Consider the following 115343-nt stretch of genomic DNA (forward strand, 5'->3'; position numbering starts at 1 on the left):
CGTCAGTGTAAGATTTTTAAACTCTTCCTTTTTTGTCAGTTGATTGACGACCCCAATCATAGGACCGCCACTTCCAGAGCAATAGTCAACAATTTTATTGGAGTTTGTCTCAATCAGTAACTGGCTGGTCAGTTTGGTCAGCTCCTGTTCAGTTCTAAGCAACTTGTGCATTACGTTCATAAGTCTCGTCATGCAGCTTCTAAGCCATACAGGAAACCAGTTTTGGTCTTCAATTTCAAAAAGGTGAATTCGCTTCATAGTCACAAAGTGTGTGTGTGTTTTAATTGGCTAGCCCTACTTCCTTTCCTCAAAAATAGCAATAGCCAAAGCATTGATAAGGCTTTGGCTATTGCTAATATAAAACCTGACAAATAAAAAACTACTCCTGACTGAACTTGTATTCTTGTCCACCCTGTTTGAGAATCATGGTTTTATCATCAGGATTAAAATCCATCACCACTTTTGCCTGTTCAAACTTGAACGAGTTGTTGGTAATCGGCTCAAGTGGAAAAGGTGGTTGCCCTGTTGCCTGCCCTATTAGTTGATTGTCATGTTGTGTAATGGTAATCTTGATGGGCAGTCCCTCGCTGGCATATACACCCGTATATTGTTTCAGTTCTTCCTCATTTATCTTTATTTCAGTGAAGTCAGGAAACTGGTAATCCTTCTCAAAGTAAATACTCAGTACCCCAATAATAATGTCATTTACAGGATACAAAACCCCATTTGAAGTATAGGCTATAGATACTTTTTCATCAGGGAAATAAAATGCAAAAGACTGGAAGCCATCTACCCCTCCTGTGTGACCAAAGGCTTTTTTCTCATAAAAGGGAGCTTGAAACATGCCCATTCCAAAACTATCCTTGATCTTCATCATACTGGAAAGTGAGGATGTCGAAAACAGTTTTGAATTGTAGAATGCATTGAGAAACCTGTTTAGGTCATTAGGAGTGGAAACCAATGCACCCGCTCCAATTGGGACAGACATATCGGTTTCAGTTGCCTTTACCCAGTTAGCAGCTTTATGGTATGACAAAGCTTCATTTTTTGATGATTCTATTTGATCCCCGTATGCAGTAGCCTTCAATTGGAGTGGCTTACAGATTCTATCCTCAAGAATTTTAGCATACGGTTTCTTATCCAGTTTCTCAGCAATAAACGAAAGCAATACATAATTACTGTTGGAGTATTCTGACTTTTCTCCCGGTTCAAAAACACTTCCATTGGCAATAATTTTCTCCAGTAATTTTTCCTGACTTATGGGCTGTTCCATCCATTGGGTGTAGTCAGCGGCATTGGTAAAGTTGAAGATACCACTTTGGTGTGTAAGCAGATGCCTGATGGTAATTTTATCTGCATGATTGATGGCAGGGAAAAATTGGTCAAGTGTCGTATCAAGCGATATTTTACCTTCTTCGACCAGCTGTATAATCATGGAAGCGGTAAACATTTTGGTTACAGAACCAACCCTGTACTTGGTATCCTTATCTGCAAGAATTTTATTTTCAACATCAGCAAAACCAATGGATTTTTGATAAACTTCTTCTCCATTCATAAATAGAGAGACACTTCCCATTCCCTTTTGCTTTTTATCAATAAGGGAAAATAGGCTATCCATTTTTTGTCTGTCAAAGTTTTGGGCAGATACGTTCATGGCTAATAATAATAGGGTTACAGATATAATCAGTTTCATTTGTTTAGAGATTATATGAATAATAAATATAGATTCAAATGGAAGAGTTATACTGTGCTCTTGAAAGGGTGAGTGAAGAATATATAGCTAAATACACTACCGAATAAAAGATACAGAACAGTTAGAAAGTGGAAAGGGTATTGATCAAGGTGATCTATTGAGAATCTTGCCAATGCCAAGCCTCCTATTACAAAGTGAGCCATATTTCCAATAGCAATTGGTCTTCCATAAATCCCTCCAATCAGGTTGGCTTTAGCCGTCCAGTTAATCATAGCAAAACCAAAATATAAGGCACCAAGTAGTTGGATGAAAATGGGGGAAGATGTTCCAAATATTGAGGCAACTTCCTGAGGAAAAAATGAAAGTGTAATGCCTGTAATACCAAGAGTAATTGCCGAAGCAGTCATCAGTAGCTTTGTATTCATTGAGAATTAGATTGTAAGTTTAAAATTTAAACTATTTGTTGTTGTAGGGTATTCAAGAATAGATAGTTTTCTTAAACGTGACCAGCATATTTAAGTTTCTTAAGAGAAGAATTTAGACAAGGATGTTTAAAAAGTATATCTTCAAATTTTTAAGTAGATAATGGCATTCAGATGGGTTGAATAAACAAAGGAAAAGAGCTGATCTGAAGCTGATTTTTAGTGTAAATCCTTTGCTGATTTTTTTAAAAAGATGTCAATATGCTGATTGGTAATACGAAAGCATTTTCAATGAATATTAAGAATATTTTTCCCTGTTTGATTTTTTTTATTTTGATGTCTGTAGATAGCATTGGTTTTACTCAGTCTTTAGATATTAAAGAGTTGAAACAATATTATAGGCAGCAACCAAAAGAGGCATGTGTTGAATTGTATGAGGATTCTTCAAAAAAGGTCAACCAGATTGTATTGGTGCGGCATGGACAGCCAGATTTGTCCCGCAAAGGCTGGTTTAATCGCAAAGAGGCAGCAGCTTTTGTACATGCCTATGATTCGGTTGGGATTGTGCCATTCAAGGTAAACCCTATTTGTAATGAAGGGCTTCAGCACCCCATGATTTTTTGCAGCAGTATCGAACGGGCAGTCAATACCTCCAAGCTTATTTTTGAGGAAAAATATGACATCGTCACAGATGCTCGCTTCAGGGAGTTTGAAAGAAAAGTAATGCATTTTTGGAATATCAAAATGCCTTTGGGCGTGTGGCTTTCCGTCTCAAGGGGCCTGTGGATTCTTGGGCTAAATGATAAGGGGATAGAAACAAAGCGGAAGGCAAAACTGCGTTCAAAAGGGAATGCTGATTTTTTGATAGCACAAACGGAGGCAAGCCAACAGGTGATCCTTGTGGCACACGGTTTTCATAACAGGTATGTGATGAAATACCTAAAAAAGCAAGGATGGAAAACAGTCAGGAAAGGAGGGAGCCACTATGGAGCTGTCAATATCTTGGCGCAATAGTTTGATTCCGCTCCAATGGAGCTGTTTTTAATTGCTCCGTAGGAGCATCAGCTTTGTAGCTAAATTGAATCCACCATATTTTTTTAACTCCGTTAGGAATGACATCTTTTTTAGTCAACAAAAACTAGGGTATAAAGAAGGTGATTGCTTATAAACTTGATTAAAAACCCGTCTACTCTGAAATAAGGCTTAGTTTTTCACTGAAATGCCAAAGCTCAACAATATTTTCCCTGACAGACTCCGAATACAATTTTCTCAACTCTTTTTCTGCATCAGGAAAATCAAAAAGGAATTGACAGTCTCCCAATGTTTCCACCTGATCTGTTGCAATAAATAAGAGGTACTCACTGTTGCTGCCTCCCGAAACAGTCTGCATCCAGACAAAGGAAATTCCATTGAGCTTTGAAGAAAGGTATGCCTTGTGCTTGTTCAAAAATTCCTTGAACAAATAAGCCTTGCCTTCAATCACTTTCAGGTTATAGACCTGTAGAAATTTTTTGGTAAACCAATCCCGTTTGAAATCGCTGAATGCGGGGAGAACCGTCCTGTAGCTACCTGAATAATTTTCCACATAAGGCACCCAGTGGATTTTATTGTGGCGGTTATTTTCAGCACCGTTGACTTTCCAGTTGTCAAAATCCTTCCATTCATGATTGGGTGTCGCATCAATAAAACGGCCACGTCTTTCCCCATTGATTACATACCAGCCAATCCAGCTCCAGTCATCACCCTGAGACTTATGCCATTCCAAGTCTTTCTCATAGCCATTGTTAAATTGGTCTTCCATGCCAAGACGAATATCATACTCAAAGAATGCAAATGCATTGCCTTGGGAGTAGGCTTCCGGAAGACAAAAAAATAGCATACACAGAAAAAGCAGGAGCCTGTTCATCACTAATTTTATTTTACTGAAAATAGATGGAGATTCAATTGGAACTAATCCCTGAGCTGGTAAATAATATCCACCACTTCAACAGAAGGTGGTTCTAGCGCCTGATAGGCTTGAGCGATGGAAGTAGCCAGTTCAGATTCCTTGAAGGCTTTTAGCGACTCGATAGAATCCCAGATATAAACACCACCGAACTCACCCGGTCCACCCAGTCTGATATAGTATTTCTGGATGATGCCCGGTATAGCTTCAAACTGAGGGGCGCGTTCCATGGCTACTCGCATCACCTCTTCTTCAGAAAGCTTGCTCTTGATTTTGATGATCTGAATGACTGTACCTTTTTTTTGCTTTTCCATTCTTACCTCATTTTGTCCTTAAAACTATGTGCTGGTCTAATGAAATGCGCTTCCGCAAAAGCAGTCGCAGAAAGTCGTCTTTACTAAATCTAACAAAATTTTAAGTGAAAAAGGGGAGGGAGTAGTAAAATGGGTTGATAGAAGAGTAAACCTATAAAGGGTTAATTTTATAGCTGAATCCAACTGTATTCATCCTGATTCTGTAAAAGTATTTTGTTGTCTCAGTAACAAAGATGATTCGAGTACATCAACCCAGGGCGCCTTAGGTTTGCAATGATGTGTGATATCTTATCAGTAATCCAGACCTCAAGAAGCATATCGATATGATTTACTCCCCCTCTTGCTGAAAAAGTTTTACAAAAGCGTTGTAGACGGCATGGTGCAGGGCATCACCGTGGTTTTTGTCTTCAAAAAATTCAAAGTACAATGGTGTGGTGCCAGATACTGCACCTTTCAGTTTTTGGTGCAGTTCGGTAGCTGTTCTTTCCATGATCTCACCCTCTCTGCCAACGGCGATATAGATGGCTTTTTCAGCAGCTTTTCTTTTCGGTGAAAGTTGCAGCAAGGATTCATCGTCCCACCATAAGCTTGGGCTTACAATAATGTAGTGGTCAAACAGGGTCGGTTTTTTGAATAGGATTTCTGTTGCCAGCAATCCGCCAAGCGATTGTCCGATAATGGTTTTGGTGGGTGTAGTCCGGTAGGACAGGTCAATATAGGGCTGCAATTCTTTCTCTATAAAAGTGATAAAGTTTTTTGACTGACCTGAAGAGGGGAAGTCAATCTGGTCTTGTTCAATACTGGTCGGGAAAGTAAAATCACGTTTCCTGTCCACATTTGAAATGCCCACCACAATTGTCTCAGGAATCATATTGATCCAAGAAAAGGAACCGAACTGTACCAACCCTGAGATATGAATAAAATCTTCATCCCTTGATCCGTCAAGCAGGTAAATGACGGGATATTTTTTTAATGAATCCTGACGGTAGGAGTCTGGCAGGTAGATGTTCAAAATCCTATCTTCATGAAGTACCTTGGAATGTACCTTGACGGTTTCCCCAATCGAAAAATCTTGCTTGTCTAGGGTTACCATTTCTTTCTGTGCCGAGGCAATGCCAAACGTGAAGCAAAGAATAGCCAGTAATATGCTTTGGATTTTCATCAGTCAGTAAAATTGGTTTGTCGGTTTTTTCCTTATTAATATCAGAATATCCTGTCAATTGATTCGAATAGATATTTTCTTTTTGTGCCTGATTCTTCAGCTATTTCAAATACTGCGAAGATTTTATTGTGGTCTATCCTGATCTTGTAAATGTATTGGGGTATTTCAAAGTCCACTTTTTTCCAGCTTTTACCTTCCAGTCGGTAGAGAAACTGTTGCTCATGGGTCAGTTCTTTATTTCTTTTTGATGGCTTACCGTTAAAACTCCTATGGCTGCCAAGCAGATAGATTTGACCTGTTCCCTTGTCTGCCAGCAGTTCATAGGAACGGTAACTATTGGCTTCGTCAGGAAATGCGATGCTGTTTTCAAGTGTAATGGTTTCAAAAGTTTTCTGATCCTTGAAAATGGAAAGCGAGTTTTCCATGACGTCATAAATGTAAAGCTGCTTGTTAAGTTCAGCATAGGAAAAGTAATGCACCAGACTCCCTTTCAGTACAGGTACATTTCGACGGACGATGTATTTGTCATTGATGGCGTAACCAATCTTGTTTGACTTACTCTTTTCATTTTCCAGCAATGTCACCTTAAAGTTTTCAGTAGTTTGAAAAAGTTCTTTTCCGATATATGAATCATCCAGCCCAATACAATTATTGAATGCCAGTTTGTCCTGTTCAATTGAAAAGGATGCAATACCTGACTTGTAGTTTAGGTCACAATAATCAGACTTATAAAAGAACATGGATTGGTAAAAGAGGGTATCCTGTTTGTGCCAGAAATGAATGTCGGCAGGCGCTGACCTGAAAAACAATGAGTCAATGCAAAGGTTGTTCTGATCCAGCAGGAAAAACAAGGCGCCATCACTTTTGGTTAGTAAAACCACCTTGTATGGATCAGACAATGCAAAGTCATGGATGTTATAGTTTGAATTGCCATATACCAGATCGAAATTTTTCAGCCTAAAAGGATTTTCACCAATATCCTGACTATAGAGCTGGCAGGGTAAGAGAAACAGCAGCATGAAAGCCAATGTTTTGACCCAATGGTGCTTGATGGGTTGGTTAGTATTGATCATGTTTAAGTCTATTCAGTAGTAATGACACTTTTTGTAGCGTGTGGGTTAATAGGTTTTTGATCGGCAGGCCAATTATTCTATCTCAAAATAAGCCTTGATTTCTTCGGCTGTAATGTCAACCATTGAGATAATTTTAGGCGGCTTATTGGTGTTGAAAATAATCAGGTTCCAGTCAGGCGCACCTTTTTTACTTGTGTCCAGTTTCCAGTTTAAATGCTGTTTCGCACTTATCAGGTTGATTCTGCCTGAAGGAATTGAGATGACTTTTACCTGAAGTGAATCGAGCAGTTGGTTAGCCTGATAGGTATAAAAATTTTGGTCGTCTGCCACTACATAAAAATCTTCTTCCCCATATTCATTTTTCATTTTTTCAATCTGAGCATCAGATGGCGAAATAAAAATGGCGCAGGAATAGTCAACCTTTGTCTGGATGTTTTCTGAATCAGTCAGGTAATTGGACAGGTCAAAATAACTGTCATAATTTTCAGGATCAAATCCGGCTTGCCCTAAAACTTTGGAGGAAACCAACAGCAGTAAAATAAAAAGTCTGGTTTTCATCTTATAAAAAAATAAGGTTTAGAAGTATAAAGGTAATAGATAAGCACGATCAATATTCATCGTATTATGTTCCCTGAGCGAAGTCGAAGGGGCTATTTGATTGGATTTCGACTTCGCTCAGTCACCGACATCAATTCAAACTTGTCCGTTCCTTTATCAGTTTCCTTTCATCTACCCTTGATAGCACCTGAATTGCATCCGCAATCACAGAAGCTGGGTAATTATTTATTTCCAGAATTCTAATGGCATTTCTGGTTCTGACAGGTCCTTTCTTCAGTTTATGATCAAAGAATAATTGGTTGTCTTCTATCAGCTCACCAAAATGGAACAGTTCATATTCTTCATTCAATAATTGCGTCAGCTCAATATCGTGTGTGGCTACCAGCACAATATTATTTCCTTTGTTCAGATAGGAGAGTACTGCTTTGCCTCCTGAAATTCTTTCCGCAGTGTTAGTTCCTTTGAAAAGTTCATCCATGGCAAAGAGGCATGGCACATCGTGTTGTGTTTCTGAAATAAATCCCCTGATGGTATCCACCTCTTCCTGATAGTAACTTTTTCCGTCAAGAAGATCATCCATAATCCTGATGGAGGAAAATATTTTCATGAACGGCGCAGTATAGCTTTCCGCAAAGCACGTATAGATGGTTTGTGCCAGAATCGAATTGATGATGACTGATCGGATAAAGGTCGTCTTGCCAGACATGTTGGAGCCAGTCAGCAACAAACTTTTTTGATTCAGCAACAAATCGTTTTCAACACATCCAGAGATGGAAGGATGATAAATTGACTGGATATTGATCTCTTTTGATTTGACAAATGTAGGCTTGCAATACTTTTCTGAACCTGTTCGGAGTGAGGCGACTGAAATGGCAGCATCAACTTCTCCTATAAACCGGAAAGTGTCATGAACGATGGAGCCTTCATTTTCCAGTGCCTTGATAAAGTTGAATGTCTGGATGATCTCCACATTGAGGAGAACCTTGATAAGCTCAATGAATGAATATATCACACCCGTGATGTCATGAGATACCGTCTCTTCAAAAGTGATGAATTGAATTTTTTGCTTCAGTGCTTTTGCCCTTTTCAGGAAGTCAAGATTTGAGAAGTGCTGGCTCACCACCTCAACTTTTGACAGCTCTTCCGCTATTCTTATACTTTTAAGGAATTCAATCGTGGCTAGCTTGTAGTAATCAATATTTTTCTTGTTCCAGTAGTGAAAGAAAAAGTTGATGACTAAAACGGGCAACAAGCAAATGATCAGTGCAGGAAACTTGAAGGAAAGTATAAATACAGACACCGACACCATCAGTGAAACAAAGACAAGCGGATACCATTTGGGTTTTGGAACATGGCGGTCACTGATCAGCTCCTCAATATGGTAAGCAGCCAGATTGCTCCCTCTATTAAGGGAAAAGGCGATGCGTTCTCTGGCGGCAGGGTCTTCCTGCAACTGGGTCACTAATGTGTCAAATTTCTTCAGGGATTTTTCATCCTCAATAATTCTAAGCTTGGCATAAAGGTACTGCTGCCCAATCTTTGAATAGGTCCGGTCAACAAATTCAAAGATGGCATGCCAATCAATATCCTGTATCGTCCTGTTATTGAGTACCTGAAAAGAGGCTACATTTTTTGAGACTTTGTCGAAGTAGCGTTCAATCAGCTCAAAGTTAAAATACGCCTCCTCTTTAGGCTGACCAAACTGCTTATTGAGTTGGTTTTTAATTTTTTCCCTGTCTTTTTTTCTTTTATAAATGTATAAGAGCGCAATAAGTAGTGCCGTGACAGAAATTGGAATTATGTAGGACATCTTAAGTCTGGTCTGTTTTAGTTTAGGGTTTATATGAACTTGACCGCAGGATATATTGCCTGCGAAAGGATTTAAAAAAAAACACCAAGTAATCTTGTTGGTGATTAGCACTGTTTTGCTATAACGAAATATTTTTTTGAAGGTTTTTTATTGGCAAAAAAGAAGGCTTTACTGAGCATTGTCTCAGTAAAGCCTTGTATCAATCAAGCCAAGAAAAATCTGACTTACATTTCTTTTTTGATTTTCATCGCCTTGTCAGGGAAGTTGGAGATTAAGCCATCTATTCCCAAGCCAATCAGTTCTTTCATCTGTTCTTCCTCATCGACTGTCCATCTCCATACTTCCAATCCTGCCTGATGTGCCTCTGCCAAAAATTCCTTTGTAATGTTGGTTTTTGAACCTACACCAATTGCATTGGCATGGATCACATTGGCATAATCAAAAGTGGTAGCGTCAGCAGCACTGATCAGGTAAAGTATCGGAATATTTTTGTCAAGAGATCTGATCTTCGCCAGTACAGGGTAGTAAAAAGAGAAGATGATCACCTCATCGTTTACACCAAGCTCATTGATTGTCCTGATTACTTCTTCTTCTGCGCCATATACCTTAATCTCGATACACACTTTTATTTTTCCTTTTGCCAGTGCAAGCGCTTCCCTCAAGGTGATGATTTTTTCATCCTTGAATTGGTCACCGAACTTCGATGGGTTTCCAATATTCACTGCCGAAAGCTCCTTGTAGGTCATCTCAGCGATTTTTCCTTTTGCATTTTCAGATGCAGTTCTGTCTACAGCGGCATCGTGGATAACAACAAGTGAGTCGTCTTTTGTTTTGTGTATATCCAGCTCGAAATATTCAGCACCGATTTCAATGGCTTTCTCAAATGCAGAAAGTGAATTTTCAGGCGCAATTCCTGAAAAGCCTCGGTGGGCGATTATTTTTGTTTGGGCATTGACCATATAGGAAGTTAAAGCAAGTAATATTAGAATAGCTGTTTTTTTCATCAGGATAGTTATTAAAGTTTCTAGTATGATATGTTTTGTAATGGGTAAACGAACCATCCAACTTTATGATATCCTAAATATTGTGTTTTAACGATTTATTCATTAGCCGTTATCACAATTAACACATACGGTGACTGAGCGCAGCTGAAGTTCCAATAAAATAATTCCTTCAGTTTCTCACAGGGAACATTGAGCGAAGTGTTAATATGATGAATGTTAATCGTGGTGAAACTCATTTATAAAAGTAATAGCGTTTTAGGTGTTGTCTTACGATGGGTTGATTAAGGTTGAATTAATAACAGACATATACCGCCCTTTCAGGGCTTCAATTAGCGGTATTCTCTTGCGATGGAATAATCGCGCGTGCAACAGCCATCGCTGGTATATTATGTCCCTTCGGGTAGGGTGTCCAAAGGCATAAAAAAAACTCTTGCCATTTTTGTGTTGAACTGAAAATAAAATTTTCGCACAAAATACGGAAAGAGTTTATGTCGGTAAACATACAGCAAAAACAGCTACAGGACAAGTTTAATCACCGTTACACGGTTAAGAAGTTACGCGGAAGGGTCTGTGCACTGGAAAAAAGCAGAGGGAGTTGGAAGGGGAAATATCAGAATAGCCAACAGTTGCTCAAGGCATTGGAAAGAGAGAACAAGCAGTTGCGGCAACAGCTGTCATCTGTAGGTCCTCCAGCTGAGCACTCGCTCCCCATAGCTGGACATAAGTACAATGTCTTGATGGTGAGTATCTGTATACACCTCTATGTAGTGGGCGGCTGCAGCTTTCGGGGTGTGGTTTCTTGTCTGCAATATTTGAATAGTGCACTGGGCTGGCACTTGACCAGCCTTCCAAGCAAGAGCGCAGTCGAGACTTGGGTCAAGAAGCTGGGGTATTTTTCTTTCAATCAAGGAGAAGGCCGTTTTACCGACAAGGAGTATGCCCTGATTGTGGATGAATGCATGACCATTGGTGATGAACGGATGCTGATGGTACTGGGCGTGGAGGCAGAAAATACCACAGCAGAGGTACTTACGACCGCTGATGCGGATGTACTTCACATAGAAGTACAGAAATCCTGGAAGGCTGACCAGATCAAGCGTGTGCTGAAGGAGGTGGCCCAGACACAAGGCAAGGCACCTAAGTACGTCATCAGCGACTCGAACAACAATTTGGTCGCAGGTATCAAGGCTGCGGAACTTTGCCGAGTCAAGGATGTTGGTCACCAGCTGGCGCTACTGGCAGAAAGGTGCTACAAGAAAGATGATCGATATATCGCCTTCATGAAGTCGTTGGGAGCCTGCACCCACAAAAACATTATGAAGCCTGTGGCTTACCTATTGCCGCCAAGGCAGCGTGACCACTCCCGCTTCCTAAATCTGACGCCCACTATCGATTGGGTGTTGGCGATACAAAAAAAATATTCCACCCTAACCCGGGAAGAACAGGAATGCTTTGCCTTCCTGCAGGAACATAACGAGATTGTCAAGGAGTTGGAAACACTTGTTGTTATCACCTGCAAGATCAACAAACACCTTAAGAACAGTGGATTATCCACCGAAAGCATTGATGTGTGCCTCTCGTACTGTGAGACAGTAACACCTTATGAGAAACTGAATAAATTCATAGAAACTGTGAAAACATACCTGAAGGAAGAGGTCTCGAAACTGGAAGAGCAGGCCTGCTGGCATTGCTCTTCTGATGTTATTGAGTCTTTATTCGGCATCTTCAAGTACAGGAAGTCTCCCAATAAGCTGTATGGTGTCACCTCCTATGTGCTCTACCTGGCACTGGTAACAAGAAAACTTGCTGGCAAGGTGGTATTGGATATCGATATCAAGAGCGCTCAGGAACAGGTTTTCCTGTCCAAAATCAAGGAGTGGGAGGTTAATTACCTAAAAGAAAATCAAGTACTTAGACGTATGAAAGCACTCTCAAATTGACCGGAAGAAAATCTAATGTTTTGGACACCCTACCCTTCGGGACAGGTGTATATTGCTGAATAAAAAGTAAATCTTAAAAGTTCATCATTGATTTATTCGGGACAGGTGTGATGATCTAACTAAAAAAATCAACTTGAAAATATCATCGCTAAAATTTAAAGCCCTTTTTGAGTATAGGTTTGAATAGACCCAATTTCTAAAGGGTTAAAAAGATGACACCAAACCAAATGGTGTCCGCCCCTACGTGGGCGCCCTTTGGTTTTCGCATAACCAGCCTATGTTTGTTGTAAGGCGCAAGTCCCGAAGGGACAAAATAGCATAGCAATGGGCAACGCCCATCGTAAAGCCTACAAATTTTTTAGCCCTGAAGGGGCGTTATCTTCACAGACACTAAAGTCTGATACCGTACAAAACTTTGAATGTGAAGAGCGTATTGGCTACTGTGTAGTTATCTGAAAAGAACCAGTTTGTGATATTCTGGCATTTTACGCCCCAGAAATAACCTGGCTTATTGTTGATCACTGCCATTCTGCCTTTGTTTCGGAGGGTAATGTATTCTTGTTGTTTGTCATGGCTGTTATCTATCTGAACCCCAACGGCTGGAATCATAGACATATTGGCCAGCCAGTTTTTGGCAAAAATATAATTATAACCATACCCTATGTTCAGGCAATAGGTCTCGTATGTTTTGTCAAGGTTTTGGGGCAACTGAAGCCCTTGCTCCTCGGAGAAATCAAACGACAGGTCGTGTCTGGTAAACGATGCGCCTGCAATCAATGAACCAGCACTCTTGATTTGCTTAAAGAGGTGCACATCATGGTATGCGGCGGCATTGGAGTAAGATTTGTTGTTGAAGAAATAGTTGAAGTCAATACCTCCTACATCGGTGGCAATCCCCTTGAATGTCTTCGGCAACTCTACTGTTCCAAACTCATCGCTATACCTTTTCAAGTTGGTTAGTCCCTTGTTGTTGAAATAAAAAAGCTCAAGGCTAAGGATGTTATTGGCGATATTTACTTCCCATTTTTTTCGTTTGATTGACTCACCAAAGACTAGGTCATTTAGATTGACGGAGTACCCAAGTGATATGGCTCTGTAACTTGCAAAAATTCCAATATCGGAATTGAGGTCAGACTTAAAGTCTACGTTGGTGTTATGCTCAATATTGAGGTTATAAGCATCCTGCCAGTTACCGCTCTTTAGTATAAGGGCATACTTGTATGCTGTTTTCTCTATATAGGAAGAGTCGAAATTATTGTAGATAGACTGGATGCGCTTGCCTTTTTGAACAAACCAATTCTCCTTGTCTGGATCGGTATGCTGTGAGAATGTAAGGTGTGGAATCGATAGTAAGAGAAGAGACCAAATAAGTAGAGTCAAATATTTCATGTGGAAAAACAGGATAATAAGTATAGTCGTCTTTCTATCGATGATGAACAAATAAAAGTTATAGAGAGTATCACTCTATTTTTTTGAGCCGGTAAAGAAACGCTATAAATTTTTTATTACATATACCTTTCAGTGATTTTAATTCCGTTTTATTTCACCTTCAATCTCCCACACTAAAAAATCAGCAAACAGATAAACAGCTTACACTTCTAATTGTTTTGATGCTAAGCCTATGTTTAACCATTAAATGGGTTTTGCTTCTGGGGTGTTATCATTTATTTAATAAAATTTTAAAGAGGTTAAAGCTAAAGAGAGGTAGAGTTTATATTGTTGTTTGTCAGTTGTTTGCGGTGATGTTAGTCAACTGTAAAAAAAACGCTTAATAGGAAGAACTGTTAAATTTTTTTACGTTTGCAGCCGTTTGTTTGGAACTAAGAGGTAATCTCAACTGTTTGAACAGACGGTGATTACAATTTTTTATTGAAAAAATATAACGGATAAAACAGCGTGTTCGAACTAATCAAACAAAAATCAGCAGACTATAAAAACGACATCCTGTCAGGCTTAACCGTGGCTTTGGCTTTGGTTCCTGAGGCAGTAGCTTTTGCTTTTGTGGCGGGCGTCGATCCACTGGTTGGATTATATGCTGCGTTTATGGTGGGACTTATCACTTCGGTCTTTGGCGGTCGTCCAGGAATGATTTCTGGTGCAACAGGAGCATTGGCGGTTGTGATGGTTAGCCTTGTAAAAGAAGGAAATGAAATGGGGTTAGCGATGGCACAACCTCAAGAAGATATGGGCTTGTATTACCTGTTTGTAACAGTCATCCTAATGGGTGGTATTCAAATATTGGCAGGTGTACTGAAGCTTGGGAAATTTGTAAGATTGATCCCGCACCCAGTAATGATGGGATTTGTAAACGGTCTGGCTATTGTGATTTTTCTTTCACAATTGGGCATGTTTACAGAAGTAGTTGATGGAGAGAAAGTGTTCCTGCAAGGTAATCAGCTTTTTATCATGATTGGTCTTGTGGCGCTTACAATGGGTATTATGTTTGGCTTGCCTAAACTGACGAAGAAACTTCCTGCTGCCTTAACGGCAATTGTGGTAGTATCAGCAGTTGCAATCTTCAGTGGTTTGGATGTTCAGACAGTAGGTTCATTTATCCGTCAGGGTGGAGGAGCTGGTCTGGAAGGCGGCTTGCCTACATTCCAGTGGGAAATCTTCAGTAAGGTTCCTTTCACATTTGAAACATTCAAATTCATCTTCCCATATGCATTAATCTTGGCAGCAATTGGTCTGATTGAGTCATTGATGACTTTGAACCTGATTGATGAGATTACTGAAACAAGAGGAGATACCAATCGTGAGTGTATGGCACAAGGTGCTGCCAACATTGTAACTGGTTTGTTTGGTGGTATGGGTGGCTGTGCAATGATCGGTCAGTCTATGATCAATATCAATGCAGGTGGTTACAGAAGACTGGCAGGTATTGTAGCGGCTGTAACATTGCTTTGCTTTATTCTTTTTGCTTCAGCATATATCGAAATGGTGCCAATTGCAGCACTTGTTGGGGTAATGTTTATGGTAGTGATTGGGACATTTGCATGGTCAAGCTTCCGTGTGATCCCTAAGATACCTACAACAGATGCCTTTGTCTTGATCCTAGTTTCAGCACTTACAGTCGTATTTGACCTTGCCATTGCAGTGTTTGCTGGTGTTATCGTATCAGCGTTGGTGTTTGCTTGGGAGAGTGCGAAAAGAATTCGTGCCAGAAAGCGTGTTAAAGAAGACGGTACAAAGGTTTATGAAATCTGGGGACCTCTATTCTTTGGTTCTATCAGTGCTTTCAGCAGCAAGTTTGATGTAGCCAATGACCCTGAGAAAATCGAGATCGACTTTATTGAGTCTAAGGTAACAGACCATTCAGGTGTTGAGGCAATCATTAGTATTGTAGAAAAGTATGAAAAGCTAGGTAAGCAAGTGAAGTTGACGCACTTAAGCAGTGAGTGTAAGCAGTTACTTACCAAAGCTAACTATAGCTATAACTTGCATGCCGTGATTGAGGATACTGTAGAGGATCCACGTTACCATGTTGTAGCAGATCACAATGCGTTTGTATAAAAAATAGCATAGATAATCTCTAAATGACAGCGGAGTGGATCCGGTCCACTTCGCTGTTTTATTAGAACAGATAAACGTTATATTGGAAAACCTTCGGTGCATTTGCTGCCGGAGGTTTTTTTGTTTTGATGGGACTTCTACTTTACTGTAATGATGAGTGGATTTGTTTAATTATATTAATAGTAAGCCATAGTTTGTGGTCAAAACATTAAACAAAATAGAGAGAAAACCTTATAATTGAGTCTGTTTGAGATGTAACAATAGTTATTTTTTGGATTTAGAGTAAGTGACTATTGGACAATGATGATGTTGGTCGGTGGGGCAAAGTTTGTATAGACTACATTTTTCAGAAAAACCCAAAAAAGATGAAAGAAGACCTCTATTGTATTGTGTATGTGAGTGAGCAAAGCATTCCTTATGATATGAATATGTTAATTGACCTTGCTGATATATCTGCCATTAAAAATATCTCAATCGGCATAACGGGTTTTTTGTATTACGATAAAGGATACTTTTTCCAATACTTGGAGGGTGACAGGAAGTATGTAGAACAGTTAATGAGTAAAATAAAGTCAGATCCCACCCATAGGTTTATTAACCTGAAAGAAGTGTTACCTTCAAAGGATGGGAAACGGCGTTTTCCTCATTGGTCAATGAGACTCATTAAAAAAGAGTTCATAACTTCTATCACAATGGAAAATGTGATTATGGAGTATATGCTGTCTTTTAAGGAGGCAGGGCTAGAATTCAATGAGCATAGTAACATAACACTTGATACCATGTTGCTGAACATCTCAAAGTTTCAGTCCAAGTATTATATGTACTGAAGCTCGTGTTGTGATGGAATAGAAAAGTATTTTCAGGCTTAATGAAAATACCTTTTTATATGTAACGAACTATGCCTGCAAGATTCTCTTTTCTTATTTTTGCCTTATGGCTGAAGATATAATAGAAAGGACCCCATTGCCCGAGGGGTACTATTTGCATAATTTTTTAAAGTTGCTGGATTTCGTCAATGAGCGATATGATGATATGCTTATTGAAAACGAAAAGCAGTTTTACAAGACTTTTACAAAGCTTAGTGAGGGAGCGCAAAGGTTGTATGTCCGACTGGTTACCCGAAAAGGACCTTATTTTAGGTTGGACAAGGTTGCCTATGCTGAAATCCCTGAATTGGATCAGGCTGTAGATGAGTTGGAGTTAGCTGGTTTTTTTGCGGTTAATCCTCGTTTAGCCTTACCGCTTGCATTACATACCATTACAAAGCCCGAGCTAGTTGACTTCTTAAAGGATGTGCCCGAACTGAGTGAGTTTGTCAACCTTTCGGCAAGTAAACAACAGCTTGTGGCTGAAATAGCCTCATTGGAGGAAGCACAGGTTTGGGCACTGCTGGAAAAGCGATTTACATTTTTACTACCCTTGTATCAGGAAACAGTAGAGATTTATAGGTTGCTGTTTTTTGGAAATCTGGAACAGGAGCTGTCCGAATTTATACTCGAAGATATTGGAGTACTCCGGTATGAGCCCTATGAGATCAGGGATGAGGATCGGTTTTTTCAGCAACGGCAAGTGGTGGAAGACTTACATGCCTTTACATATGCCAATGCCGAATTGTGGGATGGTTTGCAGTCCAATCATTTGGAGAAGGTTATGGCTATCGGAAACTGGATGTTGGAACAGGACCCGCATGATAAGTTGAAAGGTAAGTACCGTAGAAGCTTTTGCCATATCGGGCGTTTTCTTGAAAAGTTTAAGCTTTGGGAAGAGGCATTGGGTTTTTACCAACACTCAGGACTACATCCTGCCAGAGAGCGAACAGTCAGGGTGTGGGAGAAAACAGGTAGGGAAGAGGCGTCACTGGTTTTATTGGCAGAGATATTGGAAAATCCCTTTAATGAAGATGAGGCTGAGTTTGCAGCCATGTTTGCGGAAAAGGTAAAGAAGAAGGTAGGACAGCCATATCAGAAGCAAAAAAGGGAGACTTTCCCGACCGTTTCCAAGTCTTTAGAAAAGGAAGAAGGGTTAAACGTAGAAGCCATTGCACTGAACTCCTATCAGCAAGATGGATATGAAGGCTTCTATGCTGAAAACTTGTTATGGGGCGGGCTGTTTGGATTACTGTTTTGGGACATCATTTTTATGCCAATCCCAAATGTTTTCTTTAACCCGTTTCAGCGTGGACCAAAGGATTTGTTTTCTGAAAACTTTAGGGAAAAACGGACAGAACAGATTAAGAAACGTTTGGTTGAAGTAGCGTCAAATAATCAACTTTCAGTAACCATCAGGCAGTGCTATGAAGAGAAATTCAATACAGCCAATTACTTTGTAAGTTGGAAAAGGGCAGACTTGGAGCAGTTTGTCAAGATCGTAGAATGGGTGCCACGTGAACATTTGGTAGCCATCCTCTCCAGAATGGCTGATAACCTGCGGGAGTTTCGTTCAGGTTTTCCTGATCTGATGCTTTTTGGGAAGGAAAAAGGAGATTACCTTTTGGCAGAAGTCAAAGGACCAGGCGACCAGTTAAGACCAAACCAAAAACGATGGTTCAGGTTCTTTCAAGAAATTGGGATTCCTTATAATGTGACTAAAGTAAGCTGGGCAGATGGTTAAACCTTTGTACAGCTATCAAAAAAGGCATAGAAGTAGTCATTCTTCTATGCCTTTTATTTTATCCAGTTACAGGAAGAGCTCAAACTTTAGATTCAGGAAGTTCCAGCACTTCTCTTCTGATTACTTCCAGTACACCATCATTGTCATTGCTTTTGGTAATAAACCTCGCTGCCTGTTTCAGCTCCTCATGTGCATTTTCCATAGCATAGCTGAAGTACGCACAAGACATCATTTCCAAGTCATTAAGGTAGTCACCAAATACCATTGTTTCTTCGGGAGAAATGTTATGCAGTTTTTGTAGTGTTTCTATCGCTTTGCCTTTATTGGCATCAGGAGCTGAAATGTCCAACCACATAGCGCCAGCCACCTTTACATTCATCTCATTTTTATACTGCTCAAAGTAAGGAAGCGTATATTTCTCCGCGCCATTCAAGTCACAGATAGTGAACTTTAAGATCTTGTCATCCACCTTTGAAAGGTCATCTACCACCTCAAACTTGTGATAGTACTTTTTTAGTTGAGCCATTAGTTCTGGGGCATCAGACTCTACATAGCATGATTTTCTGCCACAGAACAAAGTATAAGTGTTAGGGACTTTTCTTCCGATTTCCAACAGCTCCAGCACAGTGTCAAACGGGAGGTCGTTGATTTGTTGTTCTTCCTCCTTGTGCATTAGCAAGCTTCCGTTTTCAGCTGCGAAATAGATTTCATCTTTGATTGGAAGCATTTGCTCACGGAGGTTATAATATTGTCTGCCACTGGCTACACAAAATAGGATGCCTTTCTGCTTTAGCATTTCAAAAACTGAGAAAAAGTCATCAGGAAGCTCGTGATTGGATTTCACTAGTGTGCCATCCATGTCAGTGACGATAAGCTTGATTTGATTGGAGTTCATATGATAGTTCAATTAAAAATACATTCAGCGTTTTAAAAGGAACGAAGTTAAGGATTTAATGTTTAGAGCATATTGCGATCCTGTAAATATTCCTTATTAGTCAGTGAGAGAAGAATGAAATGCGGCTAACGAAATCCCTTCTTTAAAACCACATAAAAAAACGAGGAAAGTGAGTAAATTATAGCTACGACAACCAACAAGCATAGATGAAAGAACTTTTCGAATTTATATATAATTGGTTCCATAGCCTGACAGGAATTTCACCGAATGTCCAGCACCGCATTGTCCTGACGCTACTTATCATCCTATTCTTTTTTATCCTTGACAAGATTACACTGAAAATCGTTTTCAAAAGAAACGAAGATCCAGCTTTAAGGTACAAGTGGCGTAAAGGCGTATTCTACCTTTCGTATTTTCTAGGCTTTCTATTGGTGGCAAGGGTTTGGTTATATCAGTTGCCTTCCTTGGTGACTTATTTTGGTTTGCTTTCAGCAGGTGTTGCCATTGCTCTGCGAGATCCACTGACAAGTTTTGTTGCCTGGATCTTTATCCTTTGGCGGAAGCCATTTGATGTCGGCGACCGGATTGAAATAGATAAGGTCAAAGGAGATGTGATAGATGTAAGAATTTTTCAGCTGACCTTGATTGAAGTAGGTAATTGGGTAGATGCAGATCAGAGCACAGGTCGGTTGATTCATGTGCCAAACCATAAGGTCTTTACAGGCTATGTGGCAAATTATACTGTGGCATTTCCTTACATATGGGAGGAAAAGGAGGTACTGATTACCTTTGAAAGTGACTGGAAGAAAGCCAAGGAAATTCTAAGGGAAGTAGCCGATAAACATACCAGTATTTATCAGGACGATGCCCGTAAATATGTGAAGGAAGCTTCCAAAAAGTTTTTGGTGTATTTCAATAAGCTTACCCCAATTGTTTACACTGATGTCAAAGAAAGTGGCGTGAGGCTAACGGTTCGCTATTTTTGCCCTGCAAGACGCCGAAGGGGAATTTCAACGGACATATGGGAGGATATCCTTGATAATTTTCAGAAGGAAAAAGGGATAAATCTGGCATATCCTACCCAAAGATGGGTCAGGTAACCAAAATTTGGCTTTCTTCTATACTCTCTCAGCTTAAGTATAAGCTAATTTTATTAAGTTTGTAACTTGCATTTTGGCAAGAGAAATTATCGGTTAAAAATAAACCAAGCATAGATCAATGGATTTAGAAAAGAAAGTTGTTCAAGGAATTGCTGAGGCGTTTAAAAACGTATATGATGCCGAGGTAGCAGAATCAGACATCAATTTGCAGCCTACTAAAAAGGACTTTGAGGGTGATCTGACTTTTGTGGTTTTTCCATTTCTGAGAGTGACAAAGGCAAAGCCTGAGCAAACGGCTGAGGCGATTGGGGCTTACCTGAAGGAGCATGTAAATGCTGTTTCAGATTATAATGTAGTGAACGGTTTCTTGAATCTTGTATTCAATAAGTCGGTTTGGGTAGATACATTGAAAAACCTGGCTGAAAATGATAGCCTAGGTGCAAATGCCCGAAGAGATGAGAAAGTAATGGTAGAGTACTCTTCTCCAAATACCAACAAGCCACTACACCTTGGTCATTTGAGGAATAACTTCTTGGGATATTCTGTTTCTAACATCCTTGAAGCTGACGGTTATGATGTAACCAAAGTAAACTTGGTAAACGACCGTGGTATTCATATCTGTAAGTCAATGTTGGCTTACCAAAAGTTTGGTAACGGTGAGCAGCCTTCAGAGAGCTTGAAAGGAGACCACTTGGCAGGTAAATACTACGTAAAGTTTGACAAGGCTTACAAAGAGGAGATTGACCAGCTGTTAGCAGAAAAGCAAGCTGATTATCCTGCCTTGGCTGGAGTGGAAGACGTGAAATCGTTGAAAAAAGAGATCGAGTCAAAAGGCAAAAAAGAAGAGCTGACAGATACAGAAAAAGAGCAAATCAAGGCGCTGAAGGAGCTGTTTACTTATGCAGAGAAAAATGCGCCACTTTTGTTGGAGGCACAGGAAATGCTACGTAAATGGGAAGCTGGTGACGAGGATACTGTATCTCTGTGGAAGCAGATGAACGAGTGGGTGTACGAAGGTTTTGACAAGACGTACAAGCTGATGGGCGTTGAGTTTGACCACATGTACAAAGAGTCTGAGACTTACCTGCTGGGTAAAGATATTGTAGAGGAAGGTTTGGAAAAAGGAGTGTTCTTCAAGAAAGAAGACAATTCTGTATGGATTGACCTTTCTGATGAAGGACTGGATGAGAAGCTGGTACTTCGTGGTGACGGTACGGCTGTATACATGACACAAGACATGGGTACAGCTGACCTGAAAGCGAATGACTACGGTATGAAGAAGTCGATCTACGTGGTAGGTAACGAGCAAGATTACCACTTCAAGGTGCTTCAGCTGATTATGAAAAAGCTGGGACGTGATTATGCAGATGGTATCTATCACCTGTCATACGGTATGGTGGATTTGCCGACTGGTAAGATGAAGTCACGTGAAGGTACTGTGGTAGATGCGGACGATCTGATCCAGGAGATGATCGATACAGCAGAGGAAAGAACGAAGGAATCAGGTAAGATCGATAATTTTACGGAAGAGGAAGCGAAAGAGCTTTACCGCATGTTGGCATTGGGAGCACTGAAGTATTACCTGCTGAAAGTAGACCCAAGAAAACGTATGCTTTTCAACCCTAAAGAGTCAATTGACTTCCAAGGTGATACAGGTGTTTATATTCAGTATAACCACGCCAAGATTCAAGCATTGTTGAGAAGAGCTGAAAAGGATGGAATTGATTATTCACCTGCTGCATTTGAAGGCCTAACAGCGCTTTCAGCTGTAGAGGCAGACCTTGTGGCACTACTGGCAAAAGTAGGTGACAAGATCAGTGAATCGGCAAGGGATTATGCTCCTTCTGTAATGGCAAGCTATGGCTTTGATGTAGCAAAGGCATACAGTAAAGTATATGCTGAAATGCCAATCTTCAATGAGGAAGACAGCAAGAAAAAGGCATTCAGAATTGCTTTGTCAGAGCAGACTGCTCGAGTGATTAAGGTAGCCATGAACCTGATTGGTGTTGAGGTACCAAACAGAATGTAATTGATAATAATATCATCGAAATTTAAAAAGCATGTCAACCCTAAGGTGGGTAGGCATGCTTTTTTTATTTAATATTTGAACTGTGAAACTTCTTAGGTGTAAATTGTAGATTATTGCTATCGCTCATAGCTTATTGTTTTCCAAAAATAACTATCAGACAATCTTATGCCTACTACAATAATTTCACTCGAGGATATTCAAATCAGGACTTACCTTAAACCTGGAGATATAGGATATGTTACTTTTTTACATGGGGATTTATATAGTAAAGAATTTGGGTATGGTGTTGATTTTGAATCTTATGTAGCAAAAGGGTTAGGGGAGTTTGCGGTCAATTTTGATTCAAAAAAAGAGAGGGTTTGGGTTTGTGAGTATAAAGAGCAAATCATTGGCTTCCTGTCACTGGTGAATAGTGATGGTGCTGCACAATTACGCTACTTTTTGATTTTACCTGAGTTTAGAGGAATCGGCTTAGGAGGGAAGTTAATGAACCTGTTTATGGAGTTTATGCAGGAAGCAGGTTACCACACTTCTTTTTTATTGACTACTCCTGCGTTGGAGACGGCTACTAAGTTGTATCAAAAATTTGGATATCAATTGGAAGAGGAATTGCCGTCATTAGTTTTTCAGGAACCAAAAACATTACTCAAGTATACAATCGAACTGTAAGGAAATTGTCGACTTAGCCTAAAGTCAAGCTTACACTCATTTATAAGATGAAAGATAAACATTACAACAGCCAGATCAGGTGGGTTGCCTATCTGATGATGGTAGCCGGTATATTGGTTATGTTTGGCTGGATAATAGATTTTAAGCCTCTTCTGAGTGTTGTTCCAGGTTTGCCGACCATGAAGTTCAATACAGCACTTTGCTTCTTCCTTTCAGGAGCTACCTTAGTTACCGTTTCAGATCAAGGGTTGTATCTTGATAGCCTTAACAGGTTTTTTTCCACCTTGGTCTTTCTGATAGGAGGATTGACCCTGATAGAACATGCACTTGACCGTCAGTTTGGAATAGACGAAATTTTTGTAAAAGACCAGATTTCTATCGTCACTAAGTATAGTGAGCCAGGCAGAATGTCCACTGCTACGTCTTTTTGCTTTGTGCTGTTTAGTTCAGCATTTATCCTTTTTAAGTTCAAGAGAGGGAAAACCAACTTTTTTGGGCAGTTGTTGCTGCATCTGGTAACTATTATTTCAATGGTTTCCTTTATCAGCTATCTGTATGGTGTTCCGGTGTTAAGTAAGTTGTCCATTTTTACCTCCATGGCGATTCATACTTCGCTAATGTTTGTCTTGCTGTCGATAGCGGCTTCGTTAGTACACTATAGGCTGGGGGCTACTGCAAGGTTTACAGGAAATGGGATTGGTAATGAACTGATCAGGAGAATGTTTCCAACGACCTTGACGATGGTTTTAATATTGGGATTATTACAGCTTCAGGCGATAGAGAAAGGATGGATTTCTGCTGAATTTGGTATTGCACTCTTTGTCATTTCTTACCTGTTAGCGCATTTGTTTTTGCTGTTTTCGATAGTTGATAAAGTCAATGTACTGGATCGTGAAAGAAAGAAAGTACAAGAGCAGTTTAAGACCGTTGTAGAGTCAACACCAAATGCATTGCTGTTAATGAATCAGGATGGGTTTATTACGATGGTTAATAGGGAAGCAGAGGAGCTTTTTGGTTATAATCGAGATGAATTGGTTGGGATTGAAATCGAGCAACTGATGCCTGAAGAGTTTCGTCAAGACCATCCAGTGCTTCGAAATGATTTTTATAAAGACCCCAAAGCCCGCCCGATGGGAAAAGGCAGGGTATTGTTCGCTTTGCGCAAAAATAAAGAAAGGGTACCTGTTGAAATTGGCTTGAGTCCGATCGAAAATGATGGCAAAACTATGGTGTTGGCTTCCATTATTGATATTTCAGAAAGAATAATGGCTGAAGAAATCATTAAAAGACACTCAAAGGAACTAGAAGCCAAAAATAAGGAGCTGGAGCAGTTTGCCTATATCGCCTCACATGATTTGCAGGAGCCACTGAATACCGTTATTGGTTTTACCTCGATACTGGAAGAGCACTTCCAAGATGATGAATATGCTACAAAGCGTCTGATGCATATCAGTCGATCATCGAACAGGATGCTAGCTTTTATAAGGGCTTTGCTGGACTATAGCAGGTTAGGTCGGAATGCGAAGTTAGAAGATGTTGACTGTAACCAGTTGTTGGAATCGTTAGTAGCTGATCTGAACAACCTTATTTCCACTACAGAAACAAAGGTAACTATTGATAAGCTACCGGTTTTAAAGGCTTATAGCGGAGAGTTGAGAATGTTGTTCCAAAACCTGATAACCAATGCTATCAAGTTTAGAAAACCTGAGGATACTGCTGAAATTGAGATCAGTGCAGAAAGAAATGGGAGAATGTGGCAGTTTTCAGTACAGGACAATGGTATTGGTATTCCTGAGGAACATCAGGAGCATATATTTGAAATCTTTCAGCGATTGCACCGTAGGGATGAAATAGAGGGTACGGGTATAGGATTGGCACATTGTAAGAAGATCGTTGATTTGCATAATGGTAAAGTATGGGTAACGTCAGAAGTAGGGGTAGGTAGCACTTTTTATTTTACAATTGATGACTTGGGTAATACTAATTTGGGGATATAAATTTTTTTGAAACAAATGAACAACTATCTTTGCGCAACGTTGTAAATATGACACTTACTGTAGACCACTAATCAGCTGTTTTCTATATATTTAAGTATAGGGAACTAGTGGACCATACTAACACATATAACCATTATGAACAAATTAAACGAAGTATCTCAATGGAAAGAGGTCGGTGATGGGGAGGCTTTTGTCTTGAACCTGAAAAAACAGTATCAAATACTCTTGGAAGCAGGTGATATGTCAAAAGCATTTGCCAAAATCGATGACCAATACTTTACACTCAGGAAATTGCAGTACCCTAAGACTACTTTTCTACTTGAAAGCGAGACTACAAAAATGTCTATCTCTATGGGAAGTAACTTTTGGGAAGACGCAGGTTTGGTGCTGCTAAGCAGTAGTGGGAGGCAGTTTACATGGCAGTACAGGAATATCCCTGTTTCTGACTTTACTTTCTTTGATGAGCAGGGTTTGGAAGTTATGAAATTTCAGCCTGATTCATTGAAAGAGGGATTGCCTAAAGTAACTTTTAAAGAAAGTGAAGAGGCGGACTACCTGTTGTTGCTAGGGACGTTTTTCTTACTGACCAATGCGGATGGCTATTGGTTGAACGGCAATATAGAGAGCACGCCTTTATTGGCTGAAGAAGGATTTCAGCGTTCTATGATGCTATCATAAAATTATATTTATTTGATATTAAATATAAAAGTCAACTATCAAGGTTGGCTTTTTTAATGCAATTTAGGTTTAGCAAAACAATAGTCTACATCTGACTGTTACCTACAATAATTCAAATTTGAAAACTGAATCAAAATGAGAACTATTATTACATTTTTTGTAGCCCTGATGCTTTTTTCAGCTTGTTCTAAAGTACAAAAGTCCAGACCTGAAGCTGTTGAGACTGCTAGCTCAGAAACCAAAGAAGCTTCACCATTCTATGACTTTACACTGAAGTCTTTGGATGGTTCACAGGATATTTCTTTTGAACAATTTAAAGGTAAAAAGGTATTGCTAGTCAATGTGGCTTCAAAGTGTGGTTACACACCACAGTATAAAGACCTTCAAAAACTCCATGAGATGTATGGCAATGAGGTAGTCGTATTGGGCTTCCCTGCAAACAACTTTATGGGACAAGAGCCTGGCTCTAACGAAGAGATTGCCACTTTCTGTGAAAAGAACTATGGGGTTACTTTCCCAATGTTTGAGAAAATCTCAGTGAAAGGTGATGACCAGCACCAACTTTACCAATGGTTGTCAAGCAAGGAAAAGAATGGTTGGAATGATGAAGCACCTTCTTGGAACTTCTGCAAGTACCTTGTAAATGAAAATGGTGAGCTGGTTCACTTCTTTAATTCCAAAGTTGAACCAATGGGGGATGAAATCATTTCGGCAATCAAGAAATAAGCTTTCAATTGCCTACAAACATAAAACCCCTGAATATGCTCTTGAGTCATATTCAGGGGTTTTATCTTTTTTCTATATCAAAGATACTACTTGTTTTCAGGCAGGTAAATCTCAGCCATCATACAGCGAGAACCACCACCTCCAATTTCCTCAATTACAGGAATAGGAGACATGACAATCCTACAGCTTTTCTCAATGACCGCTTTTTGATCATCAGAGAATGCATCAAAGGCTCGCTTAGACATTGTCAAGAGCTTTTCTCCTTGCTTATTGGTTACTTCAAGCACGTTGCAACAAAGTGCTCTCATTTGCTCAAAAGTCACATCAATGATTTCTTTGCCTGTAGAGGATAGCTTATCCAATACCACTTTTTTCTCATTAGCATCAGGAATGGAAGCTCCACAAATGATCGCAAAGTCTGTCGCTACAGATAGCATAACATTGGTGTGGTAAATATCCTGTCCATTTTCATCTTTTGAGGTGAAGCTAACGATTTCATAACCGAGCTTACTGTTGATCTCACTGAGAAGTTGTGGCTCAGTACGTTGCGAAATACAAGCATAACAAATCTTGTTAACACGATCGAAGATCATGCTGCCTGTACCTTCCAGGAATTTACCTTGTTGCTCAAATGCACTTACATTAATTGTATCCGCAATCTTGAATTCTTTAGAAAGGGCTGTCACAATATCCTCTCTTCTTTCAAGGCGACGGTTTTCTGCTTTCATAGGGTAAAGCACAACTTTACCGTCTTCATGAGTGGTAATCCAATTGTTAGGGAAGATGGCATCCGGCTTTACAGGTGTTGCTGTATCCTCAATAACGTGTACATAAACACCTGCTTCTCTAAGGCGAGAAACAAAGAAGTCGAATTCGGCTTGGGCACGTTGCTTGATACCTTCAGCGTCTTTTTGTGCCGCTTCCTTGTTCTGAAATGCATTGTCAATGGCAGTGGCTGTGTTGAATCCGAATGCAGCCGGGCGTACCATCATGATGTGTGATGTTGAATTGTTCATAAATGCTCTTGGGACTTTTTTGTGTCCAGCAAATTATCCGGACGGTTTCTTTCTAAGCCTGAAAAGCGCAAAGGCTTTTTGATGTGTGCACAGGCTGATATAAAATTTTACCAATATAATCTCTTAGCAAAGATAATTAAACTGATGAATAATGTTGGTAAAACACAAATTGTAAATAAGTAAATCTATCTTATGCTTAATACAAGAAAAAAGCCTGATGCTTTTTGAGCATCAGGCTTTATCTGTATTGGGAAATATTCCGTTTATGCAGGTCTTTCAAGTTCGTGCTGAATCCCAGCAATCAGCAAGTGCCCTCCTGAAAGGTTTGTTGCCAAAGGCACATCATACAGGTCACAAAGACGCATCAGCATTTGTACATCTGGTTCGTGTGGGTGCTTGCCCATTGGGTCACGGAAAAAGAATACTGCATCGATTTCTCCGTCTACGATCATGGCTGCAATCTGAGCATCACCACCTTTAGGACCTGAAGCTTTGCATTCTACATCAAGTCCTGCTTTCATTAGGTGGCTACCTGTTGTACCAGTTGCAACAATTTCCATTTGCTTAAGTACATCAATATGGTCTTTGAAAAAACCTACCATTTCTGCTTTTCTGCCGTCATGGGCAATCATGGCGATCTTTCTGAATTTTTTCATATGTATTATTTTATTTAAAAAGTATTGATCAGTTTATAACATTGATGATTCCTTCTGAATCAAAGTCTGCTTGGGTAAATGTTTGTTTCCAAATCGAAGATTGGATTTTACGAAGGTAAAAATAAGACTTATTGTAAAAATTAAAAGTGATTTTCGATTGCTGAAGGTTATTATCACAGGATTTATAAACCGAAATCCAATTGCCATATTTAGAAAAAGAAGTTATGTCATCAGCCTATGTGATATAATTCCTTAACTTTTAGGAGGCTTACCAATTTAAACCAAACCCAAATCTATTTTACTATGGCACAGTTTAATCCTTGGCATTCTGTATCTAAAGGTGAAAATGCCCCCAACGAAGTAAATGCAATCATTGAAATCCCTACCGGCTCACGTGCCAAGTATGAACTTGACAAGGCAAGTGGTATGCTGAAACTGGACAGGGTGCTGTATTCCTCAGTGTATTATCCGGCAAATTATGGTTTTATTCCCCAAACCTTGGGCGAAGACCATGACCCACTGGATATAGTCGTGATATGCTCCATGGCAATTGAGCCACTTTGCCTGATTGAAGCAAAAGTGATTGGTGTAATGGAGATGATAGACGGAGGAGAGGCTGATGATAAAATTATAGCTGTGGCGAATAATGATATGAGTGTTAGTCATATCAATGACGTCAATGAGTTGCCACCTCACTTTTTGGTAGAATTGAAGAGTTTCTTTGAAGACTACAAGAAGCTTGAAAAAAAGGAAGTGAGGGTTGAAGACTTTTTGGGAAAGCCGGAAGCCATCAGGATTTTGAATAAGGCAATCGCGGATTATCAGGAAGCGTTTAAGGATTTGAAATAAATGCTGATATAAAAAATGTCCTCTCAACTGTTTGAGAGGACATTTTTTATTGCTTAGGTTTTCTGCTTTTTCTTCTTGGCGGCAGGGAAAAGGATGTTGTTCAGTATCAATCTGTAACCTGGTGAATTTGGATGGAGGTTCAAATCTGTTGGTTCTTCTCCAACAAAATGTCTGTAATCTTCAGGATCGTGTCCTCCATAGAATGTCCATGTCCCATTGCCGAAAGTTCCGTGAATGTAACGGGCTTCATTTGCCTCTTTTGTTTCACCCATGATAATGACATCACTCTTGATTAGCGGTTTCTTGAATGCTGTGGTCTGTCCCATAAACCCTTTAATTATTCTAGTATGGTTTTGTGACAGCATGGTTGGAACGGGATCCCATTTTGCTGAGAAGGTGAATAGCTTGAAGAAGTCATTGCCTTCTCTCAATCCCCTTTCATAAGACTGGTTGTCAATATCTGAATACTCATACTGGTATGGATCCAGTTTGAGCTTAAAGTCCTTGAAAGCAAAAGTCTGTGTGAAGTCTACTTTCTGTTGTGCATTTGGGTCTGGTGGATCTCCATCATACATATAGTCACAAATGTCTACGCCATCAGATGCCAGTGCAATGTCATAGGTATCTGTTGCGGAACACATGGCAAAGAGAAATCCGCCACCTGCACAGAAATCACGGATTTTTTTAACGACTGCAGCTTTCAGTTCGGATACTTTCTGGAAGCCATGCCTTCTGGCAGAAGCTTCAAACTGTCGTTGTGCTTCCTTGTACCATTCTTCACGGCCGTATGTTGCATAGAATTTTCCATACTGACCTGTGAAGTCTTCATGGTGAAGGTGAAGCCAGTCATATTTAGGGAGCTTTTCGGTCATCACCTCATCATCGAAAATGACGTCATAAGGAATTTCAGCATAAGTAAGTACCAATGTTACGGCATCATCCCAAGGTTGTTTGGAAGGAGGGGAGTAGACGGCAATTTTTGGTGCAACTTCCAATTTCATGACATCCATATTTGCCTCAGGACTTGTGATTTCTTCCTTGATGCTGACTGCTTGTGCATCGGAAATGACCTCATAGCCGACGCCTCTAACGACAAGCTCATTTTCAAAATCCTGTGTATGTTTGAATAAAAAGCTGCCTCCTCTGTAATTAAGTAGCCATTCTGCCTCAACTCCTTTCTCCAAGACCCAATAAGCAACACCATATGCTTTCAGGTGGTTGGTTTGCGTATTGTCCATGGGGACAAGGATATAAGTAGCTTGAAGCTGAAGCCAGCAGAGTAGCATGAAAAGTAGTAAGGATAATTGTTTCATAGTTGGCTATTTGATTTAAAGCACTTCAGTGGTTATAGGGTTCAGTATTGGACAGGGATTTTGAATGTTACTTTGTCTGAATAGGATTTGTCTAAAAAATAGTATTTGGCATGTCTAGCAAATCTCCTGTAATACTTGATCCGCGAAATCTGATTAATCTAGGTGTATATAATTCAACACAAACTGGATGGAAAGTGTGCGGTTAATTAATGTATTATAATGCAATTCGCATGATTAGGTACATTTTACCTGCTTTGTGTCCAATGTGAGTATTGCTTGATGATATAGGTTTAATTGAGAGGTTTAGAACAGGTGACCTTGTATTCAATTTAGTTGATTTTGTGTAGGATATGTATTTGCATCACAATATAGTTTTGCATTTTTTTTAGATTATCTCGTTAGCTGAAAGTTGAATTTGTATCATTTTAATATCAATCCATGACAGTTGGAGGTTTTGGCATTTTGAAACAAAATCAGGCTCGAGATAAGAATTTGATTAGAACTTGCGACATGTTTGCAATTACACTACATTTGTACTTATTGAAGCTCGCATTTCATTTAAATATTATTTTTAAAGGCTCTGCCTAAATTATTTATTCAGCTAAAATTGATTTGCTGATTGACTAGACGACAATGCAGAAAGGTTTTATACTCACTATTACACTAGCAGTTTTCACCTTATTTGCCATTCAGGCAAAAGCGCAGCAGAAGTACTTTACTGTATCAGGTAGGGTGTTGGATAAAACAACACTTGAATCCTTGCCAGGAGCAGTCATAGTAATCAAGGGGAGTGAGTCGGTCAGTAGTACTGATCAGAACGGCTATTACTCTGTACGAGTGCCGGCAGGAGAAATAGTGCTTCATGTTCATTTGCTCGGGTATGAAGACAAGATTGATGGTTTTACGATCAATAAGAATTTGGTTAGAAATTACCAGATCGAACCAGTTAGTTTTCAGTTACAACAGGTAATTGTTGAGGATGAACACGAACATTCATTGGCAGAAGATGCCCTTATGGCAGAGCAGGTAAATGAACGTTTTATTGCCAGAAATATGGCTAACACCTTGGCTGGAACTTTGGAGAAAAAGGCAGGCATCAGTTCCATCAGTACAGGGGTAGGTATCAGTAAACCTGTAATCAGGGGGATGAGTTTATCCCGAATCTTGGTGATTGACGGTGGCATTGTTCAGCAGGATCAACAATGGGGAACAGATCACGGTTTGGCTATTGACCAATTGGGTGTTGAAAGCATGGAAGTGGTGAAAGGTGCTGCGTCACTGATGTACGGCTCTGGAGGTATGGGTGGTGTAATTAGGGTAAAGGACCCTTCGCTACCTGAAAAAGAAGGTTTTGGAGCAAGTCTTACCTCATTTTATAGAAGTAACAATCAAGCAATTGGTACTTCATTGATGGGGGAGTATCGCACAGGTGATTGGTTTGCTAGAGTAAGAGGTACTTGGCAGCAATATGGAAATTATAAGGTGCCTTCCGCTGATTTTACTTATCTCGAAACGGTTCGGAAGTTGGATGATGGTGTATTAGTCAATACAGGAGGTGAAGAAAAGAACTTTAGTGGTACTGTTGGGGTAGAGAAAAAATGGGGTAAAGTAGCCGCTGAGATTAGTAATTTCAACCAGCTTGTAGGATTGTTTCCAGGAGCTGTGGGAATCCCTTCCCAAAACTGGCTGGATAGTTTTGAGAATGACAGAAAGCCATCGGTGCCAAGCCAACATGTTAACCATTTTAAAGCAAGATTGCACGCCACTTTACCTTTTAGTCAAAATTCAGACCTTAATATAAATCTGGCATTTCAGGAAAATGACCGAAAAGAAGAGTCTGATCCTAGAATGCATGGTAGGAAGCTGGATGAAAACGGCTTTACAGAGCATGGACTTATCTTGCAGACGATTACATCAGATGTTAGATATGCTTTCAATAAGGAAAAGAAGTGGCACCATACAGTTGGGGTGACGTTTGAGCACCAACAGCAGGATAGAAATGGGTTTGGTTTTTTACTTCCAAAATATGAACAGCTTACTGGAGGTATATTTTACTTTACGGGATATGATATTGCAGAAGACCTGAAACTGACAGGTGGTGTAAGGTATGACTTTGCCAATATTGAGGTAAAGGAGGATTATCTTGAAACAGTGATTTTGGACAATGGTGAGCCTTGGTGGAGAGTACGTAAGTTTGATAGGGACTTTGGAGCATTTTCAGGTGCCTTGGGAGTCAACTGGAGTGTGTCGGACCATTGGGATGTGAAACTGAATGGGGCAAGAACCTTTAGAATACCAACTGTACCTGAGTTGAGTATTAATGGTGTGCATCATGGTACTTTCCGGCATGAGAGAGGGGACATGAACCTGAGCCCTGAGAAAGGATACCAATTTGACCTGTCAGTCAATTATCAGGCACCTAAGTTGAATGTAATGGTAACACCATTTTTCAATTACTACGAGAACTATATTTACCTGAAACCGGGTCTTGAATTTTCCAACTTGCCAGATGCAGGTCAGGTTTACCAACATTCAGAGGCAGAAGGCATGCATGCAGGGTTCGAAGCAGTTGTGACCTATAACATATTGCCTCAACTAAAATTCCATAACGCATCCGAGTATGTTTACAATTATAATATGGATACCAAACTGCCGTTTCCATTTACCCCTCCATTCTCTAACTTGACAGAATTGGAGTACACATTTAGGGATGTTGCTTGGCTAAAGGCCCCATTCCTAAGTACTGAATATAGGATTACAGCAGAGCAGAGCAGGGTAGATCTGAATGAAGCAAAGACTCCGGGCTACCAGTTGTTAAACCTGAGTGCAGGATTCAACTTTGAAGCAGGAAAATCAATGGGGTCACTTTTGTTTAGAGTGGATAACCTTGCAGACACTCAGTATATGAAGCACCTTAGTCGATACAGGATTTTGAATTTGCCTGAACAAGGAAGGAACTTTATTATCACATTCAAATATTGGTTGTGATACGAAAAGAGGCTTACCAATTTGGTAAGCCTCTTTTTTTGTATGGTAGGTTATCATGATATTCCAAAAGGGTCAATCCTGATCTTCATCCTCGTCTTCCTCTTCCATAAACTCATCTTCATCCTCCATTGAGAAATCATCGCGAAGGTTTCCATCCTCATCATAATCATCGTCATCGTCGATGATCTGTTGAGCTTTTTCTTGCGTCATGCGAATCAAGTAGTATACTTCATCCGTCTCAAAGGGAAGCGCAGACACTTTTGTCCCCTCCTTAGAAGTATAGCTTATCAGATTCGTTGCAAATCCACTAGGATACTCTAGTTTCAGCCTCCCAATAATCTCGTCAGGAAGCATGTGATAATCTTTAACGATTCTTTTCTTCTCCATTTTTAAAGTGTCAATTAGACTGATTGAAGGTGAAAAACTGAATATTGTCAGATAAATAAATAAGTAAATAAAGAATACTGAAATAACGGTTTAATGCAAAACTGTGTATAAGTTGTTCACTTTATTTAAATGCCAACACTGTCTTGCAAGTTCCCTTCGGAGATTAAATATATATAATTAGAATAATTATGAAACACATGATTGAAAATGTCCATAAATTTTTACGAAAAAAATTGTTTCAAGTGATTGATTCAGTCAATTGATATTTTTGAATAACGGAGAAATGGTGACGTTAAAAAGAAAGTTTTTCTTAGGGAATGCTCTTTTTTTCTTTAATTTCTCGACTAAATAGTCCGTGTAATACGTAGACAAACCTGAAGAGACTATATACAATTAATACAATTTCATGATTGATAGCTAAATTGGTTAGCCATGAATAAAGAAGCCCATTACTTTGAAAAGTTGTCCCTGTCGAACAAGATCGAAGTGCTGAGGCATTTTGCAGACTATATTGCCCAGTTGGACATCAGCGGTATAAGACATTTTCTGTATTTCTACGACGATGCTTTTATAGAACTTAGACAACGTCTGGAAGAATCCCCTTTTTCATTAGGGTGTAACGTTTTGGAATCTGATGAACTGCTTAAATATTGTGATTTGGTTGACCTGGATCAATTGATGGGTTAAAGGTATCAGCACTTGAACCCAACAATTGTGATGTCATCTCTCTGTGGTATTTCTTTTTGATGATTGGATAGCTCCTGCTCTAATGTGTCTTTAAAAGATGCAGCGTTATTTTGGTGAAGTTGTGTGATCAGGTTTTCAAACCTTTTTCTTCCAAACTTCAAACTTTCCTTATTCTGTTGATCATAGAATCCGTCAGTTGACAGAATAAGCCAGTCACCTTTTTTGAGCTTGATTTCTTCCGCCTCAAACCTGTGTTTTTTATTCTGAAGTCCCCCAATCCGTTTTCTGCTGCCTTTATGGTAATGACATTTTCCTTCTGAAATGATATAAAGACCATTTTTAGCCCCAGAAAAGTGTAGTACTGAACCTTCGGGTGACATCTCTATTTTACATATTGCAATATCCATCCCATCTGTGATGCTTGTCTCATGCCTAAACATATAGAGTATTTTACTGTTTAGCTCTTCCAGTATTGCATTAGGTGCAGTAATACCCCTTTTAACGATGGATTGAATTTCTGAACTGCCAATCATGGAAAGCATAGCACCGGGAACACCGTGACCTGTACAGTCCGCAACGGCTAAATATGCAACAGGCTGATGTGCTTCTTGCGTAGCATACATCCAATAAAAGTCACCCGAAACAATATCCTTTGGCTTGTAAAAGATAAAATGGTCTTCAAAGTATTTTTTCATCAGGTCCGGTGTCACCATAATTGCTTTTTGCATGGTTTGGGCATATCGGATACTGTCCCTGATGTTCATATGCTGGTGGTTGATCGTCATTAGCGCATCGTCAAGCTCATTCTTTACCTTTTCAATTTCTTTCTTTTGTTTTTTGACATTACTGAGAAGCAACCAAAGAATAATGACTGTTAGCACAAGTCCAACCAAAAAACCGAGGTAGGTTTGAAGTTGCTTGATAAATACTGAGCGTTCTTTTTCTTTTTCCGCAACAACCTGTCGCATTTGGTACTCCCGATCGATGATGCTTTTTTCAAGCTCTTCCACGATTCCCATCCAACTGTTGGTCGCATCTTTAGCTTCAGCCTGGCTGGATGCCAATAAACCTTTCAATATGGACAGCTCTGTTTTGGCTTCTTCAAGTTGTTTTTCGTCCCACAGCGTATTGTTGTTTTTAATTTTTTCCTTGAGTGAAAGAGCATGCTGTTCTAGTAACTCAAAGCTTGCCTGTCTTTTTTCTGCCAGTTCTTGAATAACCACAATTGACTCTTCATCTTCAGTATCATATTTTTTGATTGTCAGGTTAACCTGATTCCTGTAGGGATCAAAATTGGAGAAGATAACTTTACTATTGTGGACTTCAATGGCGTACTCAGGATTAAAGTCCTTATCTACTTTTGCCTTGAAAGCACCATAATTATCAGTCTTGTAGTACTTTTCCTGTACCTTGACAAATGCATCATGTACAGGCCAACCATCCTCATTTCTGACAATGCCAGTTAGGTACTGATAGGTTTCTTTAGGAGTTGCAATGATATTGACAAATACCTCACTTTTATCTTTTTGGGTAAATGAAATATTCTCTAACAGGTAGCCGTCAATCAGTATTTTCAGATTGTTGTCAATACCAACTGCCTCATCAAACCCTATACTGAAGTTTCCATCCTTATCACTTACGGTTTCGTAGAAAACACCTTGCCTGTCTACAATCAAGACTTTGGTTAATGGAATAGGAGCGTTACCAAGATCTGCAATATGTCCTATAAGGTGTTGCAAGCTTTTGGGTCTAATACTGATTTGAAGCCTTTGGTCAATAATGGACCATGTACTGACTGTAAGCTCTTTTTTGAGTAGTTGGATCTTTTGGGGTAATGCCTTTTTTACTTTAAACTTAAAATTGCCTTTCTCATCAGAGGTATAGGTTTGTCCATCTATCAGGAAACTTAAAGAAGGAATAGGGTAGCCATTGTCATTGAATACTAGTCCTTCAATCTCCGATATATTGTTTTGAAGTGATTTTGGTTTTGGAATACCCTGATGTTTGCCGAGTAAAGGGTTGTAGGCAGCATCATTCAATATATTGACATTGATGGGAGATTGGGGAGGAGCGGTTCTTCTAGAAGTGTCAAGGCCAATGGTGAAATCATTTTTCTGTTCTTCAGATGTGTTGCGTAGTGATAACTCAAGGTGTTGGTTCCCCTCTATGTAGATGTTGTCATCTTGAGCAACTGTCAAGTAATAATTCCCTTCAGCTGGAACGAGTAATTCAAACCTTCCATCATTATTGGTGTAAGATTCATAGAACTCCCCTAGGTGTGTCATTCGGACTTTGGTGTTGCTTTGTGGTTCCTGCTCCTTATTTACTACGACTCCTGATACTTTAACCTTGTCAAACAAGAAAACACGATAGATATCCAACATTCCTTTTCCACCCTTTCTAGAAGATGAGAAGTAGGCGATTTTACCATACGTACTGAAATAGATGTCGTCGGCAACAGAATTGATTGGGTACCCCAAATGTTGTGGCTTACTCCATTTGCCTGTTGATTTGTTGTAAACTGACTTAAAAATATCGTAACCACCAATTGCCCCATGACCTTCTGAACTGAAATAAAGGGTTCCGTCTTCAGCTATAAATGGTGCATCTTCATTTTTAGAAGTATTCAATTCAGAAAGAGGTGTAACAGGTCCCCATCGTTCGGTATATGGATCTTTCTTTATTTGAAAAAGGTTCATATCGCTTGTCTCCATTTTACCTTCCCCCATAAATCCTCTTGAGGAAAAAATGATGGTTCTTTCATCTTCAGAAACAAAGCAGTGAGCCTCTTGCTTTTTGGAGTTGATCTGTTTTAGTGGCGAGGGGGGTGTCCATTGCCCGTTGACTAATTCTGATGTGTAAAGGTCTCCTTCCAAGTAAACAATGGCTTTTGTATCATTAGCATAGAGTTGAACAGTGGCGGCATTTCCGGTCAGGTTCATTTTGTCTACTTTCGTTGGAGTAAGCCAATTGCCTTTATGGTTCATCTTTGCCTTATAAATACACTCTTCCAAGTTAGATTGATTGTTAGGGAGTTGGCAAGTGAACATGATGGTTTGATGATCCTTTGTTAGGATAATACTGTGTTCGTTGTTGGGGGAGTTGATCTGCCCTAAATTCCTAACCATGACAGGTACGGGCATACGATAGGCCTCGATGCTTCTCTTAATCTTGCTTTCCAGTTCATCGATGTTTTCATTCCCTTGTGGATAGACCTTACTTAAGGTCGTTAACTTCAGTGCCTTGTTGAATTTCTCTAACTGGTAATGAGCTTCTGCCAAGTAAAAATAGTAATCACGGTTTGCTGATTTTGGTGTGTTGTTCAGTTGGTCTAAAAGTGATAGGGCTTTTTCAGATCTGAATGTCTTCAGGTAACAGATCGCCAAATAGAGTTGGATATCCAAATCGTTTGGAGTGTCTTTTAGCAAAAGCTCATAATCGTAGGCGGCTTGTGTGTAGTTTTTTTCTTCAAAACTCTCCCATGCATGCTCATGGAGTTTACGGTTATCCTGTGCCTGTGCAATTGATAAGAGAATTAGTTGGGTGAATATGAAAAGAACTATTCTCTTTAAAAGGTAGCTTTGCATGGTGAAATGAGTCATCAAGGTAGAAGTAGTCATTACATCTGTCGACTTTATTATGATTGATTTTAGCTCGTATTGAAGGGGAGTGATGGTTCTTTTGAAATTATTAATAAATGGGATAGGATTTAGACAGTTGTAATAAATGAGCCGGAAAAGTAGAAGAGAGAAGGTCAAGTAAAGTGTTAGGTATTGATTGAGTACAAAAAAAACTCACCAAAGAGATATCCTTTGGTGAGTTTTACATTTGTCATCATGTGGATGACGTTATGATTATATTTTCTGACGGTGCAATAAAAGATTGCTAAATCAATCAGGCACCACCTCCAGTAGCTGTAACATAAAGGTTTACGGCAGAAACCGCACCGATTATCCACATCATTGGGCTTACCTGTCGAATATTACCTGTGGCTAACGAAAGGATCACATAAGATAAAAATCCGAAAGTCAGACCAGTACTGATACTGTATGTAAGTGGCATCAGAACGATAGTAAGAAATGCGGGAACACCTTCAACGAAGTTGTTGAATTCGATCATCTTGATGTTTTTGATCATATATACACCAACAATCACCAAGGCAGGTGCTGTAGCAAATGCAGGTACGACACCAACCAGTGGAGAGAATAGCAGTGCTATGGCAAAAAGGGAGGCAGTTACCACAGATGCGAAACCTGTACGTGCTCCTTCTGCAATACCAGATGCTGATTCAATATAAGTAGTAGTTGTACTTGTTCCCAGCAGTGATCCAATCAGGGTCGCGATAGAATCTGCTTCCAAGATTTTACCCACTTTCGGAATATTGCCTTGTCTGTCTGTCATCTTAGCCTCATGTGCACACGCCATAATAGTACCCAATGAGTCAAACAGGTCAACAAACATAAAGGAGAAAATAGGTGCCACAAAAGCAATATTCAAGGCACTCATAATGTCCAGTTTGAAGGCAATTGGCTCCATAGATGGAGGTGCTGAAATAAATGCTTCAGGCATTTGTACTTCACCCATTGCAATACCTGCTACCGTCATGGCAATGATACCAATTAGGATAGAGCCTGTAACGCGTTTGTATTCAAGAACAGCGATTAACGCTAATCCAGCCAATGCAATAACCATTGGAGTGGTGATATGGCCCATACCTACCAAAGTGGCAGGGTTGTCCACGATCAGTCCCATGTTTTTGAACCCAATAAAGCTGATGAAAAGACCAATACCCGCAGAGGTGGCAATTCTTAGTGAGACGGGAATTGCTTTTACGATTTTCTCACGGATTCCAATCAATGTCAACACGACAAATACAGCACCTGATAGGAATACGATACCCAAAGCAGTTTCCCACTTAATGTTCATTCCAATTACAAGTGTATAAGTAAAAAAGGCGTTCAGTCCCATACCGGGTGCCATGGCAAAAGGTACTCTAGGCCAAAGGGCAGCGATCATTGTTCCGACAAAAGATGCAACACAGGTTACTGTAAACAGGGCACCTTTGTCCATGCCTGCATCACCAAGAATGGAAGGGTTTACAAAGATGATATAGGCCATCGTCAGGAAGGTTGTTAATCCTCCCATTACTTCCTTCTTAACAGTAATGTCTCTGCCGTTTATACCAAAAAACTTACTTAGTTTCTGCATTGAATATAAAGCTATCTGTATTTATGAAATGTTTGTCTTAAAATGAGAAAAAGTATCACTATTGGAAAACCAACTAGCAATACTTTTCATCTCAATGGTTATGATTTGTTACCAAGTCCAACGTACAGCAACCTGTGGTACACTTGTTTCTGTAATCTTGTTGAAGTGGTTGTACCAGTCAATTCCCAGTTCGAGTTTGTTTGCGTTGTCTTCTTTGAAGACAAAGTGACGCCCAATATCAACTAGCAGACGAGCTTGTGAAAGTACATCTGTACCATAGTCCACTCCGAAATCACTTGTTTCCTGCGGAATCACATCAATGAATCCTTCAAATCTGATTCCTGCTCTTTTCCAGATTGGAATATCCCAAGCACCTGTAATCTGTGTAGTAGCCTCATAGAAGTTGTCGTTTCTATAATAGCCAATCAGTTTAAGGAATGTCCCCTGTGGCGCTTTGAATGTAAAACCAATACCGGCAAGACCTGCTCTGAAGTCATTACCGATGTTAAGGCTACCTTCCAATGACACATCAGCAACAGGACCAAAGCTTACTTCTTGTCCTAAAACTTTTGAAAGGCTTAGGTATGGAGACCATTCAGAGTATAGCCTATTTTTGTTTGAAGTTTCAACCAAGTTGCCTTCAGAATCAAAGCCCATAAATCCATTTGGCGCCATGTAGTAATTGATGAAGAAGAAGTTACCACCGTATTTCCACGAGCTGGCATGTTGTAACGTAACAGTCGTCATCTTTCCATCAACAGGATTGTTCAGGATCTTGTCATCATCATACTGAGTACCGTAGTAAGCTTGTACAAAAGTGGAATTCCAGTTCTGTGCAATTGATTTACTGCCGACAACCAACAGTACCATTAGAAAGAGAGTAGTTAAAACTTTTTTCATAAGTTTTTAAAAGTGTGTTTGTGATCGCTTGTTAGATTTATTGTGCAATGCCTTCTTCTTCGAGGGCATCAATTCTTTCCAGTTCTTCTTTTTCTGGTAGTGGTTCTGAGTCTTTCGGTAAAATCAGGTTGAGTAGGATACCTACCAATGAAGCCAACCCGATTCCTGACAGTGAGAAGTTGCCAAGACTGATGGCTGCTCCACCAATGCCAATAGTTAGGATTACAGAAATAATAACCTGATTACGAGTCTTGTTGAAGTCCGTGTGAGACTCTACCAATGTTTTGATACCTACACTGGTAATCATACCAAATAACAGGATCATAATTCCTCCCAAAACAGATGGGGGGATAGTTTTCAGTAAGCCACTTACTTTACCAATCAATGAGAATAGAATGGCAACAATGGCTGAAATCCTAAGGATGCGAGGATTCGTGATTTTGGTAAGGGAGATGGCTCCCGTAACTTCTGAGTATGTCGTGTTAGGTGGTCCACCCAGTAGTCCAGCGAATGCTGTAGCAATTCCATCACCTAACATGGTACGATGAAGTCCTGGGTTTTTAACAAAGTCTTTTTTGGCCACGGCACTGATGGCATACATATCTCCGATATGCTCAATCAAGGGAGCAAATGCCACTGGGATCATATAAAGTATAGCATGGTAATTAAACTCAGGGGTTGCAAGAGCGGGAAAAGAAAACCACTGAGCATCCTTGAGGGGAGATAAGTCTACAATACCTAATGCGAATGCCGTTAGGTAACCAACAATAATACCGGTGAAAATAGGAATCAGTTTGAGCATCCCTTTGCCATAGATGACAGCTATAATCGCTGTAGCAAGTGATGCAATGGCAACTATCCAGTTGGATTTGGCCATGTCAATGGCAACGGGAGCCAGCGATAGGCCGATGACCATAATAACAGGTCCAACTACAACGGAAGGGAAGAATTTTTCTATGACCTTTTGTCCATAGCCCTTTACAATAGCTGAAGAAATGGTATAGACCAACCCGACAGCGATTAGCCCTGAAAGCGTTCCTCCATATCCATAAAGCTTGGTACACTCTACTATGGGCGTGATAAATGCAAAACTGCTACCGATGAAAACAGGTACTTTGCCTTTTGTGATCAGGTGAAATATTAATGTACCTACGCCAGCTGTGAACAGGGCTACAGCCGGATCAATACCTATCAGTAGAGGAACGAGTACCGTTGCGCCAAACGCTACAAACAAAAACTGGGTACCTAGAACGGTATCCTTTAAAAGATTGTTTTTAGTATTGGTCAATGTAATATGGATTTGTGTGGATGATGTTTCGGCTGCAAAAGTAGAAGGTCAATGTATTATTAAGAAATCTAGAACAAATGTGGTAACAATTATTAAATTATATTAATAAATTAAGTGTTTGTTGTACTTTTTAAATATTGTGTATCAAGAATTAGTATTTAAAGCAATTTACATTTAGTTTTACCTTGTAATAATGCAATTCATAATTGAATCGCTTATCACAGAAATTCGTTGTTATACCTTAAAATTGATACTAAGATGCTGAAGACAAATTTATATATCCGACTGAATGGCTACGCTCTTTTTGAGCAGTGCCTGCCTGCTGTGCAGCGGTGGTGATATTGTTTGTCTGAACGCGTATAGAAATATACCTTTCAATGCAAAAAGCCCTCATCTGCTACAGGCAGGTGAGGGCTTTTTGTATTTGCATGTTTGCGAAAGGCAATACAAGCAAAACCCATAAAAGAATTGAATTAGAACAACAAGCTATATATATGGCAACGAATAAACTAAGAGGAAAGGAGCTTGAGAAGCTTGGTTTCCCAAAAGGAAGAGTAAGTACAATCATACTTGAAATATTTCAATCTAAAAGATTTAAAAAACACGATAAAGAAGAGAAACTTTCCATGCTTCAAGCCCTGATAGATAATCGGGAAGATTTTAGATACGATCCTGACTTTAGAAGGGTAGTGGAGGCAATGGAAGGCAAAACAGACAAAGGAGTTGAGTACGAACTGGAGGATAGGGAATTGCCTTGTCACATATTCGGAAAGGAAAACATTCAGGATGGCGCACTTCGCCAAATGAATGCTGCCATGAAATTGCCTATCACCGCTGAAGGTGCCCTGATGCCCGATGCCCATCAGGGTTATGGATTGCCTATCGGTGGTGTATTGGCTACTGAAAATGCAGTAATTCCTTATGGCGTCGGAGTGGATATTGGATGCAGAATGTGCTTATCAGTATATCCGATGGACGCTTCAATTCTGGAAGGGCAAAGAGGCAAGCTGCGAAATATACTGCTAGAAAATACCCGTTTTGGTAAGTCTGAATTTGAGTTGCCACTTGACCATGAGGTTCTTGAGCGGAAAGAGTTTCAAGAAATAGGAATCGTTCGCTCACTGAAAGACAAGGCATATTGTCAAATTGGGTCTTCTGGCGGAGGAAATCACTTTGTGGAATTTGGCATTACCGAGATCTTGGATCCCGAAAATGAATTTGGAGTACCAGTCGGTAAGTACTTGGCAGTTCTGTCCCATTCAGGCTCAAGAGGACTAGGTGCTTATATCGCACAGCATTATACCCGAATCGCAATGGATGCTTGCCATTTACCTGGTGAAGCAAAGCATTTGGCATGGCTTGACCTAAATACTGAAGCGGGTCAAGAATACTGGTTGGCGATGAACCTGGCAGGGGATTATGCTTCAGCGTGTCACCATCAGATACATTACAGGATCGGGAAGAAGTTGGGTGAGAAGCCGCTTTTCAAAGTTGAAAACCATCACAACTTCGCTTGGAAAGAGCAACTGGCAGACGGCAGAGAAGTCATTGTACACCGTAAAGGAGCAACACCCGCCAAGAAAGGAGAATTGGGCGTAATACCTGGATCTATGACGCAGGCAGGGTTTATTGTTAGGGGAAGAGGTAATGCAGCATCCTTGAATTCTGCATCTCATGGAGCAGGTAGGTTACTTTCAAGAACCATGGCTAAAAATACCATCTCACAGTCTGAAGTTAACAAGTTGTTGGATGAGCATGGAATCACTTTGATTGGAAGTGGACTGGATGAAGCTCCTCAAGCCTATAAGGATATCCGAACGGTAATGAGGGCACAGACAGATCTTGTGGATGTGATAGGGACTTTCAAACCTAAAATCGTCCGAATGAGTGACGATGATAGATAAGTAAAGTATCAAAATCAGCAGGTAGGAGATATATCCTACCTGCTGTAATATCGAATTTGTTCAATTTGAATGATTTGTATAGGAGAATATGGTGAAATCTTATTCAATAATTTTAAATTGCGCGCCGAATAACTTTTTGTTTAGCATTCAAACTCCATTTTCAATTCATGGCTGAAAAAACGGTTTATGGTCTTCCCCGCAAAAAGGAAGAAGTAATTTCTCTGTTACAGGAGGCATATGCATCCAACAATTTGGATGAAGCTGAATATGAAAAACGGCTTTCCATGGCATATGAGTCCAAAAGTATTGAGGAGTTGAGAGAGGTCATTTACGATTTCCCTCAAAGGGATCGTTTTTTCCCTTTTCAGGAGCAATATGAACCAAAGCAGACCACATCTTATAGAGGTGTAAAGAGAAAGGAGGTAAACCTGTTTTCGGCACCGAATACACATTTCTCATTATTGGGTAATCAGTATGTGGATGGGCAGTCAATGGACGCAGGACCTTTGAATGTGATTACAGTACTTGGCGAGAACAACGTTAATTTGAAGAATGTAGCAGCTGAAAATAAACTGAAAGATGTTTATATCTCATGCATTCTTGGAAACACTGTCATTGACCTTAGAAATTACAATTTTCAAGGTAGACTCATTGAGCTGGAATTAAAGTCTCTTATAGGGAATGTAACGCTTCTGTTGCCTGAAGGTGTTAGGATTAAAAACAAAATGCTTCACCTAATCGGTAACATCAATCGGAGTGTAATAAAAAAGGGAATGAAATGGTTCAAGCGTCATCATGGAATGAAACTTCCCGTAAGCGATGAGGAAGCAACTGATAACCACTTTTATTGCGACTTTGAATTAAAGCTTAGAGGTTTTAGCCTGATTGGGAATGTAGATATACTATATTTTGTAACAGGAGAGAATGCAGATCAAAATGGTCATGATTTTTTTGAAAATGACCCATTTAACCTACGGGATTTTAGACGGAAATGATCATATGGGGATGAATTTAACAGGTAGTTGGATCTACGAAGAAGACTTCGGATATGGAATGTCTCGAGGAGTGGCAGAACTAGTGCAGGTCGGCAATAAAATATCAGGCTCCATTCAGTTAAGAGAAGAAGTTGATGGGGAAGATCCTTTTACCGTTGTACAACAAATAGAAGGCTCTATACAAGATGATAGGGTAGTGATGGTTGGCGTCTCATATGAAGTAAAAGGTCAGCCTGAAAACTTTGAGTACTGTTTGGATAGCTGGGATGGTCAGTTAACGAATAAAGACCTGATTGTAGGGGAATCAGAGGATAGTGATGGTCTGATTGGAATATTTGTTTTTAAAAGACAAAAGCCAAAGTAAAATACTATCGTTTAGGTGATTACTGTAAATAATTGACTAAAGTCAATGAAAAAGTGAAACTTTAATTATTTTAACATCGTATTAAATATTATATCTCATTTAATTGTTGAGAATTATACAAACTGAAACCAATTTTCGAAATACTAACATGCATATACTATGGACTTTTTAATTGCAGCCCTTCAGCCTATAAATTTACCATATACCATCTTGATGGCGGTTGTTGCGCTATATTGGCTTAGTGTAATCATTGGCGTATTAGACTTTGATACCTTTGATATTGACCTAGATGCAGATGCAGATATTGAGGTGGATGGCGAAATAGGAGCGATGGCTCAAGTATTGCATTATTTCAATATCGGAGAATTGCCATTGATGATAATCTTCAGTTTTTGGTTCCTTTTTATGTGGGTAGGTTCAGTATTGACAAATCACTATTTAGGAAATGATTCATGGTTAATAGCTGGAGCTATTTTGATTCCTAATGCCTTTGTTTCACTTATGCTTACCAAGTATGCAACAAAGCCATTTCAGAAGGCTTTTTCACACTTGACAAAGGAAGAGGATACATCAGTAATTGGTAAAGAATGTAAATTGATTATACCTGCATCTTTAGATAAAAAAGGACAGGCAGAAGTATATACATCAGGCTATCACCAAAGAGTATATGTGAAACCCTTGGATGACAAGAAATTGCAGAAAGGTGATACCGCTTTAATTATTGAATTTGACGAGCAGCAGAAATGCTATCTGATAGAACCTTTAGCTACTTTAAACTAACATTGATGACAGAAAGAAAATGAAAGACCTTGTTTATATTACCAAAAGAATAAAATTAGAATTTGATAAAAATGACATTGCGATATCAAAAGTAGATATCGATGAAATGACAAAAGAGCTAGACGATGCTACTCGCTTAATCTTTAGGGAAAATGCAACGGTGAATGTTGAAGGTGGATATATTTATATTTCAATTCCTTATGAGGTGGCGGCAGATCTGAGTAGACTGAAAGACTTTTTCAAATTCGGAGCTAAATAAATTTGTGACCGTTTTTTTAAATCACCATCAGTTAATACTGATACTTTTTTAAGAACACACTTTAACACTATAAGGATAAATCAATCTAAATCTTAAAATCAATTCTTATGATCATTGAAGCAACAGCGATGATAGTGGGGGGTATTGCCCTCGTTTTGCTAGGCTTTTTGGCTATGATTGCCAAGTTCTACAAGAAGGTGCCGCAAGGTAAGGCTATTGTCAGAACAGGTATGGGTGGACTGAAAGTCTCATTCCAAGGAATTTTTGTAATTCCTGTTATTCACAAGTGTGAGATCATGGATATCTCACTGAAAAACATCGACATCAGTCGTGAAGGTAAGCAAGGGTTGATCTGTAAGGACAACATGCGTGCTGATATTCGTGTAGCCTTCTTCGTTAGGGTTAATAACGATCAAAAAGATGTGGCTGCAGTAGCACAAACGATTGGTTGTGAGCGTGCCTCTGAAATAGATCAGCTTAGAACACTGTTTGAAGCAAAGTTCTCAGAAGCTTTGAAGACAGCTGGTAAGCGTTTCGACTTTGTAGACCTTTACAGTGCAAGGGTAGAGTTCAAGCAAGAGGTGATTGACATTATTGGTACTGACCTGAATGGTTATGTATTGGATGACTGTGCCATTGACTACTTGGAGCAAACAGACGTTGAGGAGCTTGATCCTGATAATATCTTGGATGCGGAAGGTATCAAGAAAATCACCGAGCTGACTGCTACTCAAAAAGTACAGGCAAACTTGGTGAAAAATGATGAAACCAAGCGTATCAAGAAACAGGACGTAGAAGGCCGTGAGGCTGTACTTGCTCTGGAAAGACAGCAGATTGAAGCAGAAGAAAAGCAGAAGCGTGAAATTGCAGAAGTAAGAGCACGTGAAGAGGCCTCTGCTGAGAAAATCAGACAAGAAGAAAGACTGAAGTCTGAGCAAGCGAAGATTCAGGTTGAAGAAGAGCTTGGTATTGCTGAAGAGAATAAGCGTCGCCAAGTATTGGTAGCGGAGAAAAGCAAGGAGAGAACGGAAGCGCTGGAAAACGAAAGAATCCACAAGGAACGTTCTTTGGCAGAAAACGAGCGTGAGCGCGTTGTAGAAATTGCTAGAATTGAGAAGGAAAGAGCAGTTGAGGAAGAGCGCAAGAACATTCAGGATGTAATCCGTGAGCGTGTATCAGTACAGAAAGCTGTAGTGATGGAAGAGGAGAAAATCAAGGATACACAGGCATTTGCTGAAGCTGAGCGTAAGAAAGCAGTTGCTATCAAGGAGGCGGAGCAGAAAGCTGAAGAGGCATTGGTAATGGAGCTGAAATCTGCTGAAGCAGCAAAAGAAGCAGCCAAGATGCAAGCGGAGAAACAACGTACCGAAGCTGCTGCTGAGTTTGAAACAGCTAGCCAGAAAGCAGAGGCCTTGAAAATCATGGCTGAAGCGAAGTCTGCTGAAATTGCAGCACAAGGTATGGCTGAAGCACAAGTAACGGAAGCTAGAGCCTTGGCTAGAGAGAAAGAAGCATTTGCGGAGGCAAGAGCCATTGAGGCGGCTTCAGAAGCAGAAGCAAAAGGTATTGCGGCTAAATCTGAAGCACAGGCAGAAGGCAACAAGCTTCTGGGTGAAGCGGAAGCGGATGTGCTGAAGAAGAAAATGATCGCCGAAGCGGAAGGTATGGAAGTGAAAGCCAATGCCATCGAGATGGAAGGCAAGGCTGAAGCAGCTGTGCTGAAAGAGAAAGCCATGGTAGAGGCGCAGCGTATAGAGGCGGAAGCTGAGGCAATGAAGCACTTGGACGACGAGACAAGAGCGCTGGAGCAGTTCAAGCTGAAGCTGAATATGGAAAAAGAAGTGGCGCTTGCAAGACTGGAAGTGCAGCGTGAAATGGCAAAAGCACAGGCTTCTGTGTTAGCTGAGGTTATGAAGTCTGCCAACATTGATATCGTAGGTGGTGAAGCGGCATTTATTGACCGTATCATGAACTCGATCACAATGGGTAAAAGTGTTGACCACTTCCTGAACAACAGTGAAACCCTGACTGAAGTGAAAGATAACCTGCTTTCAGGAGAGAACGGTAACCTGATTGAAAAAGTAAAGGGTTTTGTTCAGCAGTTCGGCCTGACTACTGAAGACATCAAAAACCTGAGCATAGCTTCCCTGTTGCACAAGCTGCAAGGTATGGCAGAGACTGCACAGCAAAAACAAACGCTGGAATCTGCGCATGAAAAAGCTAAAGCTATGGGACTGTCAGAAATGCTGATTTCCAACTGGATTAGATAGTAAAACAAAAATGACTTCGGTGACTGAGCGAAGCCGAAGTCTTATTTCACCGCAGGTTGACCTGCCTGCGGTGATTTTTTTAACAAAATCTCAATCAAATAACCCTACCTATGGAATCAATCTTACAACTTAAAAAAGGTGAAATCCATTTGAATGAAGAGGAAGTGGTGATTTTGGATAATGCCAAAAAGCTTAGAATCATGTCTTTGGTTAATTCTGTTTTGTTCATCATAATGTCTGTCTTGTTTTACCTAAAAGAACTGAAGGGAGAATCATATATGGTTTGGTTATGGGGAGTCATTGGTCTTGCCCATATTGGGATATTAGTGAACAAAATCTTTTTCATGACAACGGACAGTGTGTTATTCTTGAATGAGATTAATGCAGTGAAAAGACATCCAATAAGAGACGAAATACTCTATGTGTTCACTAAAGGCAGTCGAAAAAAAAGATGCATAAATGCAGAGCCTTCTATGATCGAAAACCTGAAAAACTACTTTAAGGAGAAAGGGATAAGCGTAAAATAACCTAAAAGATATGTACACCATACTACCCGTAAATCATGGAGAAATCCACTTGAATGAAGAGGAAGTGGTGATTTTGGATAATGCCAAAAGATTAAAAACAATATCGCTCATAGGGTCTGCTATCTGGATCTTATTTTAAATTGGACTCTTGTTAAAAGGAGTGGAGACTTTTACAGAATATTCAACTTTCGTTGTCTGTACAAGCCCATTGCATGTAATGATGTTGACCTATAATCTTCTATTTGTGAGAAATGACAATGTATTGTTTTTGAGTGATATCAAAGAAGTGCGTAAACATCGGTTTAAATGAAAATTCATTGAGTGTCTTATTCAAGGCAAGCAGGAAGAGACGAAGGGTTAATGCAAATAAAGAAGAAGTGAATAAGTTAAAAGAATACTTTCAGCATAAAGGAACTAAGGTGAACTAATAGCTTGATTACCTTAAACCAAGAATATCAAAAATCTAAATTCTAGTTGTATTGGTCAGTAAACTTGTAGGATCACGCCTGCGGCGTGTTCTCACGAACCACAGGCACATGTTATGTGGTGTTTCGCAAGATCAGGGCGTAGCCGCGGACGGCTAGTTCTAACCCTACATGTCTGTTAACTATTACATCTAGTATCTAGCTTCTAAAAATAAATTACCTATGTCAACAATAGATACGGCGGAAGAAACCAAAAAAGAAACACAACTGGACAGCGGAACCTATGAGATTCTTCGCAAGCGATTAGGGTCGCAGGCAGAAGAGCTACAGTCCCGACTGAATAAGCTGAACAGCGCAAGAAAGGAGATTTTCGGAGCCTTGGATGCACGTTTGCTGGCAACCGACCGTATCTCGACAGACAATAACTGCGTGCCGAGGGATATGGTACCTGTACTGGAAAACCTCTTTATCTTCGGTTACAACGTTCATATTGGACTTAAGAAGGAAGCTGCACTGAGTGATGTTTTCAGTGTTTACGCTTACAATAGCACAGATCATTCCTTTCATCCTAAAGATTTGAATATCCTTCATGATAAGACATTTGAGAAGGAGTTCAAGGAATTGTATCAGTATTACCGTGATACAGTTTTTGTAAAGTTTTTTGTAAAGGACAATTTCCTGTACATGATCTTCCGTGTCGGCAAGAATGTAACCGACATCAAAGCCTTCAAATGGCTGATTGAAGAGAATGGGCTGAAATATATAGATAATAGAAGTGACCATGAGGTACAGTATCCACGTCAGCATGAGTTTGAGTGGAAGCGTGCTTCAAGAGATGATCACCGCACAGGAGAACACCCGCATGTGTCCATTATGGATAGGGTATTTGTGGAAACGGTAGGTGGTGACCTGACTATTAAGATTGAGGATAATACTTCAACGGGAGAGGGAATCTATGCGGAAGAGGTGGAAATTGCTGATCAGACACTGGACGATGCAGAAATCTATTATGCTGATCTGGGTAATCTGATTCTTCTGAAAATGAGACCATTTCAGGAGAAAAAATGGCGCTTTATCGTATTCAACGACAAGATAAAGGAAGCTCGCCGAATTGATGCCATTGAAGATTCATGCGTGTTGCTGCCTGATGATCAGGGCATCATTGTGTCCAATGGTTATTACCTTCAGACGGGTGAGTACAAGCATTTTGATAGCGAGCTTACTGGGTTAAAATTTGAACGTCGTATCCACTCTCCAAATGGGGAGGACACAATGTATGTGTTCTATCAGCGAGAGCTGGGCGAATATATTCTGCTTTCCTACAATGTGATCGAGAAGCAGGTGGAAAGCCCGATTGCCTGTCATGGTTATTCCTTCTTCAAAAGTGGTGAACTGGTTTACTTCAAGACTGATGATGAACCGAAGAAGATTCACGGCTTGCAGGTTTGGCAAACACCGTATGTGCACCCTGATTTTGTGCAGGCACCTGCACATGCTGATTCCTTCCTGTATAAGGTGGGGAACAAGGACATTGTAAGGGCAATGTCAGATTGTTATGCAGTACTGAATCTTTGCCGAAAGGAAGATTCTTACGAAGGTTTGTATGCAGATTTGTCAAGGTCTGCGATGGCGGTAACGGACAATTACTACTGGGTAGGTAATGAGGAAGCATTTGAGCTTTCGGACACACTTAGTGAAATTCGCTTGACAGCTTCTACGGCAATCGAAGAGTTTGAGAAAGTGGCAAGACAGCGTAAGCATGCTGCCGAACAAACCAAGCTGATTTCAGAGAAAGCAGATGAGCTGCTGAAAGAAGTCGATCGTCGTATCTTCCAGCATGTGGACGAGTTTGTCCGTTTCCTAGCCGAACTGAGAACGGTAAGGGGAGAAGTGATTTCCCTGAAAGAAGTACGCTATGTGGACCTTTCACTGGTTGATCACTATGAAACGGCATTGGCTGAGAAATCCGATAAGCTTTCTGCCAAGTGTGTAGAGTTCCTGCTTCGTGATGACGCCTTGCTACCTTATGTAGAAAAGGTGGAAGCTGTACAGGAAGAAGCAGAAGCAGTGGAGAAAGTGACGGTAGCCGATGAAGTGGCGGAAGGAATTGCCAAAATTGGCAGTGAGCTGGAGTTACTGATCGATATCGTCTCCAATCTGAAAATTGAGGATGCGACCCAGACAACACAAATTATTGACCTGATCTCTGATATTTATGCAAGGCTGAACAATGTGAAAGCCAAGCTAAAGGCAAGGAGAAAAGAACTGTTGGGAGCGGAAGCCATTGCGGAGTTCAATGCACAGTTGAAACTGATCAATCAGGCAGTTGTCAACTATCTGGATGTTTCAGATACACCACAGAAATGTGAGGAATACCTGACTAAGCTGATGGTTCAGATGGAAGAGCTGGAAGGCAAGTTCTCGGACTTTGATGAGTTCTTGGGCGAACTGACAGCCAAGCGTGATGAAATCTATTCTGCATTTGAAACCCGCAAGACGCAACTTCAGGAGGAGCGAAACAAGCGTGCCATGTCGGTTCAGTCGGCAGCGGAGCGTATCCTGAAAGGAATCCGCAACAAGCTGAAATCCATCAAGGAGATCAACGAGATCAATTCCTACTTTGCTTCTGACCTAATGGTGGACAAGGTGCGTGACATGATCAAGAAGCTCCATGAGATTGAGGATGCGCCTAAGGCAGAAGACCTGCAAAGTCAGCTCAAGACCCTGAAGGAAGATGCTGTACGTCAGTTAAAAGACCGTCAGGATCTGTTTGTAGGAGGTGACAATGTCATCAAGATGGGACGTCACCATTTTGCGGTCAATACACAGGAATTGGATGCTTCATTGGTATTGAAGGATGATGGATTCTTTTACCATTTGGCAGGAACTCAGTTCTATGAGAAAGTGATCAATGAGCAACTGGAGCAAACCCGTGAGGTGTGGCAACAGTCTGTGATTTCAGAAAATAAAACGGTTTACCGTGGCGAGTATTTGGCTTATCAGCTATTCAGGGCAATTGAAAACGGTGCTGCCAATACTACATTTAATGAGTTTCAGGAAAAGGATGATACTGAAAGGCTCGAAGTGGTACAAGCATTTATGGCATCCCGTTACCATGAAGGTTATACCAAAGGGGTGCACGACAAGGATGCCTTGCTGATACTGGAGGCCTTGGTGCTGATGCGCATGAATATTGGCTTGCTCCGTTACAGCCCAGATGCAAGGGCTACAGCAGCCCTGTTTTGGTCAGAAGGCATGGAAAAGGCAGATAAGCAGCAGCTTGAAAACCGCATCAAGGGCATGTCCCTGATCTTGCAGGTATTCCCTGATTCCAAAGAATACCAATCACTGATTGAGGATTTGGAAGAGGATATGACCGTCTTTGCCAAAAGCTTGACTTCAGCCCTTCAGTCAACAGCAAAGGAAGCAGCGGCTTATCTGTTCCACGAATTGGCAACCGATACAGATTTTATCGCAAGTAAGGAAGCCACACAACTGTGCAAGCAGTTCCTGCAGCATATCGAGATGAAACGGGTACAGCGAGACTATGAGGAAACAAAAAGAAAACTGAAAGAAACCGACCTTTTGCACCGACTGGAATGGGAATTGGGTTGGCTGAATGCTTTTGCTTCCACCTTGCCTGAAGAAGAGCAAACGGTTTACGCCGATTACCTGTCAGAAGCCGCCGTGATTTTGTTGCTTGATGACCTGAACAGCCGAAAGGTTTCCCAATTGTCCGTCAAGCAGGAACTGAAAGGGCTGGCAGGAGATCATGCAGTCATTACGCAAAGCCAATATCAGTTTGATTACAATGCCTTGATGGAAAAGCTTCAGTCATTCGAAGCCATTCAGGTGCCGAAGTTTGAGGCATTTATCAATCTGAAGAAAGAAATTGCAGCAGACTTCAAAGCCAAGGTCAAGCTGGACAGCTTTAAGCCGAGAGTGCTTTCCTCCTTTGTCCGCAACAAGCTGATCGATGATGTGTACCTGCCATTGGTCGGGGATAACCTTGCCAAGCAGATGGGTACCGTCGGGGAAAACAAACGTACCGACCTGATGGGCTTGCTTTTGCTGGTTTCGCCTCCGGGTTATGGTAAAACCACCCTGATGGAATATATCGCCAGCCGATTGGGACTGATCTTTATGAAAATCAACGGTCCTGCCATCGGGCATCAGGTTACTTCGCTGGATCCTTCGGAAGCACCGAATGCGACCGCAAGGGAAGAATTAGAGAAACTGAACCTCTCCTTCGAGATGGGCGACAATGTCATGATCTACCTGGATGATATTCAGCACTGCCACCCTGAACTGCTGCAGAAGTTTATCTCACTTTGTGACGGTCAGCGTAAGATCGAAGGGGTGTACAAGGGCGTAACCAAAACCTACGATTTCCGAGGAAAGAAAGTCTGTGTCGTGATGGCAGGTAACCCGTACACCGAAAGCGGTGATAAATTCCAGATTCCGGACATGCTGGCAAACAGGGCAGATACCTACAACCTCGGTGAGATTATCGGTGATTCGGCTGAGGCATTCAAGCTGAGTTATATTGAAAACTCCCTGACCTCAAACCCTGTCCTGAACAAGCTGACAAGTAAAAGCAAAAAGGATATCTATACGCTGATCAATATCGCCAAGACAGGCAACAGGGAAGGAGCTGAGTTTGAATCCAATATCTCAGGAGAGGAAGTCAATGAGTTTGTGTCGGTGCTTGAAAAGATGCTGAAAGTGCAGGAAGTGGTGCTGCAGGTCAATCAGCAATACGTGCGTTCGGCAGCGCAGGAAGACGCTTACCGTACAGAACCGCCATTCAAGATGCAAGGATCTTACCGTAACATGAATAAGCTGGCAGAGAAGATTGTCCCAATCATGAATACACAGGAACTGGATACACTGATCCTTTCCCATTATGAAGGAGAATCACAGACCTTGACCACAGGAGCTGAAGCCAATATGCTGAAGTTTAAGTCACTTGTAGGTTGGCAGTCAAATGAGGAAAACCAACGTTGGGATGTTATCTGTCAGACATTCAAGAAGAACAACCAGCTGAAAGGTTTTGGTGACAATAACCAGATGGCACAGGTACTGGCACAGATGTCTGCATTTACGGATGGGCTGGAAGCGATTAAGAAAGCATTGGAAAACGGATTAAAAAACTAATCAGACATTGTTCTGATAGCAGGAAATATATTATCAATCATTAAAACTAAATAGAAATGGACAAGGAAAGGTTATATGACGCATTCGGAGAGCTGTTGTATGCAGTAGCTTTGGCTGATGGAATGATCCAACCAGAAGAAATCAATAAAATTGAGCAAGTGTTGGCTAATCATTCTTGGGGTAGGGAAATCGAGTGGTCATTCAACTATGAAAAAAACAAGAACAATGACCCAAAGCAAGTGTATGAAAAAGCACTTGACACATTGAAACAACATGGGCCTGATCCTGAGTATACATTCCTGATTGAGATTTTGGAAGAAGTAGCAAGAGCAAGTGACGGAATTGACGAATCAGAAGACAAGGTGATTTCAGATATGCAGTCATCACTCAAAATGCACTTTATTCAGCAGGTAGAAGATATGAAGCTGTAATTATTCTCTTTGGTAAGAAAAATGGGTACCTTCAAAAGGTACCCATTTTTTATTACTAATTGATGTCACTATACGTTATGTTTAAAGCATTCAGAATTTCATCGGCTGGAATAATAAAAGTAATTCCTTCTACGCCTTGCCCCACAACTTTGGCATCAATGACACCAATAACTTTACCATTATAGATTAATGGACCACCGCTATTCCCAGGGCTTATACTTACATCGGATTGCAAGAATGTTTTTTCCTCAATAGTACGTTTTCCACTGATCATACCTTTTGAAAGTGTCTGACCTAACGTGATATCAGCAGGAGTGCCAATTGCGATCACAGAAGTTCCTAATTTTACATCATCAGTAGAAATAGGAAGAGGTTTGATTACATGATCTATTTTTAAAAGAGCTAAATCTCTTTGTGCATTATAATTAATCAATTTAGCTTCTAGTTTTTGGTCGTTGGAAAGGATGACTTCTAGAGAATCCACATCTTCAATTACATGGTAATTAGTGATGATATAACCATCTTCACTGATAGCGAAACCACTACCATGACCTGCTTCTGTATTGACTGTGACAACAGAATTTACTAAGTCTTCAAACTCTTCTGATATAGGAATGTTTTTTTGTATAGTAATTTTCTGCTCTAAGCTTGTTTCAACACTTTTGTTAGTTAATTCATAAAGCTCTGAAGATGTATTTAAAAATTCATGAAAGTTTTGGCTGAATACATTCTCAAAAACACTTCTGATATCTGTAGAAATATTAAACCCTTTGGTACTAATTTTTTTCTCCATTAGAGTGTTATTAGTTCTTCTCAGTTTTACTTTCCAAATAACTTCAATATTGGATTGAATTGGATATATATCAGCATTGGCATATTTTGTAGTTACACTATTGAAGAATTTAGTTACTTCTGCAGTAATGATATACCTTGGTAGCTTTAATGGAGTGAGTGTATTTTTTGATTCAAAATCCGGTACTTGAAAGTTTAAATCTTCTAATGACTCATTCACTGCTTTCTCTAATTCAAAATCCTTGAATTGTATGTCTTTTTCCCAATCAATAGTTCTACTATAGCTGTTATAAGTGATTTTACCAGCTTTTTCCCCCTCTTTCAAATTAATATTGACTTCACTGCAGAATATCAAATCTGTTACATCTTCAACCTTTTTATTTTTTTTGTAAATCGGTAATGTTAATTCTGAAGACAGATAATCATAAGCCTTTTTATTCGAAGTGATTATATCAATAACGAATGGAAGAGAGAAGCCTATGGCGTAACTAGAAAGTGCCATTGTAGGGTTTTCATCGTCAATATTGAGTGCTAAGCCTAAACCACCTGGTCCGGTGAGTACGCTCCCTAACCAGGTATTTCCCAAAGTTGAAGTTGCACGGGTTCTATGTGTAGGAACTTCTATAGTAGTTGTCTCATAACCTTCTTTTGCTAAGGATATATGTAATGGGGCTTCATGCCTTTCAACTTTTACCTTCAGTGGCGTTTCACCTACATATTCATGATCAATATAGACCTTAGCGTTAGGTTCATTAGATTTAACTTGTATTTTCTGTTTATGCCCTAACATAATTGTATGGCATCCAGTTAAAAAAAGTAGAGGAATCAATAAAAAAGTTATAAATCTCATTTTTTGAATTTTAATTGAATGATAAAAAGGCTTCGTCAACATGAAGAGCCTCATTTTTAAATTAGTTGATACTGCTATATTTAATATTTAAACCTCTAAATATTTCATTGATAGGTATGATAAATGTAATGCCTTCAATCCCATTACCCACCATTTTTGCATCGACAATCCCGATTACTTTTCCTTCATAGAGCAGGGGACCACCACTATTTCCTGGGCTTATACTGACATCTGATTGTAGGTATTGTTTTTCATCAATCTTACGTTTGCCACTGATCATACCTTTTGATAGGGTTTGACCTAATGCAATATCAGCAGGTGTACCTATGGCAATTACTGAGGCTCCAAGTTTAACTGATTCTTTTGAAAGCGGTAAAGGTTTTATAGTATGGTCTATTTTCAGAAGTGCCAAATCTCTCTCTGAGTTGAAGTTTATTAGTTTTGCTTCATATTTTTCATTATTAGAAAGAATTACTTCCAATGTGTCGACATCTGCTACAACATGAAAGTTTGTGATAATATAACCATCCTCACTGATAGCAAAGCCACTTCCATGACCTGTATTGGTATTGACAGTTACAGCTGATTGTATCCAATCTTCTGCTTCATTAGATACGGGAATACCATCAGGAATTGAAACTGAAGTTGTCAGTCTCTGACTTTTCTTTTTTACAACTAATTCATAGAACTCGGGAGTAATATTAAGGAACTGGTAAAAGCTATATTCAAAAGTTTTCTTAAAGGCATCTCTTACTTCTTTGGATGGTGTGTAGTTTTGAACCTTTACAGCTTTTTCAATCAAAACTTCTTCAGTCTTTCTTTTCAGAACCTTCCATGTTACTTCAAGGTCAGTTGTCAATGCATAATGTTCAGCGTTTCTTTCTCTAGCGACAGATCTTTGCCCAATGTTGAAAGTAACATGATTGTAGACTTTAGTTACTTCAGCCTTCAGTATATACCTTGGTAAAAGAATCGGTTGTAATGCTCCTTTTACTTCAAAGTCAGGGACTTTAAATCCATATTTGTCTAATTCCGTATTTACGGTTTTTTCTAACTCAAAATCTTGAAAAGTAATATCTTCTTGCCAATCTATTTCTTTAGAGATATTTCCATATTTTACTTTTCCTGCTTCTTCTCCTTCTTTTAAATCTACTGATACAGAAGTACAGAATATCAAATCTGTTTCTACTTTAATTGTGTCAGGTTTTTTATAGATTGGTAAATTAAGTTCAGAGTTTAGATATTGGTATTTAGCTCCGGAGTATTTGTCTATTAAAAAAGCTGCAGTAATACCTGTTGCTTGAATGCCTAAATTTAATCCAAAAGTTTCTTCAGAGTTAGTTGCTCCTACCATACTTGAACCTAAAGCACCTACGATACCACCTAATATTACATTTCCGACAATAGCGTTTCCTTGTAGCCTTTTATAGGATGGAATTACATAAGTCGCAGAGTCATAACCATCTTTTGATAAAGTAATGTTGAGGGGTTTTTCTTGTCTTTTAATTCTTTTTTTAAAAGGAGTGACTCCAACATATTCATTATCTATATAGATTTCGGCTTTTTCTATGTTAGAGTCAATACTGATTTTTTGTTTTGTGCCATGAATAATAGTTTGGCAGCTAGATAATAGAGTTAATACTGATAGTAGAATTGTAGAAAGTTTCATCTTGCATGTGGTTAATTAGTGGAATGCAAAAATATTCATATTTTACTAATAAATGTAAATTATTGAAATAGTTGTTGATAAAATAATGTGACTTATGGATTAACTCTCTTTCAGGGCTTATGCCCTGAAAGGAGGATATGTTTAAATGGTTAATATTCAGTCACATTTATAGAGTATGTTTCAACTGCACTTTTATACTAAATCCATAAGTTTTGGTTGGCAATAAGGCAGCTTCTTCAATAGCACCACTCCAAGGAGAAGAAGAAGTGACAGCACTTTCAGGGTCTACATGCTGGTTGTCTAATCCCAAAATCAGTAGGTTTCTGCCAAATGCACTGAAGCGAATCTTGTCAATAAATTTGATACCCAATTTGTCTCCAGTCAGGTTATAACCTATTGATAAATCCCTCAGCTTAATATAGGAAGCGTCAAATACATTCAACTCATCAACAGAATTGAACATTTTACCATATTCCTCAGCACTGATGCGTGTCATGTTTGTAGAGCCATCACGGTTTTTGCCTTCCAGTACAATGCCATCTTCCCGAATATTGTTGGCTGTAGTCTCTATTAAGGTACCTGCATACATACCATACCTATTGGTGTAAGATATATAATGACCTCCTTTTTGAATATCAAACAGGAAACTCAGGTCAAGGTCTTTAAAACGGAATGTGTTGCGAATGCCCATATTGTAGTCAGGCATTACTTTACCCAAGTCTTGGTTGGTTATGGTAGCATACTGTCCATCACTGTTTAGAATGGCATTACCTTGTGTATTATCTCTTTCAATTGCAGTACCCATGAGAACAAGGTTGCCAGCATCCTGTACTTGAACTTTTACTCCTCTGTACTCTTCAGCACTTAGCGATGTGAACTCAGGAATAAAGTTCATTTCAAAGTTATTGGTGTAGAAGTTACCATCTACCTTCCAGTTAAAGTCTTTGAACTTAAGAATGTCTGCACTAAGGTTTAGTTGAATGCCTTTATTGGTTAAGGAACCTATATTTATTAGCCGATTGCTGTATCCTGTACCACTGTTTACAGTGATTGGGAAAATAGCATCATTGGTTTTGTTGGCATAATATGTAAAGTCAACAGTTAGCCTGTTCTTGAAAAAAACTAATGAGGTCCCTAATTCAAGATCAGCAACTGTTTCAGCTGACAAGTCAGAAGTAAGGTAGTTAGCAGTTGAAAAAATAGACTGTCTTACTCCATGATGAATTAGTCCTCTGACAGTACCATAACTAAATAAGCTGTTAGGTAAAGGTTTCCTGAAAACATAGGCTGCGGAAACCCCGAAGTCTGAATTATTTTCTGATTGTCCTTCTGGACTGTCAATAATACCTGAAACTTCTGTGAAAATAGTCTCTTTCCAATTGGCTGTGACTGAGGCTTTATAGTAAGTGTTTTTTAAATTCAACCCAATGGTTTGAATAGAAGCAGGTTGATTAGAGTTGTAAAGCGCATATATACCTGCAACACTTAAACCTCCATTTGTGGATGCGTTTTTATAAGTGCTTTTTTGGTTTTGTACTCCTCCAGTAAGTGAGCCAATCAAATTCCAGTCACCATACTGTCTCTTCATATTAACTAATAACTCAAAGTTTTCGGTATCCTCTGTTTGAGCATTGGTACTGAATTGACTTTGTTGAACAGAGCCAATTGCAATTCTTTCTTCAGAATTGAAAGAATAACTTTCTCCAAAATAGCGGGTAGTCAAATCGAGCCAATCAGTTGCGGCAAAACTAGCTTGTGCATTCCAACTATTATGGGTACGGTTGTCGTTTTGGAAATTATAGTATCGTGTCCAGTAAGGGTTGTTATGAGATAGCGGAAGGCTGTTGTCAATTGCCCTTCTGTTCCAAGCAGCTTGGTGACCTCCCTGATAGATAAAGTTTTGCAGATGATCATAGTCCAATTGGGTTTGTGTCCATTGGATCATGGAAGTATTGATATTTAAGTTATTAGTGCCAACTGCAGGTCTGCCCATTACTTTTTGCTTCAAGTAATTAGCACTTAAGCTGAAAGTTATTTTTTCTATTGGTTTAAGGGCTATGTAACCCTTTAACCTGTCATGATTGTAATCCGAATTGGGCGTATATCCATCATTGTTAGTCCTTGAATAGGTAAATCTAGAGTTGACTAATGGTGTTGTGATCCAGGCCGTAACATGGTGAGCTCCCGTATGTCCTCTATCATAAAAATCCTCATAAGTAATATTGGGAGCTACCCAAGGAGAGGTACCGTAGATAGTGCCTTCTTGGTCTAGGTTATACCAATGTACTACTTCTGTACCGTCAAGTTTAGGACCCCAGCTTTCATCTACCATATAATCAACAGTATTGTATATATTTTCGTCAGATCCTTGTACCTGTTGGAAGCTTGAGCTGTTACCCCCTCCATATTCATACTGTAGTTTGGGTAGTGCAATTACCTTTTCAGAGATAGAAGTGTATTCATAATCAACTCCCACATATTTGTCATCACTGAAATGGCTATTTGTATTGATAATGATTGCTCCATTGCTGGCGGCAGAACCATATAACATACTGGCTGAGGCACCTGAAATTACCTTTACTTCTTTAATCTCTTGAACAGGTATGTCTTGCAAGACACTGCCGTAATCATAATCTCCATTGGTTGACAAAAGGTCTGAGGAAAGTAAAGGAACTCCATCCAAGACGATCAGTGGTTTGCTGTTTCCTGACAAGTTATTGATACCTCTTGACTGTACAGAAACAGAACCGAACTGATTGCCAGATGCACTAGCAATTTTGAATCCTGATACATTTCCTGAAAGTGCCTCTAAAAGGTTTGTGGAGTGGCTGTTTTTAAGGTTAGCGCTGTTAAGTTCTTGAATATGATGCAGCTGTTTATAGTTATGGGTATTTGGGTATAACTCTACAACTGTACTATCCTGAATAATGTCTTGAGAGAAGGCTTCTCCTGCCACAGAGGTGAAAAATACTAAATGGGATAAAAGTATTTTACACAGTTTGTTTTGAAAAAAGTTTAACATCGAGAAAGTGTAGTCAAATTTAAAAAATAATTATCACGCAAATAAATGGATTTATTGATAGTTGAACAATGAATTAAAAATAAACCTGAAGTTGAATTCTTAGAATAGTACAGTTGAATAGGTTTTTGAACTGAAAGAAATCATCATGTTAAGTGTAGAGTGTGTGAGATGAATTTTAAATACATATGAAATACCTCTATTCTACATGTAGAATAGAGGGTGGTGTTGTAATGAATTGGTATTCAGTTATTTTAAATGTTTGCACTTTGATTAAGTTTATTTCTCTTAAAGTTATTGTATTACAAAATGTGAAAGAATCTTAATTTTTTCATAAAAAAGTGATATAATGCGAGTTGTTAAGAATTTGTTCAAACTTATTTTTTTATGAAACTGAAATTTTTACTGCTATCGATACCTATTTTATTACTATTTCAATTAACCTATGCAAAAGACCCTAAATATCCTTTAAGGTCAATTCCGGATTCATTACAAAAAGGTGCAGATGCAGTGATTCGGGAGCTTCAAATGGAAGTGGAACTTACTGAAAAAGGGAAGTATATTTTAAGGGAGAAAAAGGTTATTACCATCTTCAATTCTAAGATGGCTGACATGGCAGCTGATGCCTTTTACTATGATGATGATATTAAAATTCTCTCACTGGAAGCGGCAACCTATGATGCTTCCGGCAAAGAGGTAAAACGTCTTAAAAAAAGGGATATCAGGGATATCGCATATTTTGATTCATATACTTTGTTTCAGGATAGCCGATTACAAGTAGCCGATCTGAGTTGGGGGTATTACCCTTATACGGTTGAGTTTATTTGTGAGTCAGAAGTAGATGGCTATTTAACTTTTCCTAGATGGGTTGGTGCCTCATCAGAGGAAAAAGTGTCAACACAAAAAGCTTCCTACCATGTGACTGTACCTACTGGAACTGAGTTGAAATACAAATCATCGGCCGTAACACCAGAGGTAGAGATCTCAGAGAAAGGATTAACTACAGAGTACAAGTGGGAAGTCAATGGCTGGAAAGCAATCAAGAAATTTGAGGATTATGTTTCTGTAACGGAGCAAATTCCATTTGTAACTGTTGTGCCAACAGAGTTTATATATGGTGGTTATGAAGGAAAGACAGATAGTTGGAGCGCTATTGGGGAATGGTCTTACAACCTGAATAAAGGGACAGATGTCTTGCCGGAAGAAGCAATTGCTGAAATCAAAAAGTTGACAGAAGGCATTGAAAACCCTAGACAAGTAGCTAAAAAGGTTTACGAGTATGTTCAGGGACGTACAAGATATGTCAGTGTTCAGTTAGGTATTGGGGGGCATAAACCCATCGATGCTAACAAGGTACATACTACGGGATATGGTGACTGTAAGGCATTGAGTAATTACACATATTCATTGTTAAAGGAAGTGGGAATAAAATCACATTATGCCATAATCAGGGGAGGACGAAATGAACCATCAATTGACCCTGATTTCCCTGCTGATATGTTTAACCATGTTATTCTGTGTGTGCCATTTGAACAGGATACTGTTTGGTTGGAGTGTACTAGCCAGACCAATCCTTTTGGTTATATAGGCAATTTCACTGATGACAGACATGCTTTGCTTGTAACGGATGAAGGTGGGAAATTGGTTAAAACACGTGCTTATGCAGCAGAGGAAAACAAGCAAACATATGTTGCAGATTTTCATGTAAATGCAGATGGAAAAGGAGAGGCTGTTTTACATTACAAATCAGCTGGGGAGCAATATGATAAGTTTGAAGCACTTCAACGTCAAAAAGAAAAGGAACAAAAAGAGTTCTTCCAATCGTATCTGGATTTGCCAAGTATGCTGATTACAGATATGAAGTATAATGATCAGCCATCAGAGTTACCTGTGATTGAAGGTGAAGTAAGGTTTACTTCAAATAACCTAGCAAAGAAAAGTACAAATAGACTGTTTATTACACCTAATCAGTTAAACAGAAGCTCAGGGAAATATAGAAATGTCAAACGTCGAAAATTTGACTTTGAAATAGGTACTTCCTTTGTCGATTATGACTCTGTTACATGGAATTTGCCTGAGGGTTATGAGTTGGAAGAGCCACATGTAGATATTGAGTATAAATGTGAAATGGGAAGCTATAAAGCTTCATTTAAGGTTGAAAAAAATCAACTGACTTACACTCGAACGTTTCAAATAAACAAGGGACGTTACAGTGCAGAACTTTTTAATAATTACATGACATTTAGAAGAACAGTTATAGGGTTTGATAAAAGTGAATTAGTTTTTGTCAAGCGTGAGGGCCAATCGACTGAAGATTTATAATCAAAACCTAGATTTATAATTTATCAATAATGAAAAAATTACTAACAGCATTACTCCTGCTGATGACTATCGTGCCTGTAATGGCAAAAAACAAGGTGAAATGGGGGAAGGTTTCTCAAGAAGAGTGGCAAATGACCCAATGTGAATACGAGCCTGAGGCTAAGGCTGTCGTTCTTTCAAAAATTGGAAAAATGTCTCTAAGAGGAGGGAAGGTATATTATGACATTCACGTAAGGACTAAAATCCTATCAGATGATGCGACTGATTTAGGAAATGTCAACATCCCTTTCTACAGTGGTAACAATACTGAAAAAGTATCAAGCGTAAAGGCTCATACTTTAATCATGGAAAATGGTAAGGAGCAGGAGTTTGAGGTGGATGACCGTGATATGTATAAAAATGAAGTGTCAAAAAACCGTTCAGAAGTCCGTTTTGCATTTACCAATGTAAAGAAAGGAGCAATTCTGGAGTATAAGTACACCCTTTCTTCTGAGAGTCTTTTTATCTTGGATGATTGGAGGTTTCAGAATGATATCCCCACATTGTTTAGCAGTATTGATGTCCTGATCCCAACAGATGTATTCAAGTATAAAATTCTTTACCAAGGATATCGTTTGGCATTGAAGTACATGAATGACCAACAGAGTGTTCATTGGGAGCTTGAGAACCTACCTTCTATTAAGGATATACCATCCCTTTATTGTATGGAAGATTATGTAGAGAAACTGAAATTTCAGCTTTTAGGATACTACCAGAGAGATGCTATGGGAGCTGTGATTTATAAAGAACTTCTGAGTACATGGGATGCCACCGCGGCAGAGTTTCGTACTGACAGCGATATTGAACGCTATATGGGAAGAAAGGGTATCTATAAAGACATCATTGCTCAAGTAATTAAAGATGGTGACTCTGACTTGATCAAGGCTGTAAAACTGCACGAGTGGGTAGTCAGAAATTTGAAATGGAATAAGTATTGGGGAATTGTTCCTTCTAAAAGCCCTGCAGAACTATATGAGTCAGGACTTGGTAACTCGGCAGAGTTGAATGCTTTCCTTACAGGATTATTCAAAACGGCAGAGTTGAAAGCCGAACCTGCTCTTTCCAGTACACGTTCCAATGGCGTAATTGCAACCGCAACCCCAATGTTGACAGAGTTCAATACCTTAGGGTGTCTGATCAATATAGAGGGGAAAAGCATGTTGGTAGATGCCACGGATAGAATGCTTCCAATTACATTGCTTCCTGCACAGCTTTTGAATACGCAGGTATTTGCTTACGATCGTGAACGCATTTCGTGGCTATTTAGTGAAACCAGTGAGAAAACAGGTGTGATGACGAATGTGATCATCGACTTGACAGGAGAAAAGCCTTCTGGGGAGATGCATATGAGATTTACTGGTTATGAAGCCAAAGATATGCGTGAAAAGCTTTTGAGTGAAGATGAGGAGATGGAATCGTTTGTTTTGGCGCCTGAATATATGCAAGTGGCTGAAGAAGAGTGGAAAAATCAGGAAAATGTATATGAGCCACTTGAGTATACTGTAAAGATGGAGGGTGTTAAGTCCCTTACAGAAAATACAGACCGTATCTATATGCCTTCTTTGTTTAAGGCATTGCTTCAGGAAAACCCTTTCAAGGATGAGGAGAGATTGTTCCCTGTTCAGTTTAGAAGTGAATACCAGGAACGTTATATGATGCAAGTGAAATTGCCAGAAGGTTATAGAGTTGAGGAGTTACCAGAAGGTAAAAAAGTAAACTTGCCTGGAAATGCTGGAAGTTTTGTATCTCAAATGCAACAAATGGGGCAAGTACTAATGGTGCGCTTTACTTTTAAGCTTAATAAGACATTTTTGCCAGCAGATCATTATTTGGCGATGAAGCACTTTTTTGATTTGATGATGGAGCACGGAGATCAAAAAATTGTATTGGTCAAAAATGAAGGTTAAGCTGTAAGCTATTCATTTTGAAATGCATAAAGTTTTTCTCAAATTCAAATGTCAATTCCTCGAAAGATGTTTTGATGTGAAATAAAAAGTGAGAACTGTATTTACATTTTTAGCCTCATAAGATAATAGGGTCTTATGGGGCTTTTTTTGTGCCTATCCATGATTACTACATAGTATAACACTGTATAGTTTAAAATAATATTAGAATAGTTATATGTTATAACATTATTTGTAAATATTTTTTAATTAAAATATTATAATTACTTACTTTAAGGCATGCACGTTGAAAATAGTGCATAAAGAGGGTTTCAAGGGAGGTTATGAAAGTTTTTTTGTGATCTAACAATTAAAATTTTTTCTACTTAACCCAAGTTGTTGCATCGACAAAGCATTACTTAACACCTTGAAAACTTCAAAAACTACAAATGATGATTTAGCTAAAAACTTTACTAAAACAGCTTACAGGCTATGTACAGGATGAGACCTGCGACTATCTTTTTTGTATTGCTACACTTATTCACGTTGCTTTCCCAAGCAAATGCTGCATTTGTGTCTGGTTTTGACAAAATGCCACACACTGTTGTGCCATTTATGGAAGTGGCTGAACCAGCGACTGTTGCTTCATTTGCCTGTGAACCTTGGTCTATTTCAAAAAATGCAGGCGTGTTTCAGGAAGAGGTATGTGACCTTTCTGTTCCATATGTTTGGGACTATGAAGGTACACTGGCTTTTGACCTGATAGGAGATGATGAGGTTGACAAGCTTTACTGTGATAGAAGTGTTTATACATTTACCCAAAGCCCTGCGGAAGGTTATGAGGTTACAGTTGGGGAGACATTGGAAGGTGGTACAGTCGACCGTGTTAATGCCAGTCTTATTAGGGTGCCTGTCGTGATCAAGATAATGGAGGGGAGCGTAGAGGTAGATTCAGAAACAATCATGTATTATGCTTACTCTCCAGCCACCAATCTACCCACTATGTCAGGAGTGCCTTCTGATCAAACCCAGTATGTATATAACTTAGGCTGTTTTTACCTGATGTTGTCTGATTATACATCCGGAATTACGGCAACAGATGCTTGTGGAAATATTTTGGATGTTTCTCAGTCTATTCCGCCATTGACCTCATTAGGAAAAGGAGATCATGAGATAGAATTTACGGCAACCGATAAGTTAGGTAGAACAATAACAAATTCGTTTACATTATCAATTCTAGACAATACTAAGCCTGTAATAGGAACATTTGCAGACAAGTCTTATACACTTATTTCATCAACCTGTAACTATGCATTTCCTGACTTGGACAGTGAGGTACGGAGTATTTCATATGATAACTGTACTGGTGATGCTGACTTGGGTATTACATATAAACTCGACGGTTCTGTAGTAGTAGCAGGTGATAGTATTGAGGCTGGTTCATATACATTGGAGGTAACAGTAACAGATGAGAGTGGTAATTTTAGAACAAAGACCTGCAATTTTGAAATCTTGGATGTGACAGCTCCTGTTATAACCTCTGCACCAGTATCCTATACAGGTTATACTGCATCAGGGACTTGTAACTACGCTTTACCTGATATGAGAGGAAGTATAGTTGTGGATGAAAGCTGTTCATATACCATTACTCAATCTCCTGCAGGAGGAACATCTCTCACTGTGGGTACTCACACAATCCAGTTTACGGTTACAGATGATTCAGGAAATTCCGATCTGGAAGCAATTACGGTTACAGTTGTCGACAATGAATATCCGATTATAGATACATCCGACATAACAGTAAACAGGTCAGGGAACTGTACCTATCTGGTGCCTGATCTGGAGCCTTTGGTTGGACATTCTGACAATTGTGGCATATCCAGTTTTACACAGGACTTGACCATTGGAGATGCAATCACTTCAAATACGGCTGTCGTAGTCAAGGTGAAGGATTTGAGTGGCAATGAAACAGTTGAGACAATAAACCTGATCCTTGGGGATGATGTAACAGCTCCAGTAATCAGTTTTACAAATACTGAGATAACAGTCAGTGCAGGTGATAGCTGTTTAGGAACTATTCCAGACTTGGTTAAAGGGTTGGACTTTACTGTTACAGATAACTGTACTGCAGAGGCTGCTATACTGATAGAGCATGACTTGCAGGAAGGGCAGGAAGTGACTGCTGGAAATTACACCTTAACCATCAAGGCTACTGATGAAAAAGGGAATGTTGGTTCGAGTGATATTCTGGTTAAGGTAGTAGAGGACAAGGACCCGACAATTGGTTATACAGGGGGGACTTATACAATAAATACGGAGCCAGGTGAGTGTAAAGGGGTAGTTCCTGATTATACAAAATTGACAGGCTTCACTTTTGATGATAACTGTAGTTTACCAGCAGACCCTATTTCATATTCTATTGATCCAGATTCAAAACTAGATATAGGCTCGTATAGCCAAACCATAACTGTTACGGATGCTTCAGGCAATACGAGCTCAGTAGTAGTGCCTTTAGTCGTTAGGGACAATGAAAAACCTTTTAGTGTTACCCTGCCTGATACATTAAGGCTAACGCTTGATGCAAGTGCTTGTATAGCTACTGTTCCTGATTTTTTAAGTATAGCTCCTTACAGTACCGAAATCGAATTTGGAGATAACTGTTCGTCCTCATTGACGATTGTTCCTTCTATTTCTGTAGGAAGTACCTTGGGTGTAGGAGTGACTACAGTGATCTATACGGTTACAGATGAAGCTTCAAACGTTGAGACTTTTGATTTACCATTGAAAGTGACAGATGACCAATCTCCTACAGCAACTTTCCCTTCAGATATGACCATAGCCGCAGAAGTTGGGGAATGCTTTGCCTATGCGCCTGATCTAGTGAGTTTGATTACGGACGAGGCAGACAATTGTGGAACGCCTACTGTAACGCAGGATAAGTTGGCAGGAACAGATCAAATACCTGTTGGATCAACAATGCCAATACAGGTAACCGTAACAGATAACAATGGCAATAGTATCTCCCATACAGTCAATGTAACTGCTGAGGATAAAGAGAAACCAACTATAAGTTACAAAGTTGGCATTCAGCCCATAGAATGGAATGCATTGGCAGGGGTTTGCAATGCCAAAGTGGTAGATGTAAAGCAATACCTGAATATATCTGATAACTGTACAGCCGTCTCTGACTTGACATTCAGCCAATCACCTGTAGCAGATAATATCAATACCTTGAATGTTGGTGTTCATTCAATTACAGCCACTGTAACCGATGAAGCTGGTAATGTAGAGACTTTTAGTGTGGAGGTAGAGGTACTGGACTCGGAAGCGCCTACAATTACCAAATGCGTATCACCTATTGTTTATGAAATCACGGATGATTCTCCAAAGTATCCGATAGAAGACCTTACAAGTTTAGTGGAGGCTTGGGATAACTGTACTGCTTTGACTGTCTCACAGTCTGTGGCAGCAGGCGATTCATTAGATATAGGAACACATGCCATCACCTTTACAGTAACGGACGACGCAGGAAATAATACAACCTGTACAACACAAGTGACCGTGGTGGATTTATATGCTCCTGAAATCAGGGACTGCTTGCCATCGGGATTAAGCCTTTCCCAATTACCTGATCAGTGTGTGGGTGAAATGCCAGACTTGGAGAGTTATATTGATATCCATGAGAATGACCCTAAAGGCTATACTTTTACACAAAGTCCGGTTAAGGGAACCTACCATTTGGTGGGAGATGTATCAGTAACCATTACAGTGGCAGACCCTTCAGGAAATACGGCAACTTGCAGTACGACCGTCACATTTATTGACGATACAGCGCCTGTGATTTTACAGTGCCCTTCGAGTAGAACTGTAAGTAGTGATGCCAGCTGTAAAGGGATTGTACCAGACTTTACTTCCTCATTGATTGCTACAGACAATTGCCCAGGTACATTGGAAGTGGAACAAAGTCTGAAAGCAGATTCCTTGGTAGATGTTGGCGTATATACCATTACGCTTACAGTAAAAGATGCTTCTGGAAATACAGATTCATGCGATGTCCAGCTTACAGTAGAGGACCAGCAAGCGCCAGTATTGGTGGTTACAACTGATACAGTAGAAGTTAAAATAGGAAATGCATGCAGTGTCGCTGTTGTAGGTTTGCCAAATTTATCTGCTTATTACAGTGCAACAGATAATTGTACAGCGGTAAACGATATTATATATGAATTGCAATCAGCTTCAGGGTTGGACCTTGAGGTAGGGGTACAAGACTTGATTGTAAAGGCAACGGATGAAGAAGGGAATTTTACGGAAGAAACCCTGACTGTGATGGTGATGGATGAGGAAGCGCCAACGCTTGTTCAAAATGCATCGGTACTGGTTGAGACAGAAGCAGATGCTTGCGAAGGGATAGTGCCGGACCTGTCTGCCTATGTCACGGCGACGGATGCTTGTGGAACCACTGTAACACTCTCACAATCTGTAGCGGCGGGAAGCAATATCCCATTAGGCAATTCTGTAGTCAGCGTGATGGCTACCGACATTTTTGGTAATAAAGACACACTTGATATTGATATAACGGTTTCAGACAATCAGCAACCGGTTATTTCAAAATGCCCAAGTGATACGGTTTACGCTGTTACTACAAATGTTTGTTCAGTTCTTTTAGATGACCTGACAGGTATTTTGGAAGCTTCCGATAATTGTCCTGATGCGTTAACTGTCGTACAATCGCCGGTGGCGGGGACCGTATTAGGTTTTGGGACACATGAAATTACATTTACAGTAACAGATAAAAGCGGAAATAATAGTATCTGTACAAGTACTGTAACGGTAGAAGATAAATTTGCGCCATCAGTTATCAGTTGTGCAGAAGGGGTAGAAGTGGATGCTGTTTCTGGTCAGTGTTTTGGTATTATGCCTAACCTGACAACCCTAGTGAGTTATGAGGAAAACTGCTCAGGAACTGCGTCTATTATCCAAACACCAGTGGCAGGTAGTTTCCATGATGTGGGTATTGTGGAAGTGACGCTGACGCTGACTGACGAAGCAGGTAATACGGATTCGTGTAAGACAACCATTACCATCAATGATGTTACTGCTCCTGAAATTACAAGATGTCCAGAAGACCTTGCAGTTTCAGCAGAAGCGAGTCTATGTGAAGGAATTATTCCTGACTTCACTTCCGGATTGACCTATATGGAAAACTGTACAGGAGCAACCGTTTCACAAGTACCAGTAGCGGGCGGAACACTTCCTGTAGGAACACATGATATCAAACTGTTGGTGACCGATGCGGCAGGATTAATGGATTCTTGTCTTGTATCACTAACCATAGAAGATCAAGAAAAACCTTCATTGCTGGTAACGACAGGTACGGTAGACATTAAGATTGGCAATGAATGTAGCATCGCTATCGCAGACCTTCCAGATTTATCAACTCATTATAGTGCCACAGACAATTGTACAGCTACAGGTGAAATTACTTTTTCATATGCTTCTGCCAGCGGTTCAATCTTGAATGTAGGAATGCAAGACTTGGTAGTCAGGGCGACAGATAAAGCAGGCAACTTTGCTGAAGGGGTTCTGAAAGTAAAGATAATGGATGAAGAGGCGCCAATACTTACACAGAATAAACCTGTACAGGTATTTACAGAAGAAGGAACTTGTGAAGGTGTATTGCCTGATCTTTCTGAATATGTTACGGCAACTGATGCTTGTACTACAATAATAACCATCACCCAATCAATGGCTGAAGGAAGTTTGATTCCTTTATCCACTACAACTGTGGAAGTGACAGCTACTGATGCATTCGGAAACAGCAGTGCTATTTCTGTAGATGTAGAAGTCTCTGACAATGAAAAACCAAATGTCCTGACTTGTCCAAGTGATACAACCTATCAGATCACTACAGTTGACTGTACGGTTCTGTTGGATGATTTGACGAGTAGGGTATTGGCAACAGACAATTGTGATACTTCATTAACTGTAGAGCAGTCACCAGCAGCAGGTACTGCTTTAGGGTTTGGAACGCATGAAATAACGTTCACCGTAACAGATGATAGTGGTAATGCAGTAATCTGTAAATCAGCTGTTTCAGTGGAAGATAAGTTTGCCCCATCTGTCATCAGTTGTGCCGAAGGGGTAGAGGTTGATGCTGTTGCAGACCAATGTTTTGGGGTAATGCCTGATTTGACTGGGTTGGTAAGTTATGAGGAGAATTGCTCAGGAACGGTAAATGTGGTTCAGGTTCCAGTAGCAGGAAGTTTTCATAATGTAGGTACAGTATCCGTAACACTTACCTTGACAGATGTTTCGGGTAACAGCAATACATGTGAAACCAGTATAGAGGTAAAAGATATAACGAGCCCTGTCATTACCTTATGTCCAAATACTAGAACAATAACAGCCGAGGCAGGTACGTGCCAAGGAGTAGTGCCTGATTTTACTTCAGGTGTTACCTATGATGAAAATTGTACAGGAGTTACAGTTACACAGTCACCGAGTGCTGGTAGTTACTTGGCTGTAGGAAGCCATGCGATTACTTTGACTGTTGAGGATGCAGCAGGTCTGACAGATGCATGTACTACAACATTGACTATTGAGGATAGGGATGCTCCAATCATCGTTTCTTGTCCCGAAAATAATACAGTTGAGTTGACCTCTGAAGGTAATTGGATAGCGCCAGATCTGACAGGAGGAATTGTCGCAACGGATAATTGTACTGATGCTTCAGCATTGGAGATAACTCAGGTTCCAGCTTCAGGCGAATTGATAGAGGTAGCCCCAACCGAAGAACCAATGGTTCAACTGACAGTGAAAGATGCTTACGGAAATGAAGCTTTTTGTACAGTATCAATTGAATTGGTGGATGTGACAGCACCTGTACTGACCGTTCTGAATGGGCAAGTAACGTTGGAGACTGCAAGCGGATGTACAGCCCAGCTTCCTGATTTATTTGAGAATATTTCAGCCGTTGATAACCTAACTTTAACTGAAAACCTGAATTGGAGTCAGTCTCCAGTGTCGGGAACGGCTTTACCTGTAGGAACTCATGATGTGAGGGTTTCAGTATCAGATGAAGCAGGCAATACAGCAACCGAGTCCTTGACAGTGATTGTAGAGGATAGGCAAAGTCCAATATTGACAGGTTGTGACAACATTGTATCAATTGACTTGACAAGTGGTAGCATGGTGCAAGTGCCTGACTTATCTGTCCTGTTGACTTATTCGGACAATTGTAGTGATGTAACAGATCTTGTATTTACCCAGTCACCGACAGTCAATGATTCTTTGGGAATAGGCAGCCATGATATTGCAGTAACAGTATCGGATGCAGAAGGAAATATGGTAGGCTGTACAGTCAATGTGGTGGTTGTGGATAAGGTAGCGCCAGTAGTGTTGGCTTGTCCGCAAGATAGAACACTCTTGGCTGATAGTGGATGTGAAATTATCCTTCCCAACTTTACAGGTCAATTGGAAGTGTTTGATAATTACACCCTTTCTGAGAACATCGTATACAGTCAGCAGCCACAACCGGGTACAGCCTTGACAGTTGGCAATCATACTGTGGAAGTAACAGCCATAGATGAAGGCGGAAATCAGGTGAGTTGTAATGTTCAGGTAGATGTGGTGGATGTGACAGCTCCTAGCTTTATCTATTGTCCATCAGACATACAGATGAGTGTGTCATTTGGCACTTCAGAAATAGCAGTGGAATGGAATCAGCCAGAAGCCGTTGACAATTGCTCAAGACAGTTGACCTATTCCTCAACGCATACATCAGGAGAGTTGTTTGCCTTGGGAAAAACAACTGTATCAACAAAGGTGACTGATGAAGCAGGTAATAGTGCTGCTTGTACATTTACGGTGACTGTTAAAGAAGAAAACTTACCGCCAGTGGCAGAGGATGTCTTATTGGTGATGGATGAAGATGGTGAATTGAGAGGAAACCTTTTTGAGTATATCATTGATCCTGAAAATAATTCGATGTTGGTGGATGAGTTTCCTATTGCACTTCCTGACAACGGAAGTGTTGAACTTAGTGCAGATGGTCAATTCATCTATAAACCAAAAGCGAACTACTACGGTACAGACTACTTTACCTATATCGTTCGGGAAGACCGTCCGAATAATGCACTTGCAGATACAGCAACAGTCTCTATTACAGTGAAACCTGTCAATGACAAGCCTGTGGCAGAAGACAGTTACGTGGAAGCTGTTGAGCAGGAGCCAGTAGAAATCTGTTTGGCAGTGGATGATATTGATGAGGATATACTTCAAATAAGGCAAATCTTGGAAGGCCCACAATATGGAAGCGAAGTCACAATTGATCAGGAATCACTTTGCATTACTTACACACCTAATGCCAACTATTTTGGTGAAGATTATATCATAGTCCAAGTTTGTGACAGGCTTGAAGGAGGAGCGTGTGTAGAAGTTCAGGTATATGTAGATGTCAGCCTTAATGACGAGGTGATTGTATATGGAGGTTTTTCACCCAACTGGGATGGCATCAATGACCAATGGTTGATCAAAGGTATTGAACAATACACCTACAGTAAGGTGAGGGTTTTCAACAGGTTCGGTACAGTGGTTTTTGAAACAGAAAACTATGACAACGCCAAGAACTTCTGGAATGGTCATTACCTGAATAATACAAGTAAGGAGTCTCCACAAGGTACTTACTATTATGTGATTACATTGAAAGATGAGAATGGCAGGATAGAAGACCTGAAAGGTACTGTAGAAGTCAAAAGATGATGCTGTTTAGATATTCTTTAGGTTCACCGCTAAGGTGAGAAGCGAGTAAATGAGTTCTCTATGAAGAAGTTATACACCGTTGCTTTTTTTATGTTCATGCTATGCAGCGTAGAGGTAGCCGCACAGATTGATGTGCCGAAGAGTCAGTATGTATTCAACAATCTGGTCATCAACCCCGCTTATGCAGGAAGTAGGGAAGTTTTGAATTTTACTTCTTTTACAAGGATGCAGTGGGTAGGTGTGGAAGGAGCACCTGTTACCATGCAACTGATTGGGGATATAGGCTTTCCATCCAAAAGGATTGGGGTAGGTATTAACTTGGCATATGACCAGACAGGTGTGCATTCAGATTACTTGGCAAGTGGTAGTTTTTCATACAAAATACCTATTGGAAAGGATTGGTCATTATCGGCAGGCTTGAATATTGGAGCAAGGTATTTTCAGTCGGATTATGACGATGTTCTGTTGCCCGTAAATGATCCAGCTTTTAATACAGGAACGGTTTCCGTCATAAAACCTGTGGTTGGAGCAGGACTCTTCTTGCAAGGTAAAAGCGCTTTTGCAGGGTTCTCATTGCCAAAGTTGCAGGATGTTGTAGTTAGCGATGTCTATGGTGTCACGGCTTACAGACCGGTAGTGTATATCCAAGGAGGATATCAATTTGACTTGAGACCTTGGTTTAGCATTGTGCCAAGTGCCTTGATTCGTGTTTCAGATACAGACCCAATGGTGGTCGACCTTAACCTGATAGGTGTATACAATAATGTCATTTGGATGGGGGTATCCTATCAATATGACCAGACGTTGGGAGTGCTGACGCAGCTACAGCTATCCAAACAGTTACGATTAGGGTATGCTTATGAGACGCAAATGGGAAGTGATATCAACTTGAGAAGCAATACACATGAGATTGTCCTGAACCTTTCCATGAATTTCTCCAAGCATAAGGAAGTTTCACCACGCTATTTTTAGACAAGATGAATGTAAAGGGATACAGAAATAGCGCTATCAAGATATTGGCAGGAGTAATACTCTGCTTATTGCATTTGCCTGTTGCTCTGGCGCAGACATCAGTACTAGATGTATTCTCTTCAGCAAAGGAAAGAGGTGACAAGTTATACAAGGCAGGCGCTTATGTTGAAGCATTGGAAGCGTATCAGGCTTCTTACGCAAAAGACAGTTCTGACTTTAAGGTGTGGCAAGGAATACTTAAGTGTGAGTCAAAACTGAGCCATAAGTTCAAGGTCTTGCATTGGTGTGAGAAGTTAGCAGCAGCGGGACAAATCTTATCCAGAGAGCAGCACTTGGCTTATGCAGATGCACAAAGGGCTTGCTGGGAATTGGAAAAGGCAGCAGACAATTACCTTCGACTGCTGCAGGAAGGAACTTCCGAAAAAGCATTGTTGCAAAGCCGAATGGCAGGGTTGGACAGTTTACCTGCTTATACATCACCATATGCTACGTTTGAGCTGACTCCTTTAGCAAAACTAAATTCCCCTTTTGATGAGGTTATGCCAGTCTATTCAGAGGACGGACTGGTTTTTCTGAGTAACAAGCCTAGTACACTGGGTGTAAAAGAAACCATGAAAGGAGGGTTGATCAGTCATTTTTATTACAGCAAGGCATTTGTTGGAGAGTCTCAGCAGCTTGAAATCCTTGATAACAAACCCCAAACAGGCTATAGCTATTTTGCAGGTAGGGACAAGGCGATAGTTGGCAGAAAAGTAAGAGGAAAAGATGGGTTGGAGACCAGTAAGCTCTTTTTGGCAGAGAAAGTCAAAGGGACATGGAGACTTGAGCAACTTCCTTTCTGTGCTGCAGGAGCAAACTATATTCACCCTGTGCTAAGTCAGGATAACACTTACCTGTTTTTTGCCTCAGATATAGGAGGCGGGTACGGAAAGATGGATGTTTACTATATCCGTTACTTGGAAGGGAAATGGACTGAGCCAGTCAATTTGGGAGCAAAAGTCAATACTGAAGGTGATGAGCTGTTTCCGTTTATTGCAGCGGATTATACCTTGTATTTTTCATCTGATGGATTACCTGGAATTGGAGGTTTTGACCTTTTTAAGGCTGATTTTGAAAAGGACAGAGTTCTCAATGTTCAAAATATGGGTGCTCCAGTCAATTCTATCGATGACGATAAGGCATTGGTGTGGGATTCGCATAACCAGTTAGGTTTTCTGTCCTCGAATAGAAACTATGGAAATGGGTTCGACTTATTTAAACTGGAAGTTGGCAGGCAAATGACCTATACACTAAATGGTCGAGCCATCTTTCATCAGGGAAAGGAATACTTTCCAGTGTTTATGGATACAGTCTCAGTTGAATTGACGGATGTTCGTAACCATTCATTGGTCTGTAAAACAAAAACGGATGGCAGGGGCTATTTTTCAATAGTGGCACCATACACTGGCAGATTTCAGCTTACGCTTACCTATCAAGGCGAAAAGCATAAAAAACTCATCGACTTTCCGGTTAGGGCTTCTTCCGACAAGCAGTTTTATGTTGTCTATTATCCCTTTGGTAAACAGCTTCAGCATACCGATTTCTTTTTGGACAAGAAGGAAAACATTGGTAGTGTTCGGTTTTGGGAGAAGTTTCATAAAAAGAAACATAACCCATGCGAGCATAATGCATTGCTGCTGTCACAGGGAATTATTGACCTAAGTATTTTTGAAAGAGAACAAGGCACGCTCGATAGGGCAGAAAAGTTTTATAGTAAAAGTGCATATGAAAAAGCTTTGGCAATCAGCCTGAATATGGTGGATGAATTTCCTTCCGTAAATGAAGCCAAGCTGCTGAGTGCTAAGAGCCTGTTTAGGTTGAACAGACCTTATGAGGCAGTATACCTTTTCAATGAGGTGATTTGCCGTGATGGAATCCTAAAGCCGGATGATTATAAACTGACCGCAGAGGCGCTGGTGCAGACAGGTTCGTTTGATGCAGCCATTTTCTATTATCAGAAATACCTTGATGAGATCAAGCAGGATGAGATGGTTCAAAAAGTGGTGGCAGGGTTGGAACAAATGTCTTTTTATTTGAAAGATTCAATCCGTTATACGGTGAAGCCAGTTTCTGTCAATTCCAAGGAGGGGGAATATGCCTCTTACAAATTGGATGAAGAACTGTATTTTATTTCTGACCGCAAGCCTGTAGCAGGAACAGGAGAGAAAGTGATGAAGTCAGGGGTGTATAAGGCAAATGCCGTTGCCATAACAGATTCTCTTCAGTTTGTAAATGTCAGGAATATCGGAGCTGAGGGATTTGAACAAATGGGACCATTCACGTTTACAGCGGACAAACAAAATGTATTTGCAACTGTGGTGGCAGCAGGCAAGAAAGGAAAAAAAGTACTTCAGATACATGAGTTTAAAGTCAGCAAGAAAAACTGGAAACATACAACAGGAGTCAATCTCAACAGTGATGTTTACTCAATCGGACATCCTGCCCTGACCCACAAAGCGGACAAGATGTATTTTGTGTCTGATATGCCCGGAGGGTTTGGGGGATCGGACTTATACGTTAGCCGCAAATTGGAAAGCGGATGGAGCCAACCTGAAAACTTGGGAGCTGAAATCAATACCGCAGGTGATGAGATGTTTCCCTATATCAAAGGGGATTCGATACTTTACTTTGCATCGGATGGGCATGGTGGAATGGGTGGTTTGGATATCTATAGCGCAGAGATTGTAAATGGAAGGTACCGAAACCTGATTAATTTGGGCTTCCCTGTCAATAGCCCTCGAGACGACTTTGCCTATACGGTGGACAATACAGGCTTGTCCGCTTACCTTTCGTCCAATAGAAAGCCAGAAGGAGATGACGATCTCTATCACGTAACCATTCACAAGGTGTATTCCTATATTCTGTCAGGGAGTGTGCTGTTGCATGAGCAAATTTCTGAAACAGAAGATCCGGAAAGGGTAAAAGGAGTAAACCTTTCTTTGGTGGACATGCTTACGCAAGATACTGTAGCAAGAGCGAATACGGATTGGGAAGGGAAATTCTGGCTTCGGGCACCTTATGCAGGACAGTTTAATCTGGTGGCACACAGCAGTAGACTAGGAGAGTACCCGACCGAGGTGGAAATTCCGATGTACCGAGATTATTATGAAGATTATTATATCGTCTTTTTCAACAGTAACAATGAGTATTTCCGAAAGGACTTTCTGTTAAGCAAGGACGAGCGTATCAATAAGGCATACCTGAGAAGAGCGCTTTACAAGAGCAAGGAACTGCCTTGCTTTACCTATACAGGTTATGTGGCTGATACACTTTATCAACCATTGGATGCCAACATATATGTGTATGATGTAGATCGGGACATGATGTATGTGGAAGCATCAGATGCGGAAACCGGAGCCTATTCTTTTTGTCTTGACCCTGGAACGGAATACGTTTTCAAGGTGATGAAAAAAGGCTACCTGTCTACTTGCTTCAAGGTACAGACAGGAAATCTCACAAGTGAGATCATAGGAGATAAAGTGGTCTTGGAAAAGATTCCTGAGATGGGGAAAGTCATGATGACGGAGTCTTTATACTATGAAGTAAACGGCTCTGACATTTCTCCCGAGATTGCGATTGATCTCGATAAGCTGGTCAAGTTTATGAAAGACAACCCTACGCTGAAAGTGGAGTTGAGTTCGCATACTGATTCAAGGGGAAGTGCTGAATACAACCGGAAGCTATCCGAATTGAGAGCCAAAAAGGCTGTAGAATATATTGTGGCAAATGGTGTACATGTAGACAGAATCTCAGCCATTGGTTATGGTGAGGAGCAGATCTTAAACCAATGTGTGGATGGCATCCAATGTTCGGAGGAAGACCATAGCAAGAATAGGCGTACCGAAGTGAAGATTATGGGAGAAATACCGCTGGAGGCTTCAGGCTTTAAGCACAGCGATATTTTCAACCCTGAAATTGACAGAACAGAATGCATGCCTGTCGAAAAGCAATTGTCAGAAGCTGTAACGGTATATATAGGCAGTGTGGAAGATGCCGCAGGCTTTACCATCTCAGAAGCAAAAGTCCATGTTTACAATCCGTTTGAAGGTTCTGTTGAGCAGCTGCAAACCAATCATAATGGCATGTTCAAGGTCAGTTTGAAACCTGAGATGACTTATAATCTGGTGATCGAAAAGTCAGGCTTCTGGCCACAGTGTACCACTATCTATACAAACTCATTTAGCAAGCAGGTGGAGGAAAAACCGTTTGTGATGGAAGCCACGACGCTTTCAGACGCAGAGTTGAGGTTTCACAACCTGACTGGAGATTTTGTGGACTATTCTTCTTGTGAAAAAATCAATGGCTTAAAGGATTTAAGTGCTTCAGCAGACTTCAGGATTGAGGAAATAAATATTGAAGACATAAAGGCAGGGTATGCTATACAGTTAGGCGCATATCAGTCAGACAGCTATCAGAATTTTGAGTATTTAAAAGACTTGGGAAAAGTCTGTCGACAAAAATCTGTAGATGAAGGCATTTATCGCTACTTCCTGCTTCGATTTGACAGAAGTAACGAAGCTGAAAAAGTATTGCAGGAAGTCATTAGGAGAGGGGTGTCAGATGCTTTTATCTACCCTTTAGGATTTATATTCGAATAACCCATTACCTACTAAAAAAATAATGGAAAAGTTGAGTGCATACATTCGGTTAGGTCTGCTGTTAGGCAGCCTTGTTTTGATGACGTTGACGGTTTCTGCACAGCAATCGGTATTGGTGACAGATCATCAGATGCGTCCACTAGAAGGAGCTGGTGTTTCCGTTAACGATAGTGATTTTCAGCTAACCAATGTCGATGGAAAAGCCACCTTGGAGGTCAAGGGAAGACCCAAGAAAGTAAAAGCCATCAAGGATGGAATGGCAATGGTGTCGTGGGCAAAAAGAGGAGACCTTCTGCATATCCTGATGAAGGAGGTAGATTTTCTTAGGATAGACGGACAAGTGGCAGATGCTAATGGAAAACCGTTGGGAGGAGTGATAATTGGTGTAACCAAGGGAGACTTCACAGATGAAGCACGAACAGATAACGAAGGTCGGTTTGTTTTGCGCTACCCGCTAAAGGAAGAAAAACTGACGCAACAAGACTTTGAACTGGTAGGCTATCAAATAACCGATGCAGAATTCAGGCACGGAAGCTTGAATGTGGTAGTAAGGCTATGGGTAGGTGAGTTGGCAAACTATGAAGTAACAGGTCAGCCATTTACCGTAAAGCTTTTGGACAAGCGAAGAAATCCAATGAAAACAACCGCTTTCCAGTTGGGGGATGCCAGATTTGTAACAGATGAGGAAGGCAAAGCCAAAGTGATGAAAAGAAACCTTTCGGATAAGGTGATGGTGGCAGGATTGAAATTGAACAGTCAGAAAGGAGATCCTAAAAAGAACCTGTTGGTTTTGCAGTTTGGAGAGCCTGAGGCTGACCCTGTAGTATTTTCCAACTCATCTATCAAGGAAGCCGTGGTACAGGCTTCTTTGGAACAGGATTCGTTGATCGACTTATCTGACCTGCCTGTTGATGACCATTTTGATGAACTGGCAACAAGAATCAGGTTACAGAATCAGCAGCTGGCTTTGGAAAGTGAAAAAATCAGAAGGGAGATCTCAGAGGTTGTCAGCAAGTTGAAGGATGATAGTAGCCTGACTGACGAGCAGCGTGAAAATTACCGTAACAGGTTGGCAGCCTTGGAAGGACTGCTGAATACCATTAAGGAAAACTTCCTGACAAAAAACAAAGAGGCAAGCAGTATGCTTGAAAACTTGCAGCTTGACTTTATGAATGCCGAAGACCGTATGCGTCTGTTGGAGGAACAGCAAAAGGCAGAGAAAGCAGCTTTCCAAAAGAAGGTAATGATTGCTATCGGTATCGTGGTCATATTGTTATGCTTGGTAGTCCTGTTTATGTTCTTGACTAACCGTTACCGAAATGAAAAGAGAAGAGTGGAGGTACTGAAGAGTGATTTGGAAGTTACCCTAGAAAGTGTTGAGAAAAAGAACCATACCATTACGCAAAGTATCCGATATGCGGAAACCATTCAGCAGGCAATTCTTCCATCAGAAAGAATGCTCAAAGATTTCTTTGATGATGTATTTGTCTATTTCAAGCCGAAGGATATTGTATCCGGAGATTTCTATTGGGCGAATAAGGTGGGAGAAGATGTGATGTATGTGGCTGTAGTAGACTGTACAGGGCATGGTGTTCCTGGGCGTTTATGTCCATGATTGGTAACACACACCTCAATGAGATTATCAACAGGGAAAATATTTATGAGACAGATAAGATTCTGGATCGACTGCACGAAAGGATTGTGACATCACTCGATCAGGAGCATTCAGGAAATGATGACGGCATGGATCTTTGTTTGTGTCGTATCGAGTACCTGTATGACGGCAAGGTCAAAGTGAATTTTACAGGAGCTAAAAGACCTGTATACTTTTTGAATGAATTAGGAAAGATGATGCAGCTTAAGGCAGACAGAATTTCTATTGGAGGAACAAAAAGGAAAAAGAACGCCCGTTTCTCTTCAAAAGAAATTGTGTTCAGAAGAGGAACGGTATTGTACCTGACATCGGATGGCTTTATTGACCAATGCGGCAATGATCAGTCCGTTCGATACGGAACTGCACGACTCCTTGATAAGCTAGCAGGCTTATCCTCTTTCCCAATGGAAAGACAAAGCAGTGAACTGGATAAGGAGCTGACTATTTTCAGCGAACAAGCCACACAAAGAGATGATGTAACAATCATGGGGATTAGACTTTAGCCAACGTTTATATTCAATGTCAAAGCCGCTAACATTATGTTTTTTTGTTAGTGGCTTTTTCTTTTTGATTAAACTGAAAATGCGAAGAGTAGACCTCTTTTTAGTGTGACAATTTTTGTAAAACCTGAGCGGGTTGGGTTTTGATATAAAAGAGATTAATGTAATAATATGTTGAAGTATTGTGAGATTACAGTTATAATTGTGAACGATCTAAGTTAAGACTTATATAAAAGTCCTTTGTGAGGGGAGCATTAATTGTAAAGGGGGTGGTAAGCCAGTATTACCTAGAGAATAGCAAAATGACAATCATTCTATCAGCAAAACTAAAACAGTTGTTTTTCCGAAAGCAATTGATTTGGTTCATCTTATCACAGTGTTTATTTCTAGTGACTATCAATGTACAAGCAAAAGAGGGTGTCAATATTGACAGCCTGAAGGCTGCACTTGATACAGCATCAACGGACTCTACCAGGCTTACACTGAACTATCAGATTGCAGACTATTACAGGACCCAAGATTTGGGGCAGGCACTTTATTATGGTCAGCAATCATTGGAATTGGCAGAAGAGCAATCAAATAACGAGAGAAAAGCCAAAGTATATAACTTGTTGGGAACAGTGCATTTCCTTAAAGGAAAGTATGTAGATGCTACAAACTATTTTATCAAGGCGCTGTACCTGTATGAAGAAGAAGGAAAAACATTTGAGGCAATCAGTCAGAAGAACAACCTTGGATTGGTTTACGAAAGGAGAGGGGAGTTTCAGGAAGCACTGAAATATTTTGTGGAGATTGTGGAAGGCGTAGAAGCATTGCCTGAGAAGCAAAAAAATACTGTTCTGTCTTCTGTCTATCTAAACTTAGGCTCTTGCTTTGATGGCTTGGACAAGCTGAATGATGCACTCAAATATTATGAAAAGGTACTGAAGCTGACAGACGCCAAAAACTTTATAACCAATAAAGCGAAAGCCCTCAATAATATTGGCAATATCTATCTGAAAAAAGAGGAAGAGGATAAAGCTTACAGTTATTTCAAACGATCACTAAAAGCCAAAGAAGGACTGGGAACAGACTACTCCGTTTTGAATTCCTTGATGTCTCTGTCGAAATACTGTATCGATAATAATAAGTTTGAGGAGGCAAAGGAATATTTGGATCAGGCACTTGAGATAGGTCATCACTTGAACTCTCCATCATTTCTGAAGCAAATTCACGAATTGTACTATAGATTCTATAAGCGTCAAGGGAAATTTGAGGAGGCTTTGTCTCAGCTAGAAAAATTGCTTGTATACGCTGATGAAGTAGCCAAAAGTGAAAGCGAAGAGAAGATCAAAAACCTTGTCTCGGATTATCAGCAGGAAAAGGAAAAGCGAGAAAAAGAGATCAGACAACAGGAAGAGCGAAACAGGCTATATGCAACGATAGGTTTGCTGGTGATGGTTTGTCTTGCCGCAGGATTGCTGTATGTGATCCAACGTTCTAAAACCAAGCAAGCCAAGATGAAAGAACATCAGGCGATGCTGAAAAAGGAAAAGTTAGAACTTCAGAATGATAACCTTTCCAAGGAGTTAGAACTGAGAGAGAAGGATCTTGAAATGCGTGACAGGGAGTTGACCTCTAACGTGATGAACCTTGTACAGAAAAATGAACTGATCAACGCAGTGTCTCAAAAGTTGGCAGATATGAAAGCCAACCTGAAAAAGGAAAACCAGCAGGCTGTCCGTCAGATCATCTATGACCTTCAAACCTCAAAGTCAGATGACTTGTGGGATGAGTTTGAATTGCGTTTCCAGAATGTACATAATGACTTTTACAAACGCCTGAATGATCAGTTTCCTGATCTGACCCCGAATGAGCGAAAGCTATGTGCTTTTCTGAGACTCAATATGTCCACTAAGGATATTGCTTCCGTTACACGCCAATCAATTAGGTCGATTGAGATGGGAAGGTTCAGGCTTAGAAAGAAATTAGGCATCAATAATTCAGAGTCTAACCTGAATACATTTATCGAGCAGATATAACAGGTTTGGAACACTGAACAATCATGGAGCTGGAGTGGTAGAACTTCAGCTCCATTTTTTTATGGATTTATAGGTTCAACTCCTTTGGAGTTGTGTAAATGGATTTACTTATACCGTAGGCTTTTGCCTACGGCTACTATTATTGAATCCCTTTGGGATTATTTCTCTTATAGCAAACACCGTTTCTGATAGACTCGAGCATTAAGTTGTTATAAGTTGACTCCCAGAGGTTGCCCGACATCTTAAAATAACCAACCAAAGCTCGGGTCTAAAGAAAACAAACCATATTAGCTCCGGATGGTAATCCGGAGTTGACGGTGTTCATTATCTCATAACCCTGAAAAGGTTGAACAGGATAACATCATCATTTAGTGCATCATAATATGTGAAAGGGTTAGCATAGAAAACCTCTATTCCAATTCTTGCTTAAACAGCATCAATATCAGTTTAATTACCTTAATGGGAGCAACGTTCATCGGTAATGGAAAAATTATTTTTAGCATTGAGAGGACTATATTTTTAGGGTGTTCATTAAACCCTGAGAGATGCTGTAACTGATCTTATGTTACTTCCCTATCTCCATTTTTTATTTGAACGGCTAAAGGTTAATCGGTTAATTCAATTCCTACAACATTGTAATCTTGTAGTTATTTATTTGGTATACATAGGGTTATCTCTTCGTGTAGAAGTTGAGTAGAGGTGTTTTTGGGTGTTTGTAGAGGTTTTGTGGACAGTTCGTTGAGCCTTTTTGAAGATTCATCAAGTATACTCGCAACATAAATCAATTTTTGAGAGGTGATGATACAAAGTGAATCAGAGTCATTGGAGAGACAGGGAGGAGAGAACACGGCAGATCAATTTGAAGAAGAAATGCTTTTAGAATTGATCAAGAAAAGAAAAGAGCAGAATGAGGCATTGATAAACATGGTAAAGGCACTTGACAAGTTGGAGAAAAAGAACAATAGAAGTACAAAGGGTGTCGCTGAGTAGCAGCACCGAAAAAGAGGGGCAAACCAACCCATACAAAGGACAGGGCGTAGCAGCTGGTATTGTAGGAGTGTTAGTGCAGTGTAATTATTCTAACTATCGATACCTACTCTAATCAACCTTTTCAATAGAAGGAATAATTTTCTTTTGAATTGAACGCATTTACTGCTTGCATTACCACTGCTGCTGTTTTGTCTAAAGAGGTTAGCATCGCACCACAACTATACCATACAAAAAAACCGCTTTAGGGAACGTAATTCCTAAGGCGGTTTTTTTATTTATCAACCCAAACAGGTTTTATATGCTTTTAACTTAAATACTCGTAAAGTTTCAAAGATCAATATTAGCGTATTGCAATCGTTTTTTCAGGAAATAGAAAGAAAATGATATTTTCGAGGAAGAAAGCAGGCTTTCTGAAAATTTTTTTAACGATAGTGCCAAAACTATGAGAAGACTGGAAAGACACCGATTAAATAAAAATATCCCAAATCTTTTAGAAGAAAGGTATAATTTTGCATCAATTGAGAAGATTCACAATTATTTCAATAACCTATTTGAAAGTAAAGGCGATGGTTTTAGGTGGGGGAATATTAGTGAGCGATTCCACCAAAAAGTAAATTGGGGCAATGAAGCAGGTAAATCACCAGAAGAAATTTACCGTTACCTAACCTATGCTAGGGATCTTGGGCTTTATGTATTTAAACAATTTACAACTCCAAAAGGGAAACCTTTTCAAATACCTATAGCAGGAAAAGTAGCGGAAGGGGAAGGTGCTCAAATAAGAGGAGAGAAAATTGGGGAATATGATTGGATCAGATATTGGGAGTTTTGTGTGATCACTCGATATAGTCAAGGATTAGATCTTTTGGATACCATCACTGAGAAGACATTCAAAGACCGAGGTTTGATTGGAGGGACAGAACTAGGCTTTAAAATGGTAGATTTCTTTAAATCTCTATTTTCAAAGGATGTGAAAAAGATAGAAAAAGCATTTAGAGAGGCTTATGAGTATACTGATATTGATAAGTATCCAAGTAAATTTGATGCTTATAATGAATATACCCTTTACCATCGGGCACCATTACTGGAAGTCTATTTGGGCATTATCACCAAGGACGAAGCCTTTTACAATGAAAAACTTTACGAAGGGCTGTCACTCTTCAGGCAGTTTGTAGAAATGCCACCGGAAGATGGCGACCCTCCACGTAGTATCAGTGACGAGTATTTTATCACATGGCCTTATCTGGCGGCAGTCCATATGGCAAAACTCAATGGACTGAAAACAGAGGTGTCATCGGATTATTTGCCACAGTGGTTGGTCGAAGGCAATTTTGATCAACTTCCTATTACACTTCCGGAAAAAGCATAGGTAACATAAGTGATTGATAAGCATCCATGTTATTTCGTCCTTTCAGGACTGAAAATATCATTTGCATAACGAAGGACTAAAGTCCATCGCTGTTTTATAAAGCCCTTTCAGGTCAAAAGTCCCGAAGGGACAAAATACATTAGCGATGGGATTTATCCCATTGGCAAAAGATATTGACTGATTAACTTGAAAAGTCCTTCGGCTCCACTCAGGAACCTGATGCCGGTGGCTGAGCGAAGTCGAAGCGAAAATTCGATTTTTAGAGGAACTATAAGTTTAACTTTTAATCTTAAAGATTAACATGTCTCGAAGGGACTAAATATAAGTGATGGATGTTGCATGCGAGATTATCCCATCGTACAGTAGTGGACATTTTTTTATCCTTAAAAGGATTATTTGTTTGAGGGATTCCAACTCGCACTAATTTTTGAGATGTAAAATCCACCACTATTATATTTAACCCTAATGGTATGTGAGACAAATAATAGACCTTAGTGGTTCACTAAGGTGAGCATGATTAATGAGAGATATTTTTTAATAAGTAAATTTTTTGTTATGAACTTTTCTAGATTTTTAGACTCAGAAAAAGAAGGTGTTTTGGTGAATTACTTGGAAAATAATTTGCAGAAAGATTTTTCAAGGTTTCAGGAAGTGTATGGGTATAAAGGTAATCAACACCTATTGTATTGGCTTGTGTTTCATAATTGCTTTAAGCAAGATATTTCATTTGAAGAGAAAAATGGAGAGTGTCATTATCTTGATCCATCTAACTTGTTTACTAGTCCACGTTGGCAAGATATTTTTTTAAAACCTCATGAAATTAGGGGGCGAACTGCGGATGAAATGATCTCGATGTTTTCACCACTTGTAGAAATTGCCTATGACGGTAGAGGGGGTGGGTACTATGCTACATTTTTTCAAACAAGGAATGAGATACTATACTATGATGCAGACCCATTATGGTTAAGGAAAATTCCTAAAACTATTTTCTCATTGTTTAATGAACATGAATTCAAAAAACTTCCAAACCTGTTAAAAAAGATTGAAAAAGAATCTAATGAAAGTTTAGGGATATTAGACTTGAAGTATAAAGAAGAAGAGGGTTTTAAGCTAAAAGAATTTAATAAATTTTCAAGTAGGTGGAAAATGATTGATAATCTTGAAAGAAGAGTTCCTATATGGAATAAAGTAACTAATGAAGCTGCATTTTCCCCTTTTGATTATCATCAAAGGTTAGTGTCTGAGTTGAGAGACCTTAATGGTGATTACTACCAATATGAGAATTCAAGGGCAATTATGAATGCTGATATAGTAAGCAGTTTTTATTTTTATTTTTTCACAAATCAGCTGTCACCTTTAGAAAGACTTTTGGAAGCAACGGAAAATATAAAGGGTGAGTTCTATCAAAATATCCGTAATTCTTTCTTGAATATTGTAAATGGAGATTTGGATTTGCTAAAGCTCTCTGAAGAAGACATTGCAAAAATTAGAGGGGAAAATGTTACAAATAAGTCAATGCAACATATGGATGTGGCGGCTTCAGTAGATGATCATGCAAACGAATCTCAGGTAATAAGAACCCTAAAGGCAATCAGTGAAGATATGAATGAAGATGATTTCAAATCGCCAGAGTTGACTGAATGGTTGATGAAACTTGATGATGCCGAATTGAAAAAAGAAGTTGAGAGTCTGTCTTTCTATTTTAAATTTATTTTAATCAAGGATTTAGAAGAATTTGGTGACTTTATTAAGAGTAATGGAGTATCTGCCTTGGATGCATGGAAGTTAATTAGGTCGAATTATGTTGACGATATTCTTTCTCTGTAAACAGTGATTTCATCAATAGTTTTGGAAGATAAATAAGTTTTTGTCATTTGTCCTCCAAGACTGTTTTTGAAGGACATTTTATATCAGGATTTTTGATATGTCCCGAAGGGATTAAATATATAAGTGATGGTAGTTGCACGCGCGATTATCCCATCGTACAGTAGTGGACATTTTTTTATCCTTAAAAGGACTATTTGTATGAGGGATTCCAACTTGCACTAATTTTTGAGATGGATTAAAATCCACCACTATTATATTTTGCCCTTTCAGGGCATAAGTCCCGAAGGGACAAAATAGATTAGCGATGGGCAACGCCCATCGTTAGCTTACGCAAATTTTTAGCCCTGAAAGGACGGTATAATCCATACTTCACGTTAAGTAAGTGTAATAAAGTAAATCTTTTTCGCCTACAATCTTACACCAGCTTGCCACCTGCCAATGGTACAGTTACATTTCTTTCAGTATTTTAAAAGAGATGCAACAACTGACCCTCCATAGTAGACTACAGATAGAAGCAATGCTCCATAGTGGTGCATCACAGTCTGCTATTGCCCGAGCATTGGGGGTACACCGTAGTACTGTTAGCAGGGAAATCAGTCGAAACAGTGTAGAGGGAAAATACTTTGCAGATGTAGCAGCCCAAAAAGCATTAGTCCGCAAACAGATGGGAGCGAACCTGATGAAGCTTACCAAACTTTTTTCAGTGCCTAAAGTGAAGGGTGCTTCTCGGAAGGGGAACAGAAAGAGTCGCCTATCGTTTTACTTTTATCCAAAATACTTGCGATACCACCGAAAGGGACGCTTTTTCAGAAGAGCCAAAGACCAAAGGGACAGAATCCGTCACTGTAGGTATCTGCATTGGGAAGACCTTGTAGAGATGCGTTCCCGAAACGGCAGGCGAATCAGGGAATTTGCTTGGGAATGGTACCGTAGTAGGTTTGCCAGAAAATGGAAGTCTTGGCAATACCAAATTTGGAGTAAGTTACAAAGGTATAAGATGGCCAAGTCAGTAGCCGAAACAAAGACTGAGGGTACTTCTACAGCACTGTTGGTTGCATGGTCGCTTTCTCAAGTTTACTTTTTCTGGTTTGTGGTAAAGGCAAATGCTGTATCTGAAATGGAAGGTAAGTGGAGTCTACCTCAGGTGAACAGTCCTCCAAGTTTGCCACTTGTCTGTCCCCTTGCATTTTTTGTGAAGAAAATCTTCCCATTTCACGCTAGAAACTTTTTGCCTGTCATTTTTCCGTTCAGAATTTCCACATGTTTTTCCTTTTACAATTTGAAGCCACAATTATTTTCAGTTTTGTTGCGATTGCATCGTTGGTGCGGGAATATTCCTTGCCTTATTTATTGGTTAATTTTTCAAACGTTTTTAGGCACAAAGAAAATTTCGAGCTAAAAAAACTGAATCATCTGCTTATGTTTTGGAAGGCTACAAAATCCGACGTTACTTTTTTTCCTTTTTAGCCAACCAGTTTGCCAGCGGGTTGGCAGAAAAGCCATGCCCTACAATACTAAATACAATGGTGCATATGGCTACTAGGCTAATAAATGGGCCATTGTTTAAATGTTTTTCTGCTGCCATCACCACGAACACAATTGTAGCTAGGCCTCTGGGACCAAACCATCCTATAAATATTTTTCCTCGGGTATCGATATCAGTTCCAAGTAACACAAGGTAAACCGGTAACATTCTTACGACTGTCAAGCTTAATAGGGCATACAGGACAACGGCAGGGGTTAATGCATTAAAGGCAGGTATCACAAAGCTCGCCCCGAAAACCACCCAAGTTGCAATTGCCAAACTATCACCAAATCCTTCGGCAGCATTGATAAACTCCTCTTTCTTGTTTTGCCCTATGATACTATATAAGATACCTCCTGCAAAGCATGCGATAAACCCACTGCCCCCCAGAATTTGAGCTAATGAAAACATGGAGAATGCCAATACAATAATCACGATACTTTTCCATGAGTGGCTGATCGAATTCTTTTGTTCACTGAGACTGATCACCGAATGACCCAAAAATGTAACAGCCAACCCGACACCTGCTCCAATAATAATTTGTTTGGCAAACAAGCCATAGGTAAACTCCCCCTTTCCCTCCAAGAAGGAAAAGCACAGCAACAGGAAAGGGACACAGATACCATCATTCAAACCACTCTCCACATTTAAGCCTTCCCTGATTCTTTCAGGCACATTTGTATTGGTGATCACCGCTTTTCCTAACGCCGCATCGGTAGGAGCCAGAGATACTGCAAGAATGGCAATTTCAATTGTGCTAAGCTCTCCAAAAAGTATATACCCAAAACCAAATCCCAACAGCATAATCATGGGCAAGCCGAATAAGAGTAAGCGTTTTGGAATGATCAGGTTTTGCTTGATCACATTCACCTTTGCCATAGAGGCATCTGTAAATAGCACCAATGCCAAGGTGAGTTCAGCCAATGTCTTGATTAGCTCACGGTCCTCACTCACTTTTAAAATACCAATCCCATTAGGACCCATGATGATTCCAAATGCTAGAAAAATAATAGGGCCACTGATGGTCATCACTTCAATGCGCTTGGCAATAAGGGCATACATAAAAATGAAACCAGCAAGAATAAGTAAATTCAAATACATACTTGTAAACTTAGTGACTACTAGTTGTATCAATTCTATTCGAGTGTTCAGGAAGGTTTTGGCGCAACCTATCCCATTATATAATTTACATTAAAGATGGCCTGATACAAGGAAAGGAAGCAGTAAATCAAAAGGGGGATAGTATCCCTTGTGGTAGATACAATGCTTGAAAACAGGGGAGATTGTCCGTTCTCTGCAAGTCGTTATAAAATTGAGGGAGTGAGGTTTTGTATTGAAAATTCTTTTTGATCGTGAGTGTTGGATTAGCAATACCATTATTATTTCAACCTTTTAGGGCTGGCTATTGCATCCATCGTGTTGATGGGGTTATTAAGTTGTACTAAATAACCGGAGTTATCTCGTTGCCCGTCTCGATGAGTTGATTGAATAACCAAAATATTCCACTCTTTCAGGATTTAAAAAAATATCCTTTCCTTTTACGAAGGGATAATCGCGCGTGCAACGGTCATCGCTATTTTATAAAGCGCTTAAGAGCTAAAGTCCCAAAGGGACAAAATATATCAGCGATGGGATTATTAAGATGTACTAAATAACCGGAGTTATCTCGTTGCCCGTTTCGATGCTGTTGCACGCGCGGTAAAACCCATCGCTAATGTGTATAGCCCCTTCGGGGCAGGTGTATTGCTCCGAATAAAAAGTCAAACTTAATTATCCCATCGTCATGTACATAATATTTTCAGCCTTGAAAAGGCGGTATAAATTATAGTTCACATTTTTAAGTTGACAGTATTAGGTGCCGCACCTAAGGCGCTTTTTATTACAGGGGGAAAATAGCTACAAAGATTTCACTCCAATGGAGTTACCTTTTTAGAAGGTTGTAGGAAAATCTTTTTGTAGATGACTACAAAAAGTTTGAACAAAATCAGTAATCCACTAGATTGAATAATGATGAGGAGTTAGAAAGCCTATTTAAAATGACAGGGTTTTACAAGATTGTAGCCCAAGAAATGGTTTATTTAATGTCATTAGAATTCAATAAGATAGACTTTGATAGTCTCGTTGAAGATGAACTTGTTTTTAATTCACCTAATTCAAGGGAAAGGATAATTGAGGGGTTAGTAGAAATAAAAGAGTCTTTTCATCAAGCAAATATTGAATGTCAGGGTTTGATTATTTCTATAGGTTAAAAAAAGTATACAACAAACAGACTGATTTTATAGTATTGTTCGAACGATTTAAATTTTACAGATGATTTTATTGAATACCTAAAAAGGGAAAATAATGAGAACGCTAATAACATTTTTTTTACTTGGTATTGCCTTTTGTTCCCAAGGACAATTTGTACAGAATAAAGTCGATAGGTTTTTGACTAATGAACAAAATGAAAGTTGGTTAACAACGACAAAATTACTTGATGAACCAGGGCAATGGAAGGCGATAAAAGAAAGGTTTTTCTTAAAAAGGAATCAGAATACTCCCATTGAAACTACTATGTACTCACCATTGGTTGTCATCAATGGTATACCATTAGACATTCCCGATGAACTGACTGATAATTACAGCAATAAGATATTGAATTTGTTAAATGAAGATTCAATTGATGAGTTAATTATACTTGACAAACTAGATAATGAATGGACTTACTGTAAACCATTTTCAGGAGTTATAATCTTGAAAGTTGATAAGAAAACTTACAAAAAGCTATTCAAATTGAAATAACATTGCAATGTCTGCTTACCAGCACCATGATTGATGGTTAATCAATAAGAAGCTACTTTTTCCTTTACTTGGTTAGTAGACAAAAAGATAGAGATGATCTTGTTCATTTTTTATCTCCCTGAATAATTCATATGACTTACCATTATTTCATCCTTTTAGGGTAGGCTATTATCCCATCGTCATGTAGATAATATTTTCAGCCTTGAAAAGGCGGTATAAATTATAGTTCACATTTTTAAGTTGACCGTATTAGATGCCGCACCTACGGCGCTTTTTATTACAGGGGGAAAATAGCTACAAAGATTTCACTCCAATGGAGTAGCCTGTTTTTTTATGGCTCTTTTAGACCCGAGTATTGTCAGGTTATATGAAAGACATACCAAGAACGACCATTTAGGGATGTGCTTCTCCTTTGTAGGCAAATCTGCTAGTACCCCTTTCGAGGTATTTTGCTTGTGTTTGCGTAATATATTGAGTATGTGTTGGTTATTTTTTGAATTGATAGTGTTAATGTTGTGAAACAGAAAGTGTCTTCTACAGAAAAAGTAGGAAGCATTATTTACAGTACAAACAATATTATTTTAACCAACTCAATTATTTAAACCCATTTCGAGTATGAGATACTTCAATTGTTGTTACAGAAAGCCATCAAAATAAAGAAGGTTAGAATGCCTTGAAATTTTCATTATTGGTTGGTGGGAGAAATATCCGAGACATAGCGAAAGCATATGTGTCGCGGATAACTTTTTAAGGGCGATTTATTCCCTGCCAACCGTTCAGATGAATTATGTAAGAGAGAATGGACAACCTATTCCTTTTGATTCTTCAATGAGACTGCCCGCATAAAGAATACCTACTCTACAAATACAATGTTTTTTCGATTTGTAAATCCGCCAAAGGAAGAAATTCCTGAGGCGGTTTATTGTTGACTTGAAAAAACAGCACACAAATTTACCATCAATTTTTACAGGTTTAAGGTTTTCAGGTTTGACGTGTTTTACGCTGATAACACTAAGGTATCGCTTTGTTTTTATCCCTTGTTTTGGGCTGTGTTCTAAGGTGTAACCCTTTTGAGTTATGAGTGAAATTCAGTTGAAAATTCTGTTTAAAAAGGATGGTTTTATCGATTTGGTCGTGAAATGTCTCAAAATTCAAATACAAAAAATATATCGGTAAGTAATTGATAGTCAACACTTGTGTAGTGCTTGTGAAAGCCTTGTAAAGGTACTTTTTACTGTTTGTGAAAGTATTGTGAGGCGTGAAATGTCGCTTGAGTTTTATTCGTCGCTTATACTAGCAGCATGAAATAAAATTTGGAAGACATGAAAGAGCATGAAAGGAAAGAGGAGGAGCGAGAGGAGGGCATATATAGGGATGACGAAAGCGAGCTTCTCGAATTAATGAAGCAACGGGAGGAGGAGAATGAAGCCTTGCAAAATTTGATCAATGCATTGACGAAAAAGCAGCAGGAGGAGAAAGGAAGAAAGCAAGCTGAATAAGTATTTCAATTATTTAAACTTTAATAAATTATCTATGAATCATTTTTTATCTAAAACGCTGAAGGCGCTTGCTTGTTCAGCCGGATTACTCTGGGCTTCTCAGGGTGCGGTTGAGGCGCAGGCTCCAGCAGCAGCTACCTTTGAGAACGGGGTGCAGCGGGGTGTTGTACGTGTTAAGTTTAAGCAGCACGTCAATACACTGTCACTGCCTAATTCGCTTAAGGGAGCAAGGGTAAATACAAGCATGGCGGCATTCGACGCTACGGCTACCAAATTTGGCGCTACCAATATGCGACGTGTATTTCCTTATGACCCACGTTTTGAACACAAATTGGTCAAACACGGACTACACCTTTGGTATGAAGTGGCAATTGATGGCAATCAGGATGAAAAAATGGCTGCCATGTCCTTCACTGCACTAGGAGATGTTGAGTTTGCAGAACCTGTTCATGAGAAAGCGCTGATTGATGGCTATAAAGATCAGGAGCCAGTTGTGCTTTCAAAAAATGATGGAGCTGCGGCAGTGCTTTCAGTTGGTGATTCAGTGGAGATGCCTTTTGATGATGAGTTCCTAAACCTGCAATGGCATTACCATAACTTCGGTCAGGCACCAAATGGCGAAGCTGGAAATGATATCAATCTATTCGAGGCTTGGAACGTGACGAAAGGTACGCCTAACGTTGTTGTTTCCATCCATGACGAAGGGGTAGATGTCGATCACATGGATATCTCAAGAAACATGTGGGTCAACGAGGCTGAAGCCAATGGTGAAGAAGGAGTCGATGATGACGGAAACGGTTATATCGATGACGTTCACGGTTATTCGTTCTCTTATGATCAGGGTGATATCGTAGCACAGTCACATGGTACACACGTGGCTGGAACAGTAGCGGCAGTCAACAACAACGGAATCGGTGTTGGTGGTGTAGCTGGTGGTTCAGGTACTGGTGATGGCATCAGAATCATGTCTCTCCAAACACTTTCAGGACCATACAATGGTACAGCAGCCTCTTTTGTATATGCAGCCAATAATGGCGCTGTGATTTCCCAAAACTCTTGGGGGTATATTACGGCTGGTTACTACGATCAGGTGGTATTGGATGCGATCGATTACTTTATCGAAGAGGCAGGGGATTATCCTGGAAGCCCAATGAAAGGTGGTGTGGTAATCTTTGCTGCTGGTAACGACAATACAAGCCAACTGCATTATCCAGGTGCTTATGAGAGCGTAATTTCTGTAGCATCATTGGGGCCATCAGGTGAGAGAGCTTATTATTCTAACTACGGTGACTGGGTAGATATCGCAGCACCAGGTGGAGATATGGGCTTGGCATCTTTTGACGGTGTATTGAGTACATTGCCAGATGATAAATATGGTTTCCTGCAAGGTACGTCGATGGCATGTCCACATGTGTCGGGTATTGCAGGTCTGGTGGTTTCAGCAATGGGTGGCGAAACATTTAGTGCTGAAGACCTGAAAGTACAACTGATGACAGCCTTTACAGATGTTTATGCCAAAAATCCTGACTTCAAAGGACAGTTGGGTATTGGAGCCATTGATGCTTCATTGGCATTGGCTCAGGATCAAGGCATCGCACCAGTTGCAGTAACTGACTTTACTTATGATGGCAGTGCAGAGCAGTTTATCCTGACTTCACTGACTGTCCCTACAGATGAGGATGACAATAAGCCTTCTTCATTCAAGGTCTATTACTCCACATCAGAACTTACAGCAGAGAACTTGAGCAGTGCTTCATTCGCATCGTTATCAGGTATTTATGAAGCTGATAGTACAATTCAGCTGAAGGTTGAAAACCTTATTCCAAACTCTGATTATTATTTGGCAGTAACAGCTACAGACAGATGGGGCAACGAGTCGGCAATCTCCAATATTATTATGGGAGGAACCAATGCTGGACCGGACATCACAGCAGACACGGTATTCTTGACAGTGGACGCAAGTGAAGCAACTTATTCGACATCTTATGTGTTGCAGGAATTTGGCTTCCGCAATGATGGCGAAGGTCTTTTGGCTTGGTCTGCGGACATTGCCCACAGTGATTTTTCGGAAGAAGGAGAGACGGCACCATTTGATGTGTCGGGTATCACTTACCCTGAATCTGGTGCATTGGCATTGCACGATGCTAAAGTGACTTCAGAGACACAAACATGGAATGAGACTGCAGCACCAATGTCTGTAGGAGATGACCTGCCAAGTTATGATGTGCAGGAAATTAATTATTTCCCGATCACAGCACAGTCTATGTCTTTGGGTGATGGTTCTCCTGAAGTATCGAACTCTTCAGCGACAATGTTCCAATCCCCATCAGGTGGATTTAACCTGACAGATATTGCTGTTCGAATGAGAGTATCACCTGAAGCTGACCCTGCCATTATTGAGATCAGAGAAGGGAGTGACCTAAGCAGCTCAACATTACTTTACGCACAGGAAGTGAAAGGTGAAAGTGAATTGTATCACTTGGAATATGAGGTACAGCTTGATCAGCATATATATATCAATCAAGGAAAGTATTTCTGGATCATCGCCCATGTTCCTGCACATGAGTCCCATATTACACCTTTGATTATCAAGGATTCTGATAGGTATTCTTTAGCTTATAACTATAACTACATGTCGTTTGACATGGGTAAAACGTGGACAAAGCTATATGATTTGACAAAACAGTACTTTGGTATCACAACTGCTGTTTGGCAGACAACAGCCATCAGTAAGTCTCCAAAGCTGTATGACTACCTGCGTGTAGACAACGGTTCTAAAACTGGTAACCTTGATCCAGGTGCATCTTATACAGGTAAGTTGCGTGCATACCCTCGTCAGGTGGTAAACGGTACTTACAAGTCTCAGATGAAGATCACATCCAATGATTATGATGAGCCAGAGAAAAAGGTACCAGTTTACTTGGAAGTAACAGGTAACCCTGCCGACTTCAAGACAGAAGAAGTGTATAACTTCGGTAGCGTAATGATCGGTGAGAGCAAGACGATGGAACTGACTGTAGCCAACTACGGTCTGGGTAACCTGTACCTTGAAGATTCACTGGTAGACAATGCTAATTTTGAAATCCTGTATGCACCAGCAGTGGTTAACTCACTGTCGACTGCTACGGTTATTGTGCAGTATACACCTACTACAGTAGGAAACAGCAATGGTGTAATCACGCTGAACGGTAAGGATGGCTCCAAAAATGAGTTGAATGTATTCGCTGTTGGATCAGCGCCAGCAGAGATCACATTGACTGCTACTGGACTTGACTATAACATGGTAAATGGCGATACAGTACAAGGTTCAGTGACGATCGAAAATACAGGAGCGTTCCCACTGAAATATACATTGCCTAAGTTTGCTACTGAAGAAGTAACTGGGCTTGATATCGTGCATAAGGCAGGTTATACTTATGAGAAAAGCACTGAGCCATTTGAATGGGATGATATCTCTACAACCGGAACTAGCCTAAGAGATTACTTCAGGTCAACTGGTAGCAACCAGTACGAAGTACCATTGAACTTTGCATTCCCTTATTTCGGTAAGGATTTGACTTCCCTGTATATCACAGACTTCGGTATGCTGACAACGCGTAAGGAGTCTAATATCAACAGGAACAACGTGACCTTTAATGGCACAGGTTCTCCAAATGGATTTATTTCGCCGCTTTACTGGCAAATCCAATTGATAGAAGGTGGTGACATCTACTTCAAGCAGGAGGCTGACCGTCTGATTGTGACTTATAAAGATGTAATATCTTCTGGCTCTAAGGTACCTCAGACTTTCCAGATTATTGCAGAAGAGAGTGGGCGTATTCTATTGAGATACAAAGAGGTTGATCTAGGTGATGTAAAGTATTACTTCGTCGTATTACGAGGGGATGGAATGAAATACCAGAAAGATGATTTCCCTGTATACTATTACGATTATAATAATACTGATAAAGAAGTTGTAGTAGATGCACATGAGACGACAATCGTAATCGACTCATACGGCAGAGACCTGATTGATGAGAGTTCAGTGACTAATCCTCAAGGAACTGTAAAAGTTGGTGAGTCTGTAACAATTGATTTTGATGTTATTGCCAAAGACCTTTATGACGGAGCACACTTCCAGAATGTATTGGTTTACAGCAATGATCCAGCTGCTCCTGTTGCTAGCTATAAGGTAAACGTGAATATCACCGGTGGTGAAGCAGCAGTATCTACAGATATAGCTGCAATTGATATGGGTGATGTGTTTGACCTTGCAAGAGTAAGTGAGCATGTGAAGCTTTCAAACAACGGTACAACAAGTGAAGGGATCAAGGAGATCAGTTTGGTGAACAACCTTTTCAATGTAACAGCGACAGGTGCACCATTTACTTTGGGAGCCAAGAGAAGTGAGTTGATTGAAGTTTCACCGATTCAGGATAATATCACGGAACTGTTTGATACGTTGAGAATTGTTACTGATGCAGATGATACTTTATCTGTTGCGTTGCATGCCAATATTTTGGTATCACCAAATATTGCGCTAACGGCACCTGATACGATTGCCGCTACATTGACAGCTGGTGCGGAATACTCGGAAACTTTTTCAATCCAGAATACTGGTGTTGCCACACTGCAAGTTAGAGCAGAAGGAAATGCTATGGCTTATGTGGAAGCAGCTGGATTGACACCGGTTGACTACGGTTATTCTTGGAAGTCTAACAAAGCAAATGTGGATGCAGGTGAGATTGTAGACCCTACGGCACCAGTTTGGGAGTGGATGGACCTGAAAGCTTACGGTGAGAAACTGGATGTTTCAGAGATGAGCCCAACCCAACCACATTATGCTGAATTGGCATTACCATTTGAGTTTGATTTCTATGGCAAGAAATACAGCACATTGTATATCAACCAGAATGGTATGATGTCCGTGTTGCCTGATCAGCGCCAGAATAGCAATGGAGCTCCTGTAACGCAGATACCTTCGGATGATATTGCCAACGGTATTATTGCACCTTATTGGGTGAACAGACCATTGGCAAGCAATAATGCGAAGTATGGTGTTTATTACCATATCACTGAGGATAAAGTAATCATTCAGTGGGAAAACCTGTTGACGGCATATGTCGGTAACCCTTCCAATTTCCAAGCAGTAATCTACAAGGATGGTAGGATCAAGTTTATGTCCAAGATCTGGATTGCATCAAGGCTGAATGGTGGTCTTACAGCTATTGAGGATGAGACAGGTACAAGAGGTACCAAGGTGGCATTGAGTGAGTATTACTATACAGGTAAAACGGCGATTGAGTTTACCCCTGTAAAATACTATGAGATTACATCAGGTGAGACTGCTGATTTTGATGTTGTGATGAAATCAAACGGCAGGCCGGTGGGCTCATATATGGATGCCTTGACTATCATCAGCAATGCACCGGGCAATGAGACAATGACCATTCCTGTGAAGATGACTGTCAATGGTACGGATGAGATTTCGGCAATGGATGGCGCAATCGACTTTGGAACACTGGTAGCTTTCGAGAAAGACAGCGTAGTCAATAGCTTTGAGCAGGAGTTTATGATTGAGAATACTGGTAACAGCATTATTGATCTGGAGACTTTTGAAGTAGCGTCTGGCAATGCTGAAGTGGAACTACAGTTTGAGGTATCTTACAATATGCAGTATGGTACTGGCGGTTTGATGTACTATGAGTGGCAAGGACCAAATGATCCGCTTAGCGTAGACTTGCTGGACTTAGGGTACCCTCAGTCTTGGGACCTGACAATGGAAGGTGGCTTGATGGCTCCGGGTGAGCGTCGTAAGATGAAAGTGATCGTATCGCCAACTCCAGGAGTAAAAGGTGAAATGGTAGAAACTATCAACATGATAGCGGGCGGTCAAGTTGTGGGTGAAATTCCATTGACTTGGACAGCACAGTTGCCACCAGTATTGGAGATTTTGAATGATAACATCAGTGTAACTGCAAATACTGCGGATGCTGTGATGAATGAAATCTTCAAGATCAGCAATGCCAAGGGAGAAGATGCATTGTCTTACGATATCAATGTAGCTTACTTCAGAGCGTCATCGGCTGCACCTGCAAATTCAAATGCACTGTTGGCAGGGTTTACTAGTGCTGAAGCAGATCTGGAGCAAGTGGCCGCTACTTCACAAGTGGCAGGCGTATTGGCAACAGATACGACAACACTGGAAGGTTTCCACCGTGTATTGTCACATGACACAGACACTGTTCCTTCTACTTTCTTAGGGTTCGGTGGTAATTCATTTACAACGGCTACAGCATTTGAAGCACCTGAAAATGGATTCAAATTGACTCACGTAAGAACGTGGTTCAGACCTGCCGGAGCTAATAACTCTGATATTACAGTTGAGGTAAGAGCGGGTTATGATATTGCCTCTTCAGTAGTGATAACAAAAGAGGTGTTCGCAACGGAGACGGCTATTGATGACACAAAAGGTGAGTACATGTCCTTTGAGTTGTCAGAACCACAGACAATCCTTCCAAATGAGCAATTCTTTGTTGTATTCTCATATGGTTTTGGTGTGCTGAACCCACAAGGTATCACAGTTGGAAATGAACCACACACAGGTAAATTCTATTACGGTGCAAGTGGAACTTGGGCTGACCTGAATATGGTATCTGGATTTGAGAATTATGGCTGGATGGTACAAGCTGCCGAAGAGTCTGAAACAGAAATCAACAGCTGGTTGACTTTGGATGCAGCCTCAGGTAACCTGGATGCAGGTTCAGAGCAGTCAATCACGGCTACATTCGACGCTTCGAACGCATTCTTGCCTGACCATTATGCAGAGGTGACTGTAACGTCAAACGATCCATCGGTTGATTACAAGACAGTTAAAATGCACCTGCACTCGAATCAGGCTCCGATGTTTACTGAAATGCCAGGAATGGAAGTAACAGTGATGGAGAATGAGAGTGTTTCCCTGCCAATCTCAGCAGTGGATGAGGAAGGTAATGACTTCTCTTATGAAGTGACTGGAGACATTTCAGGTGCTGAAGTAGTTACAACAGCTGAAGGATCATTCCTGACATTTACAACTGACTATGAAATGGCAGGTTCATACATGGTTTCAGTTACAGTAACGGATGAGCACGGTGCTGCGAACGGTTATGAGTTTACAGTGAATGTAGTGGATGTCAACAGAGCACCAATTGCTGGTCTAGTGGATACGCAAGAAGTAGGGCTGGATCAAGAGTCATTCACTTATGATTTCTCTGACCTGTTTGTAGATGAGGATGGAGACCAACTTAAGTATTCAATTGACATCTCCAATGATTCAATTGCTACAGATATTGTAGTGTTTGGTCGCAAGATGAGTCTGTCATTGTTAGACTTGGGTACTGTCTCTGTAACCATCACAGCAACAGACGGTATGGAGTCAGTATCGGCAACATTTGATGTTGTGGTAATTGAGCCACTAGGTCTGGATGATGAGCTGGCTGCAAAACTGAAGTTGGGTAACTACCCTAACCCTGTAGCCAATACAACTACATTCGGTTATCATCTGCCATACAATGCAGAAGTGTCGATTGAAGTATATTCTTTCCAAGGTGTAAGACTGACAACCCTGAACCAAGGAAATCAGTCTGCTGGAGAACACAAGGTAGAGTTCAATGCTTCAGGCATGACTACAGGTATGTATATCTATCTCCTGAAAGTGGATGGTAAGACTGTCACTACAGGTAAGATGATTAAGCAATAATAATTGGAGTGCCACTCTTTTGGGTGGCACTTTCCTAAAAGTATTTTTTTACAAAACTGGATTTGAAATAACAACCAATTTAATTATTGCCTGAATTTAAATTCTCTGAACTTTGAGGAACATGAAAACCATCAATTCAAATACTAACGGACACTACTTAATAGCTTTCTGAACTTTTAGAAGGCAGGTTTTTAGACTGATAGGTATCAGAGAAAAAAAGGAAGGTATAAAAAAGAAGCATTACTAGCGATCATCGTATATTTTCAAACAGTTTGGATCCGCCGAGGGAAGCAATTCCCGAGGCGGTTTTTTTATGCCTTAATCAAAACAGATGAATAATTGCTTTGGCCAGTATCTGTAAGCAATGATCTCGTTTGTACAAATTTTAGTTTCTCCACTATAAACGCCCCTTAATTGAAAGAGTAAAGTAGGGTAGAGTTCATAGTGTTAACATCAACCTTTTCAGGTGGATAATGCGGATGGAAAAGTATGGATTTAGTCATTCTTGAAAAGAAAATAATTGGGTTTAGATATTCATTATTTGAGAAATCCTGATAAATGGCTAGTGGAATAAAATACTGATCTACGCTTATTTTTTAGTATATAATAATGCATCAGAGATAATGGTTATATACATTTTCTAAGGAAATCATAAATTGTTTTATGTGCTTTAGGTTGAAAATATTATATAATACAGTTATAATTGCAGTAATCAACATATGTTAGCGCTTACACATGGGTGTGAGAATACTCCTAAAAACATATAAAAATAGGGGAGTGGGAAAAGGATCAAGATTAGAGAAAGTGTGTTTAGTGTTATGTCTCAAGAAGCACCTCCCATAGAACGTTCAATATCTTGAATAGGAATGGGGAAATGAGATAGAATAATATGAGGTTAACTTCAACTGTCGTGTACAATAGCTGTAAAATTATTTTTATTCTTTTTGTCCTACTAACTACTATATCAGTTAATAATGGCTTTACACAAGACCAGCATAAGGTGGATAGCCTGCTGTTACTTGTTGAGCATCATGAAGCTGATACAGTTAAAGTGAGATTGCTGTCAGAACTGACAGATTATTATAGCCGTTATGACCTTGGTGTAGCAGAGAAATATGCGTATCAAAGTTTAAAGGTGGCTGAAAACATCTCATCTGAATACACTGCTCCAATTCTGAAGAAACTGGGTATCATTCAATTTCAGAAGGGATTGTTTGTGGATGCTACAAAATCATTTCTGGATGCCTTGGCTATTCTGGAGGCAGAGGGTGATGTAATGGGGCAATTGAGTATTAAAAACAATATAGGGTTGGTATATGAGCGGCAGTTGAAATTTGATATAGCCATCAAGTACCTGCTTGAAGTGGTGGAAGAAACGCAAGCCAGTACCTTACCAGAAAAGGTAAAGCTGAAAATTCTATCTTCTGCTTATCTCAATCTAGGAGCATCCTATGCTGGGTTGGAAAAGTTGGATGAAGCGCTTTCCTATTACAAGGCAGTATTGAATATTAAGGAAGCGCCAAATGGAGACTACAATTGTGCAAGGGCTTTAAATAATATTGGGAAGCTCTACAAATTGAAGAATGATGGCGAAAGTGCCTTCCAATATCACAAGAAAGCGCTGGTAGCCAAAGAGAAAATAAATGATAAAATTGGGATGATCAGTACGTTGCTTGAACTGGCTGATCATAATCTTTCAAATAATCAAATCAAAGAAGCAAAAGAGTATCTGGACAAGGCACTTGAAGTAGGAAAGGTAGTCAACTCACCTATATTATTTAAGAGTATCTACAGGTGCTATTATGTGTATTATAAGCAGGTCGGGAAGACGGATCTGGCATTGGAATATCATGAAAAGCTCCTTGAATACTCAGAGATGGTTTCTAAAAATGAAACAGAAGAGCGGATTGATACGCTGTGGAACAATTATGAGCAGGAAAAGGAAAGGAGAGAAGCAGAAATAAAAAGAAAGGAAGAGCAGATGCAGATGCTGATGATTGTGCTTTTTCTGATTGCTTTTGGAGTGGTGGCTGCCTTGCTGTTCGTCTTGCAGCGATCCAAAACAAAACAAGCCTTGCTCAAGAAAGAAAAGCTGAGGTTGCAGAATGAAAACCTTTCGAATGAACTGGAATTCAGAAACAAGGAGCTGACAGCCAATGTGATGAACTTGGTGCAGAAGAATGAGTTGATCAACGATGTAACGAAAAAGCTGATTGACCTGAAAACCAATATGAAAAAGGACAATCAGTCAACCGTCCGGCAAATTGTATTTGATTTGCACACCTCTTCTTCGGATGATTTGTGGGCAGAGTTTGAAATGCGTTTCCAGAATGTACACAGTGATTTTTATAGGAAACTGAATGAGCGTTTCCCTGACCTGACCCCGAATGAAAGGAAGCTTTGTGCCTTTTTGAGACTCAATATGTCCAGCAAGGAAATCTCCTCTGTGACAAGACAGTCAATCAAATCCATTGAGATGGGACGTTTCAGGTTACGCAAAAAATTAGGAATTAGTAATTCCGACCAGAACCTGAACACTTTTATCGAACAGTTATAAAGATATTTGTTTGAGCATACCCATTTTGATGAGAAGTGGGTTTTTGTATGTTTATTCATCTAACATAGATGATTTGCTATTATGGAGCAAGGTTTCCTTTCGGAGAAGCCTTGCTCCATTTTTTTTATGGCTACAAAGATTTAGCACCTACGTAGCTAATAAAGTGAACAGCTCCATCGGTGCGGCACCTTTGGAGTCAAGTTGTCATAACTGAATGTTCGAATCTATCTGGACATGTCATTCACTAGTCTAAAAAGTCTCAACGTATATCCTCTAACTAAAATTTAATTCCGAATATGAACATCGACTCCGTTCAGCCTCCACTATCTGGTTCCTGAGTGGACCGAAGGAATTGTCTTTTGGATTCCATTTAAGCAAGTATTGTATTGTATTGGAATAGAGATTTTCTATGCTAACCCTTTCACATATTACAATCAACTAAATGGTGATGTTATTCTTTTCAAACCTTTCAGGATTATGATATAATGAATGCTGTCAACTCCGGATTGCCATCCGGAGTCAAGTTGGTTTGTTTCCTTTGGAAACAGTGTTTGCTGTAAAAAATCCCAACGGAATTGAATAATAGTAGCCGTAGGCCAAAGCCCACGGTATAAGTAAATCCATTTATCCAACTCCAAAGGAGTTGAACCTATAAATCATGGAAGCGATTAAAACTTCCGACTTCAATGATGCATCTACTTTATAATGTTTTTTGTGGTCATGCCATTGTAACCATTAGGTTTTGGTGTGCTTAAATCCTAAAAAGTTCGGCAATTCTTTCCATTTACAGTGCTTTATTAAATCTAGTTTTCTGGATTTAAAGCTAATGATGAAATGTAGACGGTCAATGTTAGTGGAATAGGTCTTTTTTGAATGTTTATGTTCTGAAAAAACGATGCTTATTAAGTGATATAAGTTGAAAATTGAAATGCTATTTGTAATGCATTAATAATCAGTCAATCAATGTATTAAGTGTGTTTGTAGAGGGCTAGTAGTGGTCACTTTTTTTCTTGTAGAGGTTTTGTGGAGAGCAGATTTATATGTTCATCAAGATTGTGGGTTAATATAGCAAACGAAGAAAAAATAAGGCCCATGAAAGAGTATGAAAGGAAAGGTGAGAAAGCCGAGAAGTTTCATGCTGAAGATGAAACTGACTTGCTTGAACTCATCAAGAAAAGAAAAGAAGAAAATGAAGCCTTGCAAAACCTGATCAAGGCACTGACTAAACAAAGAGGGAAAGAAAGAGGGGGAAATTAACTGATTCGCATATTCAATTATTTAAACTTTAATACAATTAGTATGAATCACTTTTTATCTAACACGCTAAAGGCACTTGCCTGCTCTGCCGGATTACTTTGGGCTTCCCAAGGTGCGGTAGAGGCGCAGGAGCCTGTAGCAGCAACCTACGAACAAGGGGTGCAGCGTGGAGTGATTCGCGTGAAGTTCAAGCAACACGTGAATACACTGACACTGCCTAACTCACTGAAAGGTTCAACAGTGAATACCAATATGGCAGCATTTGATGCAACTGCTGCTAGATACGGGGCTTCTAATATGCGCCGTGTATTTCCTGTAGATCCTCGATTTGAGCATAAGCTGGTAAAGCATGGTCTTCACCTGTGGTATGAGATTGCTATTGATGGCAATCAGGATGAGACAGCTGCAGCGATGTCATTCTCTGCGTTAGGTGATGTTGAAATAGCAGAACCTGTACATGAAAAAATGTTGGTAGATGGCTACCAAGGACAAGAGCCAGTAGTACTATCTGAATCTGATGGTCAGGCTGCAGTAATGTCAGCTGGTGATTCAGTAGCAATGCCATTTGATGATGAGTACCTGAACCTACAGTGGCACTACCACAACTTTGGTCAGGCACCAAATGGTGAAGCTGGTCATGATATCAACCTTTTCAAGGCTTGGGAAATTACAAAAGGTACTTCTAATGTGATTGTGTCTATCCACGATGAAGGGGTAGATGTAGATCATGAGGACCTTGCGGCCAACATGTGGGTGAATGAGGCTGAAGCTAACGGTGTTGAAGGTGTTGATGATGACGGTAACGGCTATATTGATGACGTTCACGGTTATTCATTCGCTTATGACCAAGGTAAGATTGTATCTCAGTCTCACGGTACGCACGTTGCAGGTACAGTAGCAGCAGTCAACAACAACAATGTTGGTGTTGCGGGTGTTGCAGGTGGTTCAGGTAACGGCGATGGTGTTAGGCTAATGTCAACTCAGATGCTGTCAGGACCTTACAATGGTGTAGCGGCATCTTATGTGTATGCAGCTAACAACGGAGCTGTTATCTCACAAAACTCTTGGGGTTATATTTCAGCTGGCTACTACGATCAGGTAGTGCTGGATGCGATCGATTACTTTATTGCAGAAGCAGGTGATTACGCTGGTAGCCCAATGAAGGGTGGTGTCGTAATCTTTGCTGCTGGTAACGATAATACAAGCCAATTGCATTACCCAGGAGCTTATGAGAATGTAATCTCAGTAGCTTCATTGGGTCCGTCTGGTGCAAGAGCATATTACTCAAACTACGGTAACTGGGTAGATATCGCAGCTCCAGGTGGAGATATGGCAGCAGCGGCATTTGATGGTGTATTGAGTACATTACCAGATGATTCCTACGGATTCCTGCAAGGTACTTCAATGGCATGTCCGCACGTATCAGGTATCGCAGGTTTGGTAGTTTCTTCAATGGGTGGTGAAACATTTACATCTGAAGATCTGAAAAAGCAGCTTCTGACTGCCTATACAGATGTTTATGCTAAAAACCCTGATTACAAAGGCTATTTAGGCGTTGGTGCTATTGATACAGAGTTGGCTTTGGCTGTTGACCAGGAATTGGCTCCTGCAACTGTCACTGACTTTACATTTGTTGGTGCAGCTGAGCAGTTCATCCTGACTTCACTGACAGTGCCAACTGATGAGGATGATGTACAGCCTTCTTCATTCAAAGTATACTATTCAACTTCAGCACTTACGGCAGAAAATTATACTTCTGCATCTTCTGTGAACCTGTTCGGTAATTTTGAAGCTGACAGCACCACAGAATTGAAGGTTGAAGGACTTGTTCCTAATACAGTATATCATTTGGCTGTAGCAGCTGTTGACAGATGGGGACACGAGTCTGCTATCTCTAACTTTATTTCAGGTGCCACTAACGTAGGTCCTGATATTACAGCTGATACAGTTCGTATCTCTGTTGATGCTACATTGGCAGCTAAAGATTATTCATCTGTATTGAAAGATTTCTCTTTCAGCAACGACGGTGAAGGTATTCTGGAGTGGAGTGCATCTGTGGCTCACAGTGACACTAGACCAGAAGGTGAAATTACACCATTTGATGCTTCAGGAATCAATTACCCTGAATCAGGTGCCTTGGCACTTCATGATGCAAAAATTGTTTCAAATACGAAGACTTGGAACGAGCAGGAGTTGACGCCATATACGGTAGGTGATGATTTGCCGAATCATGAGGTAGAAGAGCTGAGCTATTACCATTATTCAAACCAATCAATGTCTCTTGGTGATGGTTCACCTGAGATCTCAAACTCTTCAGCTACTGCATTCTATTCGCCAAATGGTGGTTTCAACCTGACAGATGTAGTAACAAGAATGAGAGTTTCTCCAGACGCTGATCCAGCTATCATTGAGATCAGACAAGGCAATGACTTGGACATTAATAACTCTACGCTTTTATATGCTCAGGAAGTAAAAGGTAGAAGTGAGCTTTATCACTTGGACTACGAAGTAAAACTTGATGAGCAGGTATATATCAGTCAGTACAAGTACTTCTGGATTGTGGTACACGTACCAGCACATGAGACGCACATTACTCCGCTGATCATTAAGGACTCTGACAGAGTTTCATTGGCATATAACTACAACTTTATGTCATTTGATATGGGTAAGTCTTGGGTAAGATTGTATGACCTGACTAACCAGTATTTCGGTATCACAACAGCAGTTTGGGAGACAAAAGCAATCAGTAAGGCTCCAAAATTGGAAAATTACCTGAGCTTACACTACTCTTCAAACAGTGGTAACCTTGCACCAGGCGCTACTTTCGCAGGTAAATTCTATACATACCCTCGTAAAGTGACGAACGGTACTTACAAGTCATGGCTGACAATCAACTCCAATGACTATGATGAGTCTGTGAAGAGAGTACCAGTTTACTTGGAAGTAACAGGTAACGAGGCTGATTTCAAGGCAGAAGAAGTATATGACTTTGGTAGCATTATGCTGGGTGAAACCAAGACGATGGAACTGACAGTTGCCAACTACGGTAAAGGTAACCTGTACCTGACGGATTCACTTGTGGATAATCCTGACTTTGAGATTCTGTATGCTCCTTCAGTGATTAACTCACTGTCGACGGAGACACTTATCGTAAAGTATACGCCTACAGTAGCTGGTAACAGCAATGGTGTAATCACATTGGTAGGTGAAGATGGTTCGGAGCACAATATAAACGTATTTGCAGTAGGTGCTGAGCCAGCTGAAATTACGTTGACAGCAACTGGACTTGACTATGATATGGTGAATGACAGCACAGCTACAGGATCGATCACAATCGAGAACACTGGTGCATTCCCATTGAAATATACGTTGCCTAAATTTGCTACTGAGGAAATCTCAGGTTTGGAAATTGAGCATAAGGCAGGTTACACTTACGAGAAAAGCACTGCGCCATTTGAGTGGGAAGATATCACAACTACTGGCACACCGCTGAAAGAATACTTCAGATCAACAGGTAGCAACCAGTATGAGGTAGACCTTGGCTTTGCGTTCCCTTACTTCGGTAAAGACCTGACTAAGCTATATATCTCAGACTTTGGTATCATTACAACCCGTACTGAGTCGACGATCAATACGAATAACGTTACCTTGAACGGTACTTCTAGCCCGAATGGATTTATCTCTCCATTCTTCAAGCAGATTCAGCTGGTACAAAGTGGAGACATCTATTTCAAGAAGGAAGCGGGCAGATTGATCGTAACATTCCAAGATGTAGCGACTTCAAGATACGCTCTTGATTATCAGACAATTCAAGTAGTAATAGAAGAAAGTGGTCAAATCGAGTTCAGATATCAGAAAATCGATGCTGAGCAGGCTCCATACTACTTTATTGCCTTGAGAGGTGATGGTATGAGATATTCTTACGATGACTTCGGTATCTCATATGCAGTAAGTGGTGAAAATAAAGAACCAGCTGTAGAGGAAGATGAAACTACTTTGGTAATCAATACTTACGGAAAAGACCTGATTACAAGTAGCTCGGTAACCAATCCACAAGGTACGATTAAAGTAGGGGAGTCTGTTACGGTCGACTTTGAGGTAGCAGCATCAGATCTGAGTAACGGAGCACATTACCAAAATGTATACGTTTACAGCAATGACCCTGCATCTCCTGTGAAATCTTTTACAGTGAACATGAATGTGACTGGTGGTGAGGCAGCAGTTGTAACGGATGTAACATCCATCGATATGGGTGATGTATTCGATTTGGCTGAGGTAAGTGAGCAAGTTTCACTGACTAACAATGGTTTTGCAGCTGAGGATATCAGTGAGGTTAGCTTGGTAAATGACCTGTTCAATGTTTCAGGAGCTGGTGTTCCATTCACATTGGGCGCAAAAAGAACAGAAACATTTGAGGTAACTCCAGTACAGACAAGTCTTGCTGAACTGTTTGATACATTGAGAATTGTAACTGCTTCAGATGATACACTTTCGGTAGCATTGCATGCCAATGTAATTGCTTCTCCTGGTATTGCGGTTACTGCACCAGATACACTTGTTGCCAACCTGATGACGGGTGCTGAAGCGATGCAAACAGTTTCAATCGAGAATACAGGTGCTTCGACATTGAAGGTAAGAGCGGAAGGCAATGCACTTGCTTATATGGAAGCAGCTGGTTTGACGCCTGTTGAACATGAGTATGTATGGAAATCGAACAAGGCTAATGTAGATGCAGGTGAGGTTGTAGACCCTACTGCTCCAGTATGGGACTGGATGGACTTGAAAGCTTATGGCGATCAGCTTGACTTGTCAGAAATGAACCAAATTTCAAACACTTATGCGGAATTGGTATTGCCATTTGAGTTTGATTTCTATGGAGAGAAATACAGTACATTATACATTAACCGAAATGGTATGATGTCAGTACTGCCGAATCAGATTCAAGGGTTCCTAGGGGCACCTCCGCGTAACTTCCCAGCTGATGATGCAGCAAATGGTATTATTGCTCCTTATTGGGTGAACAATGGTTTGGCAAGTAATAATTCTAAGTATGGGGTTTATTACCATATGACAGAAGATAAGGTAATTATTCAGTGGGAAAACCTTCTGACAAGTAGAGTGGGTAACCCATCTAACTTCCAAGCCGTGATCTACAAGGATGGTAAGATCAAGTTGATGTCTAAGATCTGGGTAGCCTCAAGACTGAATGGTGGTTTGACAGGTATTGAAAGTGCTGATGGAACTAAGGGACATAAAGTAGCATATGCTGAATATTTCTATACTGGTAAAACAGCGGTTGAATTCACGCCAGTGAAATACTATGAAATCCCTGCTGGAGAAACAGCTGAGTTCAATGTAGTGATGAACACATTGGGAAGACCAATGGGAACCTATACAGATGAACTGACAATCGTAAGCAACGCACCAGGTAGCGAGGAAATCGCTATTCCTGTGAAGATGACCGTAAATGGTACTGAAGCGCTTACAGCAATGGATGGAAGTATTGACTTCGGAACACTGGTAGCTTATGAAAAAGACGCAGTGGTGAAAAGCTATGAGCAGGAGTTTATGATTGAAAATACTGGAAACAGCATTATTGATCTGGAAACATTTGCAGTAGCATCAGGCAATGCGGAAGTAGCATTGGAATTCGAAGTGTCTTACAATATGCAACCGCCGAGAACAACTAATGCTATAATGTATTACGAGTGGCAAGGACCTGACGGTACTTTAAGAAAAGACCTGACTGATTTCGGAGGTGACCCATTCGACCTGACAATGGAAGGTGGATTTATCACACCAGGTGAGCGTCGTAAGATGAAGGTGACAGTTACGCCTACACCAGGTACCAAAGTTGCTGCTAACGAGACAATCAACCTGATTGCCAATGGAGAAGTGGTAGGAGCAATTCCATTGACTTGGACAGCTCAGTTGCCTCCAGTACTGGAAGTAGGAAACGACGAAATTAGCGTAACAGCGAATACTACTAATGCGGTTCTGAATGAGATCTTCAATATCAGTAATGCAAAAGGTGAGGACCTGCTGACTTACGATATGAATGTGAAGTATTTCCGTTCGGAAGTAGCAGCTCCATCAGCAAACGATGTATTGGCTGCAAGCTTGGGTAATACACCGGAAGACCTTGGTATGATGGCTGCGTCATCTGCTGACATGGGTACGTATGCAACAGATACAACAACATTGGCAGGCTTCCACCGTGTGATGTCTCATGACACAGATACAGTTCCTGCTACTTATGTAGGTCTTGCTGGAGACGTGTTCACGACAGCTACAGCATTTGAGGTTCCTGAAAATGGCTTCAACCTGACGCACGTGAGAACATGGATGAGACCTGCAGGTGCGAGCAACTCAGATGTAATGGTACAGGTGAGAGTAGGTTACGACCTTGCTTCTTCACAATTGCTGACTGAAGAGGTATTCTCTACAGAGACGGCTATCGGAGATACATTTGGTGAGTACTTGACTTTCGAACTGTCAACACCGCAGGAATTCCTTCCAAACGAGCAGTTCTTTGTGGTATGTACTTATGGTCTAGGTGTATTGTATCCTCAGGGTATGACAGAACAGCCATCAGTTGAAACAGGTAAATACTTCTATGCAATTGGTGGTGAATGGTATGACCTTAACCTAACAGCTGGATTCGAAGGATACGGTTGGATGGTGCAGGCTGCTGAAGAGTCTGAAACGACAGTGAACAGCTGGTTGACACTTTCAGCAACATCAGGAGAGCTTGATGCAGCAGCTGAGCAGCCAATCACAGCGACATTCAATGCCGCTTATGCATCTCTGAAAGATCAGTATGCAGAAGTAACTGTTACATCAAACGATCCGTCGATTGACTTTAAGACAGTGAAACTTCACTTGCATATGAACCAGGCGCCAATGTTTACAGAAAAACCAATGATGGAAGTAACTGTAGAGGAGAATGAGACTGTTGCACTTCCAATTGCAGCATTGGATGAAGAAGGAAATGCCTTCACATTCGCTGTAACTAGTGAGCTTTCAGGTGCAGCGATTACAACATCTGGAGACAGCTCGTTTGTAACATTCACAACGGATTACGAAATGGCTGGTGAGTATGCAATGTCTGTAACTGCTACAGATGAGCATGGTGCGGCTACAGATTACCAGTTTACGGTATATGTGGCAGATGTGAACAGAGCGCCAATTTCGGGTCTGGTGGATACACAAGAAGTTGGACTTGACCAAGAGTCATTTACTTTTGATTTCTCTGACCTGTTTGTAGATGAGGATGGAGACCAACTTAAGTATTCAATTGAAATCTCTAATGACTCAATTGCTACTGATATTGTAGTGTATGGTCGTAAGATGAGCCTGACATTGCTGGATCTGGGTACAGTAACTGTAACCATTACAGCAACAGATGGTATGGAGTCAGTATCGGCAACATTTGATGTAGTGGTAGTTGAGCCACTAGGTATCGATGATCAGCTGGCTGCAAAATTGAACTTGGGTAACTACCCTAACCCTGTAGCAAGTACTACTACATTCGGTTACGATCTGCCATTCAATGCAGAAGTATCGATTGAAGTGTATACTTTCCAAGGTGTGAAACTGGCAACACTGAACCAAGGAAATCAGTCTGCTGGTGAGCATCAAGTAGAGTTCAATGCTTCTTCACTGACAACAGGCATGTACATCTACATCCTGAAGGCAGATGGAAAAGTGGTTGCAACAGGAAAAATGCTGAAAAATTAAGTTAAAAGTGCAAATATTCTTGAGTGCCATTCTTATGGAATGGCATTCATTTCCAAATAACAATTTAGCTAAGAAGACAGGATTTTGTAGGGTGAAATCCCTCATGCCAAGAAATTGATTATTAGGAGTATTCAATGATTATGTAGTTCGGGGAGTTGCTGAAGCTCTAAAGTCTCTAAAGGCGTAAAACTAACGGACACTAGCTTTGATAAACCACTTACTGGACAAAAGTCTGGTAGGGGAGGCTTTATTTTGAAGGCAGCAAACGGATTACATGGGTGTGAAGGCATTGCAATTCTATCAGATCTATTATTTCAGACAGTTTAGAACCGCCAAGGGAGGGTACTCCTAAGGCGGTTTTTGTTTTTAATATATAAAATCACTGAAAATTGGTATTAATGTAAAATAATAGTTTGGCATATTTGATAATATCAAAATATAATACTAATTGAATTGTTGAGGTTGTTATAAAGTTTTGAGTTGAATTGAATTGGAGTGAATATTTGAATTGTATGGTAGGATTAAAGCCATCGAAGAAGCTGATTCTGAGGTGGCTTTTTTCTTTCATATGTTATATGAAACTGTTTAGTTAGTCAAAATTTCAAATGTTTATTTCAATATATGATAAAATGTATATATGTTTGTGTGTGTATTTTATTATTCAATTAGATAAACATGGATAACTTCAATTTGAAATCTTTGGTAACCTTGACAAGGTTAGTTGTAGTGTTGGCAACACTACTTCTGATAATAGCCTCAGGTTTTTCGTATTTATTGTTGCGGGAAGGGAAGGATCAACCTTTGTTTTCGATACAGTTTACTTCAACAGGTAGTCAGGAGGTATTGCCTGCCACTGTTCCTGTCGATTATTATCAGGAGAAAAATCCTGAAGAATTGTCTTCCGGAATGGAAAACGAATATATCAAGTATGGATTTGACTTAATTTCAAATACTTCCCACTACATTGGACCACAAGTGGAAAACCCTACCATGAGGTTTGCCGGAAATAACCTTGCATGCAAGAATTGCCACTTGGGTGCAGGCCAAAAAATGTATGCAGCTCCATATGTTGGGATTACGGGAAGGTTTCCTCAATATAGGGGACGTGAAAATACCATTGGTACTTTGGAGGAACGCATCAATGGGTGTATGGAGCGAAGTATGAATGGTAAAAAGCTGCCATTGGATGGGAAAGAAATGAAAGCCATGATCGCATATATGACTTGGCTAAGTAAAGAAGTGCCGGTAGGAGAGGTGTTGAAAGGAAAGGGTTTTGTTAATATTGAAATTCCTGACCGAAAGGTAGATCTGGAGAATGGTAAAATGCTTTATGCCCAAAAATGTGCTGTTTGTCATGGAAAAAATGGACAAGGTCAAGCCCTTGAGGGTGGAGGGTATACTTATCCGCCTCTTTGGGGAAAAGACAGCTACAATCATGGGGCAGGGATGCATCGGGTACTGACAGCCGCAAGGTTTATCAAAGGAAATATGCCTTTAGGGGCTACTTATGAAAACCCAATCCTGACAGATGAAGAAGCTTATGATGTAGCTGCATTTATCAACTCACATTCTCGACCTTTAAAGGAAGGTACTGAAAAAGATTTTCCTGATATTTCAAGAAAGCCGGTTGATTCACCTTATCCACCTTTTGCGGATAGTTTTCCTGCTGAACAACATAAGTATGGACCTTTTAAACCTCTGATAGAATTCAAGAAAACCTTAAAACACCTTTAAGCTGAGGTAATCAAAGCTGTAAAACAGGGAGAGTTAGATCAAATGTAATTATGGGTATACTGAATAATTGGAAATGGATTTTGTTATTGTGCTTTACCATAGGTTTGGCTCCTTTTGTTCCTGAACCCCATAAATCAGATGGGTAGCAGGTGGAGCCAACGGCATGTCATTGATCGATTGGGGAGACCTTCTGTTACATGGATTTCCATGGGTTTTGTTGCTACGTTGGTTACTGATCAAAGCGATCGGTACTTTTGCTAGGTAAGGAATGAGCTGCAACCTTTATTGGAAAGGTTGCAGCAATTGTAAGGGTTATGATCGTGTTCTTCCGGTTGGTCTGGCATAAAGTCCTATATCGTCCAGTTTGACCGTACTAGGTTGTTTAAGTACAAATAGAGCTGTATCGGCAATGTGTTGTACCTGTAGCAAATCCGATTTCAATTCTTCCTGACTTTTAGGTTCAGGAGTTTGAATCAAGGCAGGGCAGAGGCTATGTACCAATATGTTATGCTCATAAACTTCTTCCTGCAATGCATCGGCAAGTCCGACAACACCAAACTTGGAAGCACAGTATGCTCCCGCCTGAGCATATCCTCTTTTGGCGGCTTGTGATGCAATATTTAAAATATACCCTGTCTTTCTTTTGATCATATTAGGCAAAACCGCCTGTGACATAAGAAAAGTACC

At 40.1% G+C, this 115343-nt stretch carries 68 protein-coding genes (2 of these 68 cut by a window edge); 43 read left to right on the top strand and 25 right to left on the bottom strand.

Going from position 1 to position 115343, the window contains the following annotated elements:
* The 3 genes from V6R21_RS13635 to V6R21_RS13645 form a co-directional block, all read right to left on the bottom strand.
* Positions 1-258, bottom strand: partial view of a hypothetical protein gene (locus tag V6R21_RS13635; protein ID WP_334244174.1) — the beginning only. Its footprint begins 531 nt before the window's first position; the window shows 258 of its 789 coding nt (coding positions 1-258); its start codon is at positions 256-258; its stop codon lies beyond the left edge, outside the window.
* Between the two features lie 121 nt (positions 259-379).
* Positions 380-1693: a serine hydrolase domain-containing protein gene (locus tag V6R21_RS13640; RefSeq protein ID WP_334244175.1), complete on the bottom strand. Its 1314-nt coding sequence runs from the start codon at positions 1691-1693 to the stop codon at positions 380-382.
* A gap of 47 nt (positions 1694-1740) precedes the next feature.
* Positions 1741-2118: a hypothetical protein gene (locus V6R21_RS13645; protein ID WP_334244176.1), complete on the bottom strand. Its 378-nt coding sequence runs from the start codon at positions 2116-2118 to the stop codon at positions 1741-1743.
* Between the two features lie 333 nt (positions 2119-2451).
* On the opposite strand from V6R21_RS13645, the gene V6R21_RS13650 reads away from it, so the two are divergent.
* A complete protein-coding gene (locus V6R21_RS13650) occupies positions 2452-3129 on the top strand; it encodes a histidine phosphatase family protein (protein ID WP_334244177.1) in 678 nt (225 codons plus the stop codon).
* 172 nt (positions 3130-3301) lie between these two features.
* Here V6R21_RS13650 and V6R21_RS13655 read toward each other — a convergent pair whose 3' ends face one another.
* From V6R21_RS13655 to V6R21_RS13685, 7 genes are all read right to left on the bottom strand, one after another.
* Positions 3302-3994, bottom strand: a complete 693-nt coding sequence (locus tag V6R21_RS13655; protein ID WP_334244178.1) for a hypothetical protein — start codon at positions 3992-3994, stop codon at positions 3302-3304.
* 71 nt (positions 3995-4065) lie between these two features.
* Positions 4066-4374 (bottom strand): hypothetical protein, encoded by a 309-nt coding sequence (locus tag V6R21_RS13660; RefSeq protein WP_334244179.1) that lies wholly within the window; start codon positions 4372-4374, stop codon positions 4066-4068.
* A 328-nt stretch (positions 4375-4702) separates the two neighbouring features.
* On the bottom strand, positions 4703-5536 hold the full coding sequence (locus V6R21_RS13665) for an alpha/beta hydrolase (protein WP_334244180.1): 834 nt from the start codon (positions 5534-5536) through the stop codon (positions 4703-4705).
* A gap of 41 nt (positions 5537-5577) precedes the next feature.
* Positions 5578-6609: a hypothetical protein gene (locus V6R21_RS13670; RefSeq protein WP_334244181.1), complete on the bottom strand. Its 1032-nt coding sequence runs from the start codon at positions 6607-6609 to the stop codon at positions 5578-5580.
* Positions 6610-6681: 72 nt separating this feature from the next.
* Positions 6682-7167 carry a hypothetical protein gene (locus V6R21_RS13675; protein ID WP_334244182.1) on the bottom strand — a complete coding sequence of 162 codons (486 nt, stop codon included), beginning with the start codon at positions 7165-7167 and terminating at the stop codon, positions 6682-6684.
* Between the two features lie 130 nt (positions 7168-7297).
* Positions 7298-8977 (bottom strand): MutS-related protein, encoded by a 1680-nt coding sequence (locus V6R21_RS13680; RefSeq protein WP_334244183.1) that lies wholly within the window; start codon positions 8975-8977, stop codon positions 7298-7300.
* A gap of 224 nt (positions 8978-9201) precedes the next feature.
* Positions 9202-9981 carry a glycerophosphodiester phosphodiesterase gene (locus tag V6R21_RS13685; protein ID WP_334244184.1) on the bottom strand — a complete coding sequence of 260 codons (780 nt, stop codon included), beginning with the start codon at positions 9979-9981 and terminating at the stop codon, positions 9202-9204.
* A 488-nt stretch (positions 9982-10469) separates the two neighbouring features.
* On the opposite strand from V6R21_RS13685, the gene V6R21_RS13690 reads away from it, so the two are divergent.
* Positions 10470-11921, top strand: coding sequence for a hypothetical protein (locus tag V6R21_RS13690; protein WP_334239876.1), 1452 nt, complete (start codon positions 10470-10472; stop codon positions 11919-11921).
* A gap of 390 nt (positions 11922-12311) precedes the next feature.
* On the opposite strand, the gene V6R21_RS13695 is transcribed toward V6R21_RS13690, so the two are convergent.
* The gene (locus V6R21_RS13695; RefSeq protein ID WP_334244185.1) at positions 12312-13310 is read right to left on the bottom strand and encodes a DUF4421 family protein; all 999 of its coding nucleotides are present in this window, start codon (positions 13308-13310) and stop codon (positions 12312-12314) included.
* Positions 13311-13817: 507 nt separating this feature from the next.
* Between V6R21_RS13695 and V6R21_RS13700 the strand changes: the two genes are divergently transcribed.
* The 3 genes from V6R21_RS13700 to V6R21_RS13710 all read left to right on the top strand — a co-directional run bounded on the left by V6R21_RS13700 (position 13818) and on the right by V6R21_RS13710 (position 18044).
* Entirely contained in the window at positions 13818-15434 is a 1617-nt protein-coding gene (locus tag V6R21_RS13700; RefSeq protein WP_334244186.1) for a SulP family inorganic anion transporter, read from the top strand.
* Positions 15435-15799: 365 nt separating this feature from the next.
* Positions 15800-16261: a BLUF domain-containing protein gene (locus V6R21_RS13705; RefSeq protein WP_334244187.1), complete on the top strand. Its 462-nt coding sequence runs from the start codon at positions 15800-15802 to the stop codon at positions 16259-16261.
* Positions 16262-16367: 106 nt separating this feature from the next.
* A complete protein-coding gene (locus tag V6R21_RS13710; RefSeq protein ID WP_334244188.1) occupies positions 16368-18044 on the top strand; it encodes a VRR-NUC domain-containing protein in 1677 nt (558 codons plus the stop codon).
* A 79-nt stretch (positions 18045-18123) separates the two neighbouring features.
* Here the strand turns inward: V6R21_RS13710 and V6R21_RS13715 are convergent, their stop codons facing one another.
* The gene (locus V6R21_RS13715; RefSeq protein WP_334244189.1) at positions 18124-18939 is read right to left on the bottom strand and encodes an HAD family hydrolase; all 816 of its coding nucleotides are present in this window, start codon (positions 18937-18939) and stop codon (positions 18124-18126) included.
* A 206-nt stretch (positions 18940-19145) separates the two neighbouring features.
* Here V6R21_RS13715 and V6R21_RS13720 point away from each other — a divergent pair, with 206 nt between their 5' ends.
* From V6R21_RS13720 to V6R21_RS13745, 6 genes are all read left to right on the top strand, one after another.
* Positions 19146-20039, top strand: coding sequence for a mechanosensitive ion channel family protein (locus tag V6R21_RS13720; protein ID WP_334244190.1), 894 nt, complete (start codon positions 19146-19148; stop codon positions 20037-20039).
* Between the two features lie 118 nt (positions 20040-20157).
* On the top strand, positions 20158-22068 hold the full coding sequence (locus V6R21_RS13725; protein WP_334244191.1) for an arginine--tRNA ligase: 1911 nt from the start codon (positions 20158-20160) through the stop codon (positions 22066-22068).
* Positions 22069-22233: 165 nt separating this feature from the next.
* Positions 22234-22737, top strand: a complete 504-nt coding sequence (locus tag V6R21_RS13730) for a GNAT family N-acetyltransferase (RefSeq protein ID WP_334244192.1) — start codon at positions 22234-22236, stop codon at positions 22735-22737.
* Between the two features lie 47 nt (positions 22738-22784).
* Positions 22785-24734, top strand: a complete 1950-nt coding sequence (locus tag V6R21_RS13735) for a sensor histidine kinase (RefSeq protein ID WP_334244193.1) — start codon at positions 22785-22787, stop codon at positions 24732-24734.
* A 135-nt stretch (positions 24735-24869) separates the two neighbouring features.
* On the top strand, positions 24870-25412 hold the full coding sequence (locus V6R21_RS13740; protein ID WP_334244194.1) for a hypothetical protein: 543 nt from the start codon (positions 24870-24872) through the stop codon (positions 25410-25412).
* 135 nt (positions 25413-25547) lie between these two features.
* Entirely contained in the window at positions 25548-26138 is a 591-nt protein-coding gene (locus V6R21_RS13745) for a glutathione peroxidase (protein ID WP_334244195.1), read from the top strand.
* Between the two features lie 86 nt (positions 26139-26224).
* Here the strand turns inward: V6R21_RS13745 and ctlX are convergent, their stop codons facing one another.
* Positions 26225-27130: a citrulline utilization hydrolase CtlX gene (gene ctlX, locus V6R21_RS13750; protein WP_334244196.1), complete on the bottom strand. Its 906-nt coding sequence runs from the start codon at positions 27128-27130 to the stop codon at positions 26225-26227.
* Positions 27131-27417: 287 nt separating this feature from the next.
* A complete protein-coding gene (locus V6R21_RS13755; RefSeq protein ID WP_334244197.1) occupies positions 27418-27810 on the bottom strand; it encodes a methylglyoxal synthase in 393 nt (130 codons plus the stop codon).
* A gap of 303 nt (positions 27811-28113) precedes the next feature.
* On the opposite strand from V6R21_RS13755, the gene V6R21_RS13760 reads away from it, so the two are divergent.
* Positions 28114-28659 carry an inorganic diphosphatase gene (locus tag V6R21_RS13760; RefSeq protein WP_334244198.1) on the top strand — a complete coding sequence of 182 codons (546 nt, stop codon included), beginning with the start codon at positions 28114-28116 and terminating at the stop codon, positions 28657-28659.
* 53 nt (positions 28660-28712) lie between these two features.
* Here the strand turns inward: V6R21_RS13760 and V6R21_RS13765 are convergent, their stop codons facing one another.
* Entirely contained in the window at positions 28713-29972 is a 1260-nt protein-coding gene (locus tag V6R21_RS13765; RefSeq protein ID WP_334244199.1) for an asparagine synthetase B, read from the bottom strand.
* Positions 29973-30605: 633 nt separating this feature from the next.
* On the opposite strand from V6R21_RS13765, the gene V6R21_RS13770 reads away from it, so the two are divergent.
* Positions 30606-32960 (top strand): TonB-dependent receptor, encoded by a 2355-nt coding sequence (locus V6R21_RS13770; protein ID WP_334244200.1) that lies wholly within the window; start codon positions 30606-30608, stop codon positions 32958-32960.
* A gap of 72 nt (positions 32961-33032) precedes the next feature.
* On the opposite strand, the gene V6R21_RS13775 is transcribed toward V6R21_RS13770, so the two are convergent.
* Positions 33033-33314 carry a hypothetical protein gene (locus V6R21_RS13775; protein WP_334244201.1) on the bottom strand — a complete coding sequence of 94 codons (282 nt, stop codon included), beginning with the start codon at positions 33312-33314 and terminating at the stop codon, positions 33033-33035.
* A 465-nt stretch (positions 33315-33779) separates the two neighbouring features.
* On the opposite strand from V6R21_RS13775, the gene V6R21_RS13780 reads away from it, so the two are divergent.
* Positions 33780-34034 (top strand): hypothetical protein, encoded by a 255-nt coding sequence (locus V6R21_RS13780; protein ID WP_334244202.1) that lies wholly within the window; start codon positions 33780-33782, stop codon positions 34032-34034.
* A gap of 5 nt (positions 34035-34039) precedes the next feature.
* Here V6R21_RS13780 and V6R21_RS13785 read toward each other — a convergent pair whose 3' ends face one another.
* From V6R21_RS13785 to V6R21_RS13800, 4 genes are all read right to left on the bottom strand, one after another.
* Positions 34040-37621, bottom strand: a complete 3582-nt coding sequence (locus tag V6R21_RS13785) for a SpoIIE family protein phosphatase (RefSeq protein ID WP_334244203.1) — start codon at positions 37619-37621, stop codon at positions 34040-34042.
* 307 nt (positions 37622-37928) lie between these two features.
* On the bottom strand, positions 37929-39242 hold the full coding sequence (locus tag V6R21_RS13790; RefSeq protein WP_334244204.1) for an NCS2 family permease: 1314 nt from the start codon (positions 39240-39242) through the stop codon (positions 37929-37931).
* A gap of 108 nt (positions 39243-39350) precedes the next feature.
* Positions 39351-40142: a hypothetical protein gene (locus V6R21_RS13795; RefSeq protein WP_334244205.1), complete on the bottom strand. Its 792-nt coding sequence runs from the start codon at positions 40140-40142 to the stop codon at positions 39351-39353.
* A 37-nt stretch (positions 40143-40179) separates the two neighbouring features.
* Positions 40180-41430: a uracil-xanthine permease family protein gene (locus V6R21_RS13800; RefSeq protein ID WP_334244207.1), complete on the bottom strand. Its 1251-nt coding sequence runs from the start codon at positions 41428-41430 to the stop codon at positions 40180-40182.
* Between the two features lie 494 nt (positions 41431-41924).
* On the opposite strand from V6R21_RS13800, the gene V6R21_RS13805 reads away from it, so the two are divergent.
* From V6R21_RS13805 to V6R21_RS13845, 9 genes are all read left to right on the top strand, one after another.
* Positions 41925-43334: an RtcB family protein gene (locus V6R21_RS13805; RefSeq protein WP_334244208.1), complete on the top strand. Its 1410-nt coding sequence runs from the start codon at positions 41925-41927 to the stop codon at positions 43332-43334.
* A 167-nt stretch (positions 43335-43501) separates the two neighbouring features.
* Positions 43502-44329 carry a DUF1707 SHOCT-like domain-containing protein gene (locus V6R21_RS13810; protein ID WP_334244209.1) on the top strand — a complete coding sequence of 276 codons (828 nt, stop codon included), beginning with the start codon at positions 43502-43504 and terminating at the stop codon, positions 44327-44329.
* 4 nt (positions 44330-44333) lie between these two features.
* Positions 44334-44693 carry a hypothetical protein gene (locus V6R21_RS13815; RefSeq protein ID WP_334244210.1) on the top strand — a complete coding sequence of 120 codons (360 nt, stop codon included), beginning with the start codon at positions 44334-44336 and terminating at the stop codon, positions 44691-44693.
* Positions 44694-44852: 159 nt separating this feature from the next.
* Complete coding sequence (locus tag V6R21_RS13820; protein ID WP_334244211.1) at positions 44853-45473, top strand: hypothetical protein; 621 nt, start codon at positions 44853-44855, stop codon at positions 45471-45473.
* Positions 45474-45492: 19 nt separating this feature from the next.
* On the top strand, positions 45493-45732 hold the full coding sequence (locus tag V6R21_RS13825; RefSeq protein ID WP_334244212.1) for a hypothetical protein: 240 nt from the start codon (positions 45493-45495) through the stop codon (positions 45730-45732).
* A 107-nt stretch (positions 45733-45839) separates the two neighbouring features.
* Positions 45840-48002 carry a flotillin family protein gene (locus tag V6R21_RS13830; RefSeq protein WP_334244213.1) on the top strand — a complete coding sequence of 721 codons (2163 nt, stop codon included), beginning with the start codon at positions 45840-45842 and terminating at the stop codon, positions 48000-48002.
* A gap of 110 nt (positions 48003-48112) precedes the next feature.
* Entirely contained in the window at positions 48113-48529 is a 417-nt protein-coding gene (locus V6R21_RS13835) for a hypothetical protein (protein WP_334244214.1), read from the top strand.
* A gap of 647 nt (positions 48530-49176) precedes the next feature.
* Positions 49177-54111 (top strand): DNA repair ATPase, encoded by a 4935-nt coding sequence (locus V6R21_RS13840; RefSeq protein WP_334244215.1) that lies wholly within the window; start codon positions 49177-49179, stop codon positions 54109-54111.
* 56 nt (positions 54112-54167) lie between these two features.
* Positions 54168-54542, top strand: a complete 375-nt coding sequence (locus tag V6R21_RS13845; protein WP_334244216.1) for a tellurite resistance TerB family protein — start codon at positions 54168-54170, stop codon at positions 54540-54542.
* Positions 54543-54597: 55 nt separating this feature from the next.
* On the opposite strand, the gene V6R21_RS13850 is transcribed toward V6R21_RS13845, so the two are convergent.
* The 3 genes from V6R21_RS13850 to V6R21_RS13860 all read right to left on the bottom strand — a co-directional run bounded on the left by V6R21_RS13850 (position 54598) and on the right by V6R21_RS13860 (position 60875).
* Positions 54598-56226 carry a trypsin-like peptidase domain-containing protein gene (locus V6R21_RS13850; RefSeq protein WP_334244217.1) on the bottom strand — a complete coding sequence of 543 codons (1629 nt, stop codon included), beginning with the start codon at positions 56224-56226 and terminating at the stop codon, positions 54598-54600.
* A gap of 19 nt (positions 56227-56245) precedes the next feature.
* Positions 56246-57853: a S1C family serine protease gene (locus V6R21_RS13855; RefSeq protein WP_334244218.1), complete on the bottom strand. Its 1608-nt coding sequence runs from the start codon at positions 57851-57853 to the stop codon at positions 56246-56248.
* Between the two features lie 166 nt (positions 57854-58019).
* The gene (locus V6R21_RS13860) at positions 58020-60875 is read right to left on the bottom strand and encodes a TonB-dependent receptor plug domain-containing protein (protein ID WP_334244219.1); all 2856 of its coding nucleotides are present in this window, start codon (positions 60873-60875) and stop codon (positions 58020-58022) included.
* 384 nt (positions 60876-61259) lie between these two features.
* Between V6R21_RS13860 and V6R21_RS13865 the strand changes: the two genes are divergently transcribed.
* From V6R21_RS13865 to V6R21_RS13920, 12 genes are all read left to right on the top strand, one after another.
* Complete coding sequence (locus tag V6R21_RS13865; protein ID WP_334244220.1) at positions 61260-63194, top strand: DUF3857 domain-containing protein; 1935 nt, start codon at positions 61260-61262, stop codon at positions 63192-63194.
* Positions 63195-63223: 29 nt separating this feature from the next.
* The gene (locus tag V6R21_RS13870; RefSeq protein ID WP_334244221.1) at positions 63224-65140 is read left to right on the top strand and encodes a DUF3857 domain-containing protein; all 1917 of its coding nucleotides are present in this window, start codon (positions 63224-63226) and stop codon (positions 65138-65140) included.
* Positions 65141-65608: 468 nt separating this feature from the next.
* Entirely contained in the window at positions 65609-73876 is an 8268-nt protein-coding gene (locus tag V6R21_RS13875; protein WP_334244222.1) for an HYR domain-containing protein, read from the top strand.
* 60 nt (positions 73877-73936) lie between these two features.
* Positions 73937-74848, top strand: coding sequence for a PorP/SprF family type IX secretion system membrane protein (locus tag V6R21_RS13880; protein ID WP_334244223.1), 912 nt, complete (start codon positions 73937-73939; stop codon positions 74846-74848).
* Positions 74849-74853: 5 nt separating this feature from the next.
* Entirely contained in the window at positions 74854-79485 is a 4632-nt protein-coding gene (locus V6R21_RS13885) for an OmpA family protein (protein WP_334244224.1), read from the top strand.
* Positions 79486-79507: 22 nt separating this feature from the next.
* Positions 79508-81100, top strand: a complete 1593-nt coding sequence (locus V6R21_RS13890) for a hypothetical protein (protein ID WP_334244225.1) — start codon at positions 79508-79510, stop codon at positions 81098-81100.
* Positions 81097-81642: a PP2C family protein-serine/threonine phosphatase gene (locus tag V6R21_RS13895; protein ID WP_334244226.1), complete on the top strand. Its 546-nt coding sequence runs from the start codon at positions 81097-81099 to the stop codon at positions 81640-81642. The genes V6R21_RS13890 and V6R21_RS13895 overlap by 4 nt, the downstream gene beginning before the upstream one ends.
* A gap of 299 nt (positions 81643-81941) precedes the next feature.
* A complete protein-coding gene (locus V6R21_RS13900) occupies positions 81942-83660 on the top strand; it encodes a tetratricopeptide repeat protein (RefSeq protein WP_334244227.1) in 1719 nt (572 codons plus the stop codon).
* A 798-nt stretch (positions 83661-84458) separates the two neighbouring features.
* The gene (locus V6R21_RS13905) at positions 84459-84650 is read left to right on the top strand and encodes a hypothetical protein (RefSeq protein ID WP_334244228.1); all 192 of its coding nucleotides are present in this window, start codon (positions 84459-84461) and stop codon (positions 84648-84650) included.
* Positions 84651-85092: 442 nt separating this feature from the next.
* Positions 85093-86016 carry an immunity 49 family protein gene (locus V6R21_RS13910; RefSeq protein ID WP_334244229.1) on the top strand — a complete coding sequence of 308 codons (924 nt, stop codon included), beginning with the start codon at positions 85093-85095 and terminating at the stop codon, positions 86014-86016.
* Positions 86017-86529: 513 nt separating this feature from the next.
* Complete coding sequence (locus V6R21_RS13915; RefSeq protein WP_334244230.1) at positions 86530-87843, top strand: hypothetical protein; 1314 nt, start codon at positions 86530-86532, stop codon at positions 87841-87843.
* 475 nt (positions 87844-88318) lie between these two features.
* On the top strand, positions 88319-89242 hold the full coding sequence (locus V6R21_RS13920; protein ID WP_334244231.1) for a helix-turn-helix domain-containing protein: 924 nt from the start codon (positions 88319-88321) through the stop codon (positions 89240-89242).
* 48 nt (positions 89243-89290) lie between these two features.
* Here V6R21_RS13920 and V6R21_RS13925 read toward each other — a convergent pair whose 3' ends face one another.
* Complete coding sequence (locus tag V6R21_RS13925; protein ID WP_334244232.1) at positions 89291-90463, bottom strand: cation:proton antiporter; 1173 nt, start codon at positions 90461-90463, stop codon at positions 89291-89293.
* A gap of 905 nt (positions 90464-91368) precedes the next feature.
* Between V6R21_RS13925 and V6R21_RS13930 the strand changes: the two genes are divergently transcribed.
* From V6R21_RS13930 to V6R21_RS13965, 8 genes are all read left to right on the top strand, one after another.
* A complete protein-coding gene (locus tag V6R21_RS13930) occupies positions 91369-91617 on the top strand; it encodes a hypothetical protein (RefSeq protein ID WP_334244233.1) in 249 nt (82 codons plus the stop codon).
* A 94-nt stretch (positions 91618-91711) separates the two neighbouring features.
* A complete protein-coding gene (locus tag V6R21_RS13935; protein WP_334244234.1) occupies positions 91712-92149 on the top strand; it encodes a hypothetical protein in 438 nt (145 codons plus the stop codon).
* Positions 92150-93471: 1322 nt separating this feature from the next.
* Entirely contained in the window at positions 93472-93648 is a 177-nt protein-coding gene (locus tag V6R21_RS13940) for a hypothetical protein (protein ID WP_334244235.1), read from the top strand.
* A 34-nt stretch (positions 93649-93682) separates the two neighbouring features.
* Positions 93683-101368 (top strand): S8 family serine peptidase, encoded by a 7686-nt coding sequence (locus V6R21_RS13945; RefSeq protein ID WP_334244236.1) that lies wholly within the window; start codon positions 93683-93685, stop codon positions 101366-101368.
* Between the two features lie 889 nt (positions 101369-102257).
* Positions 102258-103925 carry a tetratricopeptide repeat protein gene (locus V6R21_RS13950; RefSeq protein WP_334244237.1) on the top strand — a complete coding sequence of 556 codons (1668 nt, stop codon included), beginning with the start codon at positions 102258-102260 and terminating at the stop codon, positions 103923-103925.
* Positions 103926-105017: 1092 nt separating this feature from the next.
* Positions 105018-105182 (top strand): hypothetical protein, encoded by a 165-nt coding sequence (locus tag V6R21_RS13955; protein ID WP_334244238.1) that lies wholly within the window; start codon positions 105018-105020, stop codon positions 105180-105182.
* A gap of 42 nt (positions 105183-105224) precedes the next feature.
* Positions 105225-112922, top strand: a complete 7698-nt coding sequence (locus V6R21_RS13960) for a S8 family serine peptidase (protein WP_334244239.1) — start codon at positions 105225-105227, stop codon at positions 112920-112922.
* 675 nt (positions 112923-113597) lie between these two features.
* Positions 113598-114656, top strand: a complete 1059-nt coding sequence (locus tag V6R21_RS13965) for a c-type cytochrome (RefSeq protein WP_334244240.1) — start codon at positions 113598-113600, stop codon at positions 114654-114656.
* Positions 114657-114968: 312 nt separating this feature from the next.
* Here V6R21_RS13965 and V6R21_RS13970 read toward each other — a convergent pair whose 3' ends face one another.
* Positions 114969-115343, bottom strand: the 3' portion of a protein-coding gene (locus V6R21_RS13970; RefSeq protein ID WP_334244241.1) for an SDR family oxidoreductase. 351 nt of this gene lie beyond the right edge of the window; only the last 375 of its 726 coding nucleotides appear in the window; the start codon falls outside the window, past its right edge; it ends in the stop codon at positions 114969-114971.

Origin of the sequence: Limibacter armeniacum (assembly GCF_036880985.1) — a bacterium.
Taxonomy (GTDB): Bacteria; Bacteroidota; Bacteroidia; order Cytophagales; family Flammeovirgaceae; genus Limibacter; species Limibacter armeniacum.

What these genes read in the sequence shown, in the direction of transcription:
- V6R21_RS13640 (WP_334244175.1), bottom strand. Translation starts at nt 1,693, where the DNA reads ATGAAACTGATTATATCTGTAACCCTATTATTATTAGCCATGAACGTA.
- V6R21_RS13645 (WP_334244176.1), bottom strand. Translation starts at nt 2,118, where the DNA reads ATGAATACAAAGCTACTGATGACTGCTTCGGCAATTACTCTTGGTATT.
- V6R21_RS13650 (WP_334244177.1), top strand. Translation starts at nt 2,452, where the DNA reads ATGTCTGTAGATAGCATTGGTTTTACTCAGTCTTTAGATATTAAAGAG.
- V6R21_RS13655 (WP_334244178.1), bottom strand. Translation starts at nt 3,994, where the DNA reads ATGCTATTTTTTTGTCTTCCGGAAGCCTACTCCCAAGGCAATGCATTT.
- V6R21_RS13660 (WP_334244179.1), bottom strand. Translation starts at nt 4,374, where the DNA reads ATGGAAAAGCAAAAAAAAGGTACAGTCATTCAGATCATCAAAATCAAG.
- V6R21_RS13665 (WP_334244180.1), bottom strand. Translation starts at nt 5,536, where the DNA reads ATGAAAATCCAAAGCATATTACTGGCTATTCTTTGCTTCACGTTTGGC.
- V6R21_RS13670 (WP_334244181.1), bottom strand. Translation starts at nt 6,609, where the DNA reads ATGATCAATACTAACCAACCCATCAAGCACCATTGGGTCAAAACATTG.
- V6R21_RS13675 (WP_334244182.1), bottom strand. Translation starts at nt 7,167, where the DNA reads ATGAAAACCAGACTTTTTATTTTACTGCTGTTGGTTTCCTCCAAAGTT.
- V6R21_RS13680 (WP_334244183.1), bottom strand. Translation starts at nt 8,977, where the DNA reads ATGTCCTACATAATTCCAATTTCTGTCACGGCACTACTTATTGCGCTC.
- V6R21_RS13685 (WP_334244184.1), bottom strand. Translation starts at nt 9,981, where the DNA reads ATGAAAAAAACAGCTATTCTAATATTACTTGCTTTAACTTCCTATATG.
- V6R21_RS13690 (WP_334239876.1), top strand. Translation starts at nt 10,470, where the DNA reads ATGTCGGTAAACATACAGCAAAAACAGCTACAGGACAAGTTTAATCAC.
- V6R21_RS13695 (WP_334244185.1), bottom strand. Translation starts at nt 13,310, where the DNA reads ATGAAATATTTGACTCTACTTATTTGGTCTCTTCTCTTACTATCGATT.
- V6R21_RS13705 (WP_334244187.1), top strand. Translation starts at nt 15,800, where the DNA reads ATGAAAGAAGACCTCTATTGTATTGTGTATGTGAGTGAGCAAAGCATT.
- V6R21_RS13710 (WP_334244188.1), top strand. Translation starts at nt 16,368, where the DNA reads ATGGCTGAAGATATAATAGAAAGGACCCCATTGCCCGAGGGGTACTAT.
- V6R21_RS13715 (WP_334244189.1), bottom strand. Translation starts at nt 18,939, where the DNA reads ATGAACTCCAATCAAATCAAGCTTATCGTCACTGACATGGATGGCACA.
- V6R21_RS13720 (WP_334244190.1), top strand. Translation starts at nt 19,146, where the DNA reads ATGAAAGAACTTTTCGAATTTATATATAATTGGTTCCATAGCCTGACA.
- V6R21_RS13725 (WP_334244191.1), top strand. Translation starts at nt 20,158, where the DNA reads ATGGATTTAGAAAAGAAAGTTGTTCAAGGAATTGCTGAGGCGTTTAAA.
- V6R21_RS13730 (WP_334244192.1), top strand. Translation starts at nt 22,234, where the DNA reads ATGCCTACTACAATAATTTCACTCGAGGATATTCAAATCAGGACTTAC.
- V6R21_RS13735 (WP_334244193.1), top strand. Translation starts at nt 22,785, where the DNA reads ATGAAAGATAAACATTACAACAGCCAGATCAGGTGGGTTGCCTATCTG.
- V6R21_RS13740 (WP_334244194.1), top strand. Translation starts at nt 24,870, where the DNA reads ATGAACAAATTAAACGAAGTATCTCAATGGAAAGAGGTCGGTGATGGG.
- V6R21_RS13745 (WP_334244195.1), top strand. Translation starts at nt 25,548, where the DNA reads ATGAGAACTATTATTACATTTTTTGTAGCCCTGATGCTTTTTTCAGCT.
- ctlX (WP_334244196.1), bottom strand. Translation starts at nt 27,130, where the DNA reads ATGATGGTACGCCCGGCTGCATTCGGATTCAACACAGCCACTGCCATT.
- V6R21_RS13755 (WP_334244197.1), bottom strand. Translation starts at nt 27,810, where the DNA reads ATGAAAAAATTCAGAAAGATCGCCATGATTGCCCATGACGGCAGAAAA.
- V6R21_RS13760 (WP_334244198.1), top strand. Translation starts at nt 28,114, where the DNA reads ATGGCACAGTTTAATCCTTGGCATTCTGTATCTAAAGGTGAAAATGCC.
- V6R21_RS13765 (WP_334244199.1), bottom strand. Translation starts at nt 29,972, where the DNA reads ATGAAACAATTATCCTTACTACTTTTCATGCTACTCTGCTGGCTTCAG.
- V6R21_RS13770 (WP_334244200.1), top strand. Translation starts at nt 30,606, where the DNA reads ATGCAGAAAGGTTTTATACTCACTATTACACTAGCAGTTTTCACCTTA.
- V6R21_RS13775 (WP_334244201.1), bottom strand. Translation starts at nt 33,314, where the DNA reads ATGCTTCCTGACGAGATTATTGGGAGGCTGAAACTAGAGTATCCTAGT.
- V6R21_RS13780 (WP_334244202.1), top strand. Translation starts at nt 33,780, where the DNA reads ATGAATAAAGAAGCCCATTACTTTGAAAAGTTGTCCCTGTCGAACAAG.
- V6R21_RS13785 (WP_334244203.1), bottom strand. Translation starts at nt 37,621, where the DNA reads ATGCAAAGCTACCTTTTAAAGAGAATAGTTCTTTTCATATTCACCCAA.
- V6R21_RS13790 (WP_334244204.1), bottom strand. Translation starts at nt 39,242, where the DNA reads ATGCAGAAACTAAGTAAGTTTTTTGGTATAAACGGCAGAGACATTACT.
- V6R21_RS13795 (WP_334244205.1), bottom strand. Translation starts at nt 40,142, where the DNA reads ATGAAAAAAGTTTTAACTACTCTCTTTCTAATGGTACTGTTGGTTGTC.
- V6R21_RS13805 (WP_334244208.1), top strand. Translation starts at nt 41,925, where the DNA reads ATGGCAACGAATAAACTAAGAGGAAAGGAGCTTGAGAAGCTTGGTTTC.
- V6R21_RS13810 (WP_334244209.1), top strand. Translation starts at nt 43,502, where the DNA reads ATGGCTGAAAAAACGGTTTATGGTCTTCCCCGCAAAAAGGAAGAAGTA.
- V6R21_RS13815 (WP_334244210.1), top strand. Translation starts at nt 44,334, where the DNA reads ATGGGGATGAATTTAACAGGTAGTTGGATCTACGAAGAAGACTTCGGA.
- V6R21_RS13820 (WP_334244211.1), top strand. Translation starts at nt 44,853, where the DNA reads ATGGACTTTTTAATTGCAGCCCTTCAGCCTATAAATTTACCATATACC.
- V6R21_RS13825 (WP_334244212.1), top strand. Translation starts at nt 45,493, where the DNA reads ATGAAAGACCTTGTTTATATTACCAAAAGAATAAAATTAGAATTTGAT.
- V6R21_RS13830 (WP_334244213.1), top strand. Translation starts at nt 45,840, where the DNA reads ATGATCATTGAAGCAACAGCGATGATAGTGGGGGGTATTGCCCTCGTT.
- V6R21_RS13835 (WP_334244214.1), top strand. Translation starts at nt 48,113, where the DNA reads ATGGAATCAATCTTACAACTTAAAAAAGGTGAAATCCATTTGAATGAA.
- V6R21_RS13840 (WP_334244215.1), top strand. Translation starts at nt 49,177, where the DNA reads ATGTCAACAATAGATACGGCGGAAGAAACCAAAAAAGAAACACAACTG.
- V6R21_RS13845 (WP_334244216.1), top strand. Translation starts at nt 54,168, where the DNA reads ATGGACAAGGAAAGGTTATATGACGCATTCGGAGAGCTGTTGTATGCA.
- V6R21_RS13850 (WP_334244217.1), bottom strand. Translation starts at nt 56,226, where the DNA reads ATGTTGACGAAGCCTTTTTATCATTCAATTAAAATTCAAAAAATGAGA.
- V6R21_RS13855 (WP_334244218.1), bottom strand. Translation starts at nt 57,853, where the DNA reads ATGAAACTTTCTACAATTCTACTATCAGTATTAACTCTATTATCTAGC.
- V6R21_RS13860 (WP_334244219.1), bottom strand. Translation starts at nt 60,875, where the DNA reads ATGTTAAACTTTTTTCAAAACAAACTGTGTAAAATACTTTTATCCCAT.
- V6R21_RS13865 (WP_334244220.1), top strand. Translation starts at nt 61,260, where the DNA reads ATGAAACTGAAATTTTTACTGCTATCGATACCTATTTTATTACTATTT.
- V6R21_RS13870 (WP_334244221.1), top strand. Translation starts at nt 63,224, where the DNA reads ATGAAAAAATTACTAACAGCATTACTCCTGCTGATGACTATCGTGCCT.
- V6R21_RS13875 (WP_334244222.1), top strand. Translation starts at nt 65,609, where the DNA reads ATGTACAGGATGAGACCTGCGACTATCTTTTTTGTATTGCTACACTTA.
- V6R21_RS13880 (WP_334244223.1), top strand. Translation starts at nt 73,937, where the DNA reads ATGAAGAAGTTATACACCGTTGCTTTTTTTATGTTCATGCTATGCAGC.
- V6R21_RS13885 (WP_334244224.1), top strand. Translation starts at nt 74,854, where the DNA reads ATGAATGTAAAGGGATACAGAAATAGCGCTATCAAGATATTGGCAGGA.
- V6R21_RS13890 (WP_334244225.1), top strand. Translation starts at nt 79,508, where the DNA reads ATGGAAAAGTTGAGTGCATACATTCGGTTAGGTCTGCTGTTAGGCAGC.
- V6R21_RS13895 (WP_334244226.1), top strand. Translation starts at nt 81,097, where the DNA reads ATGATTGGTAACACACACCTCAATGAGATTATCAACAGGGAAAATATT.
- V6R21_RS13900 (WP_334244227.1), top strand. Translation starts at nt 81,942, where the DNA reads ATGACAATCATTCTATCAGCAAAACTAAAACAGTTGTTTTTCCGAAAG.
- V6R21_RS13905 (WP_334244228.1), top strand. Translation starts at nt 84,459, where the DNA reads ATGATACAAAGTGAATCAGAGTCATTGGAGAGACAGGGAGGAGAGAAC.
- V6R21_RS13910 (WP_334244229.1), top strand. Translation starts at nt 85,093, where the DNA reads ATGAGAAGACTGGAAAGACACCGATTAAATAAAAATATCCCAAATCTT.
- V6R21_RS13915 (WP_334244230.1), top strand. Translation starts at nt 86,530, where the DNA reads ATGATTAATGAGAGATATTTTTTAATAAGTAAATTTTTTGTTATGAAC.
- V6R21_RS13920 (WP_334244231.1), top strand. Translation starts at nt 88,319, where the DNA reads ATGCAACAACTGACCCTCCATAGTAGACTACAGATAGAAGCAATGCTC.
- V6R21_RS13935 (WP_334244234.1), top strand. Translation starts at nt 91,712, where the DNA reads ATGAGAACGCTAATAACATTTTTTTTACTTGGTATTGCCTTTTGTTCC.
- V6R21_RS13940 (WP_334244235.1), top strand. Translation starts at nt 93,472, where the DNA reads ATGAAAGAGCATGAAAGGAAAGAGGAGGAGCGAGAGGAGGGCATATAT.
- V6R21_RS13945 (WP_334244236.1), top strand. Translation starts at nt 93,683, where the DNA reads ATGAATCATTTTTTATCTAAAACGCTGAAGGCGCTTGCTTGTTCAGCC.
- V6R21_RS13950 (WP_334244237.1), top strand. Translation starts at nt 102,258, where the DNA reads ATGAGGTTAACTTCAACTGTCGTGTACAATAGCTGTAAAATTATTTTT.
- V6R21_RS13955 (WP_334244238.1), top strand. Translation starts at nt 105,018, where the DNA reads ATGAAAGAGTATGAAAGGAAAGGTGAGAAAGCCGAGAAGTTTCATGCT.
- V6R21_RS13960 (WP_334244239.1), top strand. Translation starts at nt 105,225, where the DNA reads ATGAATCACTTTTTATCTAACACGCTAAAGGCACTTGCCTGCTCTGCC.
- V6R21_RS13965 (WP_334244240.1), top strand. Translation starts at nt 113,598, where the DNA reads ATGGATAACTTCAATTTGAAATCTTTGGTAACCTTGACAAGGTTAGTT.